109 protein-coding genes and 1 pseudogene (2 of these 110 cut by a window edge) are annotated in these 114,532 nt (G+C 64.6%); 60 read left to right on the top strand and 50 right to left on the bottom strand.

Features of this window, described 5'->3' with window-relative positions:
- From fliF to csrA, 22 genes are all read left to right on the top strand, one after another.
- Nucleotides 1-618, top strand: the end of a protein-coding gene (gene fliF, locus BACI348_RS16270) for a flagellar basal-body MS-ring/collar protein FliF (RefSeq protein WP_159827733.1). It extends 999 nt beyond the left edge of the window; the window shows 618 of its 1,617 coding nt (coding positions 1,000-1,617); its start codon lies off the left edge, out of view; it ends in the stop codon at nt 616-618.
- The gene (gene fliG / locus BACI348_RS16265) at nt 615-1,652 is read left to right on the top strand and encodes a flagellar motor switch protein FliG (protein ID WP_201298438.1); all 1,038 of its coding nucleotides are present in this window, start codon (nt 615-617) and stop codon (nt 1,650-1,652) included. Before fliF ends, fliG begins: the two co-directional genes overlap by 4 nt.
- Nucleotides 1,642-2,367 carry a FliH/SctL family protein gene (locus tag BACI348_RS16260; protein WP_159827730.1) on the top strand — a complete coding sequence of 242 codons (726 nt, stop codon included), beginning with the start codon at nt 1,642-1,644 and terminating at the stop codon, nt 2,365-2,367. Before fliG ends, BACI348_RS16260 begins: the two co-directional genes overlap by 11 nt.
- Nucleotides 2,364-3,701, top strand: a complete 1,338-nt coding sequence (locus BACI348_RS16255) for a FliI/YscN family ATPase (RefSeq protein ID WP_159827727.1) — start codon at nt 2,364-2,366, stop codon at nt 3,699-3,701. Before BACI348_RS16260 ends, BACI348_RS16255 begins: the two co-directional genes overlap by 4 nt.
- Entirely contained in the window at nt 3,698-4,132 is a 435-nt protein-coding gene (locus BACI348_RS16250) for a flagellar FliJ family protein (RefSeq protein ID WP_159827724.1), read from the top strand. The genes BACI348_RS16255 and BACI348_RS16250 overlap by 4 nt, the downstream gene beginning before the upstream one ends.
- Nucleotides 4,129-4,782 carry a C40 family peptidase gene (locus BACI348_RS21025; protein ID WP_159827721.1) on the top strand — a complete coding sequence of 218 codons (654 nt, stop codon included), beginning with the start codon at nt 4,129-4,131 and terminating at the stop codon, nt 4,780-4,782. The genes BACI348_RS16250 and BACI348_RS21025 overlap by 4 nt, the downstream gene beginning before the upstream one ends.
- Nucleotides 4,779-6,125: a flagellar hook-length control protein FliK gene (locus tag BACI348_RS16240; protein WP_159827718.1), complete on the top strand. Its 1,347-nt coding sequence runs from the start codon at nt 4,779-4,781 to the stop codon at nt 6,123-6,125. The genes BACI348_RS21025 and BACI348_RS16240 overlap by 4 nt, the downstream gene beginning before the upstream one ends.
- A 30-nt stretch (nt 6,126-6,155) precedes the next feature.
- Complete coding sequence (locus BACI348_RS16235) at nt 6,156-6,593, top strand: flagellar hook assembly protein FlgD (protein ID WP_159827715.1); 438 nt, start codon at nt 6,156-6,158, stop codon at nt 6,591-6,593.
- Nucleotides 6,594-6,642: 49 nt separating this feature from the next.
- Nucleotides 6,643-7,815 carry a flagellar hook protein FlgE gene (locus BACI348_RS16230; RefSeq protein ID WP_159827712.1) on the top strand — a complete coding sequence of 391 codons (1,173 nt, stop codon included), beginning with the start codon at nt 6,643-6,645 and terminating at the stop codon, nt 7,813-7,815.
- A gap of 222 nt (nt 7,816-8,037) precedes the next feature.
- Nucleotides 8,038-8,283, top strand: a complete 246-nt coding sequence (locus BACI348_RS16225; protein WP_159827709.1) for a flagellar FlbD family protein — start codon at nt 8,038-8,040, stop codon at nt 8,281-8,283.
- A 4-nt stretch (nt 8,284-8,287) separates the two neighbouring features.
- The gene (locus BACI348_RS16220; RefSeq protein ID WP_159827706.1) at nt 8,288-9,121 is read left to right on the top strand and encodes a motility protein A; all 834 of its coding nucleotides are present in this window, start codon (nt 8,288-8,290) and stop codon (nt 9,119-9,121) included.
- Nucleotides 9,118-9,921: an OmpA/MotB family protein gene (locus BACI348_RS16215; protein ID WP_159827703.1), complete on the top strand. Its 804-nt coding sequence runs from the start codon at nt 9,118-9,120 to the stop codon at nt 9,919-9,921. Before BACI348_RS16220 ends, BACI348_RS16215 begins: the two co-directional genes overlap by 4 nt.
- A gap of 39 nt (nt 9,922-9,960) precedes the next feature.
- Nucleotides 9,961-10,845 carry a flagellar motor switch protein FliM gene (locus tag BACI348_RS16210; RefSeq protein ID WP_236557596.1) on the top strand — a complete coding sequence of 295 codons (885 nt, stop codon included), beginning with the start codon at nt 9,961-9,963 and terminating at the stop codon, nt 10,843-10,845.
- Nucleotides 10,842-11,558 (top strand): flagellar motor switch protein FliN, encoded by a 717-nt coding sequence (fliN, locus tag BACI348_RS16205; RefSeq protein ID WP_159827697.1) that lies wholly within the window; start codon nt 10,842-10,844, stop codon nt 11,556-11,558. The genes BACI348_RS16210 and fliN overlap by 4 nt, the downstream gene beginning before the upstream one ends.
- On the top strand, nt 11,559-12,065 hold the full coding sequence (gene fliO, locus BACI348_RS16200) for a flagellar biosynthetic protein FliO (protein WP_159827694.1): 507 nt from the start codon (nt 11,559-11,561) through the stop codon (nt 12,063-12,065).
- Nucleotides 12,062-12,886, top strand: a complete 825-nt coding sequence (gene fliP / locus BACI348_RS16195) for a flagellar type III secretion system pore protein FliP (RefSeq protein WP_159827691.1) — start codon at nt 12,062-12,064, stop codon at nt 12,884-12,886. Before fliO ends, fliP begins: the two co-directional genes overlap by 4 nt.
- Entirely contained in the window at nt 12,886-13,161 is a 276-nt protein-coding gene (fliQ, locus tag BACI348_RS16190) for a flagellar biosynthesis protein FliQ (protein WP_159827688.1), read from the top strand. The genes fliP and fliQ overlap by 1 nt, the downstream gene beginning before the upstream one ends.
- A gap of 1 nt (nt 13,162) precedes the next feature.
- Nucleotides 13,163-13,921 carry a flagellar biosynthetic protein FliR gene (locus tag BACI348_RS16185; RefSeq protein ID WP_159827685.1) on the top strand — a complete coding sequence of 253 codons (759 nt, stop codon included), beginning with the start codon at nt 13,163-13,165 and terminating at the stop codon, nt 13,919-13,921.
- Complete coding sequence (locus BACI348_RS16180; RefSeq protein WP_159827682.1) at nt 13,922-15,001, top strand: EscU/YscU/HrcU family type III secretion system export apparatus switch protein; 1,080 nt, start codon at nt 13,922-13,924, stop codon at nt 14,999-15,001.
- 43 nt (nt 15,002-15,044) lie between these two features.
- Entirely contained in the window at nt 15,045-17,093 is a 2,049-nt protein-coding gene (locus BACI348_RS16175) for a flagellar biosynthesis protein FlhA (RefSeq protein ID WP_159827679.1), read from the top strand.
- Complete coding sequence (locus tag BACI348_RS16170; protein ID WP_159827676.1) at nt 17,071-18,027, top strand: hypothetical protein; 957 nt, start codon at nt 17,071-17,073, stop codon at nt 18,025-18,027. The genes BACI348_RS16175 and BACI348_RS16170 overlap by 23 nt, the downstream gene beginning before the upstream one ends.
- Nucleotides 18,028-18,031: 4 nt before the next feature.
- Complete coding sequence (csrA, locus tag BACI348_RS16165) at nt 18,032-18,265, top strand: carbon storage regulator CsrA (protein ID WP_159827673.1); 234 nt, start codon at nt 18,032-18,034, stop codon at nt 18,263-18,265.
- Nucleotides 18,266-18,299: 34 nt separating this feature from the next.
- Here the strand turns inward: csrA and flgN are convergent, their stop codons facing one another.
- Nucleotides 18,300-18,827: a flagellar export chaperone FlgN gene (gene flgN, locus BACI348_RS16160; protein WP_159827670.1), complete on the bottom strand. Its 528-nt coding sequence runs from the start codon at nt 18,825-18,827 to the stop codon at nt 18,300-18,302.
- Nucleotides 18,828-18,983: 156 nt separating this feature from the next.
- Between flgN and BACI348_RS16155 the strand changes: the two genes are divergently transcribed.
- Together BACI348_RS16155 and galU are read left to right on the top strand one after the other, a co-directional pair.
- Entirely contained in the window at nt 18,984-19,778 is a 795-nt protein-coding gene (locus BACI348_RS16155; protein ID WP_159827667.1) for a sigma-70 family RNA polymerase sigma factor, read from the top strand.
- A gap of 79 nt (nt 19,779-19,857) precedes the next feature.
- Nucleotides 19,858-20,748, top strand: a complete 891-nt coding sequence (gene galU, locus BACI348_RS16150) for a UTP--glucose-1-phosphate uridylyltransferase GalU (protein WP_159827664.1) — start codon at nt 19,858-19,860, stop codon at nt 20,746-20,748.
- A gap of 17 nt (nt 20,749-20,765) precedes the next feature.
- Here galU and BACI348_RS16145 read toward each other — a convergent pair whose 3' ends face one another.
- The 10 genes from BACI348_RS16145 to BACI348_RS16100 all read right to left on the bottom strand — a co-directional run bounded on the left by BACI348_RS16145 (nt 20,766) and on the right by BACI348_RS16100 (nt 33,371).
- On the bottom strand, nt 20,766-21,164 hold the full coding sequence (locus BACI348_RS16145; RefSeq protein ID WP_159827661.1) for a VanZ family protein: 399 nt from the start codon (nt 21,162-21,164) through the stop codon (nt 20,766-20,768).
- A gap of 318 nt (nt 21,165-21,482) precedes the next feature.
- Complete coding sequence (locus BACI348_RS16140; protein ID WP_159827658.1) at nt 21,483-22,079, bottom strand: LPXTG cell wall anchor domain-containing protein; 597 nt, start codon at nt 22,077-22,079, stop codon at nt 21,483-21,485.
- A 183-nt stretch (nt 22,080-22,262) separates the two neighbouring features.
- On the bottom strand, nt 22,263-23,630 hold the full coding sequence (locus tag BACI348_RS16135) for a DUF4012 domain-containing protein (RefSeq protein ID WP_236557595.1): 1,368 nt from the start codon (nt 23,628-23,630) through the stop codon (nt 22,263-22,265).
- 534 nt (nt 23,631-24,164) lie between these two features.
- Nucleotides 24,165-25,649: a sugar transferase gene (locus tag BACI348_RS16130; RefSeq protein WP_442858507.1), complete on the bottom strand. Its 1,485-nt coding sequence runs from the start codon at nt 25,647-25,649 to the stop codon at nt 24,165-24,167.
- Between the two features lie 188 nt (nt 25,650-25,837).
- The gene (locus BACI348_RS16125; protein ID WP_268892357.1) at nt 25,838-27,133 is read right to left on the bottom strand and encodes a flippase; all 1,296 of its coding nucleotides are present in this window, start codon (nt 27,131-27,133) and stop codon (nt 25,838-25,840) included.
- A gap of 90 nt (nt 27,134-27,223) precedes the next feature.
- On the bottom strand, nt 27,224-27,859 hold the full coding sequence (locus tag BACI348_RS16120) for an acyltransferase (RefSeq protein WP_201298520.1): 636 nt from the start codon (nt 27,857-27,859) through the stop codon (nt 27,224-27,226).
- Between the two features lie 35 nt (nt 27,860-27,894).
- Nucleotides 27,895-28,989 carry a glycosyltransferase family 4 protein gene (locus tag BACI348_RS16115; protein WP_236557723.1) on the bottom strand — a complete coding sequence of 365 codons (1,095 nt, stop codon included), beginning with the start codon at nt 28,987-28,989 and terminating at the stop codon, nt 27,895-27,897.
- Between the two features lie 2 nt (nt 28,990-28,991).
- Nucleotides 28,992-30,191, bottom strand: coding sequence for a glycosyltransferase family protein (locus BACI348_RS16110; protein WP_159827646.1), 1,200 nt, complete (start codon nt 30,189-30,191; stop codon nt 28,992-28,994).
- A 71-nt stretch (nt 30,192-30,262) separates the two neighbouring features.
- On the bottom strand, nt 30,263-31,336 hold the full coding sequence (locus tag BACI348_RS16105; RefSeq protein WP_159827644.1) for a glycosyltransferase: 1,074 nt from the start codon (nt 31,334-31,336) through the stop codon (nt 30,263-30,265).
- 484 nt (nt 31,337-31,820) lie between these two features.
- Nucleotides 31,821-33,371 carry a tyrosine-protein kinase domain-containing protein gene (locus tag BACI348_RS16100; RefSeq protein WP_442858506.1) on the bottom strand — a complete coding sequence of 517 codons (1,551 nt, stop codon included), beginning with the start codon at nt 33,369-33,371 and terminating at the stop codon, nt 31,821-31,823.
- A 188-nt stretch (nt 33,372-33,559) separates the two neighbouring features.
- Here BACI348_RS16100 and BACI348_RS16095 point away from each other — a divergent pair, with 188 nt between their 5' ends.
- The 3 genes from BACI348_RS16095 (at nt 33,560) to BACI348_RS16085 (ending at nt 37,296) form a co-directional block, all read left to right on the top strand.
- Entirely contained in the window at nt 33,560-34,606 is a 1,047-nt protein-coding gene (locus tag BACI348_RS16095; RefSeq protein ID WP_328699974.1) for an acyltransferase family protein, read from the top strand.
- Nucleotides 34,607-34,666: 60 nt separating this feature from the next.
- Entirely contained in the window at nt 34,667-35,989 is a 1,323-nt protein-coding gene (locus BACI348_RS16090; RefSeq protein ID WP_159827635.1) for a hypothetical protein, read from the top strand.
- A gap of 95 nt (nt 35,990-36,084) precedes the next feature.
- Complete coding sequence (locus BACI348_RS16085; protein ID WP_159827632.1) at nt 36,085-37,296, top strand: glycosyltransferase; 1,212 nt, start codon at nt 36,085-36,087, stop codon at nt 37,294-37,296.
- A gap of 1,109 nt (nt 37,297-38,405) precedes the next feature.
- Here the strand turns inward: BACI348_RS16085 and BACI348_RS16080 are convergent.
- The gene (locus BACI348_RS16080; protein WP_159827629.1) at nt 38,406-39,329 is read right to left on the bottom strand and encodes a hypothetical protein; all 924 of its coding nucleotides are present in this window, start codon (nt 39,327-39,329) and stop codon (nt 38,406-38,408) included.
- A 1,397-nt stretch (nt 39,330-40,726) separates the two neighbouring features.
- On the opposite strand from BACI348_RS16080, the gene BACI348_RS16075 reads away from it, so the two are divergent.
- Both BACI348_RS16075 and BACI348_RS16070 read left to right on the top strand, forming a co-directional pair.
- Nucleotides 40,727-40,873: a hypothetical protein gene (locus tag BACI348_RS16075; protein ID WP_159827626.1), complete on the top strand. Its 147-nt coding sequence runs from the start codon at nt 40,727-40,729 to the stop codon at nt 40,871-40,873.
- 197 nt (nt 40,874-41,070) lie between these two features.
- A complete protein-coding gene (locus tag BACI348_RS16070) occupies nt 41,071-42,402 on the top strand; it encodes a MinD/ParA family ATP-binding protein (RefSeq protein ID WP_159827623.1) in 1,332 nt (443 codons plus the stop codon).
- 258 nt (nt 42,403-42,660) lie between these two features.
- Here BACI348_RS16070 and BACI348_RS16065 read toward each other — a convergent pair.
- Nucleotides 42,661-42,930, bottom strand: a pseudogene (locus BACI348_RS16065) (Lrp/AsnC family transcriptional regulator); the annotation flags it as partial.
- Nucleotides 42,931-43,841: 911 nt separating this feature from the next.
- Here BACI348_RS16065 and BACI348_RS20740 point away from each other — a divergent pair.
- From BACI348_RS20740 to BACI348_RS16045, 4 genes are read left to right on the top strand one after another with little or no spacing between them, the layout of a single operon-like run.
- Nucleotides 43,842-45,143: a cellulose biosynthesis cyclic di-GMP-binding regulatory protein BcsB gene (locus BACI348_RS20740; protein ID WP_236557593.1), complete on the top strand. Its 1,302-nt coding sequence runs from the start codon at nt 43,842-43,844 to the stop codon at nt 45,141-45,143.
- A gap of 1 nt (nt 45,144) precedes the next feature.
- Nucleotides 45,145-46,800 (top strand): ArnT family glycosyltransferase, encoded by a 1,656-nt coding sequence (locus tag BACI348_RS16055; RefSeq protein ID WP_236557592.1) that lies wholly within the window; start codon nt 45,145-45,147, stop codon nt 46,798-46,800.
- Complete coding sequence (locus BACI348_RS16050) at nt 46,800-48,773, top strand: glycosyltransferase (protein WP_159827620.1); 1,974 nt, start codon at nt 46,800-46,802, stop codon at nt 48,771-48,773. The genes BACI348_RS16055 and BACI348_RS16050 overlap by 1 nt, the downstream gene beginning before the upstream one ends.
- A complete protein-coding gene (locus tag BACI348_RS16045; RefSeq protein ID WP_236557591.1) occupies nt 48,770-49,141 on the top strand; it encodes an Hpt domain-containing protein in 372 nt (123 codons plus the stop codon). Before BACI348_RS16050 ends, BACI348_RS16045 begins: the two co-directional genes overlap by 4 nt.
- 392 nt (nt 49,142-49,533) lie before the next feature.
- Here BACI348_RS16045 and BACI348_RS16040 read toward each other — a convergent pair whose 3' ends face one another.
- Entirely contained in the window at nt 49,534-50,490 is a 957-nt protein-coding gene (locus BACI348_RS16040; protein WP_159827614.1) for an IS481 family transposase, read from the bottom strand.
- A gap of 106 nt (nt 50,491-50,596) precedes the next feature.
- On the bottom strand, nt 50,597-51,061 hold the full coding sequence (locus BACI348_RS16035) for an Lrp/AsnC family transcriptional regulator (RefSeq protein WP_159827611.1): 465 nt from the start codon (nt 51,059-51,061) through the stop codon (nt 50,597-50,599).
- A 161-nt stretch (nt 51,062-51,222) separates the two neighbouring features.
- Between BACI348_RS16035 and BACI348_RS16030 the strand changes: the two genes are divergently transcribed.
- Genes BACI348_RS16030 through BACI348_RS16020 form a run of 3 tightly spaced genes read left to right on the top strand, consistent with a single transcriptional unit; the run spans nt 51,223 to nt 55,039 of the window.
- A complete protein-coding gene (locus BACI348_RS16030; protein ID WP_159827608.1) occupies nt 51,223-52,449 on the top strand; it encodes a thiamine pyrophosphate-dependent enzyme in 1,227 nt (408 codons plus the stop codon).
- Nucleotides 52,446-53,558 carry an alpha-ketoacid dehydrogenase subunit beta gene (locus tag BACI348_RS16025; protein ID WP_159827605.1) on the top strand — a complete coding sequence of 371 codons (1,113 nt, stop codon included), beginning with the start codon at nt 52,446-52,448 and terminating at the stop codon, nt 53,556-53,558. The genes BACI348_RS16030 and BACI348_RS16025 overlap by 4 nt, the downstream gene beginning before the upstream one ends.
- A 2-nt stretch (nt 53,559-53,560) precedes the next feature.
- Complete coding sequence (locus tag BACI348_RS16020; RefSeq protein ID WP_159827602.1) at nt 53,561-55,039, top strand: dihydrolipoamide acetyltransferase family protein; 1,479 nt, start codon at nt 53,561-53,563, stop codon at nt 55,037-55,039.
- A gap of 399 nt (nt 55,040-55,438) precedes the next feature.
- Here the strand turns inward: BACI348_RS16020 and BACI348_RS16015 are convergent, their stop codons facing one another.
- Genes BACI348_RS16015 through BACI348_RS16000 form a run of 4 tightly spaced genes read right to left on the bottom strand, consistent with a single transcriptional unit; the run spans nt 55,439 to nt 60,596 of the window.
- On the bottom strand, nt 55,439-56,320 hold the full coding sequence (locus tag BACI348_RS16015) for a LamG-like jellyroll fold domain-containing protein (RefSeq protein ID WP_159827599.1): 882 nt from the start codon (nt 56,318-56,320) through the stop codon (nt 55,439-55,441).
- A gap of 10 nt (nt 56,321-56,330) precedes the next feature.
- Nucleotides 56,331-57,929: a polysaccharide deacetylase family protein gene (locus BACI348_RS16010; protein WP_159827596.1), complete on the bottom strand. Its 1,599-nt coding sequence runs from the start codon at nt 57,927-57,929 to the stop codon at nt 56,331-56,333.
- Nucleotides 57,926-59,317, bottom strand: a complete 1,392-nt coding sequence (locus tag BACI348_RS16005) for a glycosyltransferase family 2 protein (RefSeq protein ID WP_159827593.1) — start codon at nt 59,315-59,317, stop codon at nt 57,926-57,928. Before BACI348_RS16005 ends, BACI348_RS16010 begins: the two co-directional genes overlap by 4 nt.
- Before the next feature lies 1 nt (nt 59,318).
- Nucleotides 59,319-60,596, bottom strand: a complete 1,278-nt coding sequence (locus BACI348_RS16000) for a nucleotide sugar dehydrogenase (protein ID WP_236557590.1) — start codon at nt 60,594-60,596, stop codon at nt 59,319-59,321.
- 461 nt (nt 60,597-61,057) lie between these two features.
- Here BACI348_RS16000 and BACI348_RS15995 point away from each other — a divergent pair, with 461 nt between their 5' ends.
- Nucleotides 61,058-61,399 carry a hypothetical protein gene (locus tag BACI348_RS15995; RefSeq protein ID WP_159827571.1) on the top strand — a complete coding sequence of 114 codons (342 nt, stop codon included), beginning with the start codon at nt 61,058-61,060 and terminating at the stop codon, nt 61,397-61,399.
- 344 nt (nt 61,400-61,743) lie between these two features.
- Nucleotides 61,744-62,559, top strand: a complete 816-nt coding sequence (locus tag BACI348_RS15990) for an MBL fold metallo-hydrolase (RefSeq protein ID WP_159827568.1) — start codon at nt 61,744-61,746, stop codon at nt 62,557-62,559.
- On the opposite strand, the gene BACI348_RS15985 is transcribed toward BACI348_RS15990, so the two are convergent.
- The 4 genes from BACI348_RS15985 to BACI348_RS15970 all read right to left on the bottom strand — a co-directional run bounded on the left by BACI348_RS15985 (nt 62,525) and on the right by BACI348_RS15970 (nt 64,692).
- Nucleotides 62,525-62,851: a hypothetical protein gene (locus tag BACI348_RS15985; protein ID WP_159827565.1), complete on the bottom strand. Its 327-nt coding sequence runs from the start codon at nt 62,849-62,851 to the stop codon at nt 62,525-62,527. The two genes, BACI348_RS15990 and BACI348_RS15985, sit on opposite strands and share 35 nt — an antisense overlap.
- Before the next feature lie 197 nt (nt 62,852-63,048).
- Complete coding sequence (locus BACI348_RS15980) at nt 63,049-63,204, bottom strand: hypothetical protein (protein ID WP_159827562.1); 156 nt, start codon at nt 63,202-63,204, stop codon at nt 63,049-63,051.
- A gap of 808 nt (nt 63,205-64,012) precedes the next feature.
- On the bottom strand, nt 64,013-64,411 hold the full coding sequence (locus BACI348_RS15975) for a VOC family protein (RefSeq protein WP_159830209.1): 399 nt from the start codon (nt 64,409-64,411) through the stop codon (nt 64,013-64,015).
- Nucleotides 64,408-64,692 (bottom strand): ArsR/SmtB family transcription factor, encoded by a 285-nt coding sequence (locus tag BACI348_RS15970; protein WP_201298437.1) that lies wholly within the window; start codon nt 64,690-64,692, stop codon nt 64,408-64,410. The genes BACI348_RS15975 and BACI348_RS15970 overlap by 4 nt, the downstream gene beginning before the upstream one ends.
- A gap of 362 nt (nt 64,693-65,054) precedes the next feature.
- On the opposite strand from BACI348_RS15970, the gene BACI348_RS15965 reads away from it, so the two are divergent.
- A complete protein-coding gene (locus tag BACI348_RS15965; protein WP_159827559.1) occupies nt 65,055-65,285 on the top strand; it encodes a hypothetical protein in 231 nt (76 codons plus the stop codon).
- A gap of 45 nt (nt 65,286-65,330) precedes the next feature.
- Here the strand turns inward: BACI348_RS15965 and BACI348_RS15960 are convergent, their stop codons facing one another.
- The gene (locus tag BACI348_RS15960; protein ID WP_159827556.1) at nt 65,331-66,218 is read right to left on the bottom strand and encodes an SGNH/GDSL hydrolase family protein; all 888 of its coding nucleotides are present in this window, start codon (nt 66,216-66,218) and stop codon (nt 65,331-65,333) included.
- A gap of 159 nt (nt 66,219-66,377) precedes the next feature.
- On the opposite strand from BACI348_RS15960, the gene BACI348_RS15955 reads away from it, so the two are divergent.
- The 6 genes from BACI348_RS15955 to BACI348_RS15930 all read left to right on the top strand — a co-directional run bounded on the left by BACI348_RS15955 (nt 66,378) and on the right by BACI348_RS15930 (nt 70,360).
- Nucleotides 66,378-67,211: an SGNH/GDSL hydrolase family protein gene (locus BACI348_RS15955; RefSeq protein ID WP_236557589.1), complete on the top strand. Its 834-nt coding sequence runs from the start codon at nt 66,378-66,380 to the stop codon at nt 67,209-67,211.
- A gap of 174 nt (nt 67,212-67,385) precedes the next feature.
- On the top strand, nt 67,386-67,988 hold the full coding sequence (locus tag BACI348_RS15950) for a SipW-dependent-type signal peptide-containing protein (RefSeq protein ID WP_236557588.1): 603 nt from the start codon (nt 67,386-67,388) through the stop codon (nt 67,986-67,988).
- 3 nt (nt 67,989-67,991) lie between these two features.
- Nucleotides 67,992-68,651 carry a SipW-dependent-type signal peptide-containing protein gene (locus BACI348_RS15945; protein WP_268892355.1) on the top strand — a complete coding sequence of 220 codons (660 nt, stop codon included), beginning with the start codon at nt 67,992-67,994 and terminating at the stop codon, nt 68,649-68,651.
- Nucleotides 68,648-69,160, top strand: a complete 513-nt coding sequence (locus BACI348_RS15940; protein WP_159827544.1) for a signal peptidase I — start codon at nt 68,648-68,650, stop codon at nt 69,158-69,160. Before BACI348_RS15945 ends, BACI348_RS15940 begins: the two co-directional genes overlap by 4 nt.
- Nucleotides 69,141-69,833 (top strand): hypothetical protein, encoded by a 693-nt coding sequence (locus tag BACI348_RS15935; protein ID WP_159827541.1) that lies wholly within the window; start codon nt 69,141-69,143, stop codon nt 69,831-69,833. The genes BACI348_RS15940 and BACI348_RS15935 overlap by 20 nt, the downstream gene beginning before the upstream one ends.
- A gap of 20 nt (nt 69,834-69,853) precedes the next feature.
- Nucleotides 69,854-70,360 carry a hypothetical protein gene (locus BACI348_RS15930; protein ID WP_159827538.1) on the top strand — a complete coding sequence of 169 codons (507 nt, stop codon included), beginning with the start codon at nt 69,854-69,856 and terminating at the stop codon, nt 70,358-70,360.
- A gap of 104 nt (nt 70,361-70,464) precedes the next feature.
- On the opposite strand, the gene BACI348_RS20920 is transcribed toward BACI348_RS15930, so the two are convergent.
- The 5 genes from BACI348_RS20920 to BACI348_RS15910 all read right to left on the bottom strand — a co-directional run bounded on the left by BACI348_RS20920 (nt 70,465) and on the right by BACI348_RS15910 (nt 74,065).
- Nucleotides 70,465-70,599 (bottom strand): hypothetical protein, encoded by a 135-nt coding sequence (locus tag BACI348_RS20920; protein WP_268892354.1) that lies wholly within the window; start codon nt 70,597-70,599, stop codon nt 70,465-70,467.
- A 135-nt stretch (nt 70,600-70,734) separates the two neighbouring features.
- Nucleotides 70,735-71,157, bottom strand: a complete 423-nt coding sequence (locus BACI348_RS15925) for an SRPBCC family protein (RefSeq protein WP_328699971.1) — start codon at nt 71,155-71,157, stop codon at nt 70,735-70,737.
- 669 nt (nt 71,158-71,826) lie between these two features.
- Nucleotides 71,827-72,660: a CAP domain-containing protein gene (locus BACI348_RS15920; RefSeq protein ID WP_236557721.1), complete on the bottom strand. Its 834-nt coding sequence runs from the start codon at nt 72,658-72,660 to the stop codon at nt 71,827-71,829.
- A 167-nt stretch (nt 72,661-72,827) separates the two neighbouring features.
- Nucleotides 72,828-73,544 (bottom strand): YcnI family copper-binding membrane protein, encoded by a 717-nt coding sequence (locus tag BACI348_RS15915; RefSeq protein ID WP_159827532.1) that lies wholly within the window; start codon nt 73,542-73,544, stop codon nt 72,828-72,830.
- Between the two features lie 53 nt (nt 73,545-73,597).
- On the bottom strand, nt 73,598-74,065 hold the full coding sequence (locus tag BACI348_RS15910) for an Hpt domain-containing protein (protein WP_236557586.1): 468 nt from the start codon (nt 74,063-74,065) through the stop codon (nt 73,598-73,600).
- A 169-nt stretch (nt 74,066-74,234) separates the two neighbouring features.
- Between BACI348_RS15910 and BACI348_RS15905 the strand changes: the two genes are divergently transcribed.
- Together BACI348_RS15905 and BACI348_RS15900 are read left to right on the top strand one after the other, a co-directional pair.
- A complete protein-coding gene (locus tag BACI348_RS15905; RefSeq protein ID WP_236557585.1) occupies nt 74,235-75,428 on the top strand; it encodes an acyltransferase family protein in 1,194 nt (397 codons plus the stop codon).
- A gap of 284 nt (nt 75,429-75,712) precedes the next feature.
- Nucleotides 75,713-75,937: a hypothetical protein gene (locus tag BACI348_RS15900; protein WP_159827529.1), complete on the top strand. Its 225-nt coding sequence runs from the start codon at nt 75,713-75,715 to the stop codon at nt 75,935-75,937.
- A gap of 65 nt (nt 75,938-76,002) precedes the next feature.
- On the opposite strand, the gene BACI348_RS15895 is transcribed toward BACI348_RS15900, so the two are convergent.
- The 5 genes from BACI348_RS15895 to BACI348_RS15875 form a co-directional block, all read right to left on the bottom strand.
- Nucleotides 76,003-76,821 (bottom strand): alpha/beta fold hydrolase, encoded by an 819-nt coding sequence (locus tag BACI348_RS15895; RefSeq protein ID WP_159827526.1) that lies wholly within the window; start codon nt 76,819-76,821, stop codon nt 76,003-76,005.
- 113 nt (nt 76,822-76,934) lie between these two features.
- Nucleotides 76,935-77,621, bottom strand: coding sequence for a dihydrofolate reductase family protein (locus BACI348_RS15890; RefSeq protein ID WP_159827523.1), 687 nt, complete (start codon nt 77,619-77,621; stop codon nt 76,935-76,937).
- Nucleotides 77,622-78,029: 408 nt separating this feature from the next.
- A complete protein-coding gene (locus BACI348_RS15885; RefSeq protein ID WP_236557584.1) occupies nt 78,030-78,839 on the bottom strand; it encodes an ANTAR domain-containing protein in 810 nt (269 codons plus the stop codon).
- Between the two features lie 162 nt (nt 78,840-79,001).
- Nucleotides 79,002-79,343 carry a DUF5655 domain-containing protein gene (locus tag BACI348_RS15880; RefSeq protein WP_159827517.1) on the bottom strand — a complete coding sequence of 114 codons (342 nt, stop codon included), beginning with the start codon at nt 79,341-79,343 and terminating at the stop codon, nt 79,002-79,004.
- Nucleotides 79,344-79,381: 38 nt separating this feature from the next.
- Entirely contained in the window at nt 79,382-80,128 is a 747-nt protein-coding gene (locus BACI348_RS15875; protein WP_159827514.1) for an SDR family oxidoreductase, read from the bottom strand.
- 184 nt (nt 80,129-80,312) lie between these two features.
- Here BACI348_RS15875 and BACI348_RS15870 point away from each other — a divergent pair, with 184 nt between their 5' ends.
- Complete coding sequence (locus BACI348_RS15870; RefSeq protein WP_159827511.1) at nt 80,313-81,575, top strand: glycoside hydrolase family 26 protein; 1,263 nt, start codon at nt 80,313-80,315, stop codon at nt 81,573-81,575.
- Here BACI348_RS15870 and BACI348_RS15865 read toward each other — a convergent pair.
- Nucleotides 81,517-81,951, bottom strand: a complete 435-nt coding sequence (locus tag BACI348_RS15865) for an Hpt domain-containing protein (protein WP_159827508.1) — start codon at nt 81,949-81,951, stop codon at nt 81,517-81,519. The genes BACI348_RS15870 and BACI348_RS15865 overlap by 59 nt on opposite strands.
- Before the next feature lie 507 nt (nt 81,952-82,458).
- On the opposite strand from BACI348_RS15865, the gene BACI348_RS15860 reads away from it, so the two are divergent.
- Both BACI348_RS15860 and BACI348_RS15855 read left to right on the top strand, forming a co-directional pair.
- The gene (locus BACI348_RS15860) at nt 82,459-83,649 is read left to right on the top strand and encodes a glycosyltransferase family 2 protein (RefSeq protein ID WP_159827505.1); all 1,191 of its coding nucleotides are present in this window, start codon (nt 82,459-82,461) and stop codon (nt 83,647-83,649) included.
- A gap of 11 nt (nt 83,650-83,660) precedes the next feature.
- Entirely contained in the window at nt 83,661-83,807 is a 147-nt protein-coding gene (locus BACI348_RS15855) for a hypothetical protein (RefSeq protein ID WP_159827502.1), read from the top strand.
- Nucleotides 83,808-83,819: 12 nt separating this feature from the next.
- Here BACI348_RS15855 and BACI348_RS15850 read toward each other — a convergent pair whose 3' ends face one another.
- From BACI348_RS15850 to BACI348_RS15840, 3 genes are all read right to left on the bottom strand, one after another.
- Complete coding sequence (locus tag BACI348_RS15850) at nt 83,820-85,052, bottom strand: glycosyl hydrolase (RefSeq protein ID WP_442858530.1); 1,233 nt, start codon at nt 85,050-85,052, stop codon at nt 83,820-83,822.
- A gap of 141 nt (nt 85,053-85,193) precedes the next feature.
- Nucleotides 85,194-85,586 carry an Hpt domain-containing protein gene (locus BACI348_RS15845; RefSeq protein WP_159827496.1) on the bottom strand — a complete coding sequence of 131 codons (393 nt, stop codon included), beginning with the start codon at nt 85,584-85,586 and terminating at the stop codon, nt 85,194-85,196.
- A 30-nt stretch (nt 85,587-85,616) separates the two neighbouring features.
- A complete protein-coding gene (locus BACI348_RS15840; RefSeq protein WP_159827493.1) occupies nt 85,617-86,420 on the bottom strand; it encodes a GAF and ANTAR domain-containing protein in 804 nt (267 codons plus the stop codon).
- A gap of 310 nt (nt 86,421-86,730) precedes the next feature.
- Between BACI348_RS15840 and BACI348_RS15835 the strand changes: the two genes are divergently transcribed.
- The 3 genes from BACI348_RS15835 to lepB all read left to right on the top strand — a co-directional run bounded on the left by BACI348_RS15835 (nt 86,731) and on the right by lepB (nt 89,530).
- Nucleotides 86,731-87,243: a hypothetical protein gene (locus BACI348_RS15835; protein WP_159827491.1), complete on the top strand. Its 513-nt coding sequence runs from the start codon at nt 86,731-86,733 to the stop codon at nt 87,241-87,243.
- Nucleotides 87,244-87,375: 132 nt separating this feature from the next.
- Nucleotides 87,376-88,986, top strand: a complete 1,611-nt coding sequence (locus BACI348_RS15830; RefSeq protein WP_159827488.1) for a multicopper oxidase family protein — start codon at nt 87,376-87,378, stop codon at nt 88,984-88,986.
- Nucleotides 88,973-89,530, top strand: a complete 558-nt coding sequence (lepB, locus tag BACI348_RS15825) for a signal peptidase I (RefSeq protein WP_159827485.1) — start codon at nt 88,973-88,975, stop codon at nt 89,528-89,530. The genes BACI348_RS15830 and lepB overlap by 14 nt, the downstream gene beginning before the upstream one ends.
- A 280-nt stretch (nt 89,531-89,810) precedes the next feature.
- Here lepB and BACI348_RS15820 read toward each other — a convergent pair whose 3' ends face one another.
- From BACI348_RS15820 to BACI348_RS15800, 5 genes are all read right to left on the bottom strand, one after another.
- Entirely contained in the window at nt 89,811-90,155 is a 345-nt protein-coding gene (locus tag BACI348_RS15820; protein ID WP_159827482.1) for a hypothetical protein, read from the bottom strand.
- Nucleotides 90,156-90,282: 127 nt separating this feature from the next.
- A complete protein-coding gene (locus tag BACI348_RS15815; protein ID WP_159827479.1) occupies nt 90,283-95,442 on the bottom strand; it encodes a peroxidase family protein in 5,160 nt (1,719 codons plus the stop codon).
- Between the two features lie 107 nt (nt 95,443-95,549).
- Nucleotides 95,550-96,068, bottom strand: coding sequence for a hypothetical protein (locus BACI348_RS15810; protein ID WP_159827476.1), 519 nt, complete (start codon nt 96,066-96,068; stop codon nt 95,550-95,552).
- A gap of 79 nt (nt 96,069-96,147) precedes the next feature.
- Nucleotides 96,148-96,876: a response regulator transcription factor gene (locus BACI348_RS15805; RefSeq protein WP_159827473.1), complete on the bottom strand. Its 729-nt coding sequence runs from the start codon at nt 96,874-96,876 to the stop codon at nt 96,148-96,150.
- Nucleotides 96,873-98,387 (bottom strand): sensor histidine kinase, encoded by a 1,515-nt coding sequence (locus tag BACI348_RS15800; RefSeq protein WP_159827470.1) that lies wholly within the window; start codon nt 98,385-98,387, stop codon nt 96,873-96,875. The genes BACI348_RS15805 and BACI348_RS15800 overlap by 4 nt, the downstream gene beginning before the upstream one ends.
- 382 nt (nt 98,388-98,769) lie before the next feature.
- On the opposite strand from BACI348_RS15800, the gene BACI348_RS15795 reads away from it, so the two are divergent.
- Together BACI348_RS15795 and BACI348_RS15790 are read left to right on the top strand one after the other, a co-directional pair.
- Nucleotides 98,770-100,116 (top strand): BTAD domain-containing putative transcriptional regulator, encoded by a 1,347-nt coding sequence (locus tag BACI348_RS15795; RefSeq protein WP_236557583.1) that lies wholly within the window; start codon nt 98,770-98,772, stop codon nt 100,114-100,116.
- Nucleotides 100,117-100,127: 11 nt separating this feature from the next.
- Nucleotides 100,128-101,561 carry a sensor histidine kinase gene (locus tag BACI348_RS15790; RefSeq protein ID WP_236557582.1) on the top strand — a complete coding sequence of 478 codons (1,434 nt, stop codon included), beginning with the start codon at nt 100,128-100,130 and terminating at the stop codon, nt 101,559-101,561.
- A gap of 367 nt (nt 101,562-101,928) precedes the next feature.
- Here the strand turns inward: BACI348_RS15790 and BACI348_RS15785 are convergent, their stop codons facing one another.
- From BACI348_RS15785 to BACI348_RS15760, 6 genes are all read right to left on the bottom strand, one after another.
- Complete coding sequence (locus BACI348_RS15785) at nt 101,929-104,145, bottom strand: chitobiase/beta-hexosaminidase C-terminal domain-containing protein (protein WP_236557581.1); 2,217 nt, start codon at nt 104,143-104,145, stop codon at nt 101,929-101,931.
- 285 nt (nt 104,146-104,430) lie between these two features.
- Nucleotides 104,431-104,856, bottom strand: coding sequence for an Hpt domain-containing protein (locus BACI348_RS15780; RefSeq protein ID WP_159827464.1), 426 nt, complete (start codon nt 104,854-104,856; stop codon nt 104,431-104,433).
- A 4-nt stretch (nt 104,857-104,860) separates the two neighbouring features.
- The gene (locus BACI348_RS15775) at nt 104,861-105,667 is read right to left on the bottom strand and encodes an ANTAR domain-containing protein (protein WP_159827461.1); all 807 of its coding nucleotides are present in this window, start codon (nt 105,665-105,667) and stop codon (nt 104,861-104,863) included.
- A 125-nt stretch (nt 105,668-105,792) separates the two neighbouring features.
- Nucleotides 105,793-106,131, bottom strand: coding sequence for a YnfA family protein (locus tag BACI348_RS15770; protein ID WP_236557580.1), 339 nt, complete (start codon nt 106,129-106,131; stop codon nt 105,793-105,795).
- 59 nt (nt 106,132-106,190) lie between these two features.
- The gene (locus BACI348_RS15765; protein ID WP_159827455.1) at nt 106,191-107,441 is read right to left on the bottom strand and encodes an Nramp family divalent metal transporter; all 1,251 of its coding nucleotides are present in this window, start codon (nt 107,439-107,441) and stop codon (nt 106,191-106,193) included.
- A gap of 310 nt (nt 107,442-107,751) precedes the next feature.
- Complete coding sequence (locus BACI348_RS15760; protein WP_159827452.1) at nt 107,752-109,422, bottom strand: sensor histidine kinase; 1,671 nt, start codon at nt 109,420-109,422, stop codon at nt 107,752-107,754.
- Nucleotides 109,423-109,630: 208 nt separating this feature from the next.
- Between BACI348_RS15760 and BACI348_RS15755 the strand changes: the two genes are divergently transcribed.
- The 5 genes from BACI348_RS15755 to BACI348_RS15735 all read left to right on the top strand — a co-directional run bounded on the left by BACI348_RS15755 (nt 109,631) and on the right by BACI348_RS15735 (nt 113,931).
- Nucleotides 109,631-112,114, top strand: a complete 2,484-nt coding sequence (locus BACI348_RS15755) for a molybdopterin oxidoreductase family protein (RefSeq protein ID WP_159827449.1) — start codon at nt 109,631-109,633, stop codon at nt 112,112-112,114.
- Complete coding sequence (locus BACI348_RS15750; protein ID WP_159827446.1) at nt 112,111-112,572, top strand: hypothetical protein; 462 nt, start codon at nt 112,111-112,113, stop codon at nt 112,570-112,572. The genes BACI348_RS15755 and BACI348_RS15750 overlap by 4 nt, the downstream gene beginning before the upstream one ends.
- The gene (locus tag BACI348_RS15745; protein ID WP_159827443.1) at nt 112,569-112,751 is read left to right on the top strand and encodes a hypothetical protein; all 183 of its coding nucleotides are present in this window, start codon (nt 112,569-112,571) and stop codon (nt 112,749-112,751) included. The genes BACI348_RS15750 and BACI348_RS15745 overlap by 4 nt, the downstream gene beginning before the upstream one ends.
- Nucleotides 112,739-113,158 carry a hypothetical protein gene (locus tag BACI348_RS15740; RefSeq protein ID WP_159827440.1) on the top strand — a complete coding sequence of 140 codons (420 nt, stop codon included), beginning with the start codon at nt 112,739-112,741 and terminating at the stop codon, nt 113,156-113,158. The genes BACI348_RS15745 and BACI348_RS15740 overlap by 13 nt, the downstream gene beginning before the upstream one ends.
- Before the next feature lie 98 nt (nt 113,159-113,256).
- Nucleotides 113,257-113,931, top strand: a complete 675-nt coding sequence (locus BACI348_RS15735; protein WP_159827437.1) for a DUF6766 family protein — start codon at nt 113,257-113,259, stop codon at nt 113,929-113,931.
- Nucleotides 113,932-113,964: 33 nt separating this feature from the next.
- Here BACI348_RS15735 and BACI348_RS15730 read toward each other — a convergent pair whose 3' ends face one another.
- Nucleotides 113,965-114,532, bottom strand: partial view of an oxidoreductase gene (locus tag BACI348_RS15730; protein ID WP_159827434.1) — the 3' portion only. Its footprint extends 263 nt past the window's final position; the window shows 568 of its 831 coding nt (coding positions 264-831); its start codon lies beyond the right edge, outside the window; it ends in the stop codon at nt 113,965-113,967.

Genomic DNA, 114,532 nt, shown 5'->3' with positions numbered 1-114,532 from the left:
GCCGTCAACAAGGTCACCGAGGACCGCATCATTCCCCAGGGCGCGGTGAAGCGGCAGACCATCTCCGTGGCCATCAACCAGGCAGCCGCCGGGGGAGTCAACCTCAACTCAGTGCGGGCACTCGTGACCGCAGCCGCCGGTGTGGACCCCGCGCGCGGCGACGTGGTAACCGTCGAGATGCTCCCCTTCAGCACCGCCGCTGCAGACGATGCCGCCGCATCCCTCGAAGCGGCCAAAGCCGAAGCCGAAGCAGCGCAGCAGGCCGAACTGGTGAAAACGCTTGTCGTGGCCGGCAGCATCCTGCTTGCAGCCCTGGCCCTGATCGTGGCCGTCCTCATCTCCTGGAAGCGCCGCCAGAAGCGCGAGCCCGTGGACCTGGGGGTAGGTATCGAGTACGGAACGATCCCCGAAATAGGGGCAGGCTCCGCCCAGGCCATCGAACCGCCGCCCGCCACTACGGCCATCCAGCTGCCGCCGCCGGCGCCGCTGCCCCTTCCGGGGGCGGAAGCGCTGGACGTCGAACGCCGGCGCGCGCAGGTGGAGGCCATGGTGGCCGAAAGCCCCGCCCGCACCGCTGACTACCTGCGCGGGCTCATGGACGACAGGCAGCCTGTATGACCCCGGGGCAGCCCGGCACGGACCTGGCCGCGGTCTTGTCCGGCGCCCAAAAAGTGGCAGTGGTCCTCATGCAGATGAGCCCGGAAAGCGCCGCCGCCGTCATGGCCCAGTTCTCCGAGGCAGAAGCAGAAGACATCGCGGCGGAAATCGTGCGCCTGCGCCGGGTCTCGCCGGCAGTGGCGGACCAGGTCATGGGCGAATTCCATGACATCGCGGTGAGCGGCCGCCGCACGGCCCGCGGCGGCCAGGAACTCGCCGTAGGCCTCCTGGAGGCCTCCTTCGGCGCCGACAAGGCCGCGGGCTTTATGGACCGACTCGCCTCAACCATGGCCGGGAAGTCCTTCGAGTTCCTGGAGATGATGGATTCCGGGCAAATCCTGGCCCTCATCGACAGCGAGCTGCCGCAAACCATCGCCCTGGTCCTCGCGCACCTGCGCCCGGCTAAGGCCTCCGCCGTGATGGCGGGCCTGGCGGATGCCCAGCGCAGCGACGTGGCACGCTGCATCGCCCTTATGGGTTCGCCCACTCCCGAAGCCGTGGGAATCGTGGCCGACACGCTGAAACAGCGCTCCGGCGCTGTGGTGTCGCAGGGCAAATCAACGGAGACGGTGGGCGGGATCCAGCCGCTCGTGGACATCATCAACCGCTCGGACGTCTCCACCGAACGCTCCGTGCTGGACGGGCTGGAAACCCTGGACCCGGCGTTGGCCACGGAAGTCCGCGCCCGGATGTTGACCTTCGTGGACATCGTGAAGCTGGAACGGCGGGACATCCAGCAGATCCTGCGCGGGGTGCCTCCGGAGGTGCTGGCCCTCGCCATGAAGGGCGCCCCCGCGGTGGTCCTGGACGCCGTCCGGACCAACGTTTCGGGCCGGAACCAGGAGATCCTCGAAGCCGAAATGGCCAACGCCGGGCCGGTCCGCGCCTCCCAGGTGGAGGAAGCCCGGGCGGAAATCGTCCGGTCCATCCGCGAACTGGAGGCCAACGGCGCCATCGTGGTGCGGCGCGGCGAGGAGGACGATCTTGTCTACTGAAGCCCCACCCATCACGGTGGTCTTCCCGCGGCTGGAACCGCGTGGCGTCTCCGAGGCGCAGGAGCGCGGTTACGTCCAGGGCCATGCCGCCGGATACGCCGCCGGACTGCGGGCCGCTGCCGCCGAGCAGGCAACGCAAGCGGAGCGCCACCAGGCCGAGCACAACGCGGCCCTGGACTCCGCGCACGAAGCAACGGAGCACGCGGTCGCACTGCTCGGCGCCGCAGCCGCCGCCTTCCAGCAGCGCTTTGCGCTGTTGCTTCAGGACGCCGAAGCGGTCCTGGCCGCCAGCGCACTTGAGCTTGCCGAAGCCGTGCTGGCTTATGAGCTGCACGACGGCGACCGCACCGCGCGCGCGGCGCTTCAGCGGGCATTGTCCCCAAGCGGGTCCGGCGCCGCCGACGCCGGCGAGGGCAGCTTGCAAGGCACTGCGCCGGGCCACGCAGAACGCAGCAGGGGCGGCACCCCCGAGGTATCCGCGGTCCGGATGCACCCGGACGACGTCGCCGTATTGCAAAGAGCAGTGCTGCCGGCAGGCGTCCACCTCGTCCCGGACCCGTCCTTGGCCCGCGGCGACGCTATGGCGCAGTACCCGAGCGGCTGGCTGGACGCGCGGCTGGGCACAGCCCTGGCCCGCGCCAGGGCTGTGCTGCTGGGACCGGAACACGCCCCGGAACACACCGCGCTGCCGGGCCGGCCAGGAGCCCAGCCATGACCGTGACGTGGCGCCCCTACGGCAACCGGTTCAGCCAGGCCCTCACCGCTGCCGCGCCCGAACGCATCGGCACCGTGACCGCCGTCCTGGGCCTCGGCCTGGAAATCACCGGACTGGACTGCGCGGTGGGGGACCTGATCACCGTAGGGGACGGGCCAGGGCTCGACGCCGAAGTGGTGGCCTCCGTCAGCGGCGCCATCCGCTGTATGCCCCTGGGCCGCCTCGCCGGTGTGGCCGCAGGTGATCCGGCGAGGTCCAAGGGGACGCCGCTGCTGGTCCCCACCGGGACCGGGCTCTTCGGGCGGGTGCTGGACGGGCTGGGCCGGCCGATTGACGGGAAAGGCCCGCTCCGCACCGGCGTGATGGTCCCGGCGGACAACGAATCACCCTCTGCCATGCACCGGGCCCGCGTGGACGCACCGCTGCACACCGGTGTCCGGGTGCTGGACACCATGGCCACGCTGGGCCGCGGCCAGCGCATGGGCTTGTTCGCGGGTTCCGGCGTGGGCAAGTCCTCGCTGCTCTCTATGATCGCCCGCGGTACCGACGCCGAAGTGTCGGTGATCGCCCTGGTTGGCGAGCGCGGCCGCGAAGTGCGCGAATTCCTTGAGGACGATCTGGGTCCGGAAGGCCTGGCCCGCTCCGTGGTGGTGGTGGCTACCTCGGACGAACCCGCCCTGATGCGGCTCCGCTCGGCCGTGACGGCCACCCGGATCGCGGAGTCGTTCCGTGAATCCGGCCAGGACGTGGTCCTGATGATGGATTCGCTCACCCGTGTCGCCATGGCGCAGCGGGAGATCGGCCTCTCCGCCGGCGAGCCGCCTGCCACCCGCGGCTACCCGCCGTCCACGTTTTCCCTCCTGGCCCGCCTGCTGGAACGGGCCGGCACCGCCGAGACGGGCTCCGTCACAGGGATTTACACAGTCCTGGTGGACGGTGATGACCACAACGAGCCCATCGCAGACGCCGCCCGGTCCATCCTGGACGGCCACGTGGTGCTGGACCGCAAACTCGCCGTGGCCGGCCACTTTCCGTCCGTGGACGTGCTGGGCTCCGTGTCACGCGTCGCCGCCAAAGTGAATGCCCCGGCGTGCACCGCCGTGGCGTCGTTGCTGCGCAAGGTCCTGGCTGCGCGGCGGAACGCACAGGACCTGATCGATGTCGGCGCATACCACCGGGGGACCAATCCGCTGGTGGACGCCGCCCTGGACAATGAGGGCGCCATCAACGGTTTCCTGCAGCAGCGGATGGACGATTTCACCCCGCACAGCCAATCGTGGCAGGCCCTGACTGCCCTTACCGCACGCCTTGGAGCCCTGGAAGGAGCCGCATGAACCGACAGTTTCCCCTTGCCGGTCTGCTCAGGCTGCGCAAGATGCAGCAGGACCAGGCAGCAACAGAAATGGCCCGTGCCAGTTCGCGTTCGCAGGGCGCCCGCGAACGCCGCGCCGCCGCGCGGACGGAGCTGGGCAGTTCGGACCAGACTGCGGGCAGTTCGTCGGCCCTGCTGGCCATCGCCGCGGCCCGTGCCTCGTCGCAAAGCATGCTCGCGGACCTGGATGCCCTGGCCGCTGCCACCGAGGCCCAGCTCGCCGAAGCCCGCACCGATTACACCGAGGCGCGGCGCAAGGCTGTGGGGCTGGAGAAGCTCGAACTCCGGCACGGGACCGAACTCGCCGTGGCCGAGCTGCGCGCCGAACAGGGCGTCCTGGACGAGATCGCGTCCACATCCTGGCACCGCACGGCAGGACAGGCCTCCTCATGAGCATGACTGAAATCATCGGCCGGATCAGCACCATCCAGTCCATGATCGACCAGCTGTCCCGGCCCATCGAGTCCACGCCCGCGCCCACCGCCTCAACGGCCGCCAACGCCGCAGCTTTCGACGCCGCCCTGGCCGCCGCGGGCGGGGACAGCAGCACAGCCCTGGGCAGCATTTCCAGCCTGGCCGGGTCAGCCGGAATTGCAGGCCTGACCGGACTGTCCGGGGTGACCGGGGCGCTCAGCACCGGCGCCACCCCAGTGCAGGCCGGGACGGCTACGGGCACTGATGTGGTGGCCGCCGCCAAGAAGTACATCGGCGTCCCCTACGTGTGGGGCGGCACCAACCCGGCCACCGGCATGGACTGCTCCGGCTTTGTCCAGCGGGTCTTCAAGGACCTGGGCGTCGACATTCCGCGTGTGGTCAGCGATCAGATGAAGGTGGGAACCCCGGTGGCGTCCCTCGCCGAAGCAAGTCCGGGGGACCTCCTGGTCAGCTTCGGCGGCGAACATATCTCCATATACCTGGGCAACGGCAAGGCTATCGATGCCCCCGTGCCCGGACAGACCATCCAGATCCGCGACGCCTGGGAACAACAGTCCAACCTGACGTCCATCCGCCGGATCGTGCCCGCCGGCCAGGGGGCCTCATGATGCAGCTGCCGCTTCTCCTTCCCCCCGCTTCTCCCCGGCACCCCCACCCGGACTTTGCACCGGCGAACCGCCAGGTGCAAAGTCCGGGCAACGGTGCGCGGGGCCAACAGCCGCCTGAAGCAAGCGGCGGCTTCCCGTTCGACGCCGTCCTTGTAGACGTGCTGGCAGCGGCCCCCGCGGTGTCGATACAGGGGGACGTTGCGGAGCCCGGGGAGTCGCTGGGAAAGGCCGACGACGGCGGCACCGCCTTGGTGACTGCGGCGGACCCAGTGCCGGGCCAGGCAGGGGTGCTCCCGTTTCCAGCCGCGGTGGCACCTTTCGCAGCGGCTTTAGTTCCCGCCTCCACCGTCACCAGCGGTGCCACGATGTGGCTCCCCGCAGCCGCCGCTGCTGGCTCCGCGGGGCCTGATGCCGCTTCTGCGGCAGCCCCGATTGCGGAGGGCCAGCGGGCGGCTGCTGATGCCGCTGCTGCAGTCCCGGACGTCAAAGGTTCGCCGGCCGGCAGGCAAGGTTCTGATCCGGCAACGGGAGACGCCGCCCAGGCCATCAGCGCTACGGAAGGCACTCCTGCGGCCCGGCAGGGCCCTGGCATCGGTCACGCTCCCGGGATAGGGCAAGCTTCCGGAAACAGCACCTTCACGGCAACGCCGCAGGATGGTGGCGCGGCAAGCTCCGCCACGTCAGGCCCGCTCAGCTCCGCCACGTCAGGCCCGCTCAGCTCCACCACGTCAGGCGCCGGTGCGCTCCTCTTCGCCGGGGCAGAATCCGACGTCCCAGGGCACTCCGCATCCGGAGAAGCACCTCCGGCACCAACCTACGCGGCACCTCCCGTCCACGCTGCGCCCGCCGCCCCGCTTCCGGCCACGGCTACCGCCCAGCCTGCACCGTCCCACCCCGCGGGCTTCACCGATCCCGGCAGGCTCACACCGCAGCTGGCCGGCCCGCTGTTCTCGCTCGCGTCGGCCGCGCCGGGGGAGCACGTCATGACACTGAAGGTCTCGCCCGAGGACCTGGGCCCGGTCACGGTGCGTGCCCACATCGACGCCAGCGGGGTGCGGATCGAATTGTTCGCCCCCGGGGACGCCGGCAGGGACGCGCTGCGGACCATCCTGCCCGAACTCCGCCGCGGGCTGGCGGAATCCGGACTGGGAACCAGCCTTGACCTCTCCGATCAGAGTTCCCCGCCGGACACCGGAGGAGAGCCGTGGCAGGATCCCGGAAGCCGGGAGCGGGGCCAGCCCCAGCCAACTGTGGCGGCACCGGCTGAACCCATCCGCGCAGCCCGCCGCCCGGCCGTCGTACTTCCAGGAAACCCGCACGGCAGCCTGGACATCCTGGCATGAAGCACCCGCAACCATGAAAGAGAGCCACCCATGACCGTCGAAGCCCTCGGCGCCACCAGCGGCATCCAGGCCGGCACCACAACACGCCAGCCGGTGCAGAGCCTGGACTCGGACGTTTTCATGAAGCTGCTGGTGACGCAGCTGAAGTACCAGGACCCCGGCGCACCCATGGACACCAACCAGATGATGGCCCAGTCCGTGCAGCTGTCCATGATGGAAAAAATGACTGAGCTCTCCACTGGAGCCAAGGAGAGCTTCTCACTCCAGATGCGCACAGCAGCGGCCCAGATCGTGGGCTCCGAGGTCAGTTACCTGCTGCCGGACGGCACTGAAGGAAGCGGCGTGGCTACTTCCGTCTCCTTCGCCACAGGCGTGCCGGTGGTGACGGTGGGCGGCAGCAAAGTCCCGCTCGATTCCATCTCCGGGATCAGCGTCCCGGCCACGCCTGGCTCCCTAACACCGTCCTGACCCCACCACAACCAGACCTCCTGTTCCACCCCCGACGAAAGGCCCTCCCATGCTGCGTTCCCTGTACTCCGGCATCTCCGGACTCCGCGCCCACCAGACCATGCTGGACGTCACCGGCAACAACATCGCCAACGTGAACACCACCGGCTTCAAGGCCTCCGCCACACAGTTCCAGGACACACTTTCCCAGATGACGCAGGCCGCCGCGGCGGGGCAGGACGGTGCCGCCGGCTCCAACCCTGCCCAGATCGGCCTCGGCGTGCGGGTGGCCGGCATCAGCACCAACTTCGGCCAGGGTTCGGCGCAGAGCACCGGCCGGGGCTCGGACATGATGATCTCCGGTGACGGCTTCTTCATCACCGGCAAGGGCGGGCAGAACTTCTACACCCGGGCCGGTGCTTTCGAGCCGGACAGCGCCGGCCGGCTGGTCAGCCCGGACGGCGGCATCCTGCAGGGCTGGGCGGCGGTCAACGGCGTGGTGAACACCGGCGGCCCGCTGGCCGGCATTGTCCTCTCCCCGAACACCACCTCACCCGCCGTCGCCACCACCCGGGCAGCCCTTAACGGCAACCTCCCCGCGGATGCGCCCGTGGGCACGTCAGTGGAGCGGCAGGTGAAGGTGTTCAACGGCGACGGCGCCTCCCGGGCCCTGAACCTGACGTTCAGCCGCACCGCCGGCGGCTGGGACGTGACCGGCGTTGATGCCAACGGCGCCACCGGAGCCTCAACCCTGGCCTTCCAGGACGGGGCGCTGACCTCGGCCGGGACCATGGCGGTGGGAGGCATCACCGTGGATCTGGCGGCCGTGACCGGGTACGCGGGAATGAACACGCTTACCGTGGCCGGGCAGGATGGCGCCGAGGCCGGCACCCTGGAGTCCTACACCCTCGCCGCGGACGGGTCCCTCGTGGGGTCCTTCAGTAACGGCAGCCGCGAAGTGCTGGCCCGGGTGGCACTGGCAAAGTTCGCGAACCCCGGCGGCCTGGAAAAGGCCGGCGGCTCAAGCTACGTGGCCACCGGAAACTCGGGCGCCGCCCAGCTGGGCGCACCGGGCGAAGCGGGGATCGGCACCTTGGCCACCGGCTCGCTGGAAATGTCCAACGTTGACCTGTCCCAGGAATTCACCAACCTGATCGTTGCGCAGCGGGGGTTCCAGGCGAACGCCCGCATCATCACCACCTCGGATGAGGTGCTCCAGGAGCTGTCCAACCTGAAGCGGTAGTCCCCACCGGCACCCTAACCTCGCAAGCTCGGCCAGGGAACCCTGCCGGCGTGGGCCCACCCTCCGCCACAACCCTCCATCCATTGCTCCGTAACTGCTGGTTTTGCGGGACGAAAAGGCAGTTGCGGAGCAATCGATGAGGCACGTCCTAACGCGGGAGCGCCGCCGGCCGACAGTAGGGAGGGAACACGGACTTTCCCACCCACAGAGCAGAAACGGCCCATGATCGTTGTCACCCGCCTCAACGGCACCCGCTTCGCCGTGAACCCGGACCTGATTGAACGTATCCATGAAAGCCCGGACACGCATCTGGTGACTCTCGACGGCGCCACGTACGTTGTGCGGGAAAGCCTGGCCGAGGTTGTGGAACTGATCGCAAACTACCGGGCCTACGTGCTTCGCCGGGCGCAGGACCTGCCCACGGTCACCGGGTACCCGCTCAGCCTTGTCCGGACACCCGAGGAGTAACGCCATGGATCCCGCAACACTTATCGGACTGCTCCTGGCCTTCGGGTCCGTCTACGTGATGGTCACGCTTGAGGGCGCCCACATCGAGGCCCTGCTGCTGCCCGCTCCCATGGTCTTGGTGTTCGGCGCCACCTTGGCCGTGGGCCTGGCAGGCAACACGCTGCGGGACTTCATCCAGGCGTTCAAGGACCTGCCCCGGGCCTTCCTGGCCAAGCCCGCCAAGCCGCAGGACAGCATCGAACAGGTGGTCGGGTTCGCCGAGAAGGCCCGCAGCGAGGGGCTCCTCGCCCTGGAGGACGAGGCCGGCAAGGCGGCGGACCCGTTCCTGGCCCGGGCACTGCAGAACATCGCCGACGGCACGGACGCCGAAGAGCTGCGCATGCTCATGGAAGACGAGATCGATACAAAGATGCGCCGCGACCGGATCTCCAGCAAGTTCTTCGCGAGCCTGGGCGGTTACGCGCCCACCATCGGCATCATTGGCACCGTGGTGTCCCTGACCCACGTCCTGGAGAACCTCTCCACCCCGGACCACCTGGGCCCCATGATCGCCACCGCCTTCGTTGCCACGCTGTGGGGCCTGGTGTCCGCGAACTTCCTCTGGCTGCCCTTCAGCTCCAGGCTCAAGCGGCTCTCAGACCTTGAAGTGGAACGGATGACCCTGCTGATGGAGGGCATGCTGGCCGTCCAGAACGGCACCCAGCCGCTGCTGCTGGCCGAACGGCTCCGTGCCATGGTCCCGGCCACCCAGCCGGGCAAGGACAAGGGCAAGGGCAAGGGCAGGGGGCGCCAGCCCGAGGACGGGAACTTGCTGTCGGACCTGGGCCGGGCCGCTTGAAGCAGCGCCGCCGCCGCACCACCGAGCACGAGGAAGAACACGTCGACGAACGGTGGATGGCCTCCTACATGGACATGGTCACCGTGCTGATGTGTATGTTCATCGTCCTGTTCGCCATGTCCACCGTGGACCAGGACAAGTTCGACAAGCTCCGCAATTCCCTGGCAACCGGCTTCGGCGCCGTGGCCAGTGAAACCGTGGACGTGGCCAGCGGCACCGTGGTGCCGCCCGAACAAAAGGTGGACGAGGCAGAAAGCTTCTCCTCGATGGAGCTCGCCCTCAAGGAAGCGGACCGCCTCACGGCATTGCGCCAGCAGATGGAATCGGCGCTGAAGGCCGAGCAGCTCGAAGCCAACGTCCAGTTCCAGATCAACGAACGCGGACTCACCGTCAAACTCGTGGGGTCCCAGGCCTTCTTCCTCCCGGACCGGCCCGATCTCACCCCGCGCGCCAGCCAGGTCCTGGACACCATCAGCCCCACCCTGGCCCCGGCCGGGCTGGAGATCATGGTGGAAGGCCACGCCGCCAACGGCATCACGGCGTACCCCTCCACCTGGGAGCTGTCCTCCGCCCGGTCCGTGAACGTCCTGCGGTATCTGGTGGACCGCGGCGGCGTGCCGCCCGGACGGATCGGTGCGGTGGCGTTCGGCTCGGCCCGCCAGGTCAACGATGACTCCACCGAGGAGCTGATGGAACTGAACCGGCGGGTGGACGTGGTGGTCCTCTCGGACCAACCCGAAGCCATCAGGGCACTCATCCCCGCAGCGGTCCAGGCCCAGGCCGCAACCCCGGCCCACTAGCCGCTTACGCACGGGAACCGGCTGCCGATAGTGCAGACCGTGAGTGAACAGGACCATCGGCAGCGGACCGTGGAAGTCTACGACTTCCGCCGGCCCACCACGCTGCCCAGGCAGCACAGCCGCGTCCTGGAAGTTGCCTTCGAAACCTTCGCCCGGCAGTGGGGCACCCAGCTGACGGCCAAAGTCCGGGTCAAGTCCTCCGCCACCCTGGACCAACTCAGCATGCAGAGCTACGACGCGTACGCCGCCTCCCTCCCGGCCGTCACGTCCATGGTCCTGTGCCGGATCGACGGCAGCGAGTCCCGGCTGGTCCTGCAGTTCCCCGCCTCCGCCGCACTGTCGTGGATCAGCCGAATGCTGGGCGGCGCCACGGACACCCTGGTCCCGGAACGGAAGTTCACCCAGATCGAGCACGCGCTGGTCCGGCGCATGGTGGAGGACGGGCTGGAGGACCTGCGCTATTCCCTGGGCTCCCTGCTGGCGGCGCCGCTGACCATGGACGTGGTGCAGTACAACTCGCAGTTCGCGCAGGCGGCAGCGCCCGGCGAGCTGATGATCGTGGCATCGTTCAGCGTGAAGGTGGGCGAGATCCACAGTGCGGCCACTTTGGCCATTCCGGCCGATGTGCTGCTGCCGGGACTCGGCGCCGTGAACCCCACCATCCACGCGGCCGACGCCGGCGCCCTGGTCCGCGCGCAGGTGGCCCAGGTGCCGGTGGACGTCGCCGTGCAGCTGGCATCCACACCGGTGACCCCTGCGCAGATCCTGGGCCTCGCCGTCGGGGACATCCTGCCCCTGCCGCACCGCGAGAACAGCCCTTTTGACGTCACCATCAACGGCACCCGGCTGGCCACGGCCGCACCGGCCCGCAACGGCTCCCGCGCCGCAGCGGTCATTGCCACCATCGAGGAGAACCAGCGATGAGCATCACCCTGACCCTGCACGAAACCTCGGCCCGGGAGCTGGCCCAGCACCTTCCGCACCCTGCCGCGCTGCGGGTCTCCGGGATCGTCCCGCCACGTGCCGCCAGCGCCTACGCTCCGCAGGGCATTGCCGCAACGTTCGTCGGTGCCCTCACCGCAGACCTGGCCCTCATCCTGACGGACCGCTCGTTCCTGGCCGCCGCCGGCGGCTCCGCGGCGGGCCTGGTGTCCGCCGTCGATGTCCTCCGCCCGGCCATGGAAGCCGCCGCGTCCGTGTTTGACGCCGGCGTGCTGGGCGAACTGCGCGAGGAGGACGCCGCCGGGCTGCTCTCGGACCCCGAAACCGCCGTGTTCGAACTGACCGACGGCATCAGCCCCGCGGGTTGGCTCGCCGTCCGGGTGCGGGAACACGGAACTGTCCAGGACGGAACCCGCCAGGGCCGGGCGCAGGACGGACCCGTCTCGGCCCGCCTCAGCCTGATCAGCAACGTGGAAATGGCCCTCACCGTGGAGATCGGCCGCACCCGGATGTCCGTGCGCGACGCCCTGGCACTGGAACCGGGCAAGGTCATCGAGCTGGACCGGTCCGCCGGCGCCCCGGCCGATGTCCTGCTCAACGGCCGCCTGATCGCCCACGGTGAAGTGGTGGTGGTGGACCAGGATTACGCCGTCCGCATCACCCGCATCCTCGATACCGCCGAGGGACTTGGCTAAATGGACTCAGTGATCCTGGGGCTGCGCGTTCTCGTGGCCCTTGGTGCGGTGCTGGGCCTGATGTGGTTCCTGCAGCGCCGCATTGGCACCGCGAAAGGCAAAGGCCGCCGCCGCGCCAGCCGCACCCTCAGCGTGGTCAGCCGCCAAAGCGTGGGCCAGAAGGCTTCCGTGGTGGTGATCGACGCCGGGGACCGGCGCTTCCTCCTGGGCGTCACCGAACACAGCATCAACGTCCTCCACGCGGGGGACATCCCCGCCGAAGCCGTGGAAAGTACGACGCCGGAGCCCCGCCTTGCGCTGCCCCCCGTGGGCCCGCAGGCCGTCACCGCAGGGGCGGAGGGTTTCGCCGCCGTCTTCCAGGAAAGTGCCGGGATGCCCCGCCGCAGCCAACTGCACCGCCGCGGCTCCACGCTGCCGGGCACGCCCGCTTCAACCCTGCACGGATCCCTGCTGGCCGGCTCCACCTGGCGCCAGGCCGCCGAGGCCCTTCGGGGACGCCGCAGTTGACCGGAAGCGTTGCCGCACGGCCCCGGAAGAGGGTGTGGCTGGTCCTCCTCGGCGCGCTGCTGCTCGCCGTCGTCCTTCTCTGGCTGGGCAACCCGGCAGGGCAGGCAGCACCGCTGCCGCCCACCCCGCCCACGGACCCGGCGCAGCCCGGCGGCGGCAATGTGAGCATCGAGATCAACGGCCTGGACGGTGCTCCCTCCACCGCCGTGGTGACGCTGATCGGCATCACGCTGCTGTCCGTGGCCCCTGCGCTGCTGCTGATGATGACGTCCTTCACCAAGATCTTCGTGGTGCTGGCCATGACCCGCAACGCCCTGTCCCTTCCGTCCATCCCGCCCAACCAGGTGCTTGCCGGCCTGGCCCTGTTCCTGTCGCTGTTCATCATGTGGCCCGTCATCGCGGAGATCAACACCACCGCCGTGCAGCCCTACCTGGGCGGCAGCATCGACTTCAATGCCGCCGCCTCGGCCGGCGCCGCACCGCTGCAGCGGTTCATGCTCAGCCACACCCGGGAGGAGGACATCGCCCTGATGACCAGGGCAGCCCGGATGGCCAACCCCGCCAACCCTGAATCCGTGCCGCTGCAGACCCTGATCCCGGCGTTCATGATCTCCGAACTCCGCGCAGCGTTCATCATCGGATTCGTCATCTTCATCCCGTTCCTGGTGATCGACATCGTGGTCTCCGCGGCGCTGATGTCCATGGGCATGATGATGCTCCCGCCGGTGATGATCTCCCTGCCGTTCAAGATCCTGCTGTTCATCCTGGTGGACGGCTGGGGGCTGGTTATCACCTCCCTGATCCAGAGCTACAGCAGCTGATGGACACCAACGCAGTCCTGGACATCTGCCTCCAGGCCATGATCGTGGCCGCGAAGCTCGCCGCACCCGTCCTGGTCACCGCATTGGTGGTGGGGCTGGCCATCTCCCTCCTGCAGTCCATCACCCAGCTGCAGGAAGCCACCCTGTCCTTCGTCCCCAAAGCCGTGGCCGTCGCCATCGCCCTGGTGGTGTGCGCGCACTGGATGATCACCGAGATCGTGGCCTTCACCAACGAGCTCTTTGCCCGGATCCCCGGGCTGATCGGGGGAGCGTGACGTGGACATACCGATCGACCAGTCCTGGCTTGAGGCCATGCTCCTGGCCTCGGTCCGGATGATCGCCTTCCTGGTGGTGGCCCCGCCCTTCGCCCACCACGCCATCCCCGCCCGGGTGAAGGCCATGCTGGGAATCGGCCTGGGCCTGGCAGTGTCCGGGCGCGTCGCCGAGGGTTACACCCCGCTCGATACCGCAGGGTTCTTCACCGCCATCATCCTGGAACTCGTCACCGGCCTGGCGCTCGGATTCCTGGTGTACCTGGTGTTCGCCGCCGTGCAGTCTGCAGGCAGCCTGATCGACCTCTTCAGCGGTTTCCAGATGGCCCAGGCGTTCGATCCGCAGATGATGGTCAACGGCGCGCAGTTCACCCGGCTCCTGCAAATGGCGGCCTTGGCGCTGCTGTTCGCCTCGGACGGCTACCAGCTGGTGATCGGCGGCCTCACCGGCAGCTTCGCCGCGTTCCCGCTGGCCGGCGGCATGGACCTGGCCCGGCCCGCCGAGGCCATGGTGCAGGCCGTCACGGGCATGTTCCTGTGCGCTGTGCAGATCGCCGGCCCGCTGCTGGTGGTCCTGCTGCTGGCGGACGTTGGCCTGGGCCTGCTGACCCGCGTGGCGCCGGCCCTGAACGCCTTCGCCCTGGGTTTCCCGCTCAAGATCCTCCTCACCCTGGCCCTGGCCGGTTTCCTGTTCCTGGGGCTGCCCAGGATCGTGGCGGTCCTGGCCGAGCAGGCAGCCAACACCCTGATGGGGGTGGGCTGAATGTCTGACTCGCAGGAGAGGACAGAACAGGCCACGGACAAGCGGATGCGCGAGGTCCGGTCCAAAGGCCAGCTCACCCGTTCGCAGGACCTGACGGCCTGGCTGGGCGTGGGGGCCGGCGCCGTGATGCTCCCCGGCACCATTGACCGGGCCAGCAACGCCGCCGCGGACCAGATGTTCAGCATCCGGGCGGTCATGGAAAGCCCGGATCCGGCGAAGGCCGTGCACGCCATGGAGCTCGGGCTTGCCTCCATGGCCGGTGTCCTGGGGCCCATGTTCGTGGTGGTGTTTGTGGTGGTGCTGGCCGGTTCCGCGGCGCAGGGCGGGGTGCACTTCAAGAAGTTCCGCGCCGAGTTCGAGCACTTCAACCTGCTCAGCGGCATGAAGCGGCTCTTCGGCATGCAGGCTGTGTGGGGCGGGGTGAAGGCGCTGCTGAAGGCAACGGTGGTGGGGCTTGTCCTGTACACGGTGGTGCAGGGGCTCATCCCGGTGCTGCTCACCGCCGGCGGGCTGCCCGTCTCCGGCGTGATCCAGGCCGCCGCGGACGGCATCGGTTCACTGGTGCAGTTCGCGGTGGCCGCGGGCCTGGTGCTGGCCGCCGCGGATGTCCTGGTGGTGATGCGCCGCAACCGCAAGAAGACCCGCATGTCCAAGAAGGAAGTCACGGACGAGAACAAGAACACCGAAGGTGATCCGCTGGTGCGCTCGCAGCGCCGCTCACGGCAGCTGGCCATGAGCCGGAACCGCATGATCGCCGCCATCGCGGACGCCGACGTGGTGCTGGTCAATCCCACGCACGTTGCCGTTGCGCTGAAGTACGACGCCGGCAAGTCGGCCCCGCGCGTGGTGGCCAAGGGGGCGGGGGTCATCGCCGCCCGGATCAGGGCCGAAGCCGAAGCGAAGGACGTGCCCATGGTGCAGGACATCCCGCTGGCCAGGGCCCTGCACTCGGCCTGTGAGCTGGGCCAGGAAATCCCGGTGGAACTGTACCGGGCGGTGGCCGGCGTCCTGGCCTTCGTGATGTCGCTGAAGTCCCGCGGCGCGGCGCGCGGGCTCCACAGAATGGCAGATGCCGTATGAACCAGAACAGACCCGCCCGCAGAAGCCCCGGAAGGACCACCGCATGAACAAGCGACTTGGCAGGCTGGCCGTGCCGGTGGGGATCGTGGGCATCGTGCTGCTGCTGGTGGTCCCGGTTCCGGCGCCGCTGCTGGACTTCCTGATTGTCTGCAACATCCTCCTGGCGCTCCTGGTCCTGCTCACCAGCATGTTCGTGAAGAAGCCGCTGGACTTCTCCGTGTTTCCCTCGCTGCTCCTGGTGGCCACCCTGTTCCGGCTGGGCATCAATGTGGCGTCCACCCGCCTTGTGCTGGGCCAGGGCTACGCGGGGCAGGTGATCGAGGCCTTCGGCCACGTCACCGTGGGCGGTTCCATGATCATCGGCGCCGTGGTGTTCCTGATCCTGGTGGTCATCCAGTTCGTGGTGGTCACCAAGGGCGCCGAGCGGGTGGCCGAGGTGGGCGCCAGGTTCACCCTGGACGCCATGCCCGGCAAGCAGATGGCCATCGATGCGGACCTCAACGCCGGCCTGATCACCGATGCCCAGGCCCGCAAGCGCAGGGCCGAGGTCTCGGCGGAGGCCGATTTCTACGGCGCCATGGACGGTGCGTCCAAGTTCGTAAAGGGCGATGCCATTGCCGGCATCATCATTATCATCATCAACTTCCTGGGCGGGATCGCCATCGGTGTGCTCCAGCGCGGCATGGAGGTGGGCGAAGCCCTGAACACTTTCGGCCTGCTGACCATGGGCGACGGGCTGGTCACCCAGATCCCGGCACTGCTCATGGCGGTGTCCACCGGCATGATCGTCACCCGGTCCAACGCCGAGGAGGACATGGGTAAAACCGCGTCCTCGCAGCTCACCCAGTCGCCCAACGCCCTGCTGATTGCCGGCCTGGCGGCGCTGGCCATGGCCCTCATCCCGGGCATGCCCATCCTGCCGTTCATGGTGGTGGGCGGGCTGCTGCTGTTCGCCTCCCGGCGCCTGGCCGCGCAGCAGAAGACCACGGCGGATGCCCAGGCCGCCGAAGAACAGGCCGCCCTCACGCCAGAGGAGGACCCCAACGAACGGCTCCTGGAGGACATGCGGGTGCACCCCGTGGAGATCCTGCTGGCCCCTGACCTGGTGGACATCGTCTCGGGAGCCTCCGATGACCTGCTGGCCCGGGTCCGGTCCCTGCGGCACAAGATCGCCATGGACCTGGGACTGGTCATTCCGCCGGTCCGCACCCGGGACAGCGTGGAACTGCCGCCGGCCACCTACGCCATCCGCATCGCCGGGGTGGAGGCTGGCCGCGGCACCGCGCCGGCCGGCCGGATGCTGGCCCTGGGAGACTTCCTGGACGCGCTCCCGGGCGCCTCCACGGTGGAGCCGGTGTTCGGCCTGGCTGGCAAATGGATCCCGTCGGAGATGCGGCACAGCGCCGAAATGACGGGCGCCACGGTGATCGACCGCGTGTCCGTGCTGGTCACACACCTGTCCTCCATCGTCTCGGCCAACGCCGCGCGGCTGCTCTCCCGCGAGGATGTCCGCGTCCTCACCGAGGGGGTCCGGAAGCAGAGCCCCGCCGCGGTGGAGGAACTCACGCCGGGGTTGCTGTCCCTGGCCGAAATCCAGCGCGTGCTGCAGGGCCTGCTGGAGGAACAGGTGCCCATTAACGATTTGCCGCGCATCTACGAGGCACTGGCGCTGCGCGCGAAGGCTTCCACGGACCCGGAGGCCCTGATCGAGGCGGCCCGGCAGTCGCTGGGACCGGCGCTCGCGGCCAGGTTCCTGGACGGGGGAGTGCTCCACGTGATCATGATCGACCCGCTGCTGGAGCAGTCCATGCTGGAAGACCTGCGCCCCGGCGAGGGCGGCACCCAGATTGTGATGAACCAGGCGCGGCTCGACGCCGTGCTCAGCTCGGTCAAGCAGTCCTTGGAGTCCGCGGCCGCGGCAGGCCGGCAACCGGTGCTGGTGTGCGCGCCCGCCCTCCGCCCGGCCGTCCGGCGGCTGGTGGCATCGCCCGACGGCGGTGTGCAGGTTCTGTCCTACCGCGAAGTGACGTCCGCGAACGTGGGGATCGAAACCGTGGGGGTGGTCCGGCATGCCGAGGCAATTCAGGCTTAAGGGTTCCTCGCTCGAAGCCATCCGCGAGAAGGCGGAGGCCCAGTACGGGGCGGGCGCCAGGATCGTGGCGGCGGAGAAGGTGACCAACCCCGGCATCGCCGGCCTCTTCGCGGCGAACCGCTTCGAAGCCACGGTGGAAGTCCCGGAGGATCCACCGGCAGCGCCGTTGGAAGGCCCGACGGCGGCTGCCGGGCTGGTGCAGGCCACGCACCCCGGGCTGCACCGGCCGGCCATTGCCGCGCTTCTTGAGCAGGCCGACGCCAGCGAACTTCGCCTCCATGGCGGCCCCGGGACTGTCCTGGTGGCGGGCCCGGCCGCGCAGCCTGTTTCCGCGGCGGTTCCCGTGTCCACCGGGAGGGCGGATTTTGCGGGACTGCTGGAGCAGCTGGGCCACGAATACGGCTCCTTGCCGCCCGCCGTCGAACGTTCCCCGCAGCCCAAGGTGACCGGACCGGCGAGGGCGCCTGCCCCGCTTGCCGGGGCAGGGGATTTGGTCCTGCTGCTGGGGCTTGGAGATGATGCGCTGGGTCCGGCCCTGGAGATGTCCCTGGCCGCCGGCGGCTGCGATGTGCGCACCGCCGGGGGCTTCACCGCCTTCGGGCACCTGCACGTCCCGGACCGGCACGGCGCAACGGCAGCGCGGGCAGGGGCGGTGGCCAGCGGGCAGACGGTGCTGCTGGCCTTCGGCCTGGGGCGTCCGCGGGACGCCGCCGGCCACGCGCAGCTGATCTCCAGCCTTTCCCCGGACCAGGTGTGGGCGGTGGTGGACGCCCGCAGGAAGGCCGAGGACACGGCGGCATGGCTGGGCGCACTGCGGGACAAGGTGCCGGTGGACGCCCTCGCCGTGGTGGGGTCGGAGGAGACCCTGAGCCCCGGCACGGTGGAGGGCCTGGGCCTGCCGGTCGGCTGGCAGGACGGCAGAAAGGTACATTGAGAACATGTTGGTTCTGACGCGCAAGCCGGGCGAGAAAATCATGATCGGTGATGACATTGTCATCACCGTCATGGAGGGGCGCGGCGATGGCGTGCGGATCGGGATCGAGGCGCCGCGCGGGGTGACCATCCAGCGCAGCGAAGTGGTGGAAGCCATCGCCGCCGCCAACCTCGCAGCCGCCCAGGCCGGCCCGGAGGCCGAAGAGCTGCTGAAGGCTTTCCTGCCGCCGGCGGGCTGACCGGGTTGCGCCGGTGCCCGCGGAGCCGGCTCCGTTAGGCCAGGCCCAGGAACTCTTCCACCAACGGCTGTGCGCAGTCCTGTACCACGGCAAGGGCGCGCTCCGCGGCGGCCCGTTGCGCCAGGAGTGCCAGTTCATCGGCGGGCTCGGGCGACATGGCTGCTGCCTCCGCCTCCCGGGTGATGCCTTCCAACGCGGAGGCGAGGGCCCCGAGGTTCGCCTCCCGGGCTGAACGGGTCCGGCCCAGGAGACCAGTCATTTCATGCCCGTGCTCCTGCAGCAGTGCACCCCAGCTTCCTGCCGGTGCCGCCGCCGCCAGGACGGGGAGCGTGGCTTCGGCAGGCGCCCCCCATTCGGCGGCGAGGGCGGCCGCCTCCACGTGCCGGGCGAGGGTTTCGAAGCGGAGGCTTTCCAGGACCGATTCGAGGTCCGCTGCGGTGAAGGGGAGCCACTGGAGATCATCGGCGTTGAGGTGCAGGAGCTGGGTTTCCAGGCGGAACAGCAGCAGTTCCAGTTGCCGCCTTTCGCGCCACAGGGACGCCGAAAGCTCGTCTGCCCCCATGCTTTTCTCCGTCCCGTAAAGTGCTTCAACCCCTGCTGCGCGGCGCGTCCATATCACCTTTGGCACGAGCGTACACGTCAAGCTGAAAACAAGTGATATTGTTCGCATCAGCGCTGCGAGTCAGCACCACGAATTAGGTCTCATGGGGGGACTGTATTGAACCGCGATCAACGCAACGAGTTGGTCCTTCAGCATCTGCCGCTGGTGGGCTACCTGGTCTCCGAAGTGTGCGCCAAAGCCACGCATTTGTCGCGTGATGATCTTGCCTCGGTAGGTTCAATAGCCTTGATCACTTCCGCCGAATCCTTTGATCCCGCACTGGGTGTCCCGTTCGGTGCCTTTGCCCGCCGGCGTATCATCGGTGCCTTCGCGGATGAGATGCGCGCCAATGACTGGGCCACCCGCTCGGCCCGCAAACGCATCAAGGAAACCATGGCCGTGGAGGAGACCCTGCGCGGTGTCCTGGGCAGGAACCCCACGGTGGAGGAGATGGCCGCGGCGCTGGGCGTGGAGCGCAGCACGGTGGAAGCCGCCCTGGCCGATGCCGCCCGCACCCTGTCGCCCCTGGACGATGTGGTGGTGGAGACGTTCGCGGCGGAAACGGCGTCGCCGGAACACTCGGTCCTGGCGGACGAACGCGTACAGTACCTGCGCGCCGCCGTCACAGCCCTGCCGGCGAAGATGCGCTACGTCGTCGAAGAGATCTATCTGGCCGGGCGCACGGTGAAGGAACTGGCCGCCGAGCTCGGCTCCACCCATGCCGCGGTGTCGCAGCAGCGGGCCGAAGCCATCCGGCTGATGCGGGACGGCCTGGCCGCCCACTACGCTGATGAGCCGGACCAGGCCTACACGCCGGAATCCCGCATCAACGCCAGGCGCCGGAATGACTACATGACGCAGATGGGCACCGCCACCGCCGGCGGCATCACCCGCCCCGTCCTCTCTGCGTAGGCCTTTCGGCCCCGCGGTGGTTGAGCCTGTCGAAACCTTCCGATTGCCATTAGTCCATTCACATTTGTAAGGTTCAGCTATGACTATGGGGAGAGCTATCACCAAAGCCGTCATTCCTGCTGCCGGATTGGGAACTCGCTTCCTGCCCGCCACCAAGGCAATGCCGAAGGAAATGCTGCCGGTCGTGGACAGGCCGGCCATCCAGTACGTCGTGGAGGAAGCCGTGAAGTCCGGCCTCACCGATCTGCTGATGATCACGGGGCGTAACAAACGCTCCCTGGAGGACCATTTTGACCGCGAGCCGGGCCTGGAGCGTGCGCTGGAGCTGAAGGGCGATAAGGACCGCCTGGAGTCCGTGCAGTACGCCTCGGAGCTGGGGCCCATCCACTATGTCCGCCAGGGTGAGGCCAGGGGCCTTGGCCACGCGGTGCTGTGCGCCAGCCAGCACGTGGGCAAGGAACCGTTCGCCGTGCTGCTGGGCGATGACCTCATTGATGAGGACGAGGACCTGCTGAGCACCATGATGGAGGTGCAGCAGAAGACCGGCGGTTCGGTGATCGCCCTGATTGAGGTGGATCCGTCCCAGATCAGCGCTTACGGCTGCGCGGACATCACACCGGTGGAGGGCGAGGACTACGTCCGGGTCAACAGCCTGGTGGAGAAGCCGTCCGTGGCGGACGCACCGTCCAACCTTGCTGTGATCGGCCGTTACGTGCTGCACCCGTCCGTGTTCGGCGTCCTCGAGAAGACGGCGCCGGGCCGCGGCGGCGAGATCCAACTGACCGACGCCCTGCAGACCCTCGCGGCCGGCGAGGGCGAGGGCTCAGGCGTGTACGGGGTGGTATTCAAGGGCCGCCGGTACGACACGGGCGACAAGCTGAGCTACCTCAAGGCCGTCATCACGCTCGCCTCTGAACGGGTGGAGTTCGGTGAGGACCTGAAGACCTGGATGAAGGGCTTCGTCAACTAGGCCGAAGTAGCCACCTGCTACAGGTCCGCTGCCGAGAGGCGGCGGGCCTGTAGTTTTTTGAGGGTTGCCGCGGCCAGGAGAGCACCGATGACGGCACCGCACGCGTTTGTGACAATGTCTTGCGGGGTTGCGAAACGGTTGTGAAGAAACAAGAGCTGGCCCAGTTCCATGCAGCAGGAAATTATCAATCCAAATGCACTGATTCGCCACCAGGTCTTATCGGGAAACGCGAGGGTGCTTACAAAACCAACAGGGATGAACAGGGCTACATTTGCAGCGGCTTCCACAAATTTGTAATTGAACCAGCGGGGAAACCCGTGCCGGTGCAGGAATTGCAGGATGGTGGCGAGCTGGCCTTGAACGGGCTGGTCCACCGGTGTCGGCCAGAAGGCGATGAAGGCCAGCGGAATCAGCATGGCGCTCAGGATGACCCGCCAAAGCCGTGGGTGGAGGATATGCCTCACGATGCCCTCACATGGTCCGTAGCAACGCGATTGCAGCGATCCCTAGGGCGGCAACTGCCAGGATCCCCAGCAGGGTGTAGGAAAGCACCTGCGGGCGGGGGAGGGGTACCGAAAAATCGAACTCTCTTGGTGTTTTGCGCCAATGTCTCCCCATAGCCCTAATAAATACCACAAATCGTTGGTTGAGCCTGTCGAAGCCTTAAATGCAGAAGGTGGGTGTCTCCGTTTCCGGAGAACACCCACCTTCTTTGGTGCTGTGAAGCGATGCTGCTAGGCAGCTACCTCTGACTTTGCACGGCGGCGAACAACTACCACCGAGGTTGCGCCTGCGGCCAGTGCGCCCGCGCCAACCAGAGTCCAGAGGACCAGGCCGGAGTCAGCGCCGGTGTTGGCCAGGCCCGCACCGGTGTTGGCCAGCGGAGCGCCGCCGGTGGTGGAACCGGTGTTGGCCAGGGCAGCCGCAACGGTAACGAAAACCGGTCCCACAGTCCGCTGGGACGTGTTGCCCGTAGCCGTGATGGAGTAGGTGCCCGGCTCGTTGATGGCGAGCGGGACAGAGATCTTGCCCTGCAGGTCAGCCGTTGCAGTGACGGTCTGCGGTGCCTGGTAGACAGGGATTCTTGCCGATACTGCAGTGCCGCCGGCGTTTGCGGCGCCCGTTGTGGTGATGGTGATGGTGATGGTTACGGTTTCGCCGGGAAGGAATCCCTGTGCCGTGAAGGTGAAGGTCTGGCCCGGAGTTACCGTGCCGTCGTTTACACCTGCCGCCGGCGGAAGCGGCGGGTAGTTGCCTGCCGCCATGGCCGGTGCACTACCTACGAGTGCCAGTGAACCTGCCAGTGCGAGTGCTGCGAGCGTTTTCTTCATATGTCCCCCCGGAGACGTTTTAAGTTTTTGTTGTACCCGATTCTTGGGGACTATTCCCCTCCGCACGAGACCTAAGTGCAGAACTACGGATAGATATCCCAAAAGAAAGCTACCATCTTCCGGGGGTGCTGACCAACGTGAATCTAGACGGTTTACAAAATGTTAACTTGCTGCCGGCGGAGACTACCCACAGGATGCATTCTCTGTGGGCAAAATCACATCAGTTACAGGCTGAACGGTTGGTGTGACAACGATGTTAGGTTCACTATGTTGCACTATCTTGCCGAATGTGAACTCCACCGTCTTACTTTCCCCCGGGGCTAGCCGGACCGCTATAACACCTACTGGCCTGTCACGATGCCGGTAGGGAGCGAACTCCGCGTTCTGACCGTCGATCTTGGCCGTTTCGACGTTGGCCTGCACTGGACCGTACGCAACAGTATTTGTCTGTACTGATCCCGGTGGCACTCCGAAGTTGCCAGCGCCGGTGACATATGCCGGCAAGTAATCGGCTGCGTCAGATGGCGCCGTGTTCGTACTGGTGATACGTACGGTTGTTTCGGCGTAGCCGTCATGGGGACATTCTTTGACGAGTTGGACGGTGCGTTTCACGTAGTAGTCCATTTTTGCACCGGTTCCGTCGTTGAAGTACACGCCAAATTGGCCCGGAGAGACGCTTGGTCCTGATATGGAACCGCTGAGGGCATAGCGAGCTATTTGCTCTTGCTCTTCGACCCTGCTCGACCAGAGGAGAACTCGGCCTTCCTCGGCGCCACGCGATATGCCAGAAACCATTCCCTTCGCCTCTCCTCTACCAGCTGAAAGGGCGGCAAAAATTTCTCGTGCTACGCCGGCAAAGTAGGCGTCTTGCAAAGCCGGTTCCTCGACCGCTGAATAAACATCGGAGAGCAACGTTTTGACAACGTTCGCGCTAGTAAGTTCCTTTGGCAGCCCTACATCGGCGAGCTGAGCAAGTTGGGCGTCCGCGTAGCCCACCGGCCCGGTTGCTTCGAGGATATAGGATAGCGCTATCGGGTCAACTGAAATCACCCCGTCCACAGTGAGTCCGGTCTTGCTCTTCCACATGGACTGAGCAGTTGCTGCAGCAGTAGGAAAATCGGGCGTGAGATTGACGTCCTGGACAAATTTCCCCAGGCGGCTCGAATAGATCTGTACTTGTTCAGTGTCTACAGCCAAGGGGGGAATCATCACGTCCAGACCACCGGAACTAACTTGGTCGCCCAAGGACAAGCGCCCGTTTTCGACTTGTAAGACGGCTAAAGCGCCTGGGATGCCGCCAGATGCCCGCGATTCCGCACTGTTTTGGATCATCAGCAGGTAATGACGGGTGCTGTCCTCTGCCAGCATTGGCGGTGCCAGCGACGCAACTGTCGCAGCTGCGGTAAGACCGCCTCGCAGTGACCGAAGTTCCTCCCTAGCTGCACTCAAGGGCTCGCTAACTTGACTCCACAGACCCGCGGTTTCAATATCTTCCAGGCGATCGTGAGACGAACTTACGGCGTAGGCAGCCGAAGTAATAGTGGACTCCATGCTGCTTATCCCTGCAACGTCTACAGCCCCGCCGCTTGGAATCAAAGAAGCCCAGTCTAAGGACTGTATTGCGTTCACGAGTGGCGTCGCTCCCAAGGTCGCAACGTCGTCAGCGGCTGTGGCTACTTCCGTCGTTGCCTCGATGTTAGGACCTATCCAAGGCAGAGTAGCCGCTACTGTCCAGACGGGACTGTTCGCGGCGTTCCGGGCGTTAGTTGTATGTCTCTGGACATCCCTAACCGTGTTGCCTAATGACTTGATGTCATTCCTAAGTACTTCAGTTTGCAAACGGGGCACAAGCTCCTGGGCTGCCCGCAGCTCGGTTTTGATTGTTGTAGCCGTGCTATAGAGCCAAACCGATGCTCCGGCTGCGCACAGGACAGCGAGCCCTATTAGAGCACTAGTCATGCCTACACGGCGACGTTTATCCTTAGTTCTTACCTGATTATGGTTCTTGCGACGATTCTTTTTGGAGCTGGGCGGTTTTGCTTCCATGTTAACTTTCGTCAGGTTTCACGGTTTGAGTTGTCCTTGTCAGAACGCGCCGGTGCTTGCGAATACGGCCCTGAATGTTTTGAAAAGTATGACTATGTCGCCCATAAGTGACCAGTTTTCGACATAATACAAATCAAGCCGGATGCTCTCCTCCCAAGTGAGGTTTGAGCGGCCACTTACTTGCCATAGCCCACTCATACCAGGGCTGACGTAAAGCCTCCTATGGGCGGCATCATCGTACAATGCAACTTCCCCCTCACGCTGAGGCCGCGGGCCCACTAGGCTCATGCTTCCGCCAAAGACATTCAGCAACTGAGGGAGTTCGTCCAGTGAAAATTTGCGCAATACCTTACCGATTGGCGTTATCCGCGGATCATTCTCGACTTTGAAAAGCGGCTTGCCTTCAGTGCCTTGGCTCCGAAGAAGAGCACCCAACTGCGAGTCGGCATCGACTTTCATGGATCGAAACTTCAGCATCTTAAAAGTTGTTCCTCTGAGGCCGATACGCTCCTGCTGATAGAAGACCGGCCCTGGGCTCGTCAGCTTGACACCCAACGCCACGGCGATAAAGACGGGGCTGAGGAGTATCATCAGTAAACTCGAAAAAGTTATGTCAAACGTTCGTTTTGCCACCTTCTTGCCACCAGTCAACTTGGGCGTCGAAACATGGATGAGTGGGAGGCCTGCGACGGGCTGCGTGTGTATGCGGGGACCAGCCACGTCAGTGAGAGCTGGGGCCAGAATCATGCCAATTTCTCGTGCTGCGAGTTCCCATCCGAGTTTTCGCAAGTCTTCAGGGTTCATTCCCACACCCGCAGATATAGCGACCGCATCTACTTCCGCCTCTTCAATAACCCCCAAGATGGCGCGTAGATCGCTTTCCGTGCCAGTGATGGGGATATCGAGATCTGCTAGTACCGAGTTTGAAACGAGACTGCCAGGGAGGTGGACAGCTGTAGGGATATAACCCGCAGTTGGGTCGCTTCGCAGGGACCGTACCAGATGGGCCGCAGAATAAGGGCCTCCGATGATGAGGACCTTTGACGCGCTTTTGCCCCGGCTTCGCTCAAGGGCTAGGTGCTGGCGAACGATCCATCGCGCCGCCAAAAGTCCTAATGCTCCCGCCGGGAACGCAAGGCCGACGAAGCCCCTAGCGGTATCGATCCGCAGGGCGTAAGAGACTATCGCTACGAAGCCGAACAACCACGCCGAGGAAGCCAACACACGCTTGTACTCCTCCGAGCCCGAGCCGAGAATGGTAGGTTCACGAGAACCCCAAAATTCAAGCATGAACCACCAAGCGATAGTGAGAGCTACCGACAGCAAGAGGTAGTCCACATCCCTGCGGCTGTCTGTATCAAGGTCCGAAAACCCGAATCTAACGCCAAATGCCCCGGCTACTGCCCAGGTCACTACCCCGGCATCTATAACGCGAAGGCGACGTGAGTACTGCGAACGCCATTTCTTGCTTGGTTTCGTTGCAATTTTGGACAGGCCCTCGCCCTTTTGCCCTACGGTCCCCACGTACACTCCTTGATTTCCCCAGACTTCGCTACAGATGGTACCCCTTGACAGCAGGGACCGTTAGGCACCCGAGATGGGCGGAAGAATATTTTCACTGCTTAATGACCATCCTCATAGCGGTCCAGTGGGGCCACTAGGAGCAGTCCTTCGCGGGCCGGGGCGTTGGAGCCAAAGTGCCTGAGAGCCCACTATTTGCGACTAAATGCTGCATACAAAATCATTGTCAAGACGAGTAACCCCTCGGCAACTATTACGGACCATGCCATGCCCACGCCCCCGAATTGCGGGACAAGAATCAACATACTGGTGATGCTTCCAAGGGCACTTGAGACCACTAAGATGTTAAACGCTTTTTCCTGTCCTCTAGCCAGCATCCATTGGATGCCGAGGACGTTACTTGCGGCAACAAGGGGCAGAGTAAGGCAAAGGACTTGGAAAATGGGAATGGTAGCAGTGTAGTCAGGCCCGAAGAAAAGGGGGAGGAGCCACGGCGAGAGAAAAATACCAGCCACGGCGGCTAGCAAGAAGGGGATGGTCACCCCGGCCAAGCTTGTCATCATAAGCCTCTTGGCGTGCATCGGGTTTTCCGCATGAAGGCGGCTGATTTTAGGGAACATGACCTGACCTATCGGGACGATTAAACTTTTGGCTGCCGAGGTAAGCCGATCCGCATTGGCGTAGTTCCCAGTCTCGACGCTGGTCGACATCCCGCGCAGGACGGCGGTGCTCCCCGCAGCGTAAATTGTCACGACGGCGCGGTAGAGGAACAAGGGAAATCCTTCAATTAAGGACTTTCCAACACCTCGTACTTGGACGGTTGGGAGCCCCGCTTCACGTGTCATCCGAAACATATTCCATGAGGTTGCAACGGCGGTTAGGGCCGCCTGTGCTCCGAGAACCAACACACCATCGTCGGGGTCCCGTACTGCGATGAATATGCAAAGCGCACTTATCACCTTCGAAGTCACATCTACGGCCGCTGCACCTTCGAGTCGCTCCATTGCCTGGAAGTACCACAAAGGCGACCATCCTAGGACGACGGCATGGAAGACCCCAACAAGGAAAAGTACGCCCGATTCTTGGAATGACGGAACCATGAAGTACACACAAACTGCTATCAGCGCCGCGACCAGGCTAAGGGCTATTTTCGCACCAAAGACATTGCCGATGATGGCGTTCACTTTTTCCCGAGATTCACGAACGAGGCTGACCGACCGAGTGGCCGTGTACTGGTAACCATACTCAACTACGATGGACAAAGTGACTGCCAGAGCTTGTATAGCAGCGAGATTCCCCCAGGCTGAAGGGCCTAGAACGCGCGTTAGGAAGGGCATCGTTGCCAACGGAACGGCCAAGGCTGAAACCTGGATCAGCAAGAGAAGGCCTATGCTTTTCCGCGTTTTCGCCGGTGACCTGCGCAGAGCAGCTCTATCGCGTCGCACTTCACTGCGCCCTACAGGGTGGAGTTCGTCCGGCGTCTGCATGATTGACGTTACCTATCCATTTTGTAAAAGTATTCGTGACGGTGATCGTCTTGCGACCTGGGAAAAGAATCCGGATCGCGATTTCCCGTCTTATGCGTTTGCTGGCACCCAACTTTTGGAAGTTTCCTGGTAGGCCTTAACAACGCGTGCTGGAACGCCAGCAACGATGCGCATCGGTGGTATATCCCTGGTCACAACAGAATTAGCCGCCACTACGGCCCCATCCCCGATGGTGACGGGTCCGACGATGGTTACATTGTCGCCTATCCAGCAGTTCGCCCCGATATGCACGTCACCTTGGCTTCCCAGCGGCCGGGATGCCGGAGCGGACCTTGGGTCACTTGCTGGGCTCACCCTGTAGGAACCGTGCGCGTGATCTCCTATAAATACCGATGATCCAACAAGACAATCATCACCAATGCTGACCTTGCCGATGGCCGAGATGTGTAGCCTGTCCGAGGCCCTAAAACGCGCACCGATCGTAATTTTCGGACGGAAGGACTCCTCGCCGTAGTCATGTATCGCTTCTATCCAAACAGGCCCGTGAGCCTGGAAGTCAGGTTCTATCGAGATACCGCGTAAGCCGGCAACCTGGCTGCCGACGGGCAGTCGCCCGCTAATGCCGTGTGCTCTGGCATTTAGTCTAGCAATTGTTTTTGTGACGACTCTAACTACAAGTCGTGCACCGCCAATTCCAATTCCGTCTCGGCTTGCCGCGCGACGCATCTGGTTAATCACGTTACCTCCTAGAGTGCATAATGCTATAAGCAGCGATCACTGATTATCTTAAGCGGTAACAACGGGTCAATAGTGGATTCTCGAGTCATAACCTGAATACGGCCGCGAAGTGACAAGGATTCCCTCAATTTCGGTGTTTGGAGTACTTCCAGTAACGCGGATGCCATGTCAGATGTGTCGGCGGGCCGGAAGTACTTGACGGCGTCACCGCAGGTTTCCCGAAGGGAGGGAATGTCAGATGCTACAACAGGTGTGCCCACGGCCATGGCCTCTAAAGGCGGAAGACCGACTCCCTCGTAGAAAGAGGGCATGACGAGGCATGTCGCGCCTGCAATTGCGTCCCTCAACTCCTTGAACGACAGATTGCCCAATAAATGAACGCGATTGCCAAGCATCTTCAGGCGCTTGAAAACTTCGTCATCTTGGTGCTTCACATTGGCCGCTCCACCAGCCAACACAAGATCGCCCGGTATCGCGTCCTTTATCCGGACGAACGCATCAAGGAGACCGACCAAATTTTTGTGCTTCTTCACATTGCCAACGAAGAGCAAATAATCCTTCGGAAGGCCCCTGGGGGGTGTGCTCTGTGGCGCATCTTGAAACCAGCCACTGTCAATACGCATCGGCGCGACATGCAGCTTGTCTGTGGGGCCAAAGAGCCTTGCAATTTCGGATCTAGTTGCTTCAGAAGGAACGAAGACGCCCGTACTACGGCTCAATGAGACTCGCAGCATCTTCTTTGCGTACGTTCCCTTGATGCCCCCGGCGCCTCCATCCGAGGGAGGCAGCGCATGCAGAACATCATGGACCGTCACGAAAGTCTTGGTGGTTGAAAAAGCGGGGTAGGGATAGTGCGGCGTCCAAAACGCTTTTGGCCGTGTCCTAGCGAGCGATTTGGCCAGGACCAACTGTTCCCGTAACGAGTACATTGGAGCTCGGGTGGAGTCCGTTGGCACTATTTCTAGGTCATGGCCGGTTCCAAGTTCCTTAGGTACACCGAGGACCGCAACCCGCACACCTTGGTCCTTGGCCCAAGGGGCAAGGTGTTTAATCTGCTCGCGGGAGTAGATGCCGATACCACTAGCCCGAAGGTGGCGTCCATCGAAAAGCAGGTCCATCTTCAACGTCGCACCTTGGAGGACTCGAGGAGGTTCCCGCGCAAGTTCGATGCAAGCCCCGGCAAACGCTTCTTGACGAACTGGAACTCGTCCGGGAGCGCATACTTGGCAGCCAATGCTAGGTCAGCACACGTGACTTTGAAGCTACGAATAAGCGCTTTGCGGCGCCAATCCTCAAAATGTTTTCGTTCTTCCACCAAGAACGGGCTCGGCAATACAACGTCGGCATTCTGAAGTAGCTCACTACGGTAGGTCTTCCTGAGGCGTTTGGACAGCAAACGGCCCGACGTGTCGCGAGCGTAACCATACTCTGGTGCAACTCCAAGTCGCTGTTGCGCTGTCAAGACCGCTTCGGCATATCTTCTTGATAAGCTGCGGAACTCCTCGTTAACTCCGACAGCGTCTTTCAGAGAGACCGAAAGACGGACACTGATTGCATCCGGATCCAACGGGTCGAAACCGCTGAAATGAACGAGCCGAAGAGGATCACCGGAGGAAGCAACTTCAAGGCGCCCTTGATTTTGTACTATTTCCCTTTCATGCAGATTCCAGGGGCCTACGTTGTATCCCGCGTGGCGCCAAGAGTGTGCACTGAATAGGACGGATCCAATGTCAGTCCATTTCTGATCCACAAAGATGGACAACAGGGGATAAATAAGACACTCACGGCGGAGGTGGGACCACCACCAGGTCAGGAATGGGCGGCTTTTTTGGCTAAAAGCGCCAAACCCCAGATTGTGAACACCAACTGTCAGACTGTGCACTTCCGAAATTACTGCGGAGCCCGGCTCGATGGGCTGAAGGAAGTGTGGGGTGAGTACGGTTCCATGGTCGTCGACAACGCTATCGAGTTCGGCGAGGGGAGCAACCAGGAACGTGTCCGGATCAAGGTAGACGACGCGATCATAGTCGTTGAGCAGTTCAAGGAAAAACAACGGTTTGATGGAGGTCGAAAATTCGACGACGTCATAAATCGTCGTGAGGTTGTGAACCTCCCTCCGCTCTAGGGGCAGAAAATCGAGACCCACGACGCGCAACTTTGCCTGATCGCTCTCTAGGTCTTGTCGATCGCCGTCCACAACCATGATGACGAGATCAGTCTCGGGGGCGTGGGTGCGAATGCTGCTGTGAAGCGCGAGCGCCTGGGGGAGATAATTCTGAGCGACCACCGTGCAGTAAACGGTAGAACGGTTATTAGTCATGGAGAATCACTCTCTATCAGTCAAATGCGTATAAACGAAACAAAAAGTGCACCAACGTAGCAGTTCGCCGCTTACAGTGATGTAACGACGTCTTTTAGGCGCGAACGAAAATTTTCTTCGTTAAAGGTTGCCGCATGAGCTTTTATTGTTTTGGAATCGAAAGTAGAACGCTCAAATTCTTCAATTGCTTCAACAAGCCCGCGCGGATCCCGAGACTTGTACAAGATGCCGGTCTTTTCATTCACTGTATCCAGCACACCCCCGTGGCCGAGGGCCACAACTGGGGTGCCATATGTCATGGCCTCGACTGGAACAATCCCGAAGTCCTCGAGCCCAGGAAAAAGTAGAGCTCTGGCGTTAGCCAACCACAGCCCCTTCTCTTTGTCGTCCACCTGTCCGACAAACTCGATCGTGGGACCGGAGATGGAACGGAGTAATTCTTCCGCCGGACCGGCGCCGGCGATAACCAGTCGCCTCCCTAGCTTGTTGCAGGCAAGAATGGCGTGGTCTATCCGTTTGTAGTCTACAAGCCTGCCAAAGCAGAGGTAATATGGGGCGACCGCATGCGCAGGTGAGGCCGCATCCCCTGCGGCTACCTCTATCGGAGGGTGCAAAACTTCAGCATCGCAACCGTAGAAGTCCTGAACACGCCGCTGTGTCTCGGTGGAATTTGCGAATCGTTTTGTCGCTTTCTTGCTCGGAAGACGATCCAGATATTGCATCACGGGGATGAGAATTTTGAGAACCATAGCCGTATGGGCCCGGACGCGAGTTTTTTCCATATCAAACTTCCAGGCGATTCGCATGGGGGTGTGATAATAAACAACGCTTTTGCCGGATACGCGGTGAAGGGCTTGATGCGCCGCGAAATGGCTGCTTACGATTACAGTGTCTGCATCAATTTTAGAGAACCGCCATGCCAGCCAGAGTATGGGCGCATAATGTTGCCATCTACGGAGGATCCCAGGCAGCTTTGGGTTGAGTAGCGAACGTATTGCCCGGCCGGGTAGCACCCTGCTAGCAACTTCTGGATTGGCAACCCCGACAACTATTTCCGCATTTGGAAAGGCTGCCGCCATTTGGAGCAGCACCTTTTCGGAGCCGGCTATGTTCGTTAGCCACTCATGGGCAATTACAATTTTCACTAGCTACTTTTCCTTAGCATTTCAAAAACTTTGGTCGCGCATGGCTTAGACAGGGCCGACAAAGCGCCAGTAGCCAAAAAGCTGTAACCGTAATTAACAGGAAGTAATGCCCTGAACCTGCCCGTTTCCATGCCAGACCCTTACTTTTCAACTGTAATTGCGATGAAAGGCAAGAGTCATGTGATGTACGTGTCCATATGGACTGTGCTCAGTACTAGTGGGAGGAGACCATAGGCGCGTGAAGCATTGCCTCGAATCAAATCCGGCAGAGCGATCCCAGAAGCGAGTGTCGCCCTTGAGGTGAGGTTGGTGGCATTCAACAGGCGACGCTCGTGCGTAGGTGCCCACGCGAGGAGACTTTCAATTCGCTTCCCCCTAGTGTTATTTTTGCGTCCTTCAATTCGAAGACCGTGTTCGGGCCGAGCCACGAACGGCCAGCGAAAGACGCCGGCGGACGTCTGAACTCACAATCGGCCAGGCATACTTACGACCTCGGCCTGAACGCTTGTGCTGGACGGTGAGGTGCAGGCGCTAAAAGTTCATCAAATTCATCGACCCGCTCACTGCGGGGACGAATAGTTTCAGCTGCAGCCTTTTCGTTCCGCGGCTTCGGTGGCTCGTCTTCGCGGCGGTAATAGCTGTAAGCATAAGCATCGGGTCCCCTGGAAGGTAGCCGATTAACAACGATTCCGAGAAGGTTAGCATTTACCATTTCGAGGGCTTGGAGTGCCTTTCCGAGGTCCTGTTCCCTTGCCTTTTGGGCTCCGACCACCAATACAACGCCTCCGACGTGTTGGCTCAATACCGCGGCGTCGGTGACAGGCAGCAGCGGAGGCGCGTCAATCACAACAACATCGAAGGCCGCTTCAAGTCCCTTAAGAAGGCTGCTCATTGCTCCGGACCCGAGTAGTTCACTGGGGTTAGGTGGTATCTGGCCAGAAGTCAGAACGAATAAGTTGTGGTCGCCCCAAGCTTGTAACAAATCGTCGACGTGAGCGTCGCCGACTAGGGCGGTGGTTAGTCCAGCATTTCGTTCTAGTCCCAAATACTCGCTCACCATTGGCCGTCGAAGATCTGCGTCTATAAGACACACGGTCTGGCCTGCCTGTGCGAGGGATATGGCTAAGTTCGTAGCCGTCGTGCTCTTGCCTTCACCGGGCAGCGAGGAGGTTAGAAGAATTGTCCTAGCTCGGCCGGCGACGTTTGCGAACTGTAGGTTTGTTCTGATCTGGCGGAAAGACTCGGCGCGCGGACTTTGATCCGAAGATTGCGTTAGAAGCGGCCTGTCCGTAGCTTCCTGGTCGAAGGCAATACCTCCGAGCAGAGCAGCATCAGTGACTCGGCGAACGTCGGCTTCGACTCGGATGCGGGTATCGAAAATGTTTCTAGCGACGGCGAGCCCCAAGCCTGAAGCGATTCCAATGAAAAGGCCTAGCGCAAGGTTCAAACGAGTGTTGGGAGCCGATGGCGCCACTGGAGCGGAAGCTGGCGTTATGACGGACAGGCTAACGGGGGACGCGTCTCCGACCCTTGGTTTCTCGAGTGTGTCCACTGCCTTGATGAGGCTATTGGCTACCGCTTGCGCTGTGGCAGCTGCTTGGACGGGAGAGCCGTCATCTACAGAAATGTTGATGATGACCGTGTTGAGATCGGTGCTCGCCTGGACCCTGCCAGCGAGCTCTACGGGCGACTCCTGAAGACCCAAGCTATCGATGACGGGCTGAAGTACCACCGGAGTTGTTACGGTCCGCACGTAGGATTGCACTCGCGCCTGGCTAAACGTGTTTCCCTGCTGAAGTTCGGAAATTGATCCGGAACTTTGTATGGCCACGAACAGCTGTGTGTGAGAGGTGTAGGTAGGTGGAGTTAGGACGGAAGCGGCCCCTCCAAGCAGAAGTCCCAGCGCCGTAAGCGCCGTAATTGAGATCCAGCTGCGTCGGACTATTCGCAGGTAGTCGCGTAGATCCAAACTTAGGTCCCCCTGTATTTTTGCCGGGGGCGGCCGGATGGCACCCACCAGAACGGCACCATTCATGCGGTTATCGCAATTGTACCCGGAGCCTTTGCGCCCGACTCCAATGCGGCCGCAACGTGGCGAGGTGATGAGTTGGAGAGGTTGGCAGCTTTGGGGTGTTCTTGAGTTGGGCGGGGTGGTTGGCTCACGGGGTTCGCTGCGGGGTCAAGCGCGTTTGACTTGACGCGCCAGTGATACTGAAGTGATCCATGTCTGGTGGTCCTGGGGGGAATCGATCTTTGTCTGCGCACAGAATTGAATGGATGGATAGCCTGCGGGGCTTCGCTATTCTCATGGTCGTGGCCTATCACGCGACCGACCTGACTCTAGCTTTCGTACCGGACACGCCTGGTTGGCTTACTGCACCGAATGAAGCTCTGAGTCCGTTTCGCATGGCCACTCTAGTCCTCCTGTCGGGAATGCTAGCTAGGAGTTCCATGGACAAGGGATCTCGCACTTACGCGATGGGCAAGCTCCGCATGATCGCGTGGCCTTACGTAGTTTGGACTCTAATAAGCGTTGCCGTAGTTGTTGCTGGCAGATGGTTCGTAGGCAACGAACCAGATGCGGGAGGATTATTTCTCAGCGTCTTGCGGCAGGAGTCGTACACGTGGTTCTTGCTTTACATACTGTGCTTTTACCTGCTTGCCCTCGCCTTGCGCCAAGTACCACGGTTACCGCTGGTCTTCGCGGCGCTTGTTGTGGCTGCGCTGGCGAACGACTATGAGTATGTCCAACGCTTTTGGTATCTTTTCGCGTTCTTCATTATCGGCGATGTAATAAATCAGAAGGCCCTCGTAGTTGTCGGGTGGGTTGGGAAGGCGTGGGTCCTTGCCGCTTGTGCTGCGGGCGCTGGTGCATCTTTCAGTTACTCCGCTTTCGGAGGTGAGGCCCGTTACAGCCCGGTGTGGGTTTGGTCCACCGTGGCGGGTGTCCTGCTGATGATTGGGTTGGCGAGCAAAATACAAGGCACAGCTACGTCGAGACGGCTTGCTGCAATCGGCCGAGAGTCAATCAAGTACTACACAGTCCACTTCGTAGTCATGTTTGTGACAGTCCGGCTTCTAGTCGTTGTGGCCGATCTCCCGTCCGTGGTAGTCGTCCTACTCGTCCTCCTTGTCGGAATTGGAAGCGGAGCGTTAGCAACCGCCTTGACGCGGGGGGATTCCCTGCTCAACCTTCTGTTTGCCTGGCCGAGGCGGCCCTGGTTCCGGGTTACGAATCGGACGGCCGCGGGTAGCCGCAGCGATAAGTAAGACTCATTCACGACAAGGGCAGTTACGGGCTGCACGTCGCAGTACCGTATCATTCCCGGCATGGGGGAACTCCTAAAGACCACAAATCGCCCAACGAGGAATAATGCGTTTGCCAGCGGTGGGGATGCGCTGGCAACTCGAGTGATGGTGGCGCTACTCCTTATCAGCTTTTACTACTTGAGCTACCGTTATCCCTTCCAAATCAACAGCTCAACATCGAGCCCTACTTACGCTGACACCCCCACCTGGCTTCAGTTGGGCAAGTACGCCCTTATCGCTGCTGTGCTCGCTCTTGCTGCGATCGTTAATGCAGTGCGAGGGGCTAGACGGGAGACCATATCGGAGGCCCCTTTCGTCCTGACTCGTCTCAGCTTCGCGTTACTGGCGGGTTATACCATCACCAAAGGTATTGTGCTGGGCTCCACAGACATGCTTGTTCTCGGATCCGGTCTCGCAGCAGGATTTATTTTGTCCGGACTCAGCTTAAAATGGCGTATTGATGCGGGTCGACTTACGAGAGTTATCGCGGTATTTGCATTGCTAGCAATAATCATGGAAGCGATCCAGGTGTTTCTCTTCCTGTCTCAGGGACGCCTTCCCGCTCTTGCATACAAGAACTCGATATCCGTGCGCTTCGGTTCCTTATTAGACGACCCCAACGGCTTCGCCGTTCTCGTAGCGCTTGCCTTGCCCGTGGTCTTCGTCGTATGGAAGTCTCGACCCGTTTGGCGAATTGTCTTGTGCCTTGCCCTTCTTGTCAGTCTCGTGCTCACGCAATCTTTCACAGGAATAGCCGCAGTTGCTCTGGCCCTACTTGCTGGAAGTTTTGCACTCAATTGGCGACGTCCTTTAGTTATGGCGGGCTTCCTTATCTTGGTTCCACCTGTCGTCCTTGGTGTGTGGGATTACGTCACGGGCTCAGCAGTCGTACAGAGCGTGTGGCTGACCAAGACGGGCAGCGTAAACGATCATGCCTCTTCGCTTGACGCGCTAGGTGCGATGGGAGTGGCTGACGTCTTGGGCTTTGGCATACCCACGGCGGCAATCGAATCCAGTTATGTCTCCATGATCTCGAGCGTCGGACTTCCTTTTACCGTGATGTACATTATTCTCGGACTCTTCGGCGTAACGCGTCTGCACAAAACCATAAAATCGTCCCAAAAAGACCGCGAGATAGCTTTGCACTATGGCGCGTATTTCTACCTCATCGCATATTTGATCGGGTCGATTAATATGCAGTTCAGCCAAGTGTTCCCTGTTGACCTGCTGTACATCGTGGCCATCTGCATCAGCCTGTTCAAGACAAGCGATCTTGGGCAAGCCGGGCGTCCGCTGACCACGACGGATGCGGGCTTGAGAATGACCCCCAGCCACCCGCGTTGATCAGTTGGCAGTTCTGCTTCACGCCCCAAGTACTAGCGATGGTTCTTTCCCTCTATGATTGGGGCTAAACGGCCGATTCGCTCTATGGGGGAAAATTGAAGATCATCCACGTCGTTGCGGGTTTCAGCATTGACTTTCCCGGTGGTATAACCAACTACGTTCGGACCCTCGCTGCCAGTCAAGCAGGCAACGGGCACGACGTGATCGTCTTGGATGGCGGCGAGTCGAACAGGAGCCACGAGCTGGGCTTCTCGGTACTCGGTTACTCGGGAAATATCCGCCCCTTCGTCCTGTCTTGTAAGGAGGACCGAGAGGGAACCTCGCAATTGAAGGAGATGCTGCTCGGCGAGTTTCCGGACCTGATCCACTTTCACCTGACTGTCGGATTTGGTGAGGACTTCTACGAGGACTTCGCTGCGGCTGGCCAGAAGTACGTTGTGAGCATGCACGACTACTACTTGCTCTGCCCCAGAATCACAATGATGAACTGGGAGGGCAAGAATTGCGGTGGTCCCGAGCGTAAGAAGTGTGAGACCTGCGTCGGAAAGTTGGACCAGGTCGACCTGCTTTACAAGGCCGCCCGCCGTGTTCATCTGCCGTTACCGCGGATTCCTTCCAAAGCTGTTACGGCGCGAAATGCCAAGGTTCGCTCATTCCTCCGGGGGGCTGAAGTCGTCCTACCCGTGTCGGATCGGGTACGGCAACTTAGCGCAGGGCCTTACCCAGAACTGGACTACGAGGTTGCCCATATCGGTAATGTTAGCGCTTCGGTTGACCGCCCCCAGAAGACCGATTCACCGAACCTGCGCTTGACGTTTATCGGCGTACTCTCGGAGCACAAGGGGGCGGACTTGCTGGTCAAGTTAGCTAAGGGTGTCACCCGGAAAGACGTAGAGTTCCACTTCTTCGGGCGAGCCGAAGGTAGGTGGGCTGTAGCCGCAGAGAAAGCAGGCATTATTGTCCATGGCTCGTACACTCCCGCCGACCTCCCTAGAATCATGGCGTCGACAGATTTAGGCGTTGTCCTGCCTATCTGGGAGGACAACGGTCCCCAAGTTGTGATGGAGTTCATAAACTATGGCGTCCCGGTCCTTGCAACCCGAATGGGTGGCATACCGGACTTCGTAAGTGGGGACAATGGGTTCTTGTTCGATGCATCAGCGATCAGTGACGCCATTGCTTACGTGGACGCTGCTGAAACTGAAGCCCTCCGATCAGTTGGTCGTTCTCTGCCACGGCTGACGTCTCCTGGCGAGCATCAGGAGCACATGCTTCGAGTCTATGAAAGAGCGCTGCTCCCTGCCTAGAGTGGTTGTTGCCGGAGTTCAGGTAGCATGCGAAGCCCGCTCCAGAGCCGAGCTCGTCCGTCGATGTCGTTCTGTGTCGAGCGTTCTACAGCGAGTACGACCACCTAACTACAGCGCTCGGCTGGGTCTTTCGAACAGTTGGTCGAGCTGACGACCTCGCCTATGGATGGTTGAAAGTGTTATCTGCGTCCCGCTGGTGTTCTGTCCGCCTTGAATTGAGCAAACGGAAACGATGGCGATTGAAGTGAAGCGGGCAGCCCGTTTGTGCAGCAGCGTAGTTCAAATCGTCCTTACGCTATTTTCCGATCCGCCTGGCGGCGTCCTCGGGAAACTATGGCTCGGCTCTCTAGGAACGCAGAGGCAACGGGCGAGAAGGGATTTCCGGCCTGACTAGTCAGCGCTGCTTGCTGTGTCGTCACAGCTGGCAAGTACCTCTGCATCATCCGCCGTTCTTGTGTTCAGCACAACGAATGTCAGTGACCAGCAAGTCGCCGGCACCGTTCCTCTGATAGCGAGTGACGTGGTTAGTGCTCCTGCCGCAAGTGCTGCAGAATGCCGTCTGCTGTTTAGTCCCCATATTTGAACGATACTAGCGGATCCCATGGGCCTGTTGTGCTGCACGAGGTGCCTCAGTCGCGCTGAACAAACTCCTAAGATGTCGTTCAATCCTCCCGCTTGTGCTGTCCCCTGCGGCGCACGACGAGTTCAAGGGGACTAAGTCCTACATGCGCGAAGGTCGCAACAGAAACTTCGGGCTGGTCCACGCTCGTCGGAACAAGAGTAAGGGGCTGGAACTGCGCAGGGAGGCTGCCCGGGGACAGGCTGGTAGATGGCAGAGTGGGCGTAACGAGTTGAGCCCCTATCTTGATGAAAACTTGAGCCAGTAATGCGAAGAAGTTGATCGCCGTCAGGTAACTCTTACTAGTGGTAAAAATTCGTTCATTTTTCAAACACGTGCGGTCCGTTATGGCGGCAAGGCCGGCCCTTTGCGATTATTGCTGCCTCGAGGATGCGGAATTTCGGAGCCTGGGTGGATATCGATATTGCTCGATTGAGTGCGAGCAGGCGGACGCAGACGCTCAAGCTGAGGCTGCGCTTTAGCTCGTTCATCAAACCGACAGCACGTGACCAAAGCTCTCGGCGCTGCTGGTTGCCAGCATTAGTAGGATTCCATGTCGCGCCAAAGTGATGTCGTTATTGTCCCTGTGGGTGTAAACAGCGGAGCCGTTGACCCTCAGCACCATTGCATCGCCGTCCAAGTCCACGCTTAACTCGTCACCTATTGCTGGAATCTGTGGCGCGGTATAGATGGCGGTGTAGCCGCCAACAGTGCGGCGTGAGAACCGGTAAGCGCCCGCAACCACACTGTGAATGAAGGAATAGCCTTCCCCGGCTGGATTGCAACGCACCAAAAGCCCTGCGCCTGCGCCGCCTGCCTTGACCCTGTCGGTTCCGTCCGAGCTTGTGCTCGCCAGGAGGGCATGCCACCCAAAGCCGGTGTTATCTGCTGTGGCCTTGGCCGCATTCCCGCTGACCAAGATCTGTCCTGAATGGTTCGGTTGCCACGATTGCCCACTCAGGGCTGCGCCCAAGGCACCATCCGGGCGGTTAAACTTATCGTAGGCTAGCGCGACGAAAGCCGTCCCTGCGCCAGCCGTGGCCGCAAGGGTCGGCACCCCCAATATATTGCCCATTATGTTAGCGAGCATTCTCTGGCCAGCATAGGTAAGGTGGATTTTGGCAGCCATCATCAGAGTCAATGGGTCCGTACTCGGGATTCCAACGGCTTTGAACTGGTCAGAGATATCGACCAAGGAGACGTTCTCCAAGCCCGCTAACGTCGCTCGCAGAGCGATGGAGTAATCGAACCAAGCATAGCCGCGGGTGAAAGCGTCGTAGCGCTCAAAGCTATGCACGACCATGTGTCCAACGGGTTTTTGGCTTGCCGCGTCGATCCATCCAATCCTCTGGACAACCTGCGAAGCAACTATTGCTGGCGCTGTGCTGGAGGCAAAGTCATTGGACCCAATCATGTGCACCACGAGTCACGGAGACAGAGCCCCGACACTTGCGGCGTCAGTAATGTAGCTGCCGGCGGTTGCACGGTTGATGCTGATACTTACACATTCATGCCGAACGGAAGCGGCGAAGCTACCTTTGCTTCGGCTAGAGTCCGCACCGGGTTGGCCGTGGATCGGGCGGCGAGCAGGTTTCCCCACCTGTCAGCAGCGACCGTAGTGTGGCCGGCCGTGGTGGAGGACCCAGCGAACACGATAGTAGTGGCTGAGTTGGCACAGTTGGCGAGACGCGCGCGAAACGGACCGTATGCGCCCTTGGGATCGAGAGCAGTGCTGGCCTCTATAGCAATGACTCCGGATGGCCCAGTGGTGGCCGCTTCGATTTGGTTCTGGATAGGGACGGTGAGGTCAAGCATGTGAGCGGGCAGAATCTTGGCATTTACGTCTAACGTCGCAACCCCCGAGGGGGCGCCCTTTTCCGCGACGGGGATATACGAGGTAGGTAATGCCCTCTCAGCTGAGGCAGCCTGAGCGCTAGGGGTCTGCGTTGCAGACATCGCGGACGCACCTATTAGTGCAGTCACGAAGGTCCCCATTCTGAGAAACAACCGGCGCTTTACGCTGCCATCATCTGGCGTTCCTGCCTGGGCTTCAACAACAATCTTTTTGGTCACAACCAAAAGCTATTTCGCTTGAAGTACTTGAACCACAGTGGCGGTTAGTCAGCTTAATGGCTTGGGAGTACTCCCCGAGCCAGGCGTTACTCAATCCGACCATCGATAAGCGCTGTGACCTTTGTGGTGCCTCTCGTTCTCCTACCTGCTGCTCAGGTAAAACTTCCCGCTTGGCCAGAGTCTTCGTCAGTTCTAGTGCGTGCAGCAGGAAGTTAAGGCCGTATTTCCGCTTTCAATGCACTTCTTATCTACCGCGGTTGCGGCACAACCCTCAATCCACTGGGCAGTGCCATCAGTTCGTCAACGTGCCACCTCATTTCCTGTAGCGTCTAGTTCGTGAGGACCATCTCGGACACCATGATCAATACTGTGCAACCCGAGCTATTCAGTCGCGAAGCTCCGACGGAAGCTAACGTCGGAAAACCTGAAGCGGATACGTAACAAAGAGCGTGACTTGATCAAACCTTGAGGGTGTGTTTTATAGCATCGGCGCATGGGTAGAGATGGAGGCACTTACGTTGATCGGTACTCCCGGTTGGAGTTGAGACGGCGAAAGATTCGGGTAATTTCGTATTGCCTGCTGTCTGCTTTAGTGAGCATGACAGTGGCAGTGGTTCTAACGGCCTTGCACGGCTAGTTTCTGAGGGCAGTGCGCCTACTGTTGATCTGATTTGTCATTGCGCCTGTCACATGATCAGGTCAGGGTGAATGGGGATCACTTGAACGAAGGAGGCTGTTGTGGCTTCATCCGATTACGCCTTTGCGCTCAGCCTGCTGCTGGGCACCCTGCTGGTTCCCTTCTTTGTCCTGCACCAGATGCTCCGCTTCAAGCGCCGAGCGATCGGGGTCACCGCTCCCGCTGATCCACGAGGTAACCGCCGCTAGTCATGCCATACGTCGACATCAATCCACACAAAGTCCGGCCCAAGTGGCAGCGCTACGCCGTCCTCCTAGTCCTAACAGCAGCCGTGGTAGGCGCCGCCCTGGTGCGCTTCTGAACCGGTCCCTTCGTCCAAGCCCCTAGAATTACTGTTTGTACCAGCGCAGCAAAACTCTTTGCCGAACGTCCTGGGGGGACAGATATGCCCGATCCGGCGGATCAGAACGCACGCGCCCATGCAGAGGATGCAGGGCAGCCGCAACTGCGCCGACGCCGCGACCTTCGTCGCGCCGACGGCGAGCTGTTGGATGCCCGGACAGGAACCATGCCAGCTGTAACACCGAATTCTCCCGCCCAGCCGGATGGTACGCAGGTGACTCGCCGCACTTCTTGGGCGGAGGTGGCAGCCGCCGCGGACGCTGCACAGCCAGCAGCCCCCAACCGGCCACCGGTATCAGCACAGTCAGTTACATCCGCCACCATCGCCTCCGCGCCTAAGGCAGCGGATGGGGCAGCCGTGCCCACTCCACCGGCCCCTCCGGTTGAACCGCCAGCATTCCGCCGAGTCCGCCCGACGGTCGCCGACACCATCGCCGAAAGCCCATTGCCGGACTTCATCAGCTCGCCCGGCCTGTTCGTCAAAGAACAGAAGCCGCGCCCCGTCGGTGGGTTCCGTGGAGCCCTGTACAGCCTGACCGGTGGCGCCTGGAACTTGGGGCCCAGCGCAAAGCAGCGCCAGGAAGACGAACTGGCGAAACGCATTTCGCGTCAGCTTCAGGGCAGCTACAACACGGCCATCTTGAGCCTCAAGGGCGGCATCGGCAAGACATCCACCACTGTGGGTGTTGGTCTGACCCTTGCCGAGTACCGCGGAGACGCTCCCTGCGCTATCGATGCCAACCCCGATTCCGGGGACCTCGTGGAGCGTGCCTTGGGCGAGGGCATCTACCAGCAGTCCAGCCCGCGAACCATCACGGACCTGCTGGAAAACATTGAGTCGGTGGATTCGCTCACCGCCCTTGCCCGCTACATGCATCACGCTGGCCGGTTGCATCTGATCGCGGGGGAGCAAGACCCGGAAGTTTCTGACTCGCTCACTGCCGCAGAGTACCTGCGCATCCGAAAGCTCATCTCCAGCTACTACTCCGTCGCCTTGACCGACTGCGGTACCGGCGTAACGCACAACGCCATGAGCGGGATCCTGCAATCCGCAGACAACCTGGTGATCGCAGCCGGCTACGCCGTCAGCGGCGCGAAACGGGCCCGGAGCACCCTGCACTGGCTGGCCAGCCACGGGTATGAGGACTTGGCACGGAACGCCATTGTGGTGATCACCGACAAGGACGAAGTTTCTTCCCGTGTGGACAAGGACGCTATCGAGGAACATCTCTCCGGCATTTGTCGCGAGCTGATCGCCGTTCCGCACGACCGTGGCGTAGCAGATGGCGACCTCGTCACCCTGGACGTGCTCAAGCCTGAGACCCGGCGTGCATATAGGGAGATTGCTGCCGCAATCGTGGACGGGTACCGCTAGAGAACCCGCCGGCTGCTGCCGCCCCTCTACGCATCTGTTCCTTGAAGGTGCCCAAATCTTGACCAAGTCCTCCGCCGAGCCTTCGGTCAATACTGAGCTTCCCGGCGTAGCTTGGGTCCATCGGGCAGGACCTCACAAGGGAGTGGCTGAATGACTATCACCGAATACGCGGTAGCACTGGGTGGCATGCTGGCATCACTCGCGGGCGTTGGGCTCCTGGCCGCCGGCGTCATCAAGGCAAAGGCCCGCCACTAGCACTTACCGCGTATCCAGGTCCTCAAACGCCAGGAACGTCTGCGTATCAAGCACCCCCGGCATGGACTGCAGCTGGTCGAAGATGACCCGCCGCAGGTCAATGTTGTCCACGGCGCGGACCAGCAGGATCACGTCGAAGTCGCCGCCCACCAGGGCCACGTGGTGCACCTCCGGGATGGCACCCAGCTGGGCGCGCAGCTCGAGCCAGGCATTCTGCTTCATTTTAAGGGTCACGTAGGCAGAAGAGCGAAGCCCGGCCTTGATCGGGTCTAACCTGCCGCGACGCCGTGGCCGTGATGGCCCGCGGCGTGGACCCGTGCAGGTGATGACCATCTTCCGCGTGGACTCGCCGAATGTGCATCGAATCGCCTCTGGCCTGCGGAAATACACCAATCTTGATGATGTCTTGAGCGTCGCCCAGGGCCTATCTTGAAGTTGGTCGCCCAAGCTTGGACGTATGCTCCCTAGTTTGCGAGCAGGGAGCGTCGCGCTCGCCTGCGCCGCCCTGCTGGCTGCAGGCATTCTCTTCACGCCCTCCGGCGCAAATGCCGCACCGTTTGCCGCTGTTCCCCAGGCCCTGCCGGCCGCCATGGCCGCTGCCCCCGCCGGCGCCATCGGCTCCGTCTCGGCACTGTCCGGCCAGGCCCAGCAGCAGCTCGCCATTCCCGTGGCCGACGGGCTGCAGCCCAACCGCATCACCGGCACCATCGCAGTCACGGGACCGGCCGCAGGGACCGTCCGCGTCACCGTCCAGGGCCGTATCCTGCTCGAAGCGCCCGCCGGGAAAACCCTCACCCTGGACGCCGCCGTCGGCGCCGGGGACGTCACGGGCCGCCAGCTGCTGCTGGGCCTGGAATACATCCCGGCCGTCCGCAACGTCTGCACCGCCAGCGAATCCGCGGCCACCCTCGGCAACCTCTCCCTCACCACCGGCGGAACCGAAACTGCGCCCACCACCGTCGCCGAATTCCTGGCCCCCGCAGTACCCGCTGTCCTTATCCCCGTCCCGGCCAGCCCCGCACCGGACGTCTCCGCCGCCATCCTGGCCGCAACCTCCGCCATGGCACACCGCTACCCGGACGCCGGCCTCACCGTGGTGCCGGCATCCGAACTGGCCGGGAAAGCCGCGGCGCTCCCGGCCGGATCCCGCATCATCACAGTCACCGCCGGGGGGGGGAGGGGACGTGAGCACCACGCTGGCCACCGAGGCAGGCCGCCCCGCCTTGGTCCTGGCCGGCAGCGGCGAGGCCCTGCGCACCGCCGCGCAGGCACTGGCCAGCGCCAACACCGCCCTGGCGGACAGCGGCACCGTCACCGGCATGACCAGCATGGTGCCCGCCGCGGCAGGACCGGAACAGACCCTGGCGGGACTCGGCGCCAACGGCGTCAGGCTGGCCGGCTACGGCACGCAGGAAGCCTACCTGGGCGTCAGCCAGTCCCAGTTCGGCGGCCCCGTCTCCGCTCTGAAACTGCACCTGCGCGGCACCCACACCGCCATCCCCACCGGCGGCCAGGCAGCCCTCTCCGTGTACTGGAACGACTACCTGCTCAGCTCCCAGACCCTGGACGGGGACACCTTCGACCTCACCGCTGCCGTCCCCGCCGGCCAGCTCCAGTCCCGCAACGGGCTCAAGCTCCGGCTCACCGCCCTGCCCGCCGGCGGCGACTGCTCCGGCCCCGCCGGCCTGTTGCCCATGGAACTTACCGTAGACACCACCGGCAGCACCCTCACCGGCGAACGCGGCCATTCCGTCACCGCCGGCTTCGCCCGCTTCCCCCAGGTGCTCGGCGCCAGCCTGCCCGTAGCGTTCGACGACGGTGCTGCCGCCCAGGAGAACACGCTCAACGCCGCCGCGCTCGTGGCAGCGCTCCAGCACGACGCCGCGGACCTCCTGGACGTCCACCTCACGGACGCGGACTCGCTCCTGGCATCCAGCGACGCCGGACTCCTCGTGGGGGCAACGCCGGCCACCGCCGAGAAGGTTTCCGCGCCGCTGCGGCTGGCCGGATTCCGGACCGTCGCCGCCCGGGACATCGAATACGGCGTGGGCACTACCGCGCCCTACGCCGTGCTGGAGGCGTTCGAGCACAACGGACGCAACCTTTTGCTCCTGGGCGGCTGGGCCCCGGACGCACCCGCCGAAGCACAGTCCGCCGCATCCGGAAGCTCCGACCCGGTCGCGCTGCAGTCCCGCCTTGCCTCCTTCGTGCAGCAGCAGGAGGGCGGCTGGAGCGAACTGTCCCGCAACCTCCTGGTCACCCAGACCAGCGGCAACCCGGTGCTGCTCGAATCCGGCGCCATCACACCTCAGGCGGAGGTGACGGACGGCTACCGGCCGCTGGCACTCTGGCTCGCGGCCGCCGCGGCCGCCCTGCTGCTCGCGGTCGGGGCGCGCATCTGGCTCCGGCGCAGGCACCGCCGCAAGGCGCGGGCCTTCGCCGACGCCAAAGAACAGGCCAGGGCATCGGATCCCGTTGGCAACTGACGTGAGAAGCGAGCCCGTCCTGGCGGAGCGCGCACGGCCGGCCCGGATCTGGGCCTCCCTGGGAGCCCCCGTCAGCGGCCGCCACATCCCCGGCACCGCTACGGTTGCCGTGGTGGCAGCTGCGGTGGGCTTCCTGGCGTGCCTGTACACCACCGGCAACGGCAGCAACCTGGACTATTCGGACGCGCAGAGCCACCTCACCATCGCCCGGCGCATCTTCGACAGCAAGGCCCCTGGTTTCCAGCAGCTGGGGACCGTGTGGCTCCCCGTCCCGCACCTGCTTCTGGTCCCGTTTGTGCTGAACCTCTGGATGTTCAGCAGCGGCTGGGGCGCCTGTGTGCTGGGCATCCTGGCCCTGGCCGCCACCACGTCGGGGCTGTACCGGATCACCGCGCGGCTGGGCTACGGCAGGGCCGGACGGATCGCCGCCGTGCTGGTGGTCCTGGCCAACCCGGCCATCCTCTACACGTACACCACCGCCCTCACCGAACCGGTGCTGCTGATGTGCCTGGTGGCCGGGATGGCCGGACTGGCCCACTGGAGCACCAGCCGCCGCCGCATGAGCGCTGGGGAACTCGCCATCTTCGCCGGCATCCCATCCGGCGCCGCCGTGCTCTCCCGCTACGAGGGCTGGGCCCTGGTGCTCACCGGCACCGTGTTTGTCCTGGTGGCCGAGCTGCGACGGTCCGGCCAGTGGCGGGAGGCCCTCACCATGGCCGCCGGCTACGCCATGGTCCCCGCCGCCGCCGTGCTGTGGTGGCTCTCCTACAACTGGGCCCTCTACGGCAACCCGCTGGAGTTCATGTTCGGCCAGTACTCCGCCTACGCCCAGCAAAAGAACATTACCGACGGCGGCCTGCTGCCCACCAAGGGCAACCTGGGCCTGACGCTCTGGACCTTCCACTGGTCGCTGATCGAGACGGTGGGCGTGCCGGTGCTCGCCGCGGCCGCCTGCGGCGCGGTGCTGGTGGTGTTCCGCAAAGGCCTGGCCAACAGCACCCTCCTGGTGGCGGTCACGGGCAGCGCCTACGCCTTCGCCCTGCTCAGCCTCTACCTGGGGCAGACGGCCATCAACAACGACCACTCCCTGCCCAGCACCTGGTGGAACAACCGCTTCGCCCTCACGGCACTGCCCCTGGCAGCCGTGCTGGTGGCGGCGTTCACGCACGAGGTGGCCCGCCGCCGTCGTCACCGCCCCTGGGCCGCGGGAGCACTGCTCCTCGCCCTTGCCCTGCAGAATGCCTGGTGGCTGCAGGACCCCACCGGGAGGCTGGCCATCCTTGCCGAAGGGCAGATGTCCCACCAGTCCAACACCCACTCCTTCGCCGCCGCCCGCTGGCTGAAGGAGCATTACACCTCCGGCGGCATCCTCATGGATGAAAGCGCCCGCGGCAACGCGGTGTTGCCCACCATGGGCATCCCGCTGGCCAACATCTACAACCGGGCCGCGGGGGAACAGTTCGCGCCCGCGCTCGCGGACCCGTCCCGCTATGCGGAGTGGGTCTTCGTGAATGTGGAGGCCGGCGGCGGCCCGCAGGACTCCGGCTTCACGGACCTGGTCTACCAGGCCATCAGCGCCGACCCCACCTTCAATGCCCGCTATGCGGTGGTGTTCTCCAGCCCCGCCCACCGCATTTACGAAAGGTCCACCGACTGATGCCCAACTCCACCCTCACCGACGCGGTGCCCGGGGACGGGATCGGCCGCCGCTCGCTGGCGTTGGGCCAGTCCCTGCTGGCCGCCGGCCTCATCACGCCCCGGCAACTGGACCGCGGCCTGGCGCGTGCCCGGACCGAGGGCGGGCTGCTGGGCCGGCACATCATCCTGGAGACGGGGCTGAACCGGCGGCACGTGTACGAGGTGCTGGCCGAACAGTGGGACGCGCCGCTGGTGGACCTGGTGGCGCACCCGCCCGACGAAGCATTGCTGGAACAACTGAGCTTCAGCGAAGTATCCGAGCCGGGCTGGCTGCCGTGGCACCTGGAGGACGGGCTCCTCACTGTTGCCACCGCCGTCGAACCTTCCGCGGACATCCGGCAGGCGGCCTTGCAACGCTTCGGCGCGCTCGAAGTGGTGTTCCGGACCACCACCGACTGGGACATCAACCACTCCATCCAGCGGGCCTTCCGGCACCACCTGCTCTACGAATCCGCCGAACGGCTGGCCGAGGAGCAGCCGGACGGTTCGGCCCGGATAGCGCTCAACGGGTGGCAGCGGCTGCTGCCCGTTGTTCTGCTGGGCAGCCTGGTGGTTGGACTGGTGCTCGCCGCCCGGCCCACGGTGGTGGTGCTGCTGACGGCGGTGAACGTGGTGTTCCTGGTGAGCATCGCGTTCAAGACCCTGGCCAGCCTCCGCCACCCCTTCGACGCGCTTCACGACAGGGCCGTCGCGAAGGCCAGGGCGCGGGAACTGCAGCGCAGGGGACTGCCTGCGGGGGAGGACGAACGCATTCCCGACGCCGACCTGCCGGTGTACACCATCCTCATCCCGGTGTTCCGCGAGGCGAACATCATCGACAAGCTCCTCAACAATCTGGGCCAGCTGGACTACCCCCGCTCCAAACTGGACGTCCTGGTGTTGCTGGAGGAGGACGACACCGAAACCATCGAGGCCGCCAAGCGTTCCCGGCCGCCGGAGTACGTGCGGATCCTGGTGGTGCCCCGCGGTGAGCCGCAGACCAAGCCGCGCGCCTGCAACTACGGTCTCACCTTCGCGCGGGGAGAGTATGTGGTGATTTACGACGCCGAGGACCGCCCCGATCCCGGGCAGCTCCGTGCGGCCATTGACGCGTTCCGGACCGATGCGTTCGAGCGGCGCTACCTGGACCCGGAGCGGAAGCCGCTGATCTGTGTGCAGGCGGCGCTGAACTACTTCAACGCGGACCAGAACGTGCTCACCCGGCTCTTCACCATCGAGTACACGCACTGGTTCGATTCGATGCTCCCGGGCCTGGACCGGTCCGGGATTCCGCTGCCGCTGGGCGGCACGTCCAACCATTTCGACGCGGGGCTGCTCCGGCTGATCGGTGCCTGGGATCCCTGGAACGTCACCGAGGACGCGGACCTGGGGCTGCGCGCCGCCGTGGAGGGTTACCGGGTGGGCGTTATCAACTCCACCACCTGGGAGGAGGCCTGCTCGCAGGTGCCCGCCTGGATCAAGCAACGCACCCGCTGGATCAAGGGCTACATGGTGACCTCGGCGGTGAACACGAGGAACTCCATCCGGTACCTCCGACGCACCGGCCTGGCGGGCGCGGTCGGCTTCCTGGGACTGATCTTGGGCACACCCCTGGCCTTCCTGGCCTACCCGCTGGTGCTGGGCTTCACTGTGGTCACCTATGTCGGCTACCAGTTTGTGGGGCTGGTCCTGCCGCAGTGGCTGCTGGTGGGCGGGGTGGTGTCCATGCTGTTCGGCAACTCGTTGATGATCCTGGTCTCCGGTATCGCCACGCTGCGCCGGCACGGCTGGCGCATCGCCATCTTCGCGCTGCTGAACCCGGCCTACTGGGTGCTGCACTCCGTGGCTGCCTGGCGTGCCGCCTGGCAGATGCTCACCAGCCCGCACAAATGGGAGAAGACCCCGCATGGGCTGGACGCCGAGTATCACGACGACGGCCGGTGGTCCGCGTGAGCTCCTCACCGTTCGATGCGGACCACCTGCCCGTGCTGGACTTAGAGTGCATCAGGGACCTGGGCGAGGACCTGGGCAACCCCGCAGCCGCCAGGGATTTCCTGGCCACCTACCTGGAGCTGCTGCCCGCCCGGCTGGTCGCCGTGATGTCTACCGTCTCCGTGCGGGACAGCAACGCGGCGATGGACCGGGTCATCAGCCTTAAGGTGAGCTCTTCCATGGCCGGGGCACTGCGGCTGTCCGCGTTGTCCGCGGAGCTGGAGCTGATGGTGCGGGCGGCTGCCTGGCGCTCCGCCGATGCTGCCCTGGCGCTCCTGGCCGAGGCCGCGGCGGCAGTGCAGGCCGAAGGGAGCCGGGCAGGATTCTAGCTCCGGATTTGACTACTGGTTGACTCGTTTTGTCATTCAGCTTTCTTACAGGTAGGGTCCTTTTGATCTGACATGGGGGATCACTGCTACTAACGGAGGTCTGCCGTGGCTCTACCTGACTTTGCCCTGGCGCTTTGTGCATTGCTTGGAACCCTGTTGATCCCGTTCGCTGTCCTGTACCAGATGCTGCGGCTCAAACGCCGCGCCGTCCGTGTCAGTGCTCCCGCCGCACCCCGAGGTAAACGCCGCTAACCATGCCGTACATCGATATCAACCCCCACAAAGGCCGGCCCAAGTGGCAAGGCTACGTTGTCCTGGCAATCCTCCTGGTCCTCACCGCGGCAGTGGTGGGCGCAGCCCTTACCCGCCTCTGACCTAGCTGTACTGCGCCATCAGGTTGGTGACACCCGGGTGAGGGGTGTGGTTCCGATGCCTGTGTGGATTCGTTCAGTGTTGTAGTGCTGGAGCCAGGGCGCAAGTGCTGTTTGGCGGTGGGTGCTGCTGGTGAAGATTTGACGGTAGGCCCATTCGGTTTGCAGGGTCCGGTTGAAGCGTTCTGCTTTGCCGTTGGTCCAGGGGCAGTGCGGTTTGATGAAGCGCTGGACTGCTCCGAGGTCTGTAACGGCCTTATGGAACGCGGCGGAGTTGCGGTAGGCGAAGGCGTTGTCGGTGATGACGCGTTCGATGCGGTGGATGCCGTTGACGGCGAAGTACTCTGCGGCGCGGGTGAGGAACTGGGCTGCGGTGACGCCCTTTTCGTCAGCAAGGACCTCGGCGTAGCCGATGCGGGTGTGGTCATCGATCGCGACGTGGACGTAGTCGTAGCCGATCCCGCGTCCCTTGACCTGCTCCGAGCGGCCATGGGCCCGCCAGCCGCCTCCTTCCGGGATGCGTCCGAGCTTCTTGACGTCCAGATGGACCAGTTCCCCGGGCCGGGCCCGTTCATACCGGTTGGTGGTTGTTCTGACAGCTCGGATAGGGGCACCTGTCAGCGGATCGCATTCCGCCAGCCGCGGAACCCCGTGCCGGTGCAGGATCCGCGACACGGTCCGGGCCGGGACGCCGGTGAGCGCCGCGATCCGCAGGGGCCCGAACCTGACACTGTGCCGGGCGGCCAGAACGGCTTGTTCACGTTCGGAACTCGTCCGGGTCGGTGTTGACCTCGGCCGGCTTGAGCGGTCCCGCAGCCCGGTATGCCCTTCGGTCCGGAAGCGTCTGACCCACCTGTATGCGGTCTGCCGGGAAACGCCTAGTTCTGCAGCGACATGAGCGACCGGACGGCCCGCGGCCACACGGTCAACGATCAGGCGTCTTCCATGAACTGTCAGACGGGCATTAACGTGGGACATGAGGACCTCTGAGCGCAAAGTGTGTGAACTAGACAGCTCCACTTAGCCCGGAGGCCCTCCCCGTTTTCAAGCCCTACATGTCAACAACGTCCCGGCTCAGTACACCCTAGCGCGTATCCAGGTCCTCGAACACCAGGAACGTCTGGGTATCCAGCACCCCCGGCATGGACTGCAGCTGGTCGAAGATGACCCGCCGCAGGTCGATATTATCCACGGCGCGGACCAGCAGGATCACGTCGAAGTCGCCGCCCACAAGGGCCACATGGTGCACCTCCGGGATGGCTCCCAGCTGGTCACGCAGCTCACGCCAGGCGTCCTGCTTCAGTTTCAGGGTCACGTAGGCGGACGATCGCAGCCCGGCCTTGATCGGGTCCACCAGCGCCGTGAACCGGGACAGCACCCCCTCTGAGGTGAGCCGGCCGATCCGCGTATAGGCGTGCGCCCGCGAGATGTGGACGTTCTCCGCCACCTGCGTGACGGACATCCGGCCGTCCCGGGTGAGCTCCGAAATGATCCTGCGGTCGGTCTCGTCCAGCGGGACAGGTTCGGTCCCCGGATCCCTCGTTGCCAATTTGTCTACGCACCCCTTCAGTAAGCTGGCTCACAATTGCAATTCGTCTTTCAGTCTAGGCAGAACTGCACAGCTTCTCCACGATTCCTCCTAGTGCTGGATACGAAAGCGGCTGTGGGCAGATACTGGGAAGGAATAGTGGCAACTGAAGGACGGAACCGATGACGATCTCCGCGAACCACACCGCACCGCACCAGGCAGGCACGGCGTCCGCTGAGGACGCCCTCACCGAAGCCGCTAAGAAGTTCGGCATCACGGCCGAGGACTACATGCTCCCCGCCCGGCACCAGATCGAGATGGTGGACCCGGAGGGCCGGCTCAAGCCCGAAGGTGAGCAGGGCACCGAACCCGGCCACGAATACCCCTTGCCCGGCGATGCGGAACTGCTGGCAGCGTACGAGCAGCTCGTCGTCGGCCGCCGCGTCAACGACCAGAACTCGGCCCTGGTCCGGCAGGGCCGCATGGCCGTGTACCCGTCCAGCCACGGCCAGGAGGCCTGCCAGGTGGCGGCCGCCCTGTGCCTGGCGAGCGGTGATTGGATGTTCCCCACCTACCGCGACGCCGTTGCCGTGATGACCCGCGGCGTGGACCCGGTGCAGGTGATGACCATCTTCCGCGGCGACTGGCACGGCGGGTTCGATCCCCTCAAGCACAAAGTGGGCATTCAGTGCACCCCGCTGACCACGCAGCTGCTGCACGCCGTTGGGGTGGCCCACGCCGCCAAGCTCCGCGACGAGGACACCGTGGTGCTGGCCATGTGCGGCGACGGTGCCACCAGCGAAGGCGACTTCCACGAAGCCCTGAACTTCGCAGCCGTCTTCCACCTGCCCGTCATCTTCTTCGTCCAAAACAACAAGTACGCCATCTCGGTGCCGCTGGCACACCAGTCCGTAGCGCCGTCGCTCGCGCACAAGGCCGTGGGCTACGGCATGGCCGGCGAACGCGTGGACGGCAACGACGTCGTCGCGCTCCTCGCCGTCCTGGACCGCGCCGTCGCACTTGCCCGCGGCGGTTCCGGCCCCCTGCTGGTGGAAGCCAACACGTACCGCATGCAGGCCCACACCAACGCCGACGACGACACCCGCTACCGCGAGAGCGCTGAAGTTGCCGAGTGGCGGGCCAAGGACCCGGTGCACCGGATGCGTGCCTACCTGACCGAACGCGGCCTGCTGGACTCCGCTGCCGAGGAACGGATCGCTGCCCACGCTGAGGAGGTGGCCGCTGCGCTGCGTGAAGGCCTCAGCGAGGACGTGCCGGTGGACCCGCAGGAACTCTTCCGCCACGTATTCGCCAAGCCCACGCCGCAGTTGAAGGAACAGTCGGTCCTGCTCGCCGACGAACTCGCCCGCGACGCGCCATCAATTGACTCGAAGGAGGCCGGCAAGTGAGCCCCACCATCACCACCTCGTCCGAGGCTAACGGCAATGTTTCCGCTGCCACCGCCAGGGCTGCCGCCTCGGCGGCAGCTTCTGCGGAAGCCGCCGGGCCGCAGTCCGTGACTCTTGCCAAGGCGTTGAACACCGCGTTGTTTGATGCCATGCAGGCTGATCCCTCCGTCCTGGTGTTCGGCGAGGATGTGGGCACGCTGGGCGGGGTCTTCCGCATCACCGACGGGCTCACCGCCACATTCGGCGAGCAGCGCTGCTTCGACACCCCGCTGGCCGAGTCCGGCATTGTGGGCATGGCCGTGGGCATGGCCATCAACGGGATGCGCCCGGTGATCGAGATGCAGTTCGACGCGTTCGCCTACCCCGCGTTCGAGCAGATCGTCAGCCACGTGGCCAAGATGCACAACCGCACCCGCGGCGCCGTGAAGCTGCCCCTGGTGATCCGCGTGCCCTACGGCGGCGGGATCGGGGGAGTGGAGCACCACTGCGACTCATCCGAGGCCTACTACGCCCACACCGCCGGCCTGAAGGTCTACACCCCGGCCACCGTGGCCGACGGGTACCGGATGCTCCGCGAAGCCATCGACTCGGACGATCCCGTGGTGTTTATGGAGCCCAAGAAGCTCTACTGGTCCAAGGACCTGGTGGATCTTTCGTCTCTGAGTGCTTCCTACGTGGAAGGCACGACGGCGGGACGCACCACCGAAGGCCGTGCCGCCGTCGCGCGTCCCGGCACGGACGCGACGCTGATCGCGTACGGCCCGTCAGTGCCTACCGCGCTCGCCGCCGCCGAGGCGGCCGCTCTGGAGGGGCGGTCGCTCGAGGTGATTGATGTTCGGACCATTGTGCCGTTTGATGATTCAACGGTGTGCGAGTCCGTACGGAAGACGGGGCGGGCCGTGGTGATCGCCGAGGCGCACGGGTTCGCATCCGTGTCCTCCGAGATCGTGGCCCGGGTGCAGGAGCGCTGCTTCCACCACCTCGCCGCTCCAATCCGCCGCGTCACAGGGTTCGACATCCCGTACCCGGCGCCCAAGCTTGAGAAGTATTACCTGCCCGGCGTGGACCGCATCCTCGACGCCGTCGACGACCTGCAGTGGGAGAACTGATTATGAGTGAAGCGCGCGTGTTTTTGTTGCCGGACCTGGGCGAGGGGCTGACCGAGGCGGAGCTGGTGTCCTGGCACGTGTCCGTTGGTGACACGATTTCTGTGGACCAGCCGATTGCCGAGGTGGAGACGGCGAAGTCCACTGTTGAGGTGCCTTCGCCGTATGCCGGGATTGTGGCCGAACTGCACGCTCAGCCGGGGGAGACCCTTGATGTGGGGAAGCCGCTGATCTCGGTGACGCCTCTGTTTTCTGGCACCGCCGCTCCGGAACCCGCCGCGGATGATGCCGCCGCTGGTGCCGCCCCCGCCGAGCCTGCGCAGCCGGTCGTCGAGCCTGCCGAGACGGAGCTCGCCGAGCCGGCGACCGCCAGCGCCGAGGCTGAGGCATACCGCGAAGAGGAAAAGGCCGGCTCCGGCAATGTCCTGATCGGGTACGGGACCCCGGGCGGGCACGCCGCTGCCAGGCGGACGCGGGCGCCCAAGTCCTCGGTGGCAGTGGCCGAACCGGTGGCGGCCAAGCCTACCGAGGACGACCTCACCCTCCTGCGCACCCGCGTTCCCGGCAAGCTCGGTGCCGTCATCTCACCGCTGGTCCGCCGGATGGCGCGGGAGCACGGCGTCAACCTCGGAGAGCTTCCCGGCTCCGGCGAGGGCGGCCTCATCATGCGCAAGGACGTCGAAGCAGCCATTCACCCGGTGGAACCAGCAGTTGAGCCTGTTGAGACTAAACCGGCCGAACCGGCACCTGCAACTTCCGGGACCGATGCCAGGACCGGACTTCCCATCGCTTCCCGCACGCCGGTAAGGGGAGTGCGGAAGGCCGTTGCCGCGAACATGACGCGAAGCCGGTCGGAGATCCCGGAGGCAACGGTCTGGGTTGACGTGGACGCGACGGCGCTGCTGGAGCTCCGCGAAGGACTCCAGGCCGGCGGCTCGAATGTCCCCGGCCTGCTCGCGTTCATTGCGCGTTTTGTCACGGCCGGGTTAAAAGAGTTCCCGGAGCTGAACACCCGGATCGAGACGGCGGGCGACGGGTCGCAGGAGATCGTCTCGTTCGACGGGATAAACCTCGGCATCGCTGCCCAGACCGACCGCGGGCTGGTGGTCCCGTCAGTCCGGGCCGCGGAGAAGCTGAGTGCCCGGGAACTGGACGCGGAGATCCGCCGGCTGACCGACGTCGCACGCCAGGGCAAGGCGACCCCCACGGAGCTGGGCAGCGGCACGTTCACGCTGAACAACTACGGAGTGTTTGGTGTGGACGGTTCTGCGGCGATCATCAACCACCCCGAGGTGGCCATCCTCGGCGTCGGCCGGATCATCGACAAGCCGTGGGTAGTCAACGGCGAGCTGGCGGTCCGCAAGGTCACCGAGCTGACCCTCACGTTCGACCACCGGGTCTGCGACGGCGGCACCGCAGCCGGCTTCCTCCGCTTCGTGGCGGATGCAATAGAAACCCCCACCACCCTCCTCGCCGACATCTAACTCCCCAACGCCCCCCACCCACCCCGACGCTCTCTCACTTGATGTCGGTTTAACTCAAACGCTCCATCACCTGATGTCGGTTTAACTCAAACGCTCGCTCAGTAGAAGTCGGGTTATCTCGAACGCCCGCTCACTCGATGCGGCAAACATGGGGAAGGCTACGGCGGCGGCCGCGTGCCGCCGTCGTACGCCCCTTGCGGGTGCCTTCCGGCCCGGCTGCCCCATTCCACGTTCTCGACGCGCATATTCTTGTCCGCCGCGCAGACGCTGACGAGACTCATATCCGGGTCGCGTCATCCGTTTTGCGCGTCGAGATGAAGTTTGCGCGTCGAAAAGCCTGGCCCACCGTCGGCTGACGAGTGCTCCACCGGGGGTCCGACAGGCTCAACCACCGCCCCTTCAGCCCCCTGCTTCGGGCGTAGCCTCGTTCCCCGTCATCAGTTGGTAATGCCGGAGGACCTGCGCCGGGGAAAGCTCGTGGCCGTAGATAGCCACCTTGCCCACGGCCCCCTCGAAGAACGACTCGAAGTCGCTGGTCCCGATGCGGAGGGGCGCGTGGCCGGGCCCCGGGGCGATCGGGTCGCCGTCCACGCTCAGATCGTCCTGGTCCCGCAGGACTCCATCTTTAAAGATCTTCGTGTAGCCGTTCGGGAACTCATCAGAGGTGGCGGTCCTGTTGATGACCAGGACGTAGTGGATCCATTCACCGGGCGAGACGGGGTCCTGGAAGTACGAACCGGCACCCAACCCGCCGGGGAGGTTGAAGTGGTAGCCCGAGATCCGGTTTTCCCTGTCCTCACGGTTGCCGGCAGAGTACATCCGGGCCACGTATTCGTACTGCTCGTTGTCCGCCTTGCCCAGCCAATGCACGTAGCCGGTGGCTTCCCTATCCCGGAAGGCCAGCGTGTCGGGGCGGATCCAGGCCTCGACGGTCAGCACGCCCGTGGTGGCGGGACGAAGGTCTGCAGCATCCGGTACCTCAAGGTACTCTTCGCCGCCGAAAGTGGCAGCCGCGGAACCATTGGGCAGTTCACCGGTCTCCCGCGCGGAACCTGAGTACCGGCCGTCATGGCCCGACCCCGTGATGTCCGGTTCGGTCCCGCCCCGGCCATTGGCCATGACCCAGTAGGCAACCGGCCCGTCCGCGAGGACTGCGGCATCGTACGCGTCCCCTTCGCCCGCGCGGGTGGGCCAAAGACTCGCGCATCCGCACAGCACGGCGAGGACGACGACGGCGAGGGGGGCCGCCGCCGTCGTCCATCCTTTTCCGCTTCCAACCACAGCGGAGACCTCAGCGCACCGACATGCTCAGCACCTGCGGAACCGGGCTTTGGTCCGATTCCCGGTAGCCGGTGATCTGCACGGGCCCTGCAGGGCCGTAGCGCCCGGTGCGGACCAGCGGGATTGAGCTGACCTGCTGGCCGTCGATGGTGACAGTGACAGCCCCGGCATCGACCACTATTTCTGCCCGGTGGCTGGCGGAGACCGGGAGTACCCCCTGTGCCAGCACCTTGGGTTCGGCCCCGTTCGCCTGGGCGATGGTGTAGCCGTTGGCCGTCACCGAAACGTCCACCTGTTGCGGGTCCTTGGTCAGCACCGTCAATCCGGTGACCATTCCCTCGTCAGCGGCCTTGAATCCGCCAAGGACGGCGTCCACGGTGTACCGGGTCCACAGCCCGGTCTTGAACGGGGCAAACAGGCGGCCCCCGTAGGCACCCGGGCCCGGGTCGAACGCCGTGCCGCCGCTGCTGTCCAGCGGCAACGTGGCAGGGGCCCCGCCGTAGGTGGTCCACTCGTCCGGCATGGAAAGGGGCTTGAGGCTTGACGGGCTGATGGGGCTCACCGCCAGGATGCGGTCCACGTAGGTGTTCAGCGAAACATCCGCCGTCATGTCCATGCGGTCCACGTTGCCCGCCGCGAGCTCACCCGGCCTGACAGCCATCACCTCATGGGGTGTATCGAGCATGGCGGCCTTGAACAGCGACTGGACCGACTCAGCGAGGACACCGTCCACGCCGGCAACCTCGGTGTGCGCTGAGAACGGGTAGGCAAAGAACTGCGGTTCCGGGAATCCACGCGCCACCAGCTGGTTCTTGGACTCCTGGAGGTCACCGGAAACGCGGGCCTGGAACTCGGCGGGTGTTTCGGTCCGGTTCTCTTCGGGCAGGTACTTAAGGTTGGTCAGGAAGGGGCCGGTGGTCCCGGCCGCGTCCGTGGGGATCTCAACATGCCCCAGGTGCGTGTGTGCCTGGATGTCCCACCGTCCGCTGGCCTGCATCCTGGTGAGTTCTGACCACGTTGCATAGTAGGGATTGCGGGTCCCGACGAACCCGGTGATGATGTACGCCACCGCACGCTGGTTGTTCCGCGCCAGGATCGGATCGGCGTACTGCCAGATGCCGTGTGCACCGTCGTCGAAAGTAATCTGCACCGAGTGCGGGGGCAACGGTTTGCCATCCAGCCAGTCGCTCAGCTGAGCAGCCGAAAGGGTCTGCCAGCCGGCGTCGGCCAACAGCTGCATCTGCGACGCGAAGGCCTCGGGCGTGATGGTGTACTCACTGCCGTTGTAGCCGATGTCATGGTAGGTCAGGACTATCGGACCCGCCTGCCCGCTGGTGGGCGCGGCCTTGAGCCGGGCAACAAGTTCCGCGTCCGACTGCGGCGCGGGGATATTGGTGAACTGCTGGAACACCTTGTCTGTGTAGTCGCTCAGTTCAGCTTGGCGCTCAGTGGCTGCCATCCATTGCCAGGCTGCCGGACCCACCAGGTAACTCAGCACGAAGCCCACCAGCACAAAGCTGACCAGGGCCGAGATGGCGCGCTGCTTAGTGTCCCTGGCCGGCTTCTGTGGAGTGGAGTTCGGCGCCGGCGCCGTGGCCTGGGTGCTCATCGGGTGCCCCATTTCGAATCGCGGATGGTCAACAGCGCATACGGCAGCTGTGCCACGAGGAGGGTGACGTAGAACAGCGAGAAGAAGATGCCCTTGTACCAGTCGGGTTCCCGCGTCTTCAGCCGGTAGTACAGGCCGTAGAAGAGGGCGACGGCGGCAACCCCGCCGAAGTACCAGACCGGCGGCGACAGCAGGAAATGCGGTGAGACCACGAGGGCGCGGAACACCACCTGCGGGGCGACGAACGGCAACAGGACGCCGAGGTAGTAGAACAGGGCCATCACGGGCGGCTTCCGCCACATGATCCTGACGGCCCGCATGGACTCGCGCAGCCAGCTCTTCTTCCAGCGGAGCTGCTGGCGCAGGAATTTGCCGAGCCTGTCCGGCACTGCCGTTTGTGCTTTGGCATCCGGTGCATAGAGGATCCGCCAGTTGGGAAGCAGGAAATTGGTGAGGCTGCGGTCATCTCCGTAGGTGCTCGGCTGGCCCAGGAATTTCTGCCCCACCCACGCTGCCGTGATGGGTTCGATGGCGCTGCGCCGGTACCCGGAGAAGCATCCTGAACAGCAGGTGACCGAGCCGAAAAGTGCCTCCGCGGACTTATAGACGCTGAAGGCGATGTAGTACTGCAGGGCCTGCATGCGGGTCAGCAGGTTGGTGCTTTTGTTGCTGACGTCGGTGTGCCCGCAGACAGCGCCGACTTCCGGGTCCTCGAAGTAGCGGACCAGGGACCGCACGGCGGCGGGTTCGATGATGGAGTCCGAATCGATGAACACCAGGATGTCCGCGTCCCGGGCGGCCTGCATCCCGGCAGCCATGACATGGCGTTTCCCGCGGTTCACGTCCGCCGCCACCACCAACAGATCGGGGTAGACGGCTTCCACGTCGCGGATCCGGTCCAGGGTCCCGTCCGTGGAGCAGTCATCCACCACCACCACCTGGATCAGGTGGTTGGGGTAGTCCACGGTGAGGCAGGAGCGGAGCGTGGCCGCGATGGCATCCTGTTCGTTGTACGCAGGCACGATGATCGCAACCGAGGGCAGGTAGGTTTGTGCCCCGGCGCTGAAGCCAGGGCGGTAGCGCCAGGCCAGGCCGAACCGGCCGAAGACGAAGATCAGCACCACAACGCTGTACGTGGCCCAGACGGGGGAGTCCACAAAGTGGTGCGTGGTCAGGGCCTTGAGCAGGCAGATCACCGCTACGATCGCCGTCAGGGCGAGGTAGAGGACTCCTCGTTCGATCCGCAGGGGGAAGCGCAGCTTCCGGGCTGGTGCGGCTTCCGCTCTTAACCCGGCGTCTTGTAACCCGCGAAGTAGACGGTCCTCGGCGCCGGGGCCTGCCGGGACCAATGGTTTGGCGGCGCGCGCCGCCACAGACTGCCGGCTCATCCTAGAGCCTGCTTACGTTGCTGCGTTCGGCCAACCGGTACGTGGTGTCCAGCACGGCCGGGGCATCCGCGAGCCAGTCGACGTCCATCCCGGAATGCCGTGTGTGCAGTATGACGAGGTCTGCGTTCCAGGCTTCCGGGGTGCTGACCGATTTCAGTTGCCCGCCGTGGCCGTCCGGGGCGGTGGGGCACCAGGGATCGTGGTAGGCAACCTCCGCTCCGTCGGCTATAAGTGCTGACATGATCTCCAGTGCCGGCGATTCGCGAAGGTCTTCGACGTTGGGTTTGTACGCCACTCCGAGGACCAGGACTCGAGATCCCGCGACGCCGTGGTTCTGGTCTGAGAGTATCCGCCGGGCCCGTTCCACCACTTTGAGGGGGCGGCCGGCAAGGCCAGCCATGGCATGCTCGATCAGCGGCGCTCCGACCCGTGCTTTGCGGAGTTGCCACAGCAAATAGTGGGGATCGCAGGGAATGCAGTGCCCGCCGGCACCCGGCCCTGGCGTGAAGGGCATAAACCCGTAAGGCTTGGTGGATGCCGCATCAATGACGTCAATGACCGAGAGGCCAAGTTCGTGGCAGATGTCCGCGAATTCGTTGGCCAAGGAGATATTCACGGCCCGGAAAGTGTTCTCTACGAGCTTAGTCATTTCCGCTACTTCTGCCGAGGGCACCGTGTGAATTAGATGGGCGCTGGCACTGAGTAGAGCGGCCGCTTTTTCTCCGCAGGCAGGAGTCATCCCGCCAACAACCCGGGGGACGTCTTCATGCGAATATGCGTCAACGCCGGGATTTATCCGTTCCGGGGAGAAAGCGATAAAGAGGTCGCGTCCGGGTAGTAGACCCTTGGCTTCGAGTGGAAGGGCGAGCAGATCGCGGGTGGACCCGACGTACGTAGTGGAGGTCAACATCAGGAGCTGGCCGGGCACAGCGAATTCCACCACGGAGGCGCAGGCCGACCTCAGGATGCCGAGGTCCGGGACCAGGTACGGATCCACGGGTGTGGGTACGCACACGATGACCGCCGCTGCATGCGCCAACTGGGAAAGGTCCGTACTCATCGTGAAATCCGGATCCTGCAAGGCTTTGGCCAAGCGCATGTTGTCTGATGGCAGGAGGTCGGCGTGCTGGGACCTGATGACCTCGAGCCGCTCTGCCGAGACATCGAGTCCGATCACTTTGCGGCCGGCGGAATTCATGGCCAGGGCGGTGGGCAGGCCCACATAGCCAAGGCCGAGGATGGCGATGTCAAAGGGGAAAGTGGTGTCTGTCAGCTCCACAGCAGCGGCGCCTTGATGCGAGGTCTCTGGACCTGCGGCGGCTTGGCGATCCGTCGCCTGACAGTGGAAGCTGTTGTCCGAAATTGGGCGTGCAGCAGTATTGGTTTTCGGTGTCATATTCTCTACCCCTATGACTGATGCAGACGGGTCCGCTGTTTCATATGGCGGGCAAATTGGCAGTTTTTTCTGCGCTTGCCCTTGGTGAGCTAAGAACACCACGGCCTCTGTACGCGGGGCACGAGTAGTTGTTACGCGATTACAGGTGATGAGGACACAGTAATTACTCACAATCGGAGTAAGCAGACTACTTGCTCCATCGATGTGGCAATTGACATACCCGCCGGCGGTTTTACTTTGACTCCATTGGGCAGGAACCTTGGAAACCAATTTCTCCGCATCGAAGGAAACTGCAAGCTTTGGACAAATGGTTTCCCCAGCATCGTCCCGTTATCTTCGCCAGCATGACCACTTGCTCAGCGCTTCTCTGCACCAACCCCGGCACGTCATTCGTGATGGTGATGCAGACTTCCACTGCTGACTATCACGACGTTTACGTTTGCGATGAGCACAGGGTCCTGATGGATGCCGGCTGCCCGTGGGACATGCACGGGCGCCACATCCTGATAGGCCAGGACATGGCGCCACCGCTGAAGGAATGGTCTGCCCGGCCGTGCGGAGGGGCTGAGGGCTTTACGCTCACCCTGAGATTCGCGGGCGAAACCGAGCCGGTGGACGCTTTCCTGGTTCCAACGGAGGCCAGGAGGCTGGCAGCGTTCATCTATTCAACCTATGGCGAGCATTGAGCAGTATGGCGGCGGCCGGACTCCACGTTCTCGACGCGCATAGTCGTGTCCGACGCGCAGAGACGGTGGCGCTCCCCAGATCCGGGTCGCGTCACCGTCTTTGCGCATCGAGAATGAGGTTGCGCGTCGAAAAGGTTGGCACCCTGTCCGCAGGCAACGGCCCCGCCGGGGTCTCGACAGGCTCAGCCACCGGCTGCGGCGGGAGTACGACGGCGGCCGCGCGCCGCCGTCGTACGGGTTCCGACAGGCTCAGCCACCCGCTGATCCCGGGAACTCCAAGAGTGGGTGGGTACAATCGACGCCTAGACGAACGAACACTGCTTTGCCGGAGGTACGGAGAAACAATGTCGGAATGGCTCGAAGTCGGCGCGAACAACTACATGCTGGTCACTGAAGGATCGTTGCTGAACACCGGATTGATCGTGGGATCCGAGCGGGCCATGGTGATCGATACCGGCTGCGGCCCACGGCAGGGGCAGGAGATCCTGGACGCGGTGCGGGAGAAGACCCACCTCCCGCTCGTCGTCGTTAATACCCACGCCCACTACGACCACTTCTTCGGGAACGCTACGTTCGCTTCGGCGGGCGTCACCGAATTCTGGGCCCACGAGAACTGCGCCAGGGAGATCGACGAGCGCGGGGACCTGCAGCGCCGCTTCGTGGGCACGCTGGAACCGGAGATGTCCACCGGCGAAGGCGAGAACGTGGAGCTCGTGGTCCCCAACGCCATCGTGAAAGACCAGCCGGTGCTGGTTGACCTCGGCGGGCTGACCGCCACCCTGTTCTACCTGGGCCGCGGCCACACCGACGGCGACCTTCTGGTGGGCACCCCCACCACCCTGTACGTGGGTGACCTCGTGGAGCAGGGCGCCCACCCGTCCTTCGAAGACTCGTACCCGGAGGAGTGGGCGGACGCGCTCCGGCACATCTCGTCGCTGCGCCACCGCTATGAGTTCCTGATCCCGGGCCACGGAAAGCCGTGCAGCGACCAGTTCGTCAAGACCATGGCGAACACCATGACCACTGCGGTGCGCCAGGCACGCGGGTCCATCCGCGACACCCCGGATGATGCCACGAAGGCCATCCCCGTTCTGCCTTACGGGCCGGAGCAGTCGCGCTGGTTCATCAAGCGGCTGCAGGAAACGCGCCGGGAGCGCTAAGGCCCGTTTGCGCCTGGTCCGCTTTGGCGTCGGCTGCCAGCAGGGCATCGAGCTCGGCGGACTGATGTGCCTGAAAGGCCTTGTCCGCGTTGGCGTTCGTGCTGGCGAGTATCGGTATGTCAAGGCTGGCGTTGCATCCCCGACAGCGGATCTCGTCTGTCCATACCCAGCTGTAGGCCGGGTGTAGTTCCTGGATCCGTTGCATCGCTGTGGTGATTACTGCAGTCCTTGCTGCAAAGTGGGCTGCGTCTTCGTTGCTGAGGCCGCTGCCAATTTCGATGTCGATGCTCATCGTGACCTCTTTCGTCGTTCCCCCCGATGGTGCAGTTGACAGTAATGCGTGATTGGCGGCTAAGGAACTACCCGAAGGTAACATTTTTCTAACCCTTCAACCCGGGCCTTCCGAGACGATTCAGCAGGGCGCGCCGAGGCTGCTGGAGCGCTCACCCGCCAACGCGCAACCTCCAGCGGCCCGACTGCCGGGACGGCTTAGAGGCTTGTGTTGGTTTCCGGCCAGACGAAATCCTTGAACCCCAAGGACGGGCTGGAACCCTTGGTGCTGTTGCCGGCCGCGGCGCCGCGGGTCCTTGCGTCTTCCGGATCTTCGGCGATGTCCGGCAACGGCTCATCCGGCCAGTCCGTCACTTTGAAACGGGACGGCCCGGTGCCGCTTTGTGCCTTCCTGGCCCTGGCTTCCGGGGGCCGGGCACTCTTTTCCGAGCCCGACCCTGATGTTTTTCGCGCACCCGTTTGCATGACTTTTGCTGCCCCCAGCCTTCAGTCCTGTGCGGGCCGTACTGCCCGCTGTTCCCAGGCCTTTAACCTACCGGCTGCGTGCCTGCCAGTCACTAGTGAACGCGTCTCCAAACACCAGGGCCGGACGCCGCAGGAACGCGACGTAACCGACGGAGGCGAGTGCCGCCGTCGTACGCTTGCAAGAAACCTTGGGAAAAACTGAGACTGGCAGCTCAGTTTCCAGAGGTCCGACTAGTAGCGTCACAGTGTGATTACTTGCTCGGTGCTTCGCTGCACGAATTTCGGGTCAGAATTCCTGGCGGGCAGGCAGGGCCCGGACTCCAGCCCTACGGAGGCGTACGTCTGCGCGGAGCATATAGGCCTCATTAATTCCGGTGCCCTCTGGGACATGCAAGGGCGCGATGTACTGCTGGGACAGGATGTAGCCCCGGCTCTGGAGAGCTGGTCCGTACGTCAAAGCGCCGGATCGGACGGGTTCACCCTGACCCTTGAGCTTTCAGGCAAGATCAGGCCCGTAGAACTTTTCCTTACGCCACCCCAAGCGGTAGCCCTTGCGGTGTCTCTGGCCGCCAACAGCGAGTGACGGCACTTCCGTCCAGTAAGGCCGATCATCCACGGGCCGCGGTCCCGGGGACCGCTGGCACGGGAGCACATGTTCAAACCCTGGCCCCCAGGGACTACGGGCACGGCCAACCTCTCAGTCCCCGGCTGACTTCATTTCGATGAGCTGAATGAGGTTGCCGCAGGTGTCGTCGAAGACCGCCACGACAGCGACGCCGACATCGGTAGGCGGCTGGGTGAACACCACGCCCCTGCTGACCAGCCGGGCGTGCTCGGCCTCGATGTTGTCCACGGCGAACTGGGCCAGTGGGATGCCGTCTTCGGCGAGGGCTTCCCGGTACGGCTTCACGGCGGGGTGGGCTGAAGGCTCCAGAAGCAGCTCGGGACCTTCAGGCGCTTCGGGCGAGACAACTGTGAGCCAGAAGTCGTCACCGAGCGGGATGTCGTGCCGCTTCGTGAAGCCGAGCACGTCGGTATAGAAGGCGAGGGCTGCCCGCTGGTCGTCAACAAATAGGCTCGTCAGGGCAATTTTCATGGTGGGGTCGTCTTTCTGCTGGGCCATCGACCGGTGATTTCGGAGAGGGGATCGCGGTTGAAGAAGTGAAACTTGGCGCGGCCGCGGCGCTCCGTCACCACGAGGCCGGCCGACTCGAGCACGCCGAGGTGCTGTGAGATCGCCTGGCGCGTGAGGCTGAGGCCATGGCGCATCGTGAGCACGGAACAGATCTCGAACAGGGTCTGGCCGTCGCGTACTGACAGTTCGTCAAGGACGAGGCGCCTGGTCTCATCATCCAGAGCCCGGAAGACATCGACCACGAACACACTATAGGCAAGTGACGGCTTGCATATCAAGACCTTCCACGGCCGCACTGAGCGGCAGCAAGGTGAGATGTTCGACGGCGGCCGTGCGCCGCCGTCGAACGCCCGCCAACGGTGCCAAAGACGACACCAAAGATTAACCTGCATGTCCTTGCACCCCGAGCGGTTGATCATCCACACTTGCATCAGATCCGCAGGAATTGTTCCGCCGATCCAGACCGCCGGCCACCGCCGGCCCCGCCCCATGAAAATGCCGGGCACCCCCTCCAAGCACAGCTTTCAGCCTCCCCGGGCATGCCTGGCCGGACGGCGCGTGCCTGCCGGATGTACCGGCCTCATCCCCAGAGAAAGTAGCCACGATGATTAAGCGCCATTCTGACGTCGTCCTGGAAATCACCGCCTACGACTCCCACACCGTTGAAAACGACCTCAATGCGGCCGTGGACATGGTCCGCCAGTACGCCATGCAGGAGGGCCGCCACGGAATCATGGTCACCCAGCACGGCTATACGAGCTACACCGTGGCCGTCAGCCGTGACGTCCCCTACGGCCAAACACACGAACGCCGGGAGCCCGGCACGGGAAGGTGAGATGTTCGACGGCGGCCGCGCGCCGCCGTCGCACGCCTTGTCTTCTCAGTTCCGCAGCGCCCTGATACCCGCTTCGCGGACGACGGCCCGGTAGTAGCCCTTGGCATAGCCTTCGGCCGTCGGGTGGAAGTTCACGCCGCCCAGTGGGTCCCTCTCGTCGAAAACGAACCAGGGATGGGGTGAGCCGATACCGTGCCCTTCGAATACGTCGGTGACATCGACATACACGGTCCCGGGAGACTTCCTGGCTGCATCCCTGATGACCTTGTTCAGAATGTCCGTGCCTTTGTTGAAGACCTTGGCGGCTTCGTCGGCGAAGTACGGGTTGTCCGCGAATTCAGGGGAGAACAGGTGCGGATACCCCAGGGCCACGATTGTGGCCCTCGGTGCCTTGGCGCGGATGGCCGCGTAGGCATCGGTCAGGGCCGGGCGGACCTCAGTGTTCGCGATAGTTTCCGCAACCTTGATGGCCGCCTTGCAGTCCTTCACCGTCTTGGTCAGGCAGGCGTCGAGAATGTCCAGGAATTTGACGTCGTTGCCGCCGGCGGTGAGGGTGACCAGGTCCGTTTCTTCGTTCAGCAGCCCGGCGTCCGACGCCACCTGAATCTGGGCGGGCACCATGGCGGCGGTCCAGCCCGAGCATGCGGCGTTGGCCGTGAGCTCGACGTCGGCCCGCGCGTCCAGCACGTCCACATAGCCCGGTGACGCCTGGTAACACGGCTCGGGATTCTCCGGATCAACAGGGTAGAGCGGGGAGACGCCGACGTTCGGGGCGCCGATGCCTGAGGTGTAGGAATCTCCCAAGGCTACGTAATCGAGCGGTCCGGAGTCGTGTGCAGCTGCCGGCGCGGCCAGCGAGCTGGCCAACACTCCGGCGACAACCACGGCCAGTGCTCCAAAGCGGGTCCGCCTGTGAACGGAGGGCTTCTTCATGATTCTTCTCCCGGCTCTTCTTATGGTGTGTCGCGGCAACCGCCGGCCCCTTATGTGGGACGGCCCTCCCAGATCTACTGCCCGCGGCGTTACTGCAGCGTCACCGGCCGGGCTCAAGAACAGCGTGGCCCCAGGGCTGGGGCCGGTATGATTTGCCGGGTGACGAGGAACGGCGGGGGACCCAGCATCACCAAGCAGGAGTGGATCAAATATGCGGCACTTTTTGTGCTGGCGGTAGCCGCCTTCGGTGTGGCAGCTCTGGCGCTGATGGGTCCACGCGGCCCGGTTGAAGCCGTCTCGGCGCGGGCAAGCACTGTGGCTGCCACGCCCACTGCTACCGCGTCCCCCGCTGCGACACCCATCCCCACGGCCACTGCACCCGCCCAGCAGCTTAAGATTCAGCTGCCTGCCAAACCCGTGGTCCTGATTCTTGGCGATTCATACACTGCCGGGGACGGTGCAGCCCGGCCGGACCAGGGATGGGCCTACGTTGTGGCCGGGGAACTTGGATACCCCACCAACATCGAGGGCCTGGGCGGAACCGGGTTCGCCTGGGGCGGCGGGGCGCAGGACGAGCTCAATGGTGAGTACGAAACGCGTTTGCGGGAGATCGCTGCCGACCCCGCCTTCGTGCCCAATGTCCTCATCCTCCAAGGCGGACAGAACGACTCCGCGATCGCCAGCCTGGAGGAAGTCCGGGCCGCCACGGCACAGACCATTGAGGCGGCCCGCAGGTTCTGGCCCGGCGTTCAGGTTGTGGTGCTGGGACCGTCGGCGCCGCAGCCCCTAGCCGAAGAACTGCGCTCCGTGAACAGCGCCGTCCGTGCCGGTGCCGCCGCTGCCAACGCTCCCTTCATCGACGCGGTGGAAAGTAACTGGTTCACCGCTGCCAACAGCCCGGGCTTCGACGCCGACGGCGCACATCCGAACACCGCCGGCCACGCTTACCTCGCGGAGAAGTTCCTGGAGTCCTGGCGCAGCTTGACCCAGTAAGCCGGCAGCGCCCCACACCGGATGGCATGAATTGACATTCCCGCAGGTCAATGATGGGTTAGGGGAATCGATGCTTGGGGGAGCGTCGTCGATATTCCTCCACATCGTCGCCTTCGGTTAACCGGCCGGCAGCGACATCTACCCTGGGGGGAAATCATGGTTGCAGTCAAAGAAGTGTCTTCGGAACCAAAAAACCGGACGGCCAAAGCACCGAAAATCCGCGCCATCCTGGCTGGTGGCCTGGTTCTCGGAATTGGCGCGGCCGTCACCCTGGCAGCGTGGAATGATTCCGAATTCGCCAGGGGAACATTCACCGCGGGCGACTTCAATCTTGAGGGCAGCACCGACGGCGCAGCCTTCGCCGATCACGACGATCCAGCGACCCCGGCAACCCTCGGCTTCACCGTGGCCCCGGACAACATGGCGCCCGGGAATGTGGTTGTGGCGCCCTTCGCAGTCAGGTTGGATGACGCGTCCAGTGTTGACGCCCGTGTCACCGTGTCCACGGAGGGATCAACGGGTGCCCTGACCGGGTTGACCTATTCGATCACCCAGTCCACCGATTTCGGATGCGGCGAACCCGTCACCGCCACCCCGGTGGCGGCCGGGCAGGAACTCGGAACGACGCCGCCCAATATCACCTTCCCGCTGCCCGCGGGGGCCGGCGCAAATCCGGGCGCCGCTGTGAACCTCTGCTTCAGGATCACGGCCGACGACAACCTGGTACGGGACCAGACCGGAACCACAACGTGGGAATTTGCTGCCGAATCGCAGTAAGCCATGGGCAACCGACGAGCAAAGACCGGTCGCGAAGCGGCTGCCTTGCGAGTGCGGGCTCTCCTGGCAGGAGCGCTGGTATTGGGACTGGGCGGTTCCGTAACGATGGCTTCGTGGACGGACAGTGACTATGCCACAGGTTCGTTCGGGGCAAGTACCTTCAAGACCGAATCCAACGTCACCAAACCCTACGACGCCGCTGGCAGCTGGAGCGCCAATGACATCGCGCCGGGTACTGCCCTGGTGTTCAACGCTTCATCGATGAGTCCCGGCACCACGGTGTACGCGCCGTTTGCCATCCGGACCACAGCAAACTCTGTGGCAGGCGAGGTGGTTCTTGGCTCTCCGTCGGTGGCCAGCAGCGGAATGGGCGACGCCGAACTGGGTGCCGCCCTGCGCTACCGCGTGGTTCGTTCCGCCACATGCGATGCGTCGGCGTTCACGGGGTCGCCCGCTTTTGTGGTGGGTGCAGACGCTGCCAAGCCTTTCACCGCGGGCCAGCCGGCCGGCGTCGTAAATTCACTCCAGGCTGCAACAGCGACCTTGCCGGGGGCACCTACGCAGTTTTGCTTCGAGGTGACCCTCCCGGTGGGTGCGAGCAACGCACTGCAGGGCCAGACGGCAACGGCAACCTGGCAGTTCACTGCCACCTCCAGCTCATGAGCCGCCGGTCAGCCGCGGGCCACCTGCGGGAAATCCTGCTGAACACCGCGGCAGCGGGAGGCGCCGTCTGCATCATCGCCGTGATCTGCGCGCTGCTGTTCGACGTCTCCCTGATCCTGTTCAAAACGGGGTCCATGGCTCCCGGTATCCCCGCCGGATCGCTGGCTGTGGTCCGTGGGATCCCGGCCGGTGAGATCAACGTGGGGGATGTGGTGACCGTCGACAGGCGCGGCAAGCTGCCCATCACCCACAGGGTCCAGACACTGGAGCCAGCCGAGGGGGCGGCGCGGGTGATCACCATGAAGGGCGACGCGAACCAGCAACCGGATCCGGCGCCTTACGTGGTGGAGCACGTGCGGTTGGTCCTCTGGTCCGCGCCCGGGCTCGCCTACCCTGTGGCTGCGGCCGCCCACCCGCTGGTCCTCGGCGGTACGACGGTGGCCGTGTCCGCACTGGTGACATGGGGTCTGTGGCCGCGCCGGAAGTCCGGTGAGCATGTTGCGGCCTGACCGGGGTCCGGTGCTGGGGCTGATTTTGACGTTCGGCCTGAGCGGCTTCGGGGTGCCCGCCGTTGCGGCGTCGGAGGTACCATCCGGCTGGTTGGAAGTTACCGCAGGGCCGGGGAACGCGATGCACAACCTCGCTCCTGGGGGCAGTGCGCAGTGGCCGGTGGACGTCCAAGTCCCGGGCGAGCGGGCCACCATACTGCAGGTGGCCCTGCACTCAGGATCTGCTGCTTCCGGCTCGCTGCGGAACTTCCTCAGCGTGGAGGTCCGGGCCTGCTCCGAGCCATGGGTCCAAGGCCAATGCGGTGTGGGGGAGAGGCTGCTGCTGGGGCGCACGCCGCTGAGCGCTGCGGAGGGTTTGCAGGCGAGTCTTCTGGAACCCGGGTCCGCCGATGCTGACAGTGCACATGTGGTGCTGACTGTCTTTCTGGCCGACGACGTTCCCGCGGAGGTGCAGGGGAGCAGCACGCAGATCACCGTGGGCGTCCATGGCTCAGGGGACGACGCCGGGACAGGACTCACTGACGGCGCCGGGCCTGGGAGCCTCCCGGGAAAGCCGGCCGGACCGCCGTCGAACAGCCTGGCTGATACCGGGGCCAGGCTGGGAGGCTTCGCGCTCCTCGGTCTGCTGGCTGTGGCCGTGGGCTTTGGACTGGCTCGTCTGCGGGCATCATGAGTATGCCCAGGAAAACGCTGTTGCCTGTTTTGGCCGCGTCGCTCGCGGTGGTGCTGTCGGCGTCGGCTCCTCCTGTGGTGACCGATGCTGCGTGGCAGGATCCTGACCTCGCCACCGGCAGCTTCGCGGCCCTCACCGTCCCAGCCCCGACCCTCAACGGCCAGTGTAGGTACGACGCCAACATTCTCGGGCTCGGCGCATACGTGCGGATCCTCTGGAAGCCGCCCGCGGGCTACGACATCACCAGCGCCGAACTGCTGGCTTCTACCAGCGGCCTGGGTTCGCTTCTTGCGCCGCTCACCGGATTCTCACTCACCGCGAAGACAACAGGGTCTCCCGCCACGGGGTACGTCACCGACGTACCGGTCAACTTGTTGGGCGGCCTTCTTGGCCTTGGCAGTGAACTTGAACTTGCAATCGTCACTAAGCACGATGGGTGGACGTCCAGGAGTGCTGCTGTAGCCACAAACGCCGGGCTTATTGTGGGCCTCGGCGCCAACTGTCGGAACCTTCCACCGGTGGCCTAGCGTTGCCGGCGGCCAAGGCCGCGACGAAGTGTCCGCACCGCCGTTGCTGCCTACGCCAGCGCCATCGGGCAATCTGCCGGCCTTCCTTGCGGGCCGTCAGAACGTTACGCGGCCGGCTCCGACGACGCCATCCACACTGCCCGCGAAACCTCATGGGCGACCGGGACGTCCTGGTGCTCGGCGCAGCGGACGTCGGCAATCAGTGCGCCGCCGACGTCGTCCTTTCGATAATGCGTCACGTGGTTCGTGTTCCTGCCGCACGTGCCGCAGGGAGCCCGGTGCTGTTTAGTCCACATGCATGAATAGTACGGTTGCCGCTGTTTCACGGAAGTAAATCTCTGGAAACGTGTGGGACTCCGCAGCGTCCATTCGTGTCACCTGCAAAGGTGCCGATTCCGCGTCTCTATCAACCTTTGGAGGTAGCGCCCCAACACCAGTTTCTCCACCAAACGCCCTATTGGTCCGAACGGAGCCACGAACTCGATACGATCCACCATGGTGGTTCCCGCTGAATCCTGGCTGAATTCATGAACATGCCGGGCCCGCTGGAACGGACCCTTAACCTGCTCGTCTACGAAATAGTTGGGTATCTGCATCTCGGTGATCCGGCTCGTCATCTGAAGCGGGATGCCGAAATGCCAAGCGCGCCAGGTCACTTCTTCGCCCAAGGAGATGAGACCGGACGTCACGCCACCTATCGCCTCTTCATGAGACTGCATCATGGAGTCCTTGTGGACGTCGATGCTCCGGGCCAGGTCAAATAGCTCCGATTGGGCATCTCCGTCCGCGTTCTGCACTCGAAATAGACGACCATCGTCAGAGTATCGCAGCTCCTTCAGTCTCGACTTGAATCGTGCGAGTTTCAGAATGCCCTAAGCAGAGCGTCCACGGCATGGATTGCCGATCCAGGAATCCTTCACGAGGACGGGAAACCCGGACTGGGCGACCCGGAACGGGACATCGTCGAGCGAGGTCCCCGGCCGCCGTAGTCAACGGTCAGAGATTAGCTAGGGACTATGGAATCAAAGTTTGTACGTAATGACTGGATCGCTTGGAGGAAAGCGAACGATTATTTCGATTCCGAGTACACCGTCGGATGGCAGGTGCTTCATTCGGACGATCCGGGGAAGGTACTTGACGAAGACGAGGTGCAGTAGTCGTGGCGCCCCTCACTCCTGCTTCCGCACTTTTTGAATGCCCATACAGCAGGTGAAGTTTGCGCAGTCAGCTTTTGCAGGCGACAACTTCAGCAAAACCTCTTTACTAGCCCCGGACCCGTTATTAGTATTCATAATCCGGATGGGCGCCGGGGGGCGTCCGGAGAGGGGGAATGCATCGAGGCTGTTCTAAAACAGAAGACACATGACCACTACGTAGAAAGCCCCTCCTCAGGAGGGGCTTTCTCCCTGTCCGGCAGAACAGGAAATCAAGTACGACGGCGGCAGGTCGCCGTCGTACTTTCTTGCCTACTTCGCGTAGGTGGCGAAGTTTTGGGTGGCCACCAGCTGCGCGCCGTACGGGGAGCCCGCCGAAAGCCGGGCCGAACCGAAGCCGAAGTCGGTCAGGCCGGCGTTGAGCATGTTGGCGTTGTGGCCGGGGGAGGCCTTCCACGCGGCGAAGAGCGCATCGGCGTCGGCGTTGACGGCGATGTTCTCGGCGGCACGGGTCCAACCGGACGGGATCTGCGCGGACGCGTCGGGGTTGTGACGGAAGCCCGCGCTGCCCTGGGCGTTGATGTCCCGCATCATGGTGTTCGACCAGTTCTGCGCCACGGATTCGAGCCCGGCGTTGTAGCGCAGCGGGGCGAGGCCGTTGGCCAGCCGGTACTGGTTGATGAGATCGAAGGAGCGCTGGGCCACCGCGTTGGACGGCGCGCTGCCGCCGGCCGGAGCCGCGGGAGCCGGAGCGGGTGCCGGTGCCGCCGGCGCGGGTGCCGCCGGCGCGGGTGCCGCCGGCGCGGGTGCCGGAGCTGCAGGGGCTGCCGGAGGCGGGGCGGGTGCTGCGGCCGCGGGAGCGGGAGCCGGCGCCTCAACCTGGGCAGGCTCTTCGGCAGGAGCCGGGTCCTCAACGGGGGCAGCCGCGGCCGGCGTTTCGGGATCTGCGGCGGGAGACGACGCCGGCGCGGCAGCGGAAGCAGACGCTGACGGAGCAGCGGAGGCCAGGGGCGAGGCAGATGCGGACGGCTGCGCAGCAGCAGGGGACTGGGCGTTGGCGGCGATCCAGTTCCACCAGCCGAACGGCCAGGAGCTGGCGCCGGCAGGAGCGGAACCTGCGGTCAGCAGCCCGCCGGCCAGGACCACAGTGATCAAAAGGGCAGCGAGATGTCTTTTGTCTTTTAACACCCGGAGAACAGTACCTACTGCCTACGCCACACCCCGCATCGTGTGATTCTGCCCACTTCATAGAGGATCTGGCCGGCAATGGCGCTATGGCGGCCGACGGCGGGTGCCCGGCTGTGCCGGGCTGGCTAATGCTTCCGCGGGGCCCGCGTACGGAAAAGCGCCGCCGTGCCCGCGGCCAGTCCCAGTACTCCGGCGCCGAGGCCGACGATGCCGAGCGTGCTGTCCGCGGCGGGGGTGGTTGCTGATACCGGGGCCGCCTCGGCCAGGGGTGCGGCGTGGCCGTGTCCCGCCTTTTCCTCGGTGGTGGTGAAGGCGGGTGCCGGGTGCTCGGGTTCAGCCTGGCCGGGTGTTTCCGTGTCGTCCCACGTCACCACCGTGCCGTCCGAATACCACTGGGTTGCCGGCAGTTCCACGGTGGTGCCGGCCGCGGGGAGCTTGCCGACGGAGATCGAGAAGGTCTGGTATTCGTGCTGCCCCAGCTGGTGGGCGGCGTCGGCTGTCCACGTGACGGTCGAGGCTGCCTTGGTGATGGTGGCACCGTTGACGGTCACCGGTGATGGCAGGGCCGCCTCGGTGATCTCGGCTGTCCAGCCTTCCATCGGCTTGACGGAGACCGAGGTGAACGGCGTCCCGGTGGGCAGGGCCACGGCGATCCTGGTGGTCTTGGCCGTGGCCGACTCGTTGGGGACCTTGAAGGTCAGCTGCGAGTAGCCGCCGGCAGAGGGCGACGACGGGTCCACACTGACGTGCGCGGACGCGGTGCCTGCGCCAACCAGCAGGAGCCCGGCTGCCGCGGTGAGTGCGGTGAAGGTCCCGGCGGTGCGGGTGCGTGCAGTTGCCATGGGAATTGCCTTTCAGTTGGCCGCGCGGAGTCGTGGCGACGGCGGCGCAAGGGTCAGGGGGTTTTCTTCAGGTGTACTTCGAGGATGTAGGTGGTCTGTCCGGCGCGTTGCCTGATCCGTGGCAGATGTTCCGCCGCCAGCCAGGGCAGCACTCCGGACGGATCGCGGTCCCGGGTGCCCTCGCGCACGGCGACCTCGAGGTCCAGGGCCAGGGAGGCGAGCCGTTCCGCACCCACCTGCAGGCTGGCGGCCTTGAGGCTGAGTACTGCATCGATGGCGCCCGCGAGGTCGCCCGTGGTCAATGCTCCCCGGAGCTTGTCTATCCTCGGCGGGAGGGCGGCGATGAAGTTGCGGACGAATACCCGCCAGACTTCGTCATAGTCATCGAAGTCCGCGCGCAACTTGTCCAGCACTGCATGGTCCAGGAGGGGTCTGGTGGAGTCCTGGCCGCTCAGCACGGGTGTTTTCGCGCCGGTTCCGGGGCCGCCCGGGGTGCGCGGCGGTGCAGTGATAGCTGTCATGGAAGTGACGGTACGGACTGCATGTTGGGGGAACCCTGCGGTGCACCTTGGGGCTCCTAGCGGCTTCCAAGGTTTGTGCGTTCGGAGCTTTCATCCAGCTTGCGCCCAGCGCAGTTATGGAAACGTTATATATGCTTGCTGAGTGGTTTTTAGGTCAAGCAGTGGAAACTTGTCAGCTCTGGAATGCCCGGAAACGCCCTCAACCGGGCTGATTCCGGGACGGAAACATGCCCTGGACGGGCTCCGGACCGTTGCCGTGGTGTTTGTGTTCCTGTTTCACGCCGCCACCGACTTGGTCCCCGGCGGATCCATCGGTGTGGACGTGTTCTTTACCCTCAGCGGCTTTGTGATCACCCTCCTGATCATGAAGGAGTACCTGGCTACGGGCGGGCTGCGCCTGGGGATCTTCTACGCCAAGCGGCTGGCCCGGCTGTGGCCGGCGCTGCTGGCCGTTTGCGGAGTCATCGTCGCCGCGGGGCTGGTGTTTCCGGCGTCAAAGTGGGCCGGCCAGGAAGGCTTCGTGCTGCCCGCCGCCGGGTACGTGATGAACCTGGCGCATTTCGGGACGTTCGGCGGCTCCATCACCGGTGAGACGCTCGGCCCCACGTGGACGCTCGCCGTCGAGGAGCAGTTCTACCTGGTGTGGCCGGTACTCCTCCTGGTGATGCTGCGGTTCTGGAGAGTCCGCACCGTCGCCTGGGTGACCGGCGTCCTGGCCGCGGCATTCCTGCTGGAGCGGTTCGTGCTGGTCCTGCTCGGGGCGCCCCTGAGCCGCCTCTACAACGGGCCCGACACCCGGGCCGACGAGCTGCTGATCGGCTGCACCCTGGCACTGGTCTTCACCCTTGTCCGGCGCGGCTCGCGGTGCCACGCGTCCCTCCTGTCCGCCGCGCGGTGGGCCGGGCCGCCTGCCGCCCTGGTTCTGCTGGCCGCCGTGTTCCTGCTGCACGAGCCGGGCACCCCGGGCCTGTGGTTCAGCGCTTTCTGGACGGCCGGGCCCGCCGTGCTGGCACTGCTGGCGGCTCTGGCCATCGGCTGGCTGGTCTTGTCCCCGGCCAACTTCACCGCGCGGATCCTGAGCCATCCCTGGCTCGCGGGCCCCGGCCGCGACCTGTCCTACGCCTTCTACCTGTGGCACCTGCCGGTCTACCTGCTGCTGATGCCTCTCGTGCCGTCGCTGTGGCTCCGCATCCCGCTGGCGGCAGCCCTCACGGTGGTGCTGGCCTATGCCTCCTTCAGGCTGGTGGAAACGCCCGTCCGCAACTGGGCCAACAAAAGGCTGGATGCCGCCGATGTACGTCCTGCTCCTGAACCCGCCCGCGAACGGGAGCGGGAGCTCGTGTCCGCCGGCCGGGCCGCGTAGGCGCCGGTGCCTCCTCCAGCCGGTGCCTCCTCCAGCCGGTGCCTCCTCCAGCCGGTGGATCCCCTAACGCGCCCCCCTGGTTTGGGCGTTTGGCGAAGTTAGGGATCGACATCCAATCCGTCCGGGAGGACTCTGGGCGTACGCGGTGATGCGGACTTCGGCACGCGCCTGGTTAGGGGGATTACGTGGTGGACAAATGCTCGGTTCTCCGGTGCACGAACCCCGGCTCCGGCACGGTCGCGGGTCCTCAAAAGGTGCCTGTCTGCGCTGGGCACAAGGCCCTGATGGACGCCGGCGCCCCGTGGGACCTGCAGGGGCGTTCGGTGGTGATGGACCAGGACCTGGCGCCCGCCGTGGAGGGATGGCAGGCCGAGCCCAGTGCGGGTGCTGACGGTTTGACGCTTTCCCTTGAAGTGGCCGGGCGGGCCGAGGCGGTCCGCGTCTTCCTTCGCCAGTCCGAGGCCCGGGCGCTCGCCGCGTTCATCACCGCGGCGAACGGCGAGGGCTGAACAGGCACGGCTGGTGTGACGGCGAGCCCGCGGCGCTGGTGCGGAGCCGCGGCAAGGACTATCTGTCACTGCCCCGATAGGGAGTGCTCGTCAACCCGCGTCAGCCATTCGGTGACGAGGGCTCGAACAAGATCAGGTTGCTCATGGAGCAGCGCATGACCGGCGCGGTCCAGGACGGCCATAGTGGCTCGGGGGTAGCGCTCCGCCAACTCCTGCGGCGCCCGGAACCCGGCCGTGGCGTCCTGCCGGTCGGCGAGCATCAGCACCGGATGCGGGTAGGTTTCCGCCGCTTCCGGCCGGTCCCTGAGCTCCCAGCTTGCGAAGATCCGAGACATCGCCGCCTCATCAACGAGTGCGGCTGATGGAGCCACCCGTTCCTGGAACAAGTGCAGCGTTTCCGGGGACTGCACCACAAAGTAGTCGCGGTACGTCGCCTCGGCCTCAGAGTCCAGTCCGGCGGGCAGGCCAGCCTGCCCGACCAGGACTTGGTGCGGTGGCACGCCGCGCGTGTGGGCACCCACCGGGCAGATGAGCGCCAGTCCGATGGCCTGCTCCGGTTTCAGGGCGGCAATGCCGCAGGCCAGGTAGGCGCCGTAGGAGTGGCCGATCACCAGAAAGGGCCGGTCCTCGATGGTGTTGTCCACGAATCCGAGCAACAGGTCCAGCACGTCATCGTTGCCTCGGATGCTTGAGGGCGCCGGAGTGCGGCCCATCCCCGGCAGGTCCGGATACAGCCGCCGGTAATTGGGGCCTGTGCCGAGTATTGGTTCCAGGGCGCCCGCCACCTCGCGGTGGTCCACCCCTGCGCCGTGGAGTGCGAGCACTGGCATACCGCTGCCGTACTCGGCGAAATGCACGGGGACACCACTGACCGTGACTTCCATGAAGCCAGTCTAGGCATCCGCCCGGGGCAAGGTGACGGCCTCGGCCGGTGGGCGCGGTACTGGAATTCCGGGCATGAGATCACCGATCCTGTCGGGCGCCGATGGAGTGCGGATCAGTGTCCAGGTGTGCGGCGATCCCGGTGCGCCCCCGGTGGTGCTGCTGCATGCCCCGCCTGATCATCGAGGACGCCCCGCCGCCGTACCCCCGAACCCGGCCGGTACCTGAGGAGGATGTTGGACGACGAGTCGAAGCGCGCCGAATCCAGGACCGTCAGGTCCGTTGGTGCGCCGAAAACCGGGATGCCCCCAGCCAGCGCGCGCGGGCTGACCATCAGGTGGACCTCGTCCACCAGCCCCAGTTCAAGGAGGCTGTTCCAAAGCACGCGGCTCGCGAAAACCAGGATGTCGCCGTTGCCTTCCTGCCGGCGGGCCCCGATCCATTCGGGCAGGTCCCGGCCGGCAACAACGGCGGTAGAGTCATGCCACGCGTTGCCCTCCGGGACCTCGAAGGTATCTGAAACCACGTATTTGGGCAGGGAGTTGTAGGCCCTGCTGACCCTGCGGTTGTCCTCGCTGAGCGCACGGTTACCGGGAACCTCGGGGGCGTCGGCGATTCCCGGCCAGTACGAGCTGAACCCCTCGAAGGATTTCCGGCCCAGGAGCACCATGTCCGCAGCCTCAATCCGGACACGGTTGTATTCATCGAACGCCTCGTCCATGTTCAGCACGAGGGGATTACCGTCGGCGGCAGCGTAGAAGCCGTCCACGGAGGCAATGTTGGAGACAATGACGCTTCGCATGCTGGCATCCTCCCAGACCTCTGCCTCCGGTAACAGGCCTGGAGTTATTGTGCAGGTATGCAGACCTCAAGGCCCTGAGGCCTGTCTGCCGGGGGCAAAACTCCGCCGGGGAATCGGCAATATTTTGCAGATTCGCTTCCCACACCAGCGCCGCGCAGGGCCGGGAATCAATTTCAGAAATATATTGCAGACGACCTCATTGGCACATCCGCCCGGACCGTCCACGCGATCGAAACCGGGGGAGGCAACCCCTCCCTGGTGACGGTGGCCGCTGCGGCGAACGCGGTGGGGCTGCACATGAGGGCCGTCGATGACTGAAGACCTGCAACGCCTGAAATTTGTCCGGGGACGCAGACGTGGACAAAGCAGGCCTGCTTGCCGGCCACGGGGTTGGAGGAGTTACTCCCGTTAGATGTCGAAGCGCGTTCCCGGGGCGCCGCTGGGCAGATTCTTCAGGAGGCCCTCCGCCACCTCGCGGACCTGCTTGTTCCGGTGGCTCGACGCGTTGGCCAGCAGGCTGAAGGCGTCCGCGTAGGAACAACGGTTGCGGCCCATCAGCACACCGCACGCCACGTCGATGGACGTCCGGCTTTCCAGCAGCGACTTCAGGTTGTCCCCGGCCGACCGGACGCTCCGCACCTCGAGCGCCAGTTTCAGGCTCTGGGATGCCACTCCCGCAAACCATGCCGCATGGCCAACCGCCTCGGGGCCAAACCGCACCCCCGGCGGCGCGAAGAACGCCACGGCGGCGGTGGTGGCGGGGTCCAGCCGGAGCGGAACGGCGAGCACCTCGCTATAGCCGGCGTCAAGGAACCGCTTCCGGTAAGCCTCCCAGCGGGACGCGCCCCCCGCAGCCTCCACCACAATGGGACCGTCCGATGCCACCGCGTGGGTCAGCGGACCGCCGTCGAGCTCCTGTTCCAGATACCCCAATCCCGCCGCCCGGCCGTTATTCGCCGCGCGGATGGGAGCGCGCTGGGCCGGTGTCAGCACCGTGGCACAGTCCACCTGGACGCCAACAAAATCGGTGAGCGCCACCGCTGCCGCTTCGGCAAGCCGCCGCAGCGACCCGGCGTCCGAATCCGTGTCCGTGGTCAGGTCCAGCAGGAACCCGGACGGTGCCGGCCACGCCCTCGGGGCGGGCGAACCCGCCGCAGCCTGCCACCCGCCGTCGTCCTTCAACACCTGCCTGCCGGTGCCTGCCACATGTATCGTCACCCGCGCGTCCCCCTTGAACCCCGCCCGCGCTGAGTTGTCCGCGGGCTGCCCTTCGAACATAGGGCGCGGCGGCTGGGGAGGGCACGAGTAGTCAGTACTCGAATTTTTCCGGACCGGCCAGGGGTACTTACTTCCCGCTGGTCCGGGGAAAGGAACCTGGGTTCAGGCGGTGAGGTCATACCCTTCCTGGATCCAGGCCAGCAGTTCGGCGTCGATCCCGGCAGGGTCCTTCAACATGATCTCGTTATGCCAGCGCCCCGCAGAGACGCGCTCCACCTTGTGGATCCGCTCGGTTTCCAGCTGCCGGGCCAGGACGATGTTGACCAGGATGCCGCCACGGCGGGGATGGATGCCCAGGAACGCACGGCCGTGGGCCACGTGGAAGGACGACGCGTTCTCTTGCACTTCACAGCCATCGAGGGCGTTGATGCGGTCCATGAGGGCGCCGTAAATCGCGGACGAAACAGGGTCGCCGTCGATGCGTTCCCTTGCTGTGCGTGCCATGGAGCCAGCATAAAGCCCATTCAGGCGCTGCACCCGGGTCAGCTGTTGCCGGCTTCCAGCCATTCCCGGAACGTCTGGCGTCCGACGGCGGCACCCGCCGCCGGGATCAGCCCGCCTTTGCGCATTGCCTTGCCCATGGGGCCGGGAACGTGCAGCGGCACGATCCGCTTCTTCTGCCCGGTCTTGGCGAGATAGGCCGCGACCAGGCCTTTCAGCTGTTCGGTCCGCGGCCCGCCCAGGTCCGGGACGCGTCCCTTCGGCCCAGCCTCGGCTGCGTCCAGCAGGGCCTCAGCCACCTCCCTGGCGGCGACGGGCTGGGTGAACATCGTGGGCACAAAAACCAGCGGTCCGGCGGTGGCCACCCTGACGGTCATGGGCACGAACTCGTGGAACTGGGTGGACCGGAGGAGGGTCCAGGGGATGCCGCCGTGCCGGACTTCGTCCTCCTGCACCAGCTTTCCGGCGTACAAACCGGAGTTGGCTTTGTCGATGCCCACGATGGACAGCGCCACGTGGTGCTTCACGCCCGCCTCCTTCTCCGCAGCGAGGAGGTTCTGGGTGGCGTTGGTGAAGAAGTCCACGGCCTTTTTGGTGGAGACGGTCTGGATGCCGGCCACGTCGATGACCGCGTCCACGCCCTGGAGCGCCTGGGCCAGGCCACGGCCGTTGACCAGGTCCACCCCTTCGGCGCGGCTGAGGCTGACCACGTCATGGCCGCGCTCCCTGGCGATGGCCACAACGTGGCGGCCCACTGTACCGGTTCCCCCTGCAACGGCAATCCTCATAAGGAAATCTTATGCGCGCGGCGCTGTTAATCGTCGAAATGGCCGGCCGTCTGCTTACTGCCCGCCAGTCGCCGGTTGATCTCCGTGGCCACCGCCGAGGGCAGGCTCAGGGTGTTGGCCAGCGCTTCCGTCCGGGGGACTTAGGATGAACAAAACCGCAGGTCATATCGGGGGTAAGCCACGCATGTCAGAGGAAACCGGGAACGGGAACGGCCGCGGGAAGCGGAAGGACAGTTCGGAGACGCGCCAGGTCCTGGTCCTCGTTGGCGTGGTGGCGCTGATCGCCGGGGGAATCGGCGGCGCCGGGATCATCGGCAGCCTCTCGGACAAGACCCGGGAGCAGGGCCAGGCTCCGCAGCCGGCGGCATCGCTGGCCGCCTGCCAGGCAGTTGACCGGGCGGACCTGGTGCCGGACTCGGGTGCGTTGTTCGGGGTCAACCTGGACCTGCACGCCAGACCCCTGGCCGACTACGCCCGCGACCTGGGGCACAAGCCCGCCGTCAGCGTTTCCTTCACCGGTTTCCCGTACACCGCGCAGGAGAAGATCGACCTGCAAAGGGCCGTGGAGCAGATCAGAGCCAACGGCCAGATGATGCTGCTGACCCTGGAGCCCATGGGCGGGCTGTCCGCCGTCACCCCCGAAGCCGCGCAGGCGCTCGCCGCGGACCTGGCGGATTTCAACAACGACGGCGTCCCTGTCCTGGTGCGCTTTGCCCACGAAATGAACGGATCCTGGTACCCCTGGTCCCAGCAGCCTGGCCGCTACATCGAGGCATTCCGCACGCTGGCCGGCGCGGTCCATGCCAAGGCACCGGGCTCGGCGATGATGTGGGCGCCGAACTACGCCGGCGGCTACCCGTTTGCCGGCGGCCAGTTTGAGGCCAAACCCGGGACGCCGGAGTTCGCCGACCTGGACACGGACTCGGACGGCGCGCTGACCATGAGCGACGATTCCTACGCGCCCTACTACCCCGGGGATGACGCCGTCGACTGGGTGGGAATGTCCCTCTACCACTGGGGCGCCAAGTACCCGTGGGGCGAAAACGAACTCCCGGAACCGAACAAGTTCGCCGAGCAGCTCACCGGGAATTACAACGGGGCCAACGGGGACGACAGCCTCCTGCCGGACTTCTACCACGTGTACGGCGAGGGCCACGGCAATCCCGTTGCCATCCCGGAAACAGCTGCCCTGTTCGCTCCGGCTGCCGGTGGAGACGCTGAAAGTCCGATCAAACAGGCCTGGTGGGGCCAGCTCTTCGACCCCGCCACCGCTGCGCAGTTCCCGAACCTGAAGATGGTCAACTGGTTCGAGTGGGACAAGGGCGAGGTTGAAGTCAAAGGCAGGGTGGACTGGACCGTGACCAACACGCCGGCGGTCCGCGATGCCTTTACCGCTGCGCTGCCGGACTGGTTCCGTTACGGCCCGCCGGAGCCGTGCCGGCCCTGACGCAGTCCAGGCCGTCCCTGGCGCTGGCCAGCACTGCCGGCGTGCTGCTGATCAGGCAGAGGACGTTGGCGGCGAGGCCCTGCGCCCGCTCCAGGGCCTGCGGGAACTGACCGGCGCGGACCAGCGCCTCGATGCCACGGCAATACGCTTCGGTATCGAACGCCCCGGCCATGGCGGATGCGATCTTCAGGCTGAGGATGGCGTCCAAGGAGGCCTCAATGTCCCTGCCGTTCAGGCCGGTAAAGATGCGCTGCAGCCGTGCCGGGAGCATCTCCAGATAATCGCTGAGGAACTGCAGGGCGATGCCGCTGTCGGTTTCGTCCGCGAGGGTCTGGATGGGCTGAAGACTCAACGCAGGCGGGGCCATGTCAGTCATGGCTGCCCGTGCCCGGGGTTGCGGTCTTGCTGGTGCCCAAAGAAGCAGTCCTTTTACGTTTGCAGGCGCGTCCCCTGATGGGCCGGCCGCGAAAATTCAGGCCTGCTGCCAGGCCTGGCACTCAATATTTGCTGACGGACATCAAGGGCAGCCCTTACCCATGCTCAAGAATGGCGCAAGGTTGAGTCATTTCCATCACGGGCACTTTAGGTGAGCTGGATTAGCTGTTGACCGCTCTGGCGCCCGAAAGTGACGTTTCCCCAGCTCATTGCCCTCCCAACTGGGCCGGCGAGGGAATTTTGACCACTGTGACGCACCTTTCACTACCCGGTTACGGCATCCTGAATTCCTGCGCTTTTATTTATGGTATTTAGCGAAAAACGGTTGATGAAGATTTGAGGGTAATTGATTGAACCTTGATCACCTTTGGGGGCGAATTCTGAGATAGGGGTTATTAGCTGGATTTCGGGTCCCGCCGGGACTTGTGAAGTCCAGAAGGAGGCTCCCGTGTCCGTTGCCCTGCCCTCGGCGGTTGCAGAAGTGGTGCGTACCGGCGCCCCTGCCAAGCGGGAGCGTGCCCGCACGGCCACCAGCCCGGTGAAAGAAGCGGCAGGGGCCGGCCTTGGCCTGCGGGTGGTGGTGCTGGTTCCGGCGTACAACGAAGCCGGGTCCATCGGGGCAACGCTGGATGGGCTGATGGCGCAGGAACGGCTGGCGGACCTGGTGGTGGTGGTTCCCAACGGCTGCACCGACGCCACCGCCTTCGAGGCCCGCAAGTACCCGGTCACGGTGATGGAGCTGCCCCGGCTGGAGCACCGCAAGTCCGAAGCATTGAACCGCGCTTGGGTAGAGTACGCCTACGACGCCGATGTGGTGGTCTGCCTCGACGCGGACACCGTGCTGCCACCGAACGCGCTGGCAGCGTGGGAGCGCGAATTCGCAGACGAAACAGCCGCACGCCTTGGCGGGTCCTCCTCGAAATTCACCATGCAGGATCCTGGACTGCTGAGCCGGCTGCAGAAGGCCGAGTTCGCCACCTGGACCGATACCGCCCTGCGCCGCGGGCAGACGAGTGTGCTGGCCGGGACCGGCTGCGCCATCAACAACGCCGTACTGCGGGACATCGCCGCCCGGGACGACCGCGAAGGGCCGTGGGTCTACACCTCCCAGGTGGAAGACTTCGAACTAACCTACCGGATCCGCGAACTGGGCTACGTCTGCCAGGTCTCACCGGACGTTCGCGCCTACACCGACTCCATGAAGTCCCTCAAAGCCCTCTGGGGCCAGCGGATGAAATGGCAGGTGGGCACGGTGGAGGATCTGCTGGACCTCGGCATCAACCGGCTGACGCTCCGGGACTGGGCCCAGCAGGGGATGGGCCTGCTGGGCGTCTTCCTCAAGCTTCTGTGGATCTTCGTCATCGTGGCGGCTCTGGCCCTCAAGGTGTTCCACGTGGTCCTGTTCTGGTGGCTCGTGCCCATCCTCTTCGTGGCCTTGGACGTCAAGCGGGCGCTGCGGATTCCCCACCGCGACTGGAAAGACATCCTGGTCGCGGCAACCTTCTTCCCACAGGAAATCTTCATGTGGCTGCGCTCCGGATGGTTCCTGGCTTCCTGGTGCGCAGTCCTGAAAACCAAGATCACCCGGCGGCGCATCGACCGCTGGGAAGCGCAATACACAGCAGAGGAAATCAACTAACAATGTACGGAATGAATACCTCCATCCCGGCGTCCGGCGCCGCCCTGGCCTACACCGGACTCAACGTTGGAGCAGGCATCCTTACGGCACTGGGCATCCTGCTGATCGGCGTGGCGCTGATCGCCCTGGTCCGCCGCAGCCCCGCAGCCCGTCCGTAACGGCCGCCCGCACTATGACGCCCGCCGAGCCGCCAAAGCAGACTTGAACGCGGCCGCCGAGGCGTCACTGCTGTTAATGCGCCAGTCAGCTTCCTTCTGCATGTGGAACCATACGAACCCCATCACATCGGGCTGGGCGGAGAGGTAGGACACCAGGTCCGTGTTCCACGCAGCTTTGGACCCGCCGGCCTCACTCGAGGACGTCTCGGCGATCAGGATCGGCAGGCCGGGCGCCAGGGACCGCAGCTGGTCGATGCCGGGAGCAAAAAGGTCCTGCGGTGAAATCCAGCCGCTCCATGAGGCGGACGTGCCCCAGTTGTAACCGTCCAAGGCCACCACGTCCACATATTCGGTGCCAGGGAAGAGCCCGGCAAGGTCAGTGGAACCCCAATACGGAACGTTCGGACTCCAGACCCACGAGACGTTGGAGGCGCCGGTGGCAGCCATAACATCGTGCACGTGGCGCCAGGCCTGCACGTAGTCACCGGCCGCATTGCCGTTGACTCCCTCGGCCCACGGGTACCAGTCCCCGTTCATCTCATGGGCGAACCTCAGCTGCACCGGGTACCCCCACGCCGCCAGAGCCTGCCCCCACTGGATGATCCGGGCATCAAAATCCCCTGCGGCGATCCTGTCCAGGGAGTAAGCCGGCTGGTCCAGCCCGCCGCCCCAGGCCCACGGCTCCCAGGTCACCAGCGGCACAGCACCCCGGGCGCGGGCGGCGTTCATTTCGCTGATCGGCGGTGCCTGCAGGAAGTCCTTGTAGAACAGGATGCTGGACGGGCTTTCCCCTGCCAGCCGGGCCACGTCATCCTGTTCTCCGGTGGCCAGCGGCCCATTGGTTGTGGCCACCCCAAAACGCAGGCGCGCCGTGCTGACGGGCGGCAGCGCCGCCGCCGGCGGAGTCACGGTGAACACCGAGGACGCCTGGATCGAGGAGGTCTTGGCCGTGACAGTCAGCTTTCCGGCCGCTGTGGCCGGAATGGTGATCGATGTGCTGAACGCCCCGGTGGACGCCGTCCGGAACGCAAACGTGGTGGAGCCGGCAATCACCGTTCCGGACGTGGAAACCTTGAAACCCGTCCCGCTGACCGTGACGGCCGATCCCGCAGGTCCCGTGGCCGGGGTCAGCGTGATCTGGGCGGCGGCCGGTGCTGCCTGGACCGGCTGAATCCCGGCCAGCGTCAGGCCGGCACTCACTGCAAGCGCAGCGGTAAGTACTTTCACAAACTTGAACACAGCGATCGGTCCCCGCAATCGTCGGGGCTGCCAGTCCGGCAGCCGTCAGTTCGGTGCCTGCAGGCACTGCCATGATCCTAAGGTCCCCCCGGTGCAAAAGTCTCAAGATCCGCTCAAGTTTCTTGGGGTGGCGAATGCGCGTAGCACCTACAGGTGACGCTGCAGAAGGAAGGTCGTCTGCTGCGTGCATCTCCGGAGCTCGGTGAGATGAACGGCGGCGAGCCGCGGCAACACCACGGCAGGGCCGTCGTCGTGGTGATCGACGCGAAGCAGCCGCTCCATGTCCAGCGCCAGGCCAGCGAGCCGTTCGGCACCCACCATCTGGCTGGACGTCTTCAGGCTCAGGACGGCGTCCATCGCCCCCACCGGGTCCCCGGTTGTCAGCGCAAGGCGAAGCTTTTCGATCCTGGCGGGAAGGTGGGCGACGAAGTCCTGGACGAAGATTTTCCAGATGCCTTCGTCCTGGTCCAGCTCGGCACGGAGCCTGTCCAAAACGGTGCTGTTGAGAAGGGGCCGCGCGTCGTCCTCGCTCTGTGTCATCGCTGAACTCCCGTCAGCTACGTACACCACTCAGCCCTTGAAGTGCGTGGCGGGAGCTCCGCCGGGTAAATCCGTGAGTATCGATTCCGCGACCAGCCGCACTTTGACGTTCCGGTGGCTCGAGGCCTTGGCGAGCATCTGGAAGGCGTCCTCGTAGGAGCACCGGTTCTGCCCCATGATGACACCGCATGCGACGTCGATGGAGGTCCGGCCCTGCATGGCACTGCGCAACTGGTCCGCGGTGGCCCTGGCCGTCCTAAGCTCTGCCGCCATCGCGTAGCTGGTGGCCGCCACGTGCCCGAATGCGATGAGGCGCCGCTGCACCGAAGGGGTGAAGACGTCGTCCTGGTCAGCCAGCAGGGTCAACGCTGCCACCCTGCCGCCCTCCAGCATCAGGGGTACCGAGGCAATGGACCGGTACCCGGCGTCCGCCAGGGGTTCCCAGTAGGCGGGCCAACGGGTGTCCGTTGTGTAGCCGTTGATGATGAATGCCGGCTGCCCGGCAAGTGCCCGGGACACCGGTCCGTGGCCGCTTTCCTGGTCCCGCCGGGCGACGTCCATGGCAAGGTCACTGGTGCCTGACATCAGGACTTCCCACTCCCGCCGGGGGAGTGTCACGGCGCACTCAACGGAGCCGGCAATCTCCGGCAGTGACGAGACCGCAGCGAGGGTCAGGAGGTAGAGGGAATCCTCGTCGGTTTCCGCGCGAAGATCCAAAACGGGCGCCGGTTCCGGCAAGGCCGGTTCGTGATCCTGGGGCGGGGTTGTATGGCTGCCCTCACCGCCTACACCGAGGTGGTGATGTGCTTTGCGTCCCCGGATTTCTGTCCTCATGACTGCCCCCCATAACAGTGGACGACGGGCACGTGTCCGTCGCTGTACTTCTGGTTGCAGGTTATGAGGGCAGGGGCAGGGGGCACACGAGTACCGGGTACTCGCTTTTCGTCAGTACGTTACCTGCTCCGTCCGCAGGAGTACGACGACGGCCTTCCGCCTGGATCCATACAGGGCGCCTTCCGGCTGTGCTTGGGTTTACTGTCCACCTGCGGGCTCAAGGACTGCGGACAGATACGGGCAAGAATTCCTCAAGAGTCCTGGAAAAACTCCTAGGAGTTCCCTAGGAGCCGCCGGGAGACTGCCCGCTATGGCATCAACAGCACTGCTCAAGCGCACCAGGATCCTTGCGCCGGCACTTCTGCTCACACTCGCAGCCGCTTTGGTGGCCAGCATCCTGATGGCGCCACCGCGGACGCCACCGGCACTGCTGGGCGCAGCGGGGAACCTGGACGGTGGCGTTGCCCGCATCAACGGTGTGATTCCCCTTGAGGCGGACGGATGGGCACCACCCACAGCTCCCGCAGTGCTCGCCAGTCCGCCAGGGGCAGAACTGCACCGGGTCCGCATCCTGCTGGAGCTCACGGCCATGGAACAGGACGGCCTGCGCTTCGACCCGTCCCACTACGCAGTATCGTCCCTGGGCGGCGGGAAGTGGGAGCCGGTGTGGTTTTCGCCTGCGCCGGCCACGGCCCGGCAAGGGGAAAGCATCAGCGCCACACTCGTGTACGAGCTCCCTGACCGGGCCATTGACCTCGCCCTGGAACTGCCCGGCGGCCCCGGCCTGTCCCTGGGTGCCGGTCACCACCGGGGAGGCACATAGCCGGACCGCGGGACTGCCGGACTGCCTGAGGCCGCGCGGCTTTCATGGTTTCCCCAAGAGCGGGGGAGCACTGCGCAGGAAATCTACAACCTGGGTCCGGCACAGTCTGAGCATGAACGAAGGAGGCCAACCATGACAATTTCACGGCGCCAAGTGCTGTTAACCGGAGGACTCGGAGTCCTGGGAGCAGGGGCCGCCCTGCTGCCCACGGGATCGGTGGAGGCCAAGTCGGCCAGCCGGCTCAGTGACAAGGAGATGCCCCGGCCCTTCCAGGCAGAGTTCCGCCAGGCACCTTTCCTGAGGCCGAGCTCCACCGGGATTGATCCGGTCGACGGCGCGCCCGTCAACTACTACCAGGTGACCGAGCAGGCCGCCAATGCCCAGATCCTGCCCCGGTTGACCACCCCGATCCTCGGCTACAACGGGATGTTCCCCGGGCCCACCATCAGCCTGGACCAGGGCACCAAAGCGGTGTTGCGGGTCCGGAACAAGCTTCCGGCGCAGCATGCGCTGGACGGGCACACCCTGTCCACTTCCACGCACCTGCACGGATCGGCGTCCCTGCCGCAGTACGACGGCTACGCCAGTGACATCACCCTCCCGGGGTTCCACAAGGACTACCACTACCCCAACTTCCAGCCCGCCCGCACCCTGTGGTACCACGACCACGGCGTCCACTTCACGGCCCTCAACGCCTACTCCGGCCTCGTGGCGCAGTACCACATGCACGATCCCATCGAACGAAAACTGCTCCCGCAGGGCGATTTCGACGTGGCACTGACCATCAACGATGTGATGTTCGCCGCCGACGGAGCGCTGGGCTACGACGACAACACCCACTCGGGCCTGTGGGGCGACGTGATCCTGGTCAACGGGAAGCCCTGGCCGGTGATGAAGGTGCAGAAGCGCGTGTACCGCTTCCGGATCCTGAACTGCTCCATCTCCCGTTCCCTGCGTCCCACGCTTAGTACCGGCGATCCGCTGGTGGTGGTTTCCACGGACGGCGGCCTGATGCCGGCGGCGCAGAGCGTGGCGAGCTACCGGCACGGCGGCGCGGAGCGGTACGAGGTCCTGATCGATTTCCGGAAGTACAAGACAGGGCAGCGGATCGAGCTGCGGAACCTGTCCAACAGGAACAACGTGGACTACGACTTCACCAACAAGATCATGGCGTTCGATGTCACCGACGATGCGGTGGACACCTCAGACCCCACCTGGAACCGGATTCCAACCACCCTGGCGGGCAGCGAAGCCATGTCGCTGACCGCAGGCCAGTCCGTGAAAACCCGCAAGTTCAAGGTCAAGCGGAACGACACCACCAACCTGTGGACCATCAACGATGACAGCTGGCAGGACGTCATCGCCAGCGGCTACAAGAAGGTGGTGGCCGATCCTGCGCTCAACTCGGTGGAGATCTGGGAAATCGAGAACTCCTCCGGCGGCTGGTTCCACCCGGTCCATATCCACCTGGTGGATTTCCAGGTCATCAGCCGCAACGGACAGGCGCCCTTCGCGCACGAACGCGGTCCAAAGGACGTGGTGTACGTCGGCGAAGGCGAGACCGTCCGGCTCCTGATGAAGTTCACCCCGAACAAGGGTGTGTACATGATGCACTGCCACAACCTGCCGCACGAGGACCACGACATGATGGCCCAGTTCCGGGTAGGACTGAAGGACAGCGACCCGGACGAGAACGATCCCATGACGGCGGCCAAGGCTGAATGGGACGATGACAACGACTGAGCAGGCACCACAAAAACCCCACGGACGGCGGCGGCTTGCGGACCGCCGTCGTCCGTGGTCATCGGCGCTGCCCCTTCCGAAACGCACCCGCCTTGTTGCGGCCGCCCTCATTCCTGCCCTGGCCCTGCTGGCCTCCCGCGCGTGGCTGGTGGAACCCCTCACTGTCTCCTCGGACAGCATGGAGCCCACCATCGCTACCGGCGCCGTCGTGCTGCTCTATAAGCCGGCGGGCTCGATCCGGAACGGGGATGTGGTGGCTTTCACCAGCCCCGTGGACGGACACACGGTCATCAAGCGCGTGGTCGCGGGGGAGGGCCAGAGCGTCGCCATCCGCGACGCTGAACTGTACGTGGACGACGTCGCGGTGCCCGAGCCTTTCATCGACCACAGCCGCATCGACGCCACCTACTTCGGCCCGGTGCAGGTGCCGGCCGGCAGCGTCTTTGTGCTGGGCGACAACCGCGCCGTCTCCATTGACTCAAGGGACTTCGGGCCCGTGCCCCTTGCGGCGGTCCAGGGCACGCTGCTGGCCGGCCGGAAGTAGTTTTCCCGCAGGGAGCCACCTTCCAGGCACGTGCCATTCATCACCCACATTCATGAGGTTTCAGCCTGACCGGACGTCCACTGATGGGCGCGCCGGCGGTCCTCTGTGCCACTGGGACCACCTTGGAGAAAGCTTGAAGTGGAGAAGGGGGCTGAGAAGGGGGCCTTGCCGCGGGCGCCGGCTCGGGCCTGCAAAGTACGACGTCGGCCCCTCAGTGAGGAGCCGACGTCGTGCTGCGTTGGTGGCCGCCCAGGTCGGGGAGCGGGGGAGCTTTAAGCCCTCATCCGCCGTCGTTGTTTGCCGCGTCGATGAATGAGGACAGCGTCTTCGCCTCCTCAGGCATCAGGAAAACCTCCACGGGCTTGATCTGGCCGGCGATCTCCAGGGTGAGGGTGAAGCCCTCGGATCCCGCGCTGGGGCGGGCGGACCAGCTGTTGAGGATCGGCGCCAGGTCCCGGCCCATCAGCACGGAACGGCCTTCCATGTCCCAGGGTGCGCCGGCTTCGATCAACGCCTTGTGCTGCGCACAGACGTAAGCCTCGTGATAGCCAGCCACGAGGTTTTGGCTGCCTGCCGTAAAGGCGACGCCCGGATTCGTACACCGAAGGACTGAACAAGTAAACATGCTTACGACGTTAGTGATGGGATGCTGGGGAATCCTGTGCACCCAACCTTGGTGTTTCCCTGTCTTCCAAGGTATCGCGGTACGAACGGCCAACCGGGAGCACGCCGTGCGGCGTGCTCCCGGTTTGTCAGGCCGTTGCAGAACTTGCTGGTTCCTTGGACTTTTCCTTTCTGGCGTTGGCCCGGGCACGGTACAGCTTGTAGGCCAACAGTGCACAGGCCGCCAACAGGCCTCCCGTGGTGATGGCGAAGGCTGCGGTTCCGGGATTTGTGGAAAGGTAGTGCGCCAGGGCCGCCAGGGTGACCACCGGTGCTGTTCCGAACGCCCCGCCGAAGGGAGCAGCGCCTGGCGCCTGCGGCTGGTCCGTCCCGGATCCCGCCAGAGGCGCATCCTGGTCGGTGCGGCGCGTGTCCCCAGCCGTGCCGGGGACCACGGGTTCGCTCAGGTCCGAGAACAACGGTTCGCCGCCGCTGGCCGGGGCAACCTGGAACCTGTAGGCGGCGCCGTTCTCCAGGCCGCCCACCACGATCCTGGTGGCACCGGGTTCGGCAGTCAGGATTTCTCCCACCTGGGTTCCCGTGGCGTCAACGGTCCGGACGAAGAAGCCGGCTGATACTGGTGCGGGGTCCGCGGGTGCCGGGTTCGCCGGTGCGGGGTCCGCGGGTTCCGGGTTCGCCGGTGCGGGGTCCGCTGGTGCGGGGTCCGCGGGTGCTGGTGGGTCCACTGGGGTCTGCTCCACCGGTGCCGGGTTCTCGGGTGCGGGGTCTATCGGGGTCTGGTCCACCGGGGTGGTGCCGGGAGCGGGCTCCGTACCCGGCGTCGAGGGGACAACCACCACAACTTCGCCGTCGCCCGGGATGACTACCACCCCGTCATCGCCCTCGGTGCCTTCTCCTTCGCCGGCTCCGTCCCCGACTTCGCCTCCCTCGTCCACGCCGTCCTCCACCTCGCCGACGTCGTCGCCTCCTCCAGCGGTTCCGTTGCCGAAAGCGAGCTGTTCGATGTTGGTGAGGGTGTCGGTGCCGTCCTGGCCGTTGTTGTGCCGGACGGTGGTGATGGATCCGGGTGAGCCCAGGGTGCCGTCTCCGCCGGTGGTGGTGACGGTGTAGTTTGCTTCGAAGTCCGCGAAGTAGGCCGTGTCGGTTCCTTCGCTGGAGTTCAGGATTTCCCGGACAACGATGATGTTGGCGGGGTCCACGGCGCCGGCGAACACTGCCTGCTGGAGCGTCGGGCCGGTCAGCGCGCCGTCGGACGTGCGCTGGTACTGCGCGTTCATTCCCGTGGCGCTGCCGATTTCGCTTGCCGGGTCGCTGGCTTCCCTGCGGACGCTCAGCCGGACGCTGAGGTACCGGTCGCCGTCGATGATGTCATCGCCGCCGCGGCCCTCAAGCAGGTCGCTTCCGCCGCCTCCCAGGAGGATGTTGCCCTCGCCCCAGACCGAGGGGCCCGTGAGTACGGGGCATTCTTTGGAAGCGGACGCGTTGACCACTTCGTCAAGCGGGGTGGGCAGCGACGTGATGAGCTCGCTGAGTCCCTTGATCCGGTCCACGCCGGCCTGGTCCAATACGTCGCAGCCGATGAAACCGCCGCCGCCCCTCGTCTTGGGAATGATGTCGTCGCCGCGGAGCTTGTCATCGAACGGACCGCCGGAGAGCGCTTCCACCTCGTTGTACCTGTCGCGGACGCCCACCTGGAGGATGTCCAGCGGTGCGATCGGGAGGTCAAGGTCCGCGTCCTGCGGCTGCGGATCGTGCTCGCCGATCTCCCAGTCGTAGCCGGAGGCGCCGGCCACCCTTTCGACCCCGGCTCCGGCCACGCCGATGTCATCCCCGCCTTCCATGTCGTAGTCGTCGTCGCCGCCCTGGCCCACCAGGATGTCGTGGCCGGGCTTCTGGGAATCGTCCAGGAAGAACAGGTTGCTGGAGTCGCCGATCAGCAGGTCGGGGCCGTCGCCGCCTTCCGCCCAGTCGTTCCCGCCGCCGCCAAACACGGCGTCCAGGCCCTCGCCGGCGATCACGAAGTCGTCGTCTTCACCGGCGAAGGTTTCGTTGGAGTTCGCGCCGCCGTTGATGAAGTCACGCCCGTCCCCGCCGAGGAGCAGGTCCAGGCCCGGGCCGCCGTCGATCGCGTCATTGTCCGGCCCGCCCTTGAGGATGTCGTCGCCGTTCGAGTCGGTGATGATGTCGTTTCCATCGCCGCCCAGCACCGTGTCGGCGCCGTCGCCGCCTTCGATGACGTCGTTGCCGGGGCCGCCCCACACCGTGTCGTTGTCCACCCCGCCGTGGATGCGGTCGGCATTGACCGAGCCGTTGTACACGGCCTGGCCGTTGATGCCGCCCGGGTCCACCGAGTTGGACGCGCGGTACTTGATGGTGCCGTCCGGCATGCGGATCAGCAGTGCGGATTCGCTGCATTCGGTGGTGGGATCGTCCGCCACGGTATTGCCTGCGGATGCGAAGCCCTTGGGGGTTCCGTTGAGGTTCTTCAGCTCGAACTTGCAGTCGGCGGTGGCGAAGGCATCGGCCTTCAGTGCCTTTGCGTTGGTGTTGCGCATCATCATCTCCGCGAAGGAGTTGCCCTCGAGCTGGGCCATCAGGTTCATCCCCGGCGTACGCGCCAGGTAGTACAGCCGGTCACCGTTCTGCAGATCGGTCATCTGGCTCTCGAAGACGTAGTTGAAGGTGCTGCCGAGCAGTCCGCCGAACAGGTTGGTCCGTTCGGCCAGGCCGCCCATCCAGAGATCGATGTCGTCGAGTCCGGTGATGGATGAGGTGCCCTTGTTGGCCCAGCCGTCCGTGCTGTTCATAAAGGCCACCGCGTCCTCCGGGGCCACCTCACCGGCCAGCGCGTCCGGGCTGACGATCAGCCGGGCCGCCTTGCGCTTGCCCTCCAGCGTGGTGGCTTCCACGATGGAGGGGTGCCTGCCGTAGGCTGCCACAAAGTTGACCAGGGACGCCGGGTGCTTGATGTGCTCACCGAAGTCGATCCAGTTGGTGTACGGCTTGAGCTGGCTGTCGTTCGTGGCGCCGTGAAGCTCCCGGCGCAGTCCGTTCAACGTGGGCAGCCCTTCGGACCTGGCCCGCGTCAGGTTGATCGCGGCGAGGTCCATGGGCAGGCCCAGGAGCTTGTTGCGGAGCGTGTCGGTGACGAACTCGTCCAGTTCGCTGCCCACCTGGTCCGACATGCCCATGATGATGCTGCCGGCAGCCTCCTCAGAAGTGAGCGCGCCGGCCGGGCCGCCGTCTGTGTAGGCGGGCGGATTCAAGAACCCCTCAAGAAGGGAAAGGTCGTTCTGGGAGCCCCGGACGTCGTCGGACGTTCCAAATACCTTGTCCGCACCCGGGCTGTCCTCGTTGCGGCGGGAGATGGTCTCCGTGAGCATCGAATGGCCGAAGCGGTACACGGCATGGGCAAACTCGGCGCTGACGGCCGGGTTGATGTCCGTCTGGGAGAAAGCGAACGGTTCGAAGGGGTTAATACCGGGTTGGATCTTCCTGGCAAACTCCTCAAACACCAGGTGCTGGTACTCCATCTCGGCGATGAACCTGGCGGCCTGGAACAGCCGCTCGCCGTTCCAGCCCTCGGCACCGGAGGCCAGCTTCCACTCGGCAAGGGCTGCGGTGCCCTTGGTGGAGGTGTCGTTCGTCAGGACCCGCTTGATGTCTCCCACCAAGCGGTCATGCTCGGAATGGAACACCTGGTGGATGGCGGTCAGGCCGATGTTCTCGTTGACCCTGCCGTCACCGGCGATGAAGTGCGCGTCCAGCATCTCATCGTCGTAAGTGCCCGGGGCCTGGCCGGCGAAGTCGGCGGAAGCTGCCTTGTCGCTGTCCGGGGCGGGAGCAGCCGGCGGGGTGGCCGGATTGTGGTCGGCGTCCTGCGGGGACGGATCGGCGTTGTGCGCGATGTCGGTCAGGAATGGGGTGTTGAAGTACAGCACGTCCTGGGGCACCAGCGTTCCGAGCCCACCGTTCGCGGTGCGGTCCGCCTCCACGAGGCCGGACCGCGTGACAAACTGCGGGAGCCCGTTCTTGGGGCCGGGGATGAACTTTCCGTAGGCGTCAGCGGCCAGCATGGGAACGTTCAGGACGTCCTTGTCCAGCAGTTGTATGCCCAGCAGCTCGCGTGCCTGCCTCTTGGTGTCGTGCCAGGTAGCCATGCCGCCCGCGGTAGGCGTGCCCGCCGGACCGCCCAGCATCCTGCCGGTGGACACGGGGTTCCCGGTGGAGTTCTTGGCGTACTCCCGCAGGAACACCTGATGCGAGGAATGCGACGAGTAGGTCTGGCTCTGGTCCACCCACGGCGAATTGGTGTTCAACGCATCCTGCACATCGTCAGCGGTGCCCGGCTTCCCGTCCTGCCCCGGCTGGTTCTGGCCGCGCGTGAGGACCATAAAGCGCATGTGCGGGTTGAGGTCATCTGCGTTGCCGAAGACGTGGTCCGGCCCTGCGATCAGCGGGTCATCGGCCTTCAGCGGGACATAGACAGTGCCGCCGCCCTTGACGGTCTGGTCGATGCCGTGGTCGAAGAACTGACCGAAGAGGGTGAACAGGGAGTTGTAGGGCGGGGAAAGTCCGACGTCGGTAGTGACGTTGGGAATGAACAGTGTGTTGTGTGAGGGGACGCAGCCATCCGGGGCGGCTTTCACAGGCGGGTCAGCGTCAGGGATGGGGTCCGTGGTGCAGGGCACCACGCCCGTGTTTCCTTGGGTCCTCGCCGGGAAACCGGCGGCGGCGACGGCCGCCGGGTTGGTGGACGTCTGGTCAGCGATCAGGTTGCTGATGGTGCGCGGCCGCGAATCGAAGACGCTTCCCGATTTCTGGGTGTAGCTCGTGGCTGCCGGAGGTCCGCCGAAGGATCCGCTTTCTGCAGCCGTGAAGGACTTGGAGCCCAGGCGCGGAAACACCTGGTCCGAGGCGCCATAGGTTTCCTGGCCGGGCTGGAGGTTGTTGCAGCTGCCGTCCACCGTGCGCAGCCCGTGGGACAGCAGCGGGCTGGCGAGCTGGTTGGGTCCGGTGCCCACCAGGGCCCCGCACGGTCCGGTTTCCGACGTGGTGTTGGCTACATGGGCTTCGGCGATCTTGATCTGCTTCAGGATGAAGGACAAGTCGGCGGGTGTCACCGTGAAGCCCGCGCCGGTGGGGGCCTGCACAGCATGGGCCGCGATGGGCGGCAGGCCCATGGACGCGGCCAGGGCAAACGCCCCCGAGGCGGCCAGGAACCGGAAGCGCGGGCGGGTGCCCTGGGTTTTTGGTGCTCGTGTGTGTTGACGCGATGAGGCCTTCATCCTGCAATCTGCTCCCCCTGTAGGGCCGGGCCCCCAGTAGGACCGGCGAAACAAGGACAGATTGCAGGGGCGTCCTAGGGAAAACCTTGGGCGCCGGCTATCAGGGCCTAGCGGTCACCGCCCTTATCGTCCCCGCTGTCATGGCCGGGGCCGTCGTCGGAGGCCCGGTCATCCCTCAGGCCGCCTTTGTCGTCGCCGAGGTCGTGGTTCGGCCCGTCGTCGGAGACGCCCGGGGCCCTGAGCCCGCCTTTGTCGTCGCCGAGGTCGTGGGCCGGCCCGTCGTCGGAGACACCCGGGGCCCTGAGCCCGCCCTTGTCGTCGAACTGGTCGTACGTGGGTATGCCGGCTGGCTGCGCGGGTGCGTAGGTTTGCAGCTCAGCGGCGACCAGCTCTGTCTCCGGAGTCTCATGCTCGGGGATCGCGGTGATGCTGGCCGTGGGGCTTGGGCCCGTGAGTTCGGTTGCCGGGGATTCCGTTTCTGCGCTGCGGACGGCGGACGCGACGTCGGCCGTCACCACGACGCCGGGCGTGACCTCAGGGGGCGGGCCGGCGTTGGCCTGGCCCCAGACCGTCAAGGTTGTTGCGCCAACCACAGCTGCAATGGGGAGGTACCAGAATTTTTTCATCGGTTCGCCTTTCTTGAAGTGTGCTCCCCACTCTGCCGGGCGCCGGTGAGAGGGGAATGAGACGTTGATGAGAAACCTCTCATGAACGGGTTTGGGGCATTGATGGGGGGATTGATTGGGGCGCCGGTTCGGGCAGCGCAGCGGGGGACGCCACAAACCGGTAGCCGGCACCGCGGACGGCGAGGAACCTTTCGGGACCAAGCTTGTTGCGCAGGTAGCCCACATAGACGTCCACCACGTTGGAGGAGCCGTCAAAGTCGTATCCCCACACACGGCTCAGCAGCTGTTCGCGGGTCAGCACCCTGCCCTCGTTCTCCACGAACACCCGGGCCATGGCAAACTCACGGGCGGACAGCGGCACAGCCTTGCCCCGGACGTTGGCACATCGCAGGTCGACGTCCAGGGTGATGTCGCCGCCCGTCGGAACCAGTGCCTCCTGGATGTCCGGGACCTGGCGCAGCCGCAGCCGGATCCGCGACAGCAGCTCCTCGAAACGGAACGGTTTGGTCATGTAGTCGTCCGCGCCGCCGTCGAGCGCTGCCAGCGTGTCCTGGAGCGAATCCCTGGCCGTCAGGACGATCACGGGAACGGTGCACTTCATGGCGCGCAGGGCCGCGAGTACAGCCAACCCGTCCATCCTGGGCATGCTGATATCGAGGAGGAGCAGGTCGAACTCGCCGGAGCTTCCGTAATCCAGCGCCCGGATCCCGTCCTCCACCGATGAAGTGGTGTACCCGGCCGCGGTGAGCCCCTTGGTGATGAAGCCCGCGATCCGTGGCTCGTCGTCAGCTATCAGTATCCGTGTCATGCGGTCCCTCCCGGCAGCGAAAGCACAAAGCGGCTGCCTTCATCCACCCGCGACGTCACCCGGAGTGTTCCGCCGTGCGCCTCGGCGATGGCCTTGACGATAGGCAGGCCCAGGCCCGATCCTTCTGTGCCGCGTGAAACTCCGGCCCTGGCGAAGCGCTCGAAAATGCGTTCCTGGTCCGCGGGGCTGATTCCGCAGCCCGTGTCCGCCACCCAGATGTCGATACCACCGGCCGCCGGGTGTTCCTCACGCGGGGACGTGCCGGCCGGGATGTGGGTCCAGGCCGCACCGAGGGAGATCACATCGTCCGGACGCGTTGACTGCACGGCATTGGCTGCCAGCTGCTCCACCGCCTGCGTGAGACGGTTGCGGTCGGCCCGGAACCGGCCGCCGGGCAATTGATCGATGTGCCACCGGCGATCAGCAAGGACCTTGACCCTGTCCATCGCCGCTGCCAGGAAGGCATCGGCGTCGATCCAGTCCGTCCGGATGAAGTCCGGACGGCCGCTGCGGGCCAGCATCAGCAGTTCATCCACCAGCGCCTGCATGCGGTCCAGTTCCTCCAGCAGCAGCGTCTGGGTCTCCACCACGTCCTGTGGGTCCGCTGCCCGGAGCAGCTGCAGATGTCCGCCGATAATCGTCAGGGGCGTCCGCAGTTCGTGGCTGGCGTCATCGACGAACCGGCGCTGGTCCGCGATGCCCTTTTCCAGCCTGTCCAGCATGCGGTTGAAGTCTGTGGCCAGATGCGAAACGTCGTCATCGCCGGGCGGGACCAGGACGCGGGTCCCCAGGTCTTCGAAGGTGATGGACGCTGTGGCCTGGCGCAGCCGCCGAACCGGAACAAACAACCGGCCCGTCACCAGGAAACCCACGGCTCCTGCCAGCAGAAGGGTGGCCAGCGATGCCGCCGCGAACGTGCCGAAGGATGCCACCATCTGCTCCCGCTGCAGCCCGATCTGGTTTGCTGCCACCAACAGCCCGCGGCTGGCTCCGCCGTTCAGTTCGACGGAGGTGATGGCCAGGCGGACGGTCCGTCCGTCCAGCGTCATGTCGTGGAGTACCGTGCGGTTTTCAAGATGCTCGGCCCAGGCTGTCTCCAGCACCTCGGGCGCGGCGAGATTGCTGGCCTGCCCGCCTGCGGGAAGGAACGTGGTACCGCCGCTGACGGTGGCCATCACCGATTCGTACTTGCCGGGAGCGCCGCCCTGGAGGAACACTTTGAACAATCCATCGAGGGACGTGAACGGCCCGCCGCCCGGATGGCCCCGGTCCGCGGTGTCCTGGAGCCTGGCCGACTGGAGCAGAAGCTCATCGCTGACGCGGCTGTTGAGGTTGCGCAGGTCGAGGGCAAGCGTGCTGACGCCGGTGACCATCAGGCCGGCAGCCAGGAAAGCCATGACCGTGGCGAGTACCCGAAAACGGACCGTTCGAAATTCCGACCGAAGCCGGTGCCAGCCGTGTTTCACCGGCTTCATGGGTATCCGGGCGGAATCCCCGTGCCTGGTCCCCATTGGCCTTTTCCTTCCCTGTGCCCCTGTGGCCGCCTCGCAGTTGTTTGTCCCACACTGCGGCCGTGCCCCCTACGGGAAAAGTTAGTTTTGTCCGCTTGGGGAAATCTTTGGCGGCCGGTAGCCCGCCCGGGACCGGACTACCTAGGTTTTCCCAACGTGGTCCCGTCCCCGTCCTAATACTTGGCTTCACCAGCGGAAATGCCTCCAGGCTCGCAGCTACCTACAGGCGCGTGGCGTATTTCAGGCGCGCAGGTGCCCGCGTAGGAGCAGGTAGTGCCTAAGTACCGGCGCTTCAATAAGTGAGTACACGGCACTGTTGTTCGCGTGTTTTCCGCCATCTTCAATAAGACCCACGCACTTGAACCAATTGGGGGAGGCCTTCGTGGTTATTTTGGAACTGGCCAAGACAGAGGCCGATACAGCCACCGTTTCTGGAGCGTCGTCACTGGCGCCGGCGCTTCAGATTTCGGTCTTCGGTCCACTGACAATACGCCGGGGCGGCAGGGAACTGACGGCCAACGACCTTGGCGGGCCCAAACCCCGCCAAGTGCTCGAGATTCTCCTGATGAATTTCGGCTCGGCAGTGTCAAAGACCCGGATTATGGACCTGCTCTGGGGCGGCAACCATCCATCAGTTGCACTGCCCACCCTTGAAAGTTATGTAAGCGTTCTCCGGCGCCACCTGCAGCCCGGCACCGGGCGGACAGGCCCCCTCAGGACGGTCACGGGTGGCTATGCCATCGACCGGTCCCTGGTGGACCTGGATCTGGACCGGTTCGAAACATTGACCAAAATGGCCGGCCAGGAAGTTGAGCCGCGCGCGGCGCTCGCACTGCTCACCGAAGCACTCGACCTGGCGTCGGCTCCGCTGCTCGGGGACGAACTGCTGCCGGCCTGGGCGGAGGAGGAGCGGGCCCTGCATGCGGCGCGGGTCTGCCTGGCCCGTGTCCTGGCCGCAGAAACCGCGCTTCGCGTCGGGGACGTCGGCAAGGCAGTTGCTTTCGCCGGTGCAGCGGTGAAGGAGGATCCCCTCAACGAGCGCGCCTGGACCGCACTGGTTCTTGGACTGGAGGGCAACGGCGAGAACACTGAGGCCTTGCGGGCGTTCGACCGCTGCCGCAGGGTCATGGATGAGGAATTGGGCTGCGCCCCCGGCCCGTCGTTGAGGGAGGCGCAAGCCAGGCTGCTGACGAGCACCGCGGCTACCTCAGATCGGTCGGACATCCGTGGTCCCATCCAGGTAGCCTCGGAGACCCGCCCCCATCCGGCCGCCAGGCAGGATACGGGGCGGCTGCGGATCCTGATCGTTGACGACCACACCACCTTTTCGGATTTGCTGGCGGGAGCGCTTGACCGCGAGCCGGACCTCCAGAGCGTAGGGGCGGCACGTTCCGTGACCTCTGCGGTGTCGATGTTCCAGGAACTGCGGCCCGACGTCGTCATCATGGATCTGCACCTCGATGACGGTTCCGGCCTCAAAGCTGCCGAGCTGATTCTTTCCCAGGCTCCGGGCACGCGGGTGGTGATGCTGACGGGCAACCCGTCGCAGGAGGCCCTGCGTGCCGCTGCCAGCATGGGCATCTGCGCATTCCTCCCGAAAGACGGAGCCCTGGGCGTCATGCTGGATACGTTGAGGCACGCACACGCAGGCAACATGATCGTGAATCCGTCCCTGGTGGCGAGGTGGGGTACCGGCGTACCGGCGCTGGAACCCGCCGGGCAGGGCTAGATCGGCGCAGCGTGCGCAGACTGCCGGCCGCAGAGTCCGCCAACACCGCAACCATAAACGATGATGCCGCAGCCGAGCGGCGGGAGGTCAGGGCAGCTGTTGCCCGCTTCCTTACCGCCGGTTTCGCGGCCCTCGTCCTGGTTGCCACCCCGGTGACGTTCTGGATCCGTGCCGAAGCGGAACGGCACGCGTTGGCCAACGCCAGGGACATCACCCAGCGTCTGGCGGACAACGTGGTGGGGCCGCTAATAACGGACCAGCTCCTCGCGGGGGATCCCGAAGCCGTGAAACTGCTTGACCAGCGGCTTGAGCCCTGGCTGGCCGAGAGCGGCGTGTCAAGGATCAAGGTCTGGGATGAACGCGGGCGTGTGGTGTACTCGGACGCCGAAGTCCTCATCGGGCAGGAGTTTGAGCACGAGGAATGGGCCCGCCTGCTCCTTGACGGTGGACCGGCAACGGCTACGTTGGAAAACCAGACCGGGGAAGAGAACGAGTTTGAGGCGGACGCCGGCGAACTCGTGGAAGTCTACGCCCGGTCCTCGTCGCTAAGCGGCGCCCCGATGATCTTCGAAACGTACTCGTCGGGTGAGGGGGTCCGCCGCGAGCAGAATGCGGTGTTGATGGGGATGATCCCGCCCCTGGTCCTGTCGCTGGCGGTCCTGCAGCTGACCCAACTTGTTCCGGCCGTCCGTTTGGCCCGCAGGATCCAGTTCCACCAGTCGGCACGCAACGCGCTGCTCCGCTACGCCATCGAAGCATCCGACCAGGAGCGCCGGCAGATCGCCAGCGAACTCCATGACGAGGTGATCCAGGACTTGTCCGGGCTGGCGTACGCGATGGAATCGGAAGAGCGCCGCGGGCCACCCGCGCAACAGCCGGTGTTTGCCAATGCCCGGACCATGCTTCAGAACAACATCCGCACCCTCCGGGCCATGACCAGTGAGCTCTACCCGCCGGACCTCGAAGAGCTGGGGCTGGAAGCCTCCCTGCAGAGGCTGGAAGCGCCGCTGGTGGAACGCGGCATTGCCACCACCGTAGAGATGCCGGACAACCTGGTGCTCACCAAGGAGCGGGCGGTCCTGCTCTACCGCGTGGCGCGTGAGGCACTGGTTAACGCCGCTAAGCATTCGTCGGCACAATCGGTGCTGGTCCGCATTAGGCAGGCCGGCGAGGTCACCCAGATCATGGTGGCGGACGATGGCCTCGGGTTCGATCCTGCGCAGCCCCGTCCGGAAGGCCACTTTGGCCTGAGGATCGTGGGGGATACCGTCCGGCAGGCCGGGGGAACGCTTGACATCCGCTCCACTCCCGGGGCAGGCACCACCGTCACCGCAACGTTCGGCGTGGCCGCGCCTGCCTTCCGCTTCGCTGGCTTGCTCCGTAACGCTCCCTCCGCCCCGGACCTGTTGACGGCACCGGCGCCGCGGGGCACCAGCCCTTCTTAAGCGTTCAGAAGGCCCGCCAGGCATCCCTGCCCGGCGGTGCTTCGTTCTGCCTTGCGGGCCTTTTTCTGCCCGGCGCAGGGGCAGCCGCTGACGCGCACCGGGAGCAGGGGAGCAGCCCAACGCCCGCTGGTGGCAGCAGCCCGGCGCACCCTGGAGAGCAGCCAGCGCGCACCGGGGGCAGCGGCCTACCGCTCATCGGGGAGCCCCCGACATAAGAGCCTCTCCTCCCGAGGGTGGACAAAAACTCCGTAGAGGGAAGGGGAGGAGTGGGGTTGGGGTGAGCAAGGAGGCGGCACACACAAAAGGCCCGGCGGCTTCCGGAATATTTCCGGAAGCCGCCGGGCCTTTGTGGTGATTCCCTGACCTTTTACTTGTTGGCGACCGCCATGGGGCCGGCGGTGCCGCCCAGGGTGGATTCAACCCAGACAGTGCCGGGGTTGGTGGTGCCTGCCGCCGCGTTGCGCAGTCGCAAGGACCAGTCGCCACCGGTTGCCGGAGCGGCGGCCGCTGTGACGTTGACCTGTCCCAGGACCCGGCCGTTAGGACCGCCAACGCGGACGGTGACGATTCCGCCGACCACGCTGCTGGTGCCGCCGATCCTCAGATCGCCGCTCTTCCATTGGGCCTGGCTGAGTGTGACCCGGTCCGGAACGGGCGTTACCGTGACCTCATCCGTCCGGGTCGTGGAGCCAACGGTGACCGTCAGTTTGAACGTCAGGGCGTTGTTGGTCATCGGCGTCGCGTAGACCGGCAGGCTGAAGGTTGGCTTCAGCGTGGTGTCCCCGTTCAGGAGGACCTTATCCGCATTCGAGGAACCGATCTGCTCCCACTTGTAGGTGGCGCCGGTGGTGGTGGAACCGGTGCCGTCCAGGGTGACCGGGGTTGCGGTGGTACGCCGGGCGACGTTCTGGTCCGGTCCGGCGACCGCCACGACTGCACCCTGTGCTGTGACGGAAGCACTCTTCTCCGATTCTGGGCCGTCGCCATTGGTGTTGGTGGCCTTCACCGTGAACCAGTATTCGGTGTCACCGTTCAGCCCGTCATAGACCAGGGTGGTCACGTCGCCGGCTACCTTCCTGGGCTCGCCGAATGCTGCTGTGGCCGTGTAGGCCTGGACCGTGTAGCCGGTGATCTCCAGCCCTGCCGCACCGGCGTCGGGCTTTGTCCACGATACTTCGGCCGTGCCCAGGCCGGCTTTGGGGGCGCCGGTGATTACTGGAGCAGCCGGAACGGGATCGTTGGTGATCTTGAACTCGATAGTTTTCTTGTCGGACGCGTTGCCGGAGGGATCGATGGCTGCGTATGTGAACTTGGTGTTTTCGGTAACCTTGATGGGCTCTTTGTAAAGGGTTGCGCTCTTGACGCCAACGCCGCCGGAAACAGGGTCTGTTCCATCAAGGGTGTAGTAGATGTCGCTGCCCTGCTCATTGGCTGACAGCGTCAGCTCCTGCGCGGTTTTGTAAGTTCCGCCGTCGGGGGAGGCGGTTACTGAGGGTGCGGTGGTATCCGTTTCCGGGATGGCATGCGTGGCCGGGTATGTCTCCCCGACGCCGCTCACGGACACTACGTAGACGTCATACTCCTCGTTTGCTGAAAGGCCTTTGAGAGTGGTGCCCGAGGCCTTCTGGTCGCTGATCCGCACGCCGGATTCCACCCGTTCGTTTCCGTTTGCGGTCTTGGCAACTGCGGTGACGCGGTAGCCGGTGACGGCCGGCGTTCCGGGGACTGCCACGGCAGGGGTCCAGTTCACCTTAATTTCGCCGTTGACTTTGGCCGCTGAAATCTTGGTTGGTCCCACAGGACCGGACCCCAGGGGCCCGTTGGGGCAACCGCCCATTCCGGGGCCACCCAACTCACCGTACTCGGCAATGGTCAGGCCCTGGCGGTTGGCGTCTGCGTCCTCTTCCTGCCACGCCATGGACCGCGCGCCGCCGGCGTTGGCCACAATCTCGGCGGTAGCCGGATCATCGAAGATGTAGGTGGCCGTGAAGGTTTCCGGGCCGTCAGCGCCGAATTGAAGGCTGGACCGGTAGCCGTCCTCGGCTGTCAGCGGCCCGGAGACTGCACGGACGTCGCGGCGGCCCACGGTGGTGTCCTTCAGCGCGGGGTCGATGATGCGCTGTTCCATCTGGTTCTTGTTGACCCCGTCCGCGACGCGCCCCTTGACGGTCACGGTGTTACCGCTGGCCAGGACGGAGGTGCCGGTGACGTAGGTGTCCTGGACCGTAGTGGTCCCGGCCTCGGTTCCGCCGAATTTGATGGTCACGGCATCGCCGGGCAGGATGTCGGGGGTGACGTTCAGGCCTGTCCCGGCACCCCAGCAGACTCCGCCGGGGTGGTTGATTTCAAAGGCCACGTCCCCGGCGGCCACCACGGCCTTGGCGGAACCGACGATGCCGGTTCCGGGCCGGTTGACCTCCACCGTGGCCGTCTGCCCGATCTTGTCCTGGTAGCCCTCGATGGTGACGAAGTCCCGGTCGGGGAAGACCACGACGTTGTTGGGGAACGTTGGGACGGCCGCGTTCGCCGTCGGGATGGCTAGGAGGGACGTGGCGCAGAGTACGGCGGATACGGACCCAACCACTCCCGCCCTTCCAATTGTTTGACCGCGGAACCTCGGCTCTCCTGGTCCGCTTGGTGCTGTTTTCATGACAACCTCACTGATCCTGGGTGCGTGCGTAAGGGCTTCACGCACGCTCACAACCTAAGAGGGCCACCTTGGGGAAATGCTGGCCGGTCCTTTGGCTCGGGACCCCGCCAAGGGTAGGCGAGAGGCGGGAAAGGCGCGGGCCGTCAGCGCGGTTTCAACCACTCCTAGGGATTCCCAAGGAGTGGACGCGCGAGCCGCGGCCGCCCCATTTTCAGCGGGCTAAAGGTGCAGTTCCAGGAAAAACCTGGTCTGGTGCGCGCACTGCTTGATCTGGACCAGGCAGCCTGCTGCCAGCCGTGGCAGGACAACGGAAGGGTCGCCGTCGAACGCTTTTTGGCGGATCAGCCGCTCCAGTTCCAGCGCCAGGTCCGCCAACCGTTCGGCACCCACCATCTGGCTCGACGTTTTCAGGCTGAGGACGGCAGCCATGGCACCGGCAGAGTCCCCGGTGGTCATGGCCAGGCGGAGGCTTTCGAGCCTGGAGGGGAGGAGCGCGACGAAGTCCCGGATGAAGACCTTCCAGACCCCTTCGTCGTTGTCCAGATCCTCGTACAGTCTGTGCAGCACGGCGCTGTCCAGCAGCGGCACGGTGTCGTCGTCGTACGGTATGGCCGGAACCGGTGGAAGTCCGTCGAAAGGGCTCATCACTTCAGTCCTCGAAATGCGTCGAAGGGGCGCCGCCGGGCAGTTCCCGCAGCATCGATTCCGCCACGACCCGGGCTTTGACGTTCCGGTGGCTGGAGGCCTGGGCGAGGATATGGAGGGCGTCCTCGTAGGAGCACCGGTTTTGTCCCATGATCACCCCGCAGGCAACGTCGATGGAGGTGCGGCCCTGCATCGCGGCCTGGAGTTGTTCCGCCGTTGCCTGTGCTGTCCTGAGTTCCAGCGCGGACAGGTAGCTGCTGGCCGCCAGCCTGCCGAAGGCTGCGGCGGCAACAACCACGCTGGGTGTGAAGACGTTGTCCAGCCGGGCCAGAAACGTCAGCGCTGCCATGCTTCCCGTGTGCACGTGCAGCGGCACGGACAGCAGTGACCTGTAGCCTGCCTCGTTGAGGGAACGCCAGGAGTCGGGCCACCGTGGGTCCGGGGAGTAGCTGTTGACGACGAACGCAAGATGCCCGGCGAGTGCATGGGACACCGGCCCGTCCCCGTTGATGTGATCGGACTGTGCGAGTCCGACGGCGGCGCTGCTGGTTCCTGAGGCCAGCGCGGCTTTGCCGGGGCTCGCCACCGACACTGCACAGTCCAGGGGGTGTCCGGTCAGCTCTGAGAGTGCTGTGCCTGCAGCTTGGGACAGGAGTTGGATGGAGGCCTCATCACTGTGCGCGCGCAGGTCCAACAGGACCCCCAGTGCAGGCGGGGCCGCTGACTGGCCGCGGAACCACGCTGTTCCGCTGCGTCCGTCACCGGCGCCGGTCTGATGAGGTGCCCGCTGCGGGCGCAGCTCAATTCCCACAAACCGCTCCCGTCACCAGCGGGTGTCCTCGGCGACACCTCTTGCTGCACGTTACGGTGCTGGGCGGCGGGAGCGCCCGAGTGACGGGTACTCGACTTTCCAGCGGAGCGGTACTGCGGGTGCTGTCACGCAGCGTTTCGCGGGGCGAACATGATGACGGCAACACCGAGGATGCAGATCGCGGAGCCGGCTACGTCCCACCTGTCCGGCCGGAACCCGTCGAACGCCACGCCCCACAACAGAGAACCGGCGACAAACACACCACCGTATGCCGCGAGTATCCGGCCGAAGTGGGCGTCCGGCTGCAAAGTAGCGGCAAATCCGTAGATCCCCAGCGCGATAACGCCCAACCCGGCCCACCACCACTCTTTGCCCTCCCGGACGGACTGCCAGACGAGCCAGGCACCACCGATCTCAGCGGCGGCGGCGAATATGAACAGCAGGATTGTCTTCGCGATAGTCACAGGGCCCATCATCGCAGCCGGCCTGCCGCCTTTCTCAGCCGGCGGGGTGGGTGGTTCCGTCAGGACTGCCCTGAGAATGTGAGCAGGATGAGGACCGTGTTCAGGCCCACGATCAGCGTGGCGCTGGTCCAGCCCGCGATCTTCAGCGGCAGCGAGTCGGTGTGGATGCCCATCACGTCCCGCTTGCCGGTGAGCCGGATCAGGGGGATGAGGGCGAACGGGATCCCGAAACTCAGCAGCACCTGGCTGAGCACCAGGGCCAGGGTCGGCTCAATCCCCGCTCCCAGGACCAGCAGGGCAGGTATCAGGGTGATGACGCGGCGGGTCAGCAGCGGCACCCGGAACTTCAGGAGGCCGCCCATGATGGTGGCACCGGCGTAGCAGCCCACTGAGGTGGAGGCCAGGCCGGAAGCCAGCAGCCCCACCGCGAACACCACTCCGATGACCGGACCCAGCGCCGTCGATACAGCGGCGTGGGCACCGGCAATGGTGTCCGTCCCTTCAATGCCGCGCAGGCTGGAAGCAGCCAACAGGAGCATGGCAATGTTCACTACCCCGGCCAGCATGAGGGCGCCGGCGACGTCGAACCGGGTAGCCCGGATCAGCCGGGTCCGCACGGCGGGGTCCTCCGGGAAGCCGTGCCGGTCCCGGGCCAGCGCCGAATGCAGGTAGATGGCGTGCGGCATAACCGTTGCTCCGAGCATGCTGGCCGCCAGCAGGACGGTATCCGTCCCCTCGAACCTGGGGACCAGGCCGCCCAGGGTGCTGGGTCCATCGGGCGGGTTGACGAAAAGCCCGGACATAAACCCCACCGCGATGACTCCCAGCAGCGTCAGGATCGCATACTCGAAAGATTTCTGGCCCCGCGCGGTCTGCAGAGCCAGCAGCAGCATCGATGCCAGGCCGATAAGAAGGCCCCCGGCCAGCAGTGGAAGCCCGAACAGCAGGTTCAAGGCCACCGCACCACCGATGACCTCTGCCATGTCCGTCGCACCGGCAACCACTTCCGCCTGCAGCCAGTACAGGCGCCGCTTGCCGTTGCCGAGGCGCTTTCCCAGGATCTCGGGGAGGCTCAGTCCCGTGGCCAACCCGAGTTTGGCGGACTGGTACTGCACCAGTACCGCCATCGCATTGGCGGCCACAAGAACCCACACGAGGAGGTAGCCGTAGTTGGCGCCTGCGGTCAGGTTGGCCGCTACGTTCCCTGGATCCACGTAGGCGATGGCCGCCACGAAGGCGGGCCCCATCAGCAGCAGCCGTGACCATCGGCGGCCGGTCAACGGAGGTTTTTGCAAGGTCCGCGCAACCATCGTCTCGTCCTCGTGATCGGGGGTACTGCGAAGACGATAACTCCATTTAGGACTACCGAAAAGGAGGATTTAGGTAGACCGTTGGAGTGCGTGCGCTGCGGAACCGCCGGGGAGGGACTGGCTTGGCGGTGCCAGCTGCTTAGCGCCGCCAAGCCATGAGACTCGGTTGTTACTCCGATCAAGGCCTTGGCGCTACCGGGCCCAGATCCCGGTTTGCAGTTGCCTCGCGTTTTTGGCCTTACACGGAATACTGTGCACGCGCTTCCTCAAGAGTCTGGGCGGAAACGGGCAAGTCTTGCTCAAGAGTGGCTCAAGTCCCGGAGGCGGATACCAGCGTCCTGGCCAGCGCGTCCGCGTCCGGCAGGGTCACGGTGACCGTCGTTCCTTTTCCGTGCGTGCTGGCGAGGGCGATGTTGCCGCGGTGGTTTTCGACGATGGCCCTGGTGATCGCGAGCCCCAGGCCGGCGCCGGGAATGGCTGAGGAGTGGGCTTTGGCAGTGCGGAAGAACCGGGTGAAGGCCTGGGCGAGGTCCTCTTCGGTCATCCCGGCGCCGGTGTCGGCCACCTGGCACCGAAGGTTGTCCCCCGTGGTGCTGACGCGGACGGTGACTGTGCCGCCGTCGGGGGTGTATTTGATGGCGTTGGATACCAGGTTGTCGATGACCTGCCCCATCCGGTCGGGATCGAACCTCCCGGTGGCGGGACCGCCGGTTTCCAGGTTGAGAGTGACGCCGCCGGCCCTGGCACGTGGCTGCGCGGCTTCGACGCTGTGGGCGGCCACCTCGGCAAGGTCCGCCGGGCGGGGACTGACGGTCACCGTGCCGGATGCGGTAGTGAGCAGGTCGCCCACCAGGGTCAGGAGGCGTTCGGCGTTGCGTTTTGCCACACCCAGGCAGTGTTCGAGGTCCGGATCCAGGCCCTCGTCGTCAAGGGCCAGGGCAAGGTAGCCCAGGATGGACGTCAGCGGCGTCCTGAGCTCATGGGAGACGCTTGCCACAAACTGGTCCTTGGCGGAGAGCGCCTCCATCAGCGCGGTGACGTCCGTCAGGGCCAGGACGGCGCCGGCGTGCCGGCCGTCCGGATTCTTGATCAGCCGGCAGGTGGCCGAGTATGCGCGCTGGCTGGATCCGCTGCCGATCCAGAGCAGTTCGTCGGTGAAGGCCTCACCCCGGGCGGCGCGGGTGCGCGGGTGCCGTTCCCGGGGAAGGAGCTGTTTCCGGTCCACGCCGTACACCGGGAAGTCCGCGCGTCCCTCAGCGGGTTGCTCTGCGCAGATGGCTCCGGCGGGGTGGCTCCCTTGGCGCTGGTTGGTGAGGATGGTTCGGCCATGATCGTCGAGTGCGCAGACGGTGACGCTGACTGTGTCCACGACAGTGGAGAGCAGCCGCTCGCGGTCTTCGCTGGCCGCCAGCAGCCGCCGCACCTCGGCTTCCTGTGCTTCGAGCATCGAGCGATGCCGGCAGAGCGCATTGGCCACCCCATGAATGATGAGGGCCATGGCTCCGAGGATGACCGTCAGGAGCACAATGCGGATGAAGGCGGCGCTGGTGTAGCCCGTGCCGAGGATTGCCGGTGGCAGTGCGACGCTCAGCAGGGCGGCCAGTACTGCGATGCCCATCCCACTGCGGCGCGGGCCGTAGGACAGCCACGCGACAGGAAACAGGAGCAGGAAACTCAGCACCGCAAGGTACTGGTCGCCTGCTTCACGGGTCAGGCCTATGGCGAGGCAGTCCAGGACGGGGATGGTGAGGGTCGCCCGTTCCGGCAGCCGCTCCCAGGGGATCAGCGCGCAGGCGGCAAGTAAGACGAGATGGCCTGCCAGGGTGAACAGGAATGCTTCGGTCCATCGGAAATTTGGATGCAGCAGCGCAGCCAGCACCACCACAAGCAGCATGGTGATGGACAGCGGAAGCTGGAACATCACCGTTTGGCCCCTGGCGCCCAGCGTCCGGAAGTAACGCGCGACCGACTCGAAAAACATACTTCCCCCTAATCCTGCCCAACAGGTCAGTATCTTCTGAAGCCTACTGGCTGCCTCCTTTCCCGGATAAAGCATTACGCCGCCTGCCTCGGCCCCGCAAGGCTGCCGGCGGGCCAGAGTAGATAATAGTCAGCGTGCTTACTATTGTGGGAGAAAGATCGGTCCACCGAAGGGCTGGCCTGCAACTGCGGATCGAAGGGAAACCTCCATGGTGGACCGGATTGCTGACATTTGGGGAACGCGGACGCCGTACGCCCAGGGGGAGCAGTGGCCGGTACGGGTGGACCAGGTCCTCGCCAAGGGGCTGACCGGACAGGACGTGGACCGCTGGGTACAGTCGGCCTGCGTCCTGTGCAGCAACGGCTGCGGCATCGACATCGCGGTCAAGGACGGTGCCATGGTGGGCGTGAGGGGGCGGGCGGCGGACCGCGTCAACCACGGCCGGCTGGGTCCGAAAGGGCTCTTCGCCTCGTGGCAGGGCGTCAGCAACAAGGACCGGCTGGCCCGGCCCCTGATCCGCGAAAACGGCGAACTGGTGGAGACCGACTGGGACACCGCCATGGGGCGGATCGTGTCCCGCAGCAAGGCACTGCTGCAGGAAAAGGGGCCGCTGAGCCACGGCTTCTATACCTCTGGCCAGTTGTTCCTGGAGGAGTACTACGCCCTGGGCGTCATCGGCAAGGCCGGCCTCGGCACCCCGCATATGGACGGCAACACCCGGCTCTGCACGGCCACGGCGGCGGCGGCGATGAAGGAGTCGTTCGGCTCCGACGGCCAGCCCGGCAGTTACACGGACATTGACGAGTGCGATGCGATCTTCCTCTACGGCCACAACATGGCCGAAACCCAGACGGTGCTCTGGGCGCGGGTCCTGGACCGGATTTCCGGGCCGGACAAGCCGCTGGTGGTGTGTGTGGACCCCCGCCCCACCGAAGTGGCCCGGCACGCGGACGTCCACCTGCCCGTGCGGCCGGGAACCAACCTTGCATTGATGCATGGGCTGGTCCGTGAGGTGATCCGCAACGGCTGGATCGATGAGGAGTACATCGCCAGCCACACCCTGCGCTTCGAGGACCTGGCGGACCAGATCGAGCAGTGGACGCCCGAGGCCGTGGCCGCCGAATGCGGGGTGGACGCGTCCGCCGTGGTGGAGGCGGCGAGGATTTTCGGCACTTCCCGAAGGGTGCTCTCCACCGTGCTGCAGGGTTTCTACCAGTCCAGCCAGGCCACCGCCTCCTCCTGCCAGGTCAACAACCTGCACCTGCTGCGCGGCATGATAGGCCAGCCCGGCTGCGGCATCCTGCAGATGAACGGCCAGCCCACCGCGCAGAACACCCGCGAGGCAGGGGCCGACGGCGATCTGCCGGGCTTCCGCAACTGGGAGAACCCGGAGCACATCAAGGAGTTGGCCGAACTGTGGGACGTGGACGAGCTGGTTATCTCGCACTGGGCACCGCCCACCCACGCAGCCCAGATCTTCCGGTATGCCGAGCAGGGCTCCATCAAATTCCTGTGGATCTCTGCCACGAACCCTGCGGTGTCGATGCCCCAACTGCCGCGGATCCGCGGGATCCTTTCCAAACCGGACCTTTTCCTGGTGGTGCAGGACCTCTACATGACCGAGACCACGAAGTATGCCGACGTTGTCCTGCCCGCCGCGGCCTGGGGTGAAAAAACGGGGACGTTCACCAACGTCAACCGTACGGTCCACCTGTCCGAGCAGGCGGTGGAACCGCCGGGCCAGGCCCGGAGCGACCTGCAGATCTTCCTGGAGTATTCGCGGCGGATGGATTTTCGCACCAACTCCGGCGGCCCGCTGCTCGATTGGGAGGGCCCCGAGGACGGTTTCAATGCCTGGCGGGAATGCAGCAGGGGCAGGCCCTGCGACTACACAGGCCTCAGCTACGAGCGGTTGCGTGGCGGCAGCGGCATCCCGTGGCCGGTCAACGATGAGCATCCGGACGGAACCGACCGGCTTTACGGCGATGGGACTTTCCCCACCCACGGTGAAGACACCGAAGACTACGGCCACGACCTGACCACCGGGGCGTCTGTTGGCCCTCAGGCGTTCAAGGCGATGGCACCCAACGGTCGGGCCATTTTCAAAACGGCGCCGTACCAGGGGGCGCATGAAACCCCTGACGGCGAGTACCCCTTGCGCTACACCACGGGACGGACCGCCTACCATTTCCACACCCGCACCAAGACCGGCCGCGCGCCGCAGCTGCACGATGCCGCCCCGTCCATGTGGGTGGAGATGTCCCCGGGTGATGCCGAGAGCCTGAAGCTCCGGGAGGGCGACCAGGTCCGGGTCGAGTCCCGCCGCGGTCACCTGTTCGCCCCCGTCCGGATCGCCGGCGTCCGCACCGGCACCGTCTTCGCCCCCTTCCACTACGGATACTGGGATGACCATGAGGGCGAAGACCCGGAACAGCATCCGACGGCGGCCAACGAGCTGACCTTGACGGAATGGGACCCGGTTTCGAAACAGCCCGTGTTCAAGACGGCCGCCGTGCGGGTCACCAAAGTCGCGGACGCCACCGGTCCGGCACCGGCACCCACCACCACGGCATCCCGGCCGGCCCGAGCCGGACGGGTTCCGGCGACGGCGGGCGGGGCAGCGGGTGAAGTGAGCGAGACGATCGCCCCGGCTGAACCGCAGGCTGCGGCTCCCGGCAAGGAGGAGTCATGAAGCTTCCCGTCTACCTGGGCCTCCTCCACCGCTGCGAACACACGCTGGCGGAATCCTTCCGGCAGGTGGCCGACGGGCACGGGGACGAGCCGGACGTGTATTTCCTGTGCCGCGCCCTGGCCGATCAGTGCGAAAAACACGAACGGGCCCTGCAGCCCATCGTGGAGCGCTACGGCGAGGTGGACAAGGACGACGAGCCGGAGCGGCTGCACGCCGATGGGCTGTCCAGCACGCGGTCAGGAGCTGTGGGGCTGCTGCGCGACCTGCAGGACCTCTACCTGCTGGGGTCCCTGGTGGACATCACCTGGACCATGGTGAAACAGGCCGCCCAGGGACTTCGGGACGCGGAGCTCATCGGTGTGGTCACCCGCTGCGAGGCCGAGACGAAAACCCAGCTCGAGTGGCTGTCCACCCGCATGAAACAAGCCGCACCCCAAGCCCTGATCGTGGCCGAATGACTGCCATGGAAATTCCCCCGAGCCGCAACAGACGAGGTGCCTTTGGCATCCTGACCAGTCCTGCCGAACTGGCGTCCATGGCCGGCGCGATTCTACTCATCACCACGGTGGGCTGGGGGCTGAATGTCCTTTTTGGCATCCGCCCCCCGGAAGGAGGAGGACTGACATGGTTCCGCTGACACATCGGAAGCCCGGCACGTACGTTCTGGCCGCGGCCGGCATAGCGGCCCTGATGGGCGTGTGCGGGTGCGCCCCTGAAGGAACCGGTGCTGCCGACGCAGCGCAGACCTTCCACCAGGCCGTGAGCGCGTCGGACTGGTCGTCCGCCTGCAGCATGCTGAAATCCGATACCCGCGAGAAGACGGCCCAGGAACAGGAAAGCACGTGCGAGGACCACCTGCGGTCCGCGCACATCCAGGAGCCGGGAGCAGTGACACGCACCGAAATCTACGGCCGCGGCGCTTTCGTGGAATTCGAGAACGCCGCAGTGTTCCTGGCCAATGCCGAGGGCGGCTGGAAAATCACGGCGGCCGGGTGCACACCGAACGGTGACGCGCCCTACACCTGCGAAGTGGGAGGTAATTAGTCATGCGTTGGAGCTTTGCCCTGTACCTGATCCTGATCTTCGGCGGACTGGCGTACATGCTCGTCGTCGGACTGGTGCACGGATAGGACGGTTGAACGGTGAAAAAAGCACTGAGGAACAACGGACTGAGCCTGTTTTTCGGGCTGATCTTCCTCCTCGCCCTGCTGGGGCAGGGACTGACCGGCCACGCCCTGTTCAACCAGGAGCAGGTGACCGCCGGGCTTGAGGAGATCAGCCTGGGCCAATACCTCACCTCCTCCCATTTTGCGGTGGACGTGGCAGAGAACTGGCAGTCCGAATACCTGCAGTTCCTGCTCTACATCCTCGCCACGATCTGGCTGGTCCAAAAGGGCTCGCCAGAATCGAAAGAGCTTGACCAGCCCGGAACCGAGTCGGACAAGGACCAGCTGGTGGGCGAATACAGCAACGAAAAGTCGCCGGCCTGGGCCAAGGTATCGGGCTGGCGGCGCACGCTCTATTCCAACTCGCTGGGCATGACGATGGGACTGATCTTCCTCCTGTGCTGGCTGGTCCAGTCCGTCGCCGGCACCAGCGCCTACAACGAGGAACAGCTGGCTGACTTCCAGCAGCCCGTTTCCTGGGCGGAGTACGTGGTGTCCGCGGACTTCTGGAACCGCACGCTGCAGAACTGGCAGTCGGAGTTCCTCGCCGTCGGATCCATGGTGGTGCTGTCCATCTACCTCCGCCAGCGCGGTTCACCCGAGTCCAAGCCCGTCGGCGCTGCCCACGACGACACCGCCGCGACGGGGTAGCCCGGCTCCCCGCCGCCGGCGGTGCAGTCCGGCCTAGTTGTCCAGGCCGGTGCTGAGGCTAAGGTCCCGCCACTGGTCCAGTTCCGCGCGGTGGGCGTCGGCCACGGCGGCAAAGGCGCCGAAGGCGTCCTCGCCCAGCACAACGAGCGACGGCGGGTTGGGACTGTCCACGATGGCCAGGATCGCTTCGGCGGCCTTTGCCGGATCACCCGGCTGGTTGCCGTCCATGGTGTCGTTCTCCTTGCGCCGCTTCCCGGCCGTCTCAGCGTAATCACCGATCGGGGACGCCGACTGGGTCAATGAGCGGCCGGCGAAATCGGTGCGGAATGCACCTGGCTCGATGACCGTGACGCTGATGCCCAGCGGCTCCACTTCCCGGCGGAGCGAGCCTGAGATGCCCTCCAGTGCAGCCTTCGTGGCTGAGTAGTAGCCGGACCCGGCGGGTGTGATGCGCGCTCCGATCGAGGAGATATTCACGATGGCCCCGGACCTCCTCGCGCGCATGTCCGGAAGGACTGCCTTGATCATGTCCACGGCGCCGAAAACGTTCGTGTCGAACAATTGCCGCACATCGGCGTCGTCCGCCTCCTCCACAGCTGCC

It is taken from the genome of Arthrobacter sp. 9AX (assembly GCF_902506095.1).
GTDB lineage: Bacteria > Actinomycetota > Actinomycetes > Actinomycetales > Micrococcaceae > Arthrobacter.
This window is presented reverse-complemented; position numbering and strand designations above follow the sequence as displayed.

Bases quoted from the DNA above. Each gene is read 5' to 3' on its own strand.
- BACI348_RS16255 (WP_159827727.1), top strand. From the start codon at position 2,364: ATGACCGTGACGTGGCGCCCCTACGGCAACCGGTTCAGCCAGGCCCTC.
- BACI348_RS15900 (WP_159827529.1), top strand. From the start codon at position 75,713: ATGGACGCCGGCGCCCCGTGGGACCTGCAGGGGCGTTCGGTGGTGATG.
- BACI348_RS15810 (WP_159827476.1), bottom strand. From the start codon at position 96,068: ATGAAAAAATTCTGGTACCTCCCCATTGCAGCTGTGGTTGGCGCAACA.
- BACI348_RS16050 (WP_159827620.1), top strand. From the start codon at position 46,800: ATGCCCAACTCCACCCTCACCGACGCGGTGCCCGGGGACGGGATCGGC.
- BACI348_RS15780 (WP_159827464.1), bottom strand. From the start codon at position 104,856: ATGAGCCCTTTCGACGGACTTCCACCGGTTCCGGCCATACCGTACGAC.
- BACI348_RS15960 (WP_159827556.1), bottom strand. From the start codon at position 66,218: ATGAAGAAGCCCTCCGTTCACAGGCGGACCCGCTTTGGAGCACTGGCC.
- BACI348_RS16125 (WP_268892357.1), bottom strand. From the start codon at position 27,133: ATGCAGACGCCGGACGAACTCCACCCTGTAGGGCGCAGTGAAGTGCGA.
- BACI348_RS15985 (WP_159827565.1), bottom strand. From the start codon at position 62,851: ATGAGCATCGACATCGAAATTGGCAGCGGCCTCAGCAACGAAGACGCA.
- BACI348_RS16225 (WP_159827709.1), top strand. From the start codon at position 8,038: ATGATCGTTGTCACCCGCCTCAACGGCACCCGCTTCGCCGTGAACCCG.
- BACI348_RS16115 (WP_236557723.1), bottom strand. From the start codon at position 28,989: ATGGACCTGCTTTTCGATGGACGCCACCTTCGGGCTAGTGGTATCGGC.
- BACI348_RS16030 (WP_159827608.1), top strand. From the start codon at position 51,223: ATGACGATCTCCGCGAACCACACCGCACCGCACCAGGCAGGCACGGCG.
- BACI348_RS15800 (WP_159827470.1), bottom strand. From the start codon at position 98,387: ATGGGGACCAGGCACGGGGATTCCGCCCGGATACCCATGAAGCCGGTG.
- BACI348_RS16135 (WP_236557595.1), bottom strand. From the start codon at position 23,630: ATGGAGTCCACTATTACTTCGGCTGCCTACGCCGTAAGTTCGTCTCAC.
- flgN (WP_159827670.1), bottom strand. From the start codon at position 18,827: ATGGGGGCAGACGAGCTTTCGGCGTCCCTGTGGCGCGAAAGGCGGCAA.
- BACI348_RS15995 (WP_159827571.1), top strand. From the start codon at position 61,058: ATGACCACTTGCTCAGCGCTTCTCTGCACCAACCCCGGCACGTCATTC.
- BACI348_RS16180 (WP_159827682.1), top strand. From the start codon at position 13,922: ATGTCTGACTCGCAGGAGAGGACAGAACAGGCCACGGACAAGCGGATG.
- BACI348_RS21025 (WP_159827721.1), top strand. From the start codon at position 4,129: ATGAGCATGACTGAAATCATCGGCCGGATCAGCACCATCCAGTCCATG.
- lepB (WP_159827485.1), top strand. From the start codon at position 88,973: ATGACAACGACTGAGCAGGCACCACAAAAACCCCACGGACGGCGGCGG.
- BACI348_RS16170 (WP_159827676.1), top strand. From the start codon at position 17,071: ATGCCGAGGCAATTCAGGCTTAAGGGTTCCTCGCTCGAAGCCATCCGC.
- BACI348_RS15875 (WP_159827514.1), bottom strand. From the start codon at position 80,128: ATGAGGATTGCCGTTGCAGGGGGAACCGGTACAGTGGGCCGCCACGTT.
- csrA (WP_159827673.1), top strand. From the start codon at position 18,032: ATGTTGGTTCTGACGCGCAAGCCGGGCGAGAAAATCATGATCGGTGAT.
- fliG (WP_201298438.1), top strand. From the start codon at position 615: ATGACCCCGGGGCAGCCCGGCACGGACCTGGCCGCGGTCTTGTCCGGC.
- BACI348_RS15840 (WP_159827493.1), bottom strand. From the start codon at position 86,420: ATGAGGACAGAAATCCGGGGACGCAAAGCACATCACCACCTCGGTGTA.
- BACI348_RS15865 (WP_159827508.1), bottom strand. From the start codon at position 81,951: ATGACTGACATGGCCCCGCCTGCGTTGAGTCTTCAGCCCATCCAGACC.
- BACI348_RS15835 (WP_159827491.1), top strand. From the start codon at position 86,731: ATGGCATCAACAGCACTGCTCAAGCGCACCAGGATCCTTGCGCCGGCA.
- BACI348_RS16100 (WP_442858506.1), bottom strand. From the start codon at position 33,371: ATGAATGGTGCCGTTCTGGTGGGTGCCATCCGGCCGCCCCCGGCAAAA.
- BACI348_RS15945 (WP_268892355.1), top strand. From the start codon at position 67,992: ATGGGCAACCGACGAGCAAAGACCGGTCGCGAAGCGGCTGCCTTGCGA.
- BACI348_RS16010 (WP_159827596.1), bottom strand. From the start codon at position 57,929: ATGAGCACCCAGGCCACGGCGCCGGCGCCGAACTCCACTCCACAGAAG.
- BACI348_RS16005 (WP_159827593.1), bottom strand. From the start codon at position 59,317: ATGAGCCGGCAGTCTGTGGCGGCGCGCGCCGCCAAACCATTGGTCCCG.
- BACI348_RS15740 (WP_159827440.1), top strand. From the start codon at position 112,739: ATGGTTCCGCTGACACATCGGAAGCCCGGCACGTACGTTCTGGCCGCG.
- BACI348_RS15815 (WP_159827479.1), bottom strand. From the start codon at position 95,442: ATGAAGGCCTCATCGCGTCAACACACACGAGCACCAAAAACCCAGGGC.
- BACI348_RS16145 (WP_159827661.1), bottom strand. From the start codon at position 21,164: ATGCTGATTCCGCTGGCCTTCATCGCCTTCTGGCCGACACCGGTGGAC.
- BACI348_RS15910 (WP_236557586.1), bottom strand. From the start codon at position 74,065: ATGACAGCTATCACTGCACCGCCGCGCACCCCGGGCGGCCCCGGAACC.
- BACI348_RS15765 (WP_159827455.1), bottom strand. From the start codon at position 107,441: ATGGTTGCGCGGACCTTGCAAAAACCTCCGTTGACCGGCCGCCGATGG.
- BACI348_RS16235 (WP_159827715.1), top strand. From the start codon at position 6,156: ATGACCGTCGAAGCCCTCGGCGCCACCAGCGGCATCCAGGCCGGCACC.
- BACI348_RS16120 (WP_201298520.1), bottom strand. From the start codon at position 27,859: ATGCGTCGCGCGGCAAGCCGAGACGGAATTGGAATTGGCGGTGCACGA.
- BACI348_RS16020 (WP_159827602.1), top strand. From the start codon at position 53,561: ATGAGTGAAGCGCGCGTGTTTTTGTTGCCGGACCTGGGCGAGGGGCTG.
- BACI348_RS16070 (WP_159827623.1), top strand. From the start codon at position 41,071: ATGCCCGATCCGGCGGATCAGAACGCACGCGCCCATGCAGAGGATGCA.
- galU (WP_159827664.1), top strand. From the start codon at position 19,858: ATGACTATGGGGAGAGCTATCACCAAAGCCGTCATTCCTGCTGCCGGA.
- BACI348_RS16220 (WP_159827706.1), top strand. From the start codon at position 8,288: ATGGATCCCGCAACACTTATCGGACTGCTCCTGGCCTTCGGGTCCGTC.
- BACI348_RS15990 (WP_159827568.1), top strand. From the start codon at position 61,744: ATGTCGGAATGGCTCGAAGTCGGCGCGAACAACTACATGCTGGTCACT.
- BACI348_RS16110 (WP_159827646.1), bottom strand. From the start codon at position 30,191: ATGACTAATAACCGTTCTACCGTTTACTGCACGGTGGTCGCTCAGAAT.
- BACI348_RS15965 (WP_159827559.1), top strand. From the start codon at position 65,055: ATGATTAAGCGCCATTCTGACGTCGTCCTGGAAATCACCGCCTACGAC.
- BACI348_RS15750 (WP_159827446.1), top strand. From the start codon at position 112,111: ATGAAGCTTCCCGTCTACCTGGGCCTCCTCCACCGCTGCGAACACACG.
- BACI348_RS16140 (WP_159827658.1), bottom strand. From the start codon at position 22,079: ATGAAGAAAACGCTCGCAGCACTCGCACTGGCAGGTTCACTGGCACTC.
- BACI348_RS15805 (WP_159827473.1), bottom strand. From the start codon at position 96,876: ATGACACGGATACTGATAGCTGACGACGAGCCACGGATCGCGGGCTTC.
- BACI348_RS15880 (WP_159827517.1), bottom strand. From the start codon at position 79,343: ATGGCACGCACAGCAAGGGAACGCATCGACGGCGACCCTGTTTCGTCC.
- BACI348_RS16240 (WP_159827718.1), top strand. From the start codon at position 4,779: ATGATGCAGCTGCCGCTTCTCCTTCCCCCCGCTTCTCCCCGGCACCCC.
- BACI348_RS16090 (WP_159827635.1), top strand. From the start codon at position 34,667: ATGGGGGAACTCCTAAAGACCACAAATCGCCCAACGAGGAATAATGCG.
- BACI348_RS16095 (WP_328699974.1), top strand. From the start codon at position 33,560: ATGTCTGGTGGTCCTGGGGGGAATCGATCTTTGTCTGCGCACAGAATT.
- BACI348_RS15830 (WP_159827488.1), top strand. From the start codon at position 87,376: ATGACAATTTCACGGCGCCAAGTGCTGTTAACCGGAGGACTCGGAGTC.
- BACI348_RS16080 (WP_159827629.1), bottom strand. From the start codon at position 39,329: ATGATTGGGTCCAATGACTTTGCCTCCAGCACAGCGCCAGCAATAGTT.
- BACI348_RS15820 (WP_159827482.1), bottom strand. From the start codon at position 90,155: ATGTTTACTTGTTCAGTCCTTCGGTGTACGAATCCGGGCGTCGCCTTT.
- BACI348_RS15760 (WP_159827452.1), bottom strand. From the start codon at position 109,422: ATGTTTTTCGAGTCGGTCGCGCGTTACTTCCGGACGCTGGGCGCCAGG.
- BACI348_RS15755 (WP_159827449.1), top strand. From the start codon at position 109,631: ATGGTGGACCGGATTGCTGACATTTGGGGAACGCGGACGCCGTACGCC.
- BACI348_RS15915 (WP_159827532.1), bottom strand. From the start codon at position 73,544: ATGGCAACTGCACGCACCCGCACCGCCGGGACCTTCACCGCACTCACC.
- BACI348_RS16175 (WP_159827679.1), top strand. From the start codon at position 15,045: ATGAACAAGCGACTTGGCAGGCTGGCCGTGCCGGTGGGGATCGTGGGC.
- BACI348_RS15745 (WP_159827443.1), top strand. From the start codon at position 112,569: ATGACTGCCATGGAAATTCCCCCGAGCCGCAACAGACGAGGTGCCTTT.
- fliN (WP_159827697.1), top strand. From the start codon at position 10,842: ATGAGCATCACCCTGACCCTGCACGAAACCTCGGCCCGGGAGCTGGCC.
- BACI348_RS15940 (WP_159827544.1), top strand. From the start codon at position 68,648: ATGAGCCGCCGGTCAGCCGCGGGCCACCTGCGGGAAATCCTGCTGAAC.
- BACI348_RS15890 (WP_159827523.1), bottom strand. From the start codon at position 77,621: ATGCGAAGCGTCATTGTCTCCAACATTGCCTCCGTGGACGGCTTCTAC.
- BACI348_RS15870 (WP_159827511.1), top strand. From the start codon at position 80,313: ATGTCAGAGGAAACCGGGAACGGGAACGGCCGCGGGAAGCGGAAGGAC.
- fliO (WP_159827694.1), top strand. From the start codon at position 11,559: ATGGACTCAGTGATCCTGGGGCTGCGCGTTCTCGTGGCCCTTGGTGCG.
- BACI348_RS15845 (WP_159827496.1), bottom strand. From the start codon at position 85,586: ATGACACAGAGCGAGGACGACGCGCGGCCCCTTCTCAACAGCACCGTT.
- BACI348_RS15895 (WP_159827526.1), bottom strand. From the start codon at position 76,821: ATGGAAGTCACGGTCAGTGGTGTCCCCGTGCATTTCGCCGAGTACGGC.
- BACI348_RS16250 (WP_159827724.1), top strand. From the start codon at position 3,698: ATGAACCGACAGTTTCCCCTTGCCGGTCTGCTCAGGCTGCGCAAGATG.
- BACI348_RS15855 (WP_159827502.1), top strand. From the start codon at position 83,661: ATGAATACCTCCATCCCGGCGTCCGGCGCCGCCCTGGCCTACACCGGA.
- BACI348_RS16230 (WP_159827712.1), top strand. From the start codon at position 6,643: ATGCTGCGTTCCCTGTACTCCGGCATCTCCGGACTCCGCGCCCACCAG.
- BACI348_RS15975 (WP_159830209.1), bottom strand. From the start codon at position 64,411: ATGAAAATTGCCCTGACGAGCCTATTTGTTGACGACCAGCGGGCAGCC.
- fliQ (WP_159827688.1), top strand. From the start codon at position 12,886: ATGGACACCAACGCAGTCCTGGACATCTGCCTCCAGGCCATGATCGTG.
- BACI348_RS16040 (WP_159827614.1), bottom strand. From the start codon at position 50,490: ATGTCCCACGTTAATGCCCGTCTGACAGTTCATGGAAGACGCCTGATC.